This is a genomic window from Haloferax sp. ATCC BAA-644, from assembly GCF_000336975.1.
Classification (GTDB): domain Archaea; phylum Halobacteriota; class Halobacteria; order Halobacteriales; family Haloferacaceae; genus Haloferax; species Haloferax volcanii.
Map to the genome: position 1 here is coordinate 1 of NZ_AOLF01000035.1, position 110786 is coordinate 110786.

Below are 110786 nucleotides of genomic sequence, written 5' to 3' on the forward strand. Positions count from 1 at the left end.
GATGTGTATAAGAGACAGGAAGAAAACGGGGTTCCTCAGTCGCTTCCTCGGCTAAACGGGAAGGTCTTTTACTCGCGTCTGCGGAATGCCCTCTATGGCAGAATCCGAGTCCGTTCCCTTCTGGTGGATAGTCCTGTTTCTCGTTCTCGCGCTCGGCAGCGGAGCCGCCGTCGTCTTCTCGGTCGGCGGGTCGCTCATCTCCGGGGCCGTCGCGCTCCCGCTTTTCTTCTGAACCGCCCGAAAAACGCCGTCACCGAAACACCCGATTCGCCCGCGGTCACATCGACTCGGGCGCTTCCACGCCCACGATAGCGAGCGCGTTCGCCACCGCGTTCCGCGAGGCCTCCACGAGCGCGAGTCGGGCCGCGCCGACCTCCTCGTCGGCGTCGAGCACGGGGCACTCGCGGTAGAAGGTGTTGAACACCTCGGCGAGTTCGCGGGCGAACGTCGCCACGGTGTGCGGTTCGAGGTCGTCGGCCGCGGTTTCGACGACCGCGGGGAACCGCGCGATGGTCGCCAGCAGGTCGCGCTCGGCGTCGGTCGTCAGCACGGCGGGGTCGACCTCGCTCGCGTCGAGACCGGCGGCGGCCGCCTCGTCTGCGATGCCGCAACAGCGCGCGTGGACGTACTGGATGTACGGCGCGGACTGGGCTTCGAAGTTGAGCGCCTGGTCCCACTCGAAGGTGATGGTCTTCGTGGGCTGTTTGGAGACGATGTCGTAGCGGACCGCGCCGATGCCGACCTGCCGGGCGATGCGGTCGATGTCGGCCTCGTCGAGGTCGTCGTCGCGGGTGCGGCCTTCGAGGCGGGTCTCGACCTCGTCACGGGCGCGATCGATGGCCTCGTCGAGGAGGTCGTCGAGCATGACGCCCGTCCCCTTGCGGGTGGACATCGTCTCGCCGCCGGGGAGGTTGACCCACGAGTAGATGACGTTCTCCAGTTTGTCCACGTCGTTGCCGAGGATGTCGAGCGCGGCCCGGAGCTGGCCGGACTGGAGCTTGTGGTCCTCGCCGAGGACGGTCACGGCGCGGTCGTAGTTGTCGAACTTCCACTCGTGGTGGGCGAGGTCGCGCGTCGTGTACAGCGAGGTGTCGTCCGACCGGAGAAACACGAGGTTCTTCTCGAAGCCGTAGTCGTCGAGTTCGAGCTGCCACGCGTCCTCCTCGTAGACGGCGTGGTCGGTCTCCTTGAGGCGCTCCGCGAGGTCGCGGGTGCTCCCGTCGAACATGAACCGCGTCTCCTTGACGAACTCGTCGAACTCCGCGGGGAGGCGTTCGAGGCACTCGCGCATGCCGCCGAGCACCCGGTCGACCACGGTCTCGACGCGGGCGTACGTCTCCTCGTCGCCCTCCTCGATGCCCTGGAGAATCTCGGTGATTTCGGCTTCGGCCCGTTCGACTTCCTCGGGGTCGGCCTCCTCGAGGAAGGCGTTGCCTTTGCGGTAGTAGCGGACGAGGTCGTACTCGACGCGCTCCCGTGCGGGTTCGCCCTCGAGGTCATCCTCGTCGAACGTCTCGTAGGCCCAGGTGAAGACGGCCATCTGGCGGCCGGCGTCGTTCACGTAGTAGTGGCGGTCGACATCGTTGCCGGCGAAGTCGAGCAGGTTGGCGACGGCGTCGCCGATGACCGGGTTGCGGGTGCGGCCGACGTGGACCGGCCCGGTCGGGTTCGCGCTCGTGTGCTCGACGACGACGCTGTCGCCGGTCGCGGGCAGGCGACCGTACGCCTCGTCGCTCGCGGCGGCGTCGAGGGTATCGTCGTAGTAGGCGTCGGAGACGTGGAAGTTGACGTACGGGCCCTGCGTGTCGACCGCGGCGAGGTAGTCGTAGCCCTCGACGGAGAGTTCCTCGGCGATGTCGGCGGCGATTTTCGGCGGCGGCGCGCCGACGACCCCGGCGAGTCGGAAGGCGACGCTGGAGGCGAGCGTCGCGGGTACGTCCTCCGGCGGCTCCTCGACCCCGAGGTCGTCGGTGGGCAGGTCGAGCGACGAAAGCGCCGCAGAGAGCGCCGTCTCGACCTCCTCACGGAACTGTCTGAACATGTACGCGGATTCTCGATAGGCGGCTAAAGGCCTTTCCGAACCGTCCGGGCGACCGCGACCCGCGCCGACCGGGGACGTTCGTTCCCCTCGGTTTTCGGGGTGGTCTTAGCGCCACCCGCGTCGGTACCTTACTAGTAAGGTAGTAGTGGTATATCGCCCGGGGACGACGTTCGAACCACGGGGCGGCGACCCGCCGCTCTCACCACCCACCCATGAGTCAATGCAACCACTGCGATGCGTTCGTGTCGAACAACTTCGTCCGCGTCTTCGGTGACGAGGACGGCAACGTCTACGCGTGTCCCAGTTGCTCGGCGAACGCGGGTATCTCACAGGTCAGCTCCGAGCGGCGGGCGTCGTCGCTCTGAGGTCGCCGTTCGGTCGTCGACCCGACGGATTCGGTCGAATTCACGGATTCGGACGCGCGGAACCGCACGCACGGTATCACTCCCTCGCTTCCCCACAGCGTCCCGTGTCGTCCCCCACCGTTCCACGCGCCCCGGACTCGTTCGACGTCGCCCCAACTCGGCCCGACGTGCCCCGATTCGGTCCCGGTCCATCGTCCCCGGCCGCGGACCGCCACCTCGGCCGTGAGCCGCACTCCACCGATTCCAACGGCTGACACCCACTCGTCGAATCACGCGGTGCGGCCGCGCTTCCCCCGTACCCATTCCTTCTCACCGCGGTAGACTGACCGACGGACTTACCCGTTCCCGATTGAAACTACCGCGTATCTACGGCGGCTCCACCCCGCCGGTTCTCTCCCCCACCATCTATCTCATTTTTGGAATGCGTTCCACTTACGATACGCTTATGGGGCGCGCGTTCGAAGCCGGGAGTATGTCAGAATCGGCAGTCGCCGCGGCGGTCGGGTACGACGAGTTGGCCACGCTCAAGCTCGTCGCGCTCGACGGCGGGCGCTCCGGCCCGGTCAAGCTCTCCTGTTCCGGCGTCGCGAATCGACTCGACGTGTCGAACCAGACGGCCTCTCGCCGGCTTCAACGCCTCGAAGAGGCCGACTTCATCGACCGCGAGGTCGTCTCCGACGGCCAGTGGATAACCATCACCGACGCGGGCGAGTCCGCGCTCAGACAGGAGTACGCCGACTACCGGCGCATCTTCGAGACGCCCTCCGTGGTCGTCCTCGAGGGCGAAGTCACCGGCGGAATGGGCGAGGGTCGCCACTACATCTCGCTTTCGGGGTACATGAAGCAGTTCAAAGACCGACTCGGCTACGAGCCGTTCCCCGGCACGCTGAACGTCCGCCTCGACGACGACGCGGTCCGCGCCCGCGCCGGGATGACCGCCCTCGACGCGGTTCCCATCGACGGCTGGGAGGACGACGAACGCACCTTCGGCCCGGCGACGTGCTACGCCGCCTCCGTCGCGGTCGGCGACGACTCCTACGAGCCGGTCCACATCATCGTCCCCGAGCGGACCCACCACGACGAGTCGCAACTGGAGATAATCGCGCCCGACAAGCTCCGCGACGAACTCGACCTCGACGACGGCGACGCGGTCACGGTCCGCGTCGAGGAGGCGGAGTACGAATGAGCCGCACCGCCGAATCGACCGGCGACTTCGACGCCGTCTCGCGCGTCCTCGACGCCTTCCGCGCCGGCGAGCCGGTGCTCGTCCACGACTTCGACGACCGCGAGGGCGAGACCGACCTCGTCTACCCCGCGGGCGCGGTCGGTTCCGCCGACGTGGCCCGGATGCGCAACGACGCCGGCGGCCTCGTCTGCGTCGCCCTTCCGAGCGACGTGTCGGAGTCCCTCGGTCTCCCGTTCATGGACGACGTGCTCGACCACCCGGCCGCGTCGTCTCACGACCTCGCGTACGACTCTCGGTCGTCGTTTTCCTTCACCGTGAACCACCGGGACTCGTTTACGGGCATCACCGACCGCGACCGCGCGATGACCATCTCTCGGCTCGCACCCGTCGCCGAGGCCGCCCGCGCCGGCGAGTACGACGCCGACGACTTCGGCGGCGAGTTCCGCGCGCCCGGTCACGTCCACCTGCTCCGCGGCGCGCCGAACCTGCTTTCGGACCGCCAGGGCCACACCGAACTCGGCCTCGCCTTGGCCGACGAGGCGGGTATCTCGCCCGCGGTCGTCGTCTGCGAGATGCTGGACGACGAGACCGGCGCGGCGCTCCCGAAAGACGCCGTCCGCGACTACGCCGACCGACACGGCTTCGCCTTCGTCGACGGCGACGGCCTCATCGACGAACTCGTCTGAGCGACCGAGGGGTCGCCCGGATTTACCTTCTCACGCGCGCCCGTCGCGCCACGACCACGTCGGCTCCCACCCGAGCAGTCGCTTCGCCTTCCCGGTCGAGACGAGCGCTTCGTGGCCCGAAAGCGGCTCTCTGGTCTCCGCGTCGGGGTAGACCTCGCTGGCGAGCGTCGCAGATTCGACGGTCGTCGAGGTGTCGGCGGCCGCGGCCCAGAACACCTCGTGGCCCGCGAAGTCTGCTTCGAGCGCCCGGCGGACGAGTCGTGCGGCGTCCTCCCGACCGAGGTACGCAAACAGCGTGTTGCGCGCGGTGTGGAAGTACCCGGCGTCCCGCAGTCCCGACAGCGAGCGGTCGGCCTCCGCGAAGGTCCGGCGGGCCTCCTCCTCGCTCGGCATCCACGGGAATCGGAGGCTGGCGACCGTCTCGGGGGCGTCGTCGCGGCGGACGAACCCCGCGGCGGTCTGTTCTGCGACGTACTTCCCGAGGCCGTAGGGGTTCGAGGGCGTCGCGCGGTGGCTCTCGTCCACCGGGAGGAAGTCGATTCGGGCGGGGTCGGGTTCGAAGCTCCCGCCGATGGCGCTCATGCTGGAGGCGAGGGCGACCCGGTCGATGTCGAGCGCGGCGGCGACTTCGAGGACGACGTAGGTCGATTGGACGTTGCTCTCGAAGACGCGGTGGCCGGGGTCGTTCGTCGGCGTCGAGATGGTTCCGAGGTGGACGACCGCGTCGGCGTCGACGTCGCTGAGCGCCGCGGTGAGGTCGCCCGGGTCGAGCGCGCTCACGCGGTAGTCGCGGTCCGCGAGCGCCGATTCGCTGTGCCGCGAGAGATTCGTGACGGTGTAGCCGCTCGCGCGGAGGTGGGCGACCACGGTCGGCCCGAGGTTTCCGGTCCCGCCCGTGACCGCGACAGATTCGAGGCTCATACCCCCGTCATGGCGGCCCGCAGACAAAACCGCGGGGGACGCGGTAGTCGGGTCGTCATGATTTTAGAGGGGGCCACCGAAGGCCACTACATGGGATTTGACGAGATGGATGTCTCGACGATTTGGCAGAGTGGAGAGTACAAGGACTGGGAGGACGCGACGGTGCACGTCCTCACCCACGGTCTCCACTACGGGACGGGCGTCTTCGAGGGGGTTCGCGCCTACGACACCGACCGCGGCCCGGCTATCTTCCGCTGGGAGGAGCACCTCGAACGGCTCTATCAGTCCGCGAAGCCCTACGACATGGAGATTCCGTACACGCGCGAGGAACTCACCGAGGCGACCCTGGAGGTCATCCGGCGCAACGACCTCGACGGCGGATACATCCGCCCCATCGCGTTCTACGGCTACGACTCGCTCGGCGTCAGCCCCAAGGACAACCCGACTGAGGTCGCCATCGCGGCGTGGCCGTGGGGGACCTACCTCGGCGAGGACGCGCTCGAAAACGGCGTCGACGTGATGGTCTCGTCGTGGCGCAAGCACGCCTCCAGCCAAATTCCGACGAACGCGAAGACGACCGGTCTCTACGTGAACTCCATGCTCGCGGGCGAGGAAGCCCGCCGCAACGGCTACGTCGAGGCTATCGTCTTGAACAAGGAGGGCAACGTCGCCGAGGGTCCCGGCGAGAACATCTTCATGGTCCGCGACGGGAAAATCTACACGCCCGGCCTCTCCCAGAGCATCCTCGACGGCATCACCCGCGACACCGTCATCACGCTCGCCCGCGAGCGCGGCTACGAGGTCGACAACAGCGCGACCATCAGCCGCGGCGAACTCAACACGGCCGACGAGCTGTTCTTCACCGGCAGCGCCGCCGAAGTGACTCCCATCCGCAAGGTCGACAACGTCGTCATCGGCGAGGGCACCCGCGGCCCGGTCACGGAGGAGCTCCAGTCCGCCTTCTTCGACCTCGTGGAGCGCCGCACCGACGACCACGAAGAGTGGTTCACCTACGTCGACGAGCAGTAACCCGAGACGCCCGCGAAAACTAGTTTTTTTGCCGCGGTCCCGACGCGAGCCGATAGCGACGACCGCCGGCGCGGGGCGCGAGCCTTACTCGTCGGCGGCGACCTGCCCGTCGCCGGACTCCTCGGTCACTTCGATGTCGAACTCGTCGACGGTTTCCTGTTCTGCGAACCCGGCCGAGAGGACGCGCGTGAGGGCTTCTTCGACCTTCTCGCCGGTTTCTTCGATATCCTCGGGGTCGACCTCCATCACGAACCCGGTGGTGATGTTCGGCGCGGTCGGCATGAAGACGACTTCCCGGCCGTCTTTGGTCGTCTTCCCCGTCTTGAACGCGGTCATGCGGATGCCCGGCCACGTTTCGAGACGGACCGGCTTCTGGAGGTCTTCGGTGCCGGTGAGCGCGGTTTCGACCGCGAGTTTAGAAGCGTTGTAGACGATTCGGACGAGCGGGACCTTGTTCATGGCGGCGTCGAGGCCGGATTCGAGCAGGCGGCCGGCCGTCGTCCGCATCAGGTAGCCGACCGAGAGGACTAACAGCAGGAAGATGATAATGGAGATGACAAATCCGAGCGCCTCCGAAAGCGGCGTCACCGTCCCGTCGGTGGAAAGAACTGTCGCAACGTACGGAATCGACGTGATTCCGTTATAAAAGAAGGCGAGGATGTACAGGATGACGATGAGCGGGACGAGGACTACGAGACCGCTGGCAAAATCGCGTCTCCACGAGGACATTGATATCGGGTACGTGAACCCGTGGGCATAAGGGGATTTCTAGTGTGGGACGAGAGACACGCGCCGCGTGCCGGCGCTCGCTCAGACGCCGACGACGGCCCGGAGCGCGAACAGGGCGTTTTCCTTGCGCTCGCGGACCCGGCGGTAGAAGTAGGAGAACCACTTGTCGCCGTAGGGCGCGTACTGCCACACCTCGACGCCGTCGGCGGCGAGTTCGCGCTGGGCGTCCTCGCGCACGCCCATGAGCATCTGCACCTCGTAGTCGCGGTCGTACTCCGCGCCGAGGTCCCGGGCGTAGTCAATCATCTCGGGGTCGTGGCTCCCGACCGCGATGCCGCCGTCGTACTCCCGAAACAGGTACGCGAGGAGTTCCTTGTACGCCTCGTTCACCGCCGATTTCTGCTTGTGGGCGACCGCGGCCGGTTCGTCGTACGCGCCCTTGACGAGGCGGATTTTCCCCGGCACGTCGGCGAGGCGTTCGAGGTCGTCGGGCGTGCGCTTGAGGTTCGCCTGCACGCACAGTCCCATCCCACCGTCGAACTCGCGGGCGAGTTCCTCGAAGGCGTCGAGGGTCACGTCGGTCGTCTCGTGGTCCTCCATGTCGCACCACAGGAAGACGCCGTGTTCGTCGGCCGCCTCTGCGATGCGCCGGTAGTTCTCCTCGAACACGCGGTCGCCGGCGTCGAGGCCGATTTGCGAGGGTTTCACCGACACGCAGGCGTCGATGCCGGTCGAGGCGATGTCCTCGACGAGGCCGACGTAGGCCGCCGCGTCCTCGTCCGCGGGGGCGCGCTCGGCGTAGTGCTCCCCGAGGAGGTTGAGGATGACCGCCACGCCGTCGTCGTTCATCCGTCGGGCGTGGTCGAGCGCTCCCGCCGCGGACTCTCCCGCGACGAACCTGCTCGCGATGGGCGGAATCATAATAAACGATTGCGACCGTCAGCTATTGAGGGTTATCATCGATTCGGACGCGAAATCGAACGACATCGTCGCCTCGCCCGGCGACGAACCGTCGGAACTTACAGTCTTCGCCGCCGACGGGTCGATATGGTCGTCTCTCTCGTCGCCACCGCCTTCTGGGCGATGCTGCCCGCGTACGTGCCGAACAACGCCGCCGTCCTTGCGGGCGGCGGCCGCCCCATCGACGGCGGCCGAACGTGGGGCGGCCGGCGCGTCCTCGGGGACGGAAAGACGTGGCGCGGCACCGCCGCCGGGACGCTGGCCGGGACGCTCCTCGCCGTCGTCCTCAACGCCGTCGGGCCCGCGGCCTCGGGCGCGCTCGGCGTCTCGCTCCCGACGTTCCCGCTCGCCGCCGGGTTCGGTCTCGCGCTCGGCGCGATGCTCGGTGACATCGGCGCGTCGTTCCTCAAGCGTCGCTCGGGTCGCGAGCGCGGGGCCGCCTTCCCCGGCCTCGACCAACTCGACTTCGTCGTCGGCGCGCTCGCCCTCGCGTTCGTCGCCGCGCCCGGCTGGTTCGCGGCGACGTTCTCCCTGCCCGTGCTCGCGGTCGTGCTCGTGATGACGCCCGTGTTGCACGTCGTCACCAACGTCGGCGCGTACCTGCTGGGACTCAAAAACGAGCCGTGGTAATCCACGCGGTTACCGCTCACCCGAACCGTCCCGCTTAAGCGCCTCCCTGAACCCTCTCGAAACAAGATGGCGAACGCAGCACTCATCGAGGCGCTCCGAGCCGCCGACGCGGTCCAGTTCGGCGAGTTCGAGCTCTCCCACGGCGGCACGTCGAGCTACTACGTGGACAAGTACCTCTTCGAGACCGACCCCCGGTGTCTGAAGCTCATCGCCGAAGCGTTCGCAGAGCGCGTCGCGGACGACGACAAACTGGCTGGCGTCGCGCTCGGCGCGGTCCCGCTCGTGGCCGCCACCGCGGTCGAGACGAACAAGCCGTACGTCATCGCCCGCAAGAAGGCGAAGGAGTACGGGACGGCAAAGCGCATCGAGGGCGCGCTCGACGAGGGCGAGGAAGTCGTCGTCCTCGAAGACATCGCAACGACCGGCCAGAGCGCCGTCGACGCCGTGGAGGCGCTCCGCGAGGCCGGCGCGGTCGTCGACCGCGTCGTCGTCGTCGTGGACCGACAGGAGGGCGCGGCGGAGCTGCTGGCCGACCACGATATCGAACTGGAGTCGCTTCTCACCGCCGAGGACCTGCTGGCCGACGCCGACCGCTAATACACGCTTGTGACTAATTCACTCGGAATCGGCAATCGAAGTATTCATTTTTGTGCAAGTACGAAGCCGGAGGCATGAACAGAGCAGAGAAGGCCGCACTCCAGTTGCAGGCTGTCTCCGTGCTCCGGATGCTCAAAGAGACCCGGACGTACGACGAGCTGGCCGAACTCACGGGATTGCCGGCCGGCGACCTCAACCGGTACGTCAACGGGCACGTCCTGCCCGGGGTCGAACGCGCCCGCGAGGTCGTCGAGGGCGTCGGCCGCGACGCGCTCGCAGACGAACTCGAAGCCCGCGTCCGATTCGACGACGAGGGCTACGTCGACAACTCCGGCGTCGTCTTCGACCAGTCGTTCCTCGACCTTGTCGCGCCCGTCGCGGCGAACACGCTGGATCTCGAACGCCCCGACGTAATTTTGACCGCGGCGACCGACGGCATCACCCTCGGCGCGGCGATGGCGAGCTACTTCGGCGCGCGCCTCGCGTACGCGAAGAAGTCGAAAGAGACCGCGGTCGAGGACTTCATCGAATCCCGTCAGCGCCTTGCGTCCGGCATCGAACTCACCTACTACCTCCCCGCCAGCGCCATCGACGGCGGCGAGCGCGTCCTCGTCGTGGACGACCTCATCCGCTCGGGCGAGACCCAGGAACTCCTCTTGGACATCGCCTTGCAGGCCGACGCCGACATCGCCGGCGTCTTCGCGCTCATCGCCGTCGGCGACGAGGGGACGAACCGCGCCCGCGAACTCACCGACGCGCCGGTCGGCGCGCTGAGCAGTTTCGACTGACGGCTCACGGACCCGCGGATAAACTGTTCTGAACTACTTAGTTCAATTACAGGTGACGTAGAAATAGGCACTTCTGTGCCGGTCTGACACGTCGAATGGGTAGCTTAATCCACGTTCGTGGATAATTCTGCTCGGAAGGATGGTAATGCTTATGTGTGCAATCGTGGGTATGCTTAGTCGTGCATCATGGGGCTCTCTGAAACCCTCGCAAACTACTTCGACGTGCATAAACACGGGTCCACGGTCAGGACCGAGATTCTCGCGGGCATCACGACGTTCCTCACGATGTCGTACATCGTCGTCGTCAACCCGTCGCTTCTCACAGACCAACCGTACATCGAGGGCGTCGACGGCATCGCCATCGCCGGCTACACGCCGGGCGAGGTCCAGTCGATGCTCGCCGTCGTCACCATCATCGCGGCCGCCATCGCGACCACGATTATGGCGTTCTACGCCAACCGACCCTTCGCGCAAGCGCCGGGGCTCGGCCTGAACGCCTTCTTCGCGTTCACCGTCGTCGGGGCGCTGGGCGTCCCGTGGCAGACGGCGCTCGCGGCCGTCTTCGTCGAGGGGCTCATCTTCATCGCGCTCACCGCCGTCGGCGCGCGGGAAGCCATCATCAAGGTGTTCCCCGAACCGGTCAAGATGGCCGTCGGCACCGGTATCGGGCTGTTCTTAGCGATTATCGGGTTGCAGGCGATGGGCATCGTCGTCAACGACAACTCGACGCTCGTCACGATGGGGAACCTCGCGTCGAACCCCATCGCCATCGTCTCCATCGTCGGCCTGTTCTTCACGTTCGCGCTCTACGCGGCGAACGTCCCCGGCTCTATCATCATCGGCATCGTCGGTACGTCGCTTCTCGGCTGGGGCCTCACCGTCTCGGGCGTCGTCTCGGCCGAGGCCGACCTCGTCGCCAGCTCCTCGGCGGCAACCTACGACATCACGCCGCTGGCCGGGGCGTTCATCTCCGGCTTCGGCAACGTCGAAGCGTTCAGTTTCGCCCTCATCGTCATCACGTTCTTCTTCGTCGACTTCTTCGACACCGCCGGCACGCTCGTCGGCGTCGGGCAGGCCGGGGGCTTCCTCAACGACGACGGTGACCTCCCCGACATCGACAAGCCGCTCATGGCCGACGCGGTCGGCACCACCGCGGGCGCGATGCTCGGCACCTCGACGGTCACGACCTACGTCGAGTCCGCCACCGGCGTCGAAGAGGGCGGACGAACGGGCCTCACCGCGCTCGTCGTCGCCCTCTTGTTCCTCGGCTCGCTCGCCATCGTCCCGCTCGCGACGGCCATCCCGCAGTACGCCTCCCACATCGCGCTCGTCGTCATCGGCGTCGTGATGCTCCGCAACGTCGTGGACATCGCGTGGAACGACATCACGTTCACCATCCCCGCCGGCATGACCATCCTCGTCATGCCCTTCACGTACTCCATCGCCTACGGCATCGCGGCGGGCATCGTCTCGTACCCGCTCGTGAAGGTCGCCGCCGGCGAGTACGACGATGTCAGCGCCGGCCAGTGGGCGCTCGCGGTCGCGTTCGTCCTCTACTTCGTCATCCGCACCTCGGGGATGCTCCAGGCGCAGGTCTGACCGCGCCGACGACTCTCTCGTCGCGCTGATTTTCTCACGACCTAATCGGATTCATAAAGTATTGAACAACCCCGGTGCTAACCCACTCCATATGAATATTCCCAACGAACGGCTCGCCCTCCGCGGTGCCGTGTTCCTCCTCATTATCGGCCTTCTCGCTCCTTCGGCCGTCTCTGCCGTGACGTACGACCCCGGGCAGCAGACGAGCCTCCAACCGGGGACCGTCACCAGCCCCGCCAACGGGTCGACGATTGTGAGCGTCCAAGGCTACACCTTCCAGGGCAACACGAACCCGAAGAAACCCGCTCGGGTCGTCTCGGTCGGTGAACGCGGGAGCCTCCAGTGGACGTACGACGACTCGGTCAACGGGAACGCGTGGTTCTTCGACGTCGACCCGCTCCCGAACGGGAACCTGCTCGTCTCGTCGCCGCGCGGGACCGACACCGTCGTCTTCGAACTCGACCCGGACACCCGCGAACGCGTCTGGGAGCAGCGCTTCGACATGGAGGACACCCACGACGTTGACGCCTTCGGCGGGGACGAACTCCTCATCGCCAACATGCGCGAGTGGAACGACTCCGCCGGCGTCAGCGAGGACCGCATCGTCGTGTACAACCGGACGACCGACGAAATAACGTGGGAGTGGTACTTCAAGAACCACTTCCCGACCGGCACCGACGGCGGCTACAACGCCGACTGGAGCCACGTCAACGACGTGGACTACATCGGCGACGGTCGGCTCCTGTTGTCGCCGCGAAACTTCGACCAGGCAATCGTCGTCGACATGGAGTCGAAAGAAATCGTCGAGCGCCTCGGCACCGACGACGACTACGACGTGCTCAACGAACAGCACAATCCCGACTGGCTGGTCAGCGAGAACGGCACGCCGACCATGCTCGTCGCCGACAGCGGGAACAACCGCGTCGTCGAGTACGCGAAAGAAGACGGCGAGTGGGTCCGGACGTGGTCCGTCGGAAAGAACACGCTCAACTGGCCGCGCGACGCCGACCGCCTGCCCAACGGCAACACGCTCGTCGTCGACACGCTCAACCATCGGGTGATAGAGATTACGCCGACCGGCGAGGTCGTCTGGGAGTACTACGCGACGTGGGGGCCGTACGACGCCGAGCGCGTCGCCCACGGCGACGAGTCCTCCGGGCCGACGATTCGGGACCTAAACGCCAGCGGTTCGTACCCCATCACCGGGAGCGCGAACATCACCGCGGGCGGAGACGGGAGCGTCGGCTTCGTCTCGCGGGTTCAGTCGACGTTCGCCGGGACGCCGCTCGAAGAACCGATGAGCGGGCTGTCGACGCGACTGTCGCACGTCCTGCCGTGGCTCCGTCCGGTGTGGATGACGCCGTGGGACCTGTTTTGGGCGGCGTGCGCGGTCGGCGTCGGGCTCACCGCGACCGCCGGCGAACTGTATCTGATGCGCCAGCGACTACTCGACGCGGTCCGCGGGCTGTTCGGGAGATAACGCTGACCCCGCGGCCGACCCCGCGGCGCGCCTCTCGGGGTCGTGTGGCTCGATTGCAGAAGACCATGGCACTCATTAGCCGCGGCTCCATACCCCAGGCTGATGTCCGACCTCATCCTCTACGAACTGCAAGGCTGTCCGTACTGCGCGAAGGTGAAAGACAAACTCGCCGACCTCGACCTCGAATACGAGTCGCGGATGGTCCCCAGCGCGCACGCCGAGCGCGAGGAAGTCGAAGAGGTAAGCGGCCAGACCGGCGTCCCCGTCCTCGTCGACGAGGAACACGGCGTCGAGGGGATGCCCGAGAGCGACGATATCGTCGACTACCTCGAAGAGACTTACGGCTCGGCGGCGTAAGCGCGCCCGTCACTGATTTTTCCGCCGGCAGTACAGCTCGCCGCGCACCCCGCGACGATTAGCTCTCGGCGGGGTCGCGGGTCCGCTCGCGAATCAGGTCGCGAATCTCGTCGGGGTCGTCGATGGCGGCGAGTTCCTCGCAGCTGACGATGCCGGTTCCGTCGACCGACTCGCGCTTCTGTTGTTCCTCGACGAAGTACACCGAGCGCGTCCGCGTGATTTCGCCGAGCGACGACATGATTTGGGCGCGCTTTTCGGCGCTCCGGGTAAACGGCGAGTGTCCGGTGAGGACGTTCGTCTCCTTTCTCCGCCCGGCGTCCTCGCTGACGGCCTTGAACGGCGCGCGGGCGGTCGGGTGGACGGTGAAGCCGGCGCGCGTCAACACCGACAGGACGTGTTCGTCGTCGGGGTCCACGTCGGGGTCGTCGGGCGTCGGCTCGGCGTCGCGCACGTCCTCCGCGCCCGTGAGCACGTCGACCGGGTTCGAGAAGGGGCGGTCGAACAGCTCTTCGAGGTGAATCGCCACCTCGATGCTCGCGTTCATGCCGTTTTCGTACTTCGAGACGGTGCGCCGCGAGACGCCGAGTTCGGTCGCGAGCTGCCCGAGGCTCCATCCGCGCTCCTGCCGCTCTTCGGAGAGCACGTCGCCGTCGAGGCTCACGTACAGTCCGCCGGGGGCGGCGTAGATGAGCGGGGGAACCTCCTCGACGAACAGGTCCATGGCGGTGTCGGGGTTCAACACCGGCACGCCGTGGCGGAAGTAGACGACGCCGGGTTTGAGGTCCTCGTCTCGGGTTCGAAGCCCGACGACCAACGGCGTGGCGTCGAGATACGAGCCGAGGCGTCGCATCTCCGAGCCGGTGACGCCGTCGAACGCGTCGATGTTCCCCAGTATCTTGAGGAGCAACAGGTCCTCGCCCCTCCGAGCGGCGAGGTCGAAGCTCTTCGGCCGGATGGCGATGCGGTCGCTCACGACGAAGCCCGCGTCTTGGAGCATCGCGGCGACATTACCAACCAGCGCTGACCGGGACATAGGGGGCAATAAGCGATTCGGCCCATAAAGCGTTTTCCCCGATACCGCCGCCCTCGCCGTGATATCTTCCTTCTCGATGCCGCATTTATATAGCCGTAATCGACCCGAAAGGCGTTACTGCGCCGTCCGGCAATCTCCGCGTATGACCGTCATCGGCCTCGACGACACCGACTCCCGCACCCTCGGGATGTGTACGACCTATCTGGCGACGCTCGTCGCCGAGGCCGTCGAGGCGCGCGGCGGGACCGTCGAGCGGCGACTCCTCGTCCGGCTGAACCCGGCGGTCGAGCACAAGACCCGCGGGAACGCGGCGCTGGCGATTCACACCGACCTCCCCGCGGGCGCGGCGTTCGACCTCGCCCGCGAGGAACTCGACCGCTGGGCCGTCCTCGACGACGACCGGACCAGCCCGGGTATCGTCGTCGCGCCGGGGTCTCCCGACACGGTTTCGACCGCCGTCGTCGACTTCGCCCGCGACGCCGTCCGCGACTTCCACGACCTCGACGACGCGGTCGCCCTCGCGGAGCGTTCCGGCTTCTTGACCGAGGGCTGGCACGGAGGTCGAGGCCGCATCGGCGCGCTCGCGGCCGTCGGCGCGTGGGCCGCCTTCGACGAGTGGACCCACGAACACATCTCTTACCGCGAGTTCCACCGCTGTGGGACGCCCCGCGAGGTCGACATCGACTCCGTCTTCGACGCCGCGGACGCGGCGTATCCCGACGCGTGGGACACCGTGGACCGCGAGGAGGGCGAAGCCGTCTGCGTGCCGAACGCGCCGGGACCGATTCTCCACGGCATCCGCGGCGACGACGCCGACACCGTCCGCGAGGTCGCCGCCGCCATCGACTCCGAACCCGTCGACCGCTCGGCGACGTTTCGCACGAATCAGGGGACCGACGCGCACCTCCGGAACGGCGTCGTCTCGGACCTCCGCGACGGCCGCGCCTACCGCGTCGCCGGCACCGTCGCCTCCGAACCGGAGACCCGGCCGGGTGGCCACGTCTTTTTCGACCTCGAAGCCGGCGACGCGGTGGTCGCTGTCGCCGCCTTCGAACCGACGAAGCGCTTCCGAAACCGCGTGCGGGCGCTCCGCGTCGGCGACGCGGTCACCGCCTGCGGCGAGGTCGGAGACGGGACGCTCAAACTGGAGAAGTTCGCGGTCCGCGACCTCGTGCGGACGGAACCCTCGACGCCCGTCTGTCCCGACTGCGGGCGGACGATGAAAAGCGCCGGGAGGAATCAGGGGTATCGGTGCCGCGACTGCGGGACCGACGCGCCCGGCAAAGTCGAGCGGGCGGTCGACCGCGACCTCGAACCCGGCTGGTACGAGGTGCCGCCGTGCGCCCGCCGACACATCGCTAAGCCGCTCGTTCGCGGCGGCTTCGACGCGGTGACGCACCCGGAGCGCTGAGGTCGCGGCTCGCGTGTTCGGCGCTCAGTCCTGAACCACCAGCACGTTCGTGTTCTCGCGGCGGTCGACGAACGACTCCCCGGCGGGCGGTTTCACGTCCACGACGAGCGTCCCGTCCTCGCGGTTCGCGCCGAGTTCGGCGTCGACGTTGACGGTCGCAGACCCGCCGTCATCGCTTTTCGCCGTCGCCACGCCGTCGATTTCGGCGGTTCCCGACTTCACGATGACCGTCGCGCCCTCGACGGGGTTGCCCTCGTGGTCGACGACGGTGAAGTCCAGCGCCTGTTCGCCCGGGCCGACCACGTCCGGCGAGGGTTTCACGTCGAGTTCCGAGGTGGCGAGTCCCTGCACCCCAGAGAGCATGTTGAGCATGACGCTCATACTGGCGACGCCGACCACGAGGGCGACGACGAGGCGAACTGGGAGACCTTCGATGGCGCGCGTGTCTGACCGGAACATATCGAGCATGGACCGTCTGGCCGCGGGTTCGTATATAAACCCTCGCCCGGGGGTTCAAGGCGCATCGCGCGGCCAGTCCGCGCCATGCACACCATCGGCCGCAAGTCGGACGAGGAAGGCCCGGTCTGTCGACTCGGATGCTACCGCGCCCGCGACGGGAGCGACGGCGCGACCGTCGGCCTCGACGTGAACCGTCCGCACGCGGCCGCCGTCGTCGGCAAGCGCGGCAGCGGGAAGTCCCACACGCTCGGCGTCATGGCCGAAGGACTGGCACGCGCTGCGGGCGTCGCGCCGGTCGTCATCGACCCGATGGGCGTCTTCTGTGGCCTCACCGAGTCGCCGATAGACGCGACGGTTCACGACTCGCCGCGCGTCCGCGCCGACGCGCTCCCGCCGAGCGCGTGGCCGGAGCTGCTCGGTCTCGACCCGACCGCGCCCGCGGGGTCGCTCGTCTGGCGACTCGCGGCCGAGGAAGACTCGCTGGTGGCGATGCGCGGGGCGGTCGACGACGACGACGCCGCCCCCGAGACGCGCAGAGCCGCGGCGAACCACCTCGCGTTGGCCGACTCGTGGGACGTGTTTCACCCCGAGGGACTCGATCCGCGGTCGCTCTGCGGACCCGACCCCGACGTGCTCGACCTCTCGGGACTGGAGGCGACCCCCGCGAGCGCCGTGGTTCGCGTCGTCGCCCGCGGCCTCTACGACGCCCGCGTCGCGGGCTCGGTTTCCCGAATCCCGTGGCTGCTTCTCGACGAGGCCCACGCGTTCGTCGGCGGGCTCGCAGACCCCGCGCTTCAGACACTTCTCACGCGCGGGCGAGCCCCCGGCGTCGGCGTCGTCCTCGCGACCCAGCGCCCCTCGGCGCTCCCCGAGGTCGCCGTCTCGCAGGCCGACCTCCGGGTCGTCCACCGACTCACCGCCGGCCCCGACGTGTCAGCGATGGCCGCCGCCGACCCGACGTACTTCGACGAGTCGCTCCGCGCTCGACTCCCGCGGGAACGCGGCTGTGCGCTCGTCGTCGACGACACCACGGAGACCGTCCACGACGTTCGGGTTCGCCCCCGCGAGACGCCCGACGGCGGCGCGACGCCGCGGGCGGTTTCCGAGCCTGGCAGTTCCGAAACCATAGAGTAGCCTCCCCGGAGAACTGCCGTATGGACCGCTCGGAACTGGCGTTGGTCGCCCTCGGCGGGTTCGCCGGCGCGACGCTTCGCTACGCCGTCTCCGTCGCGATTCCCGGCGCGGGCGGCACGCTCGCGGTGAACGTCCTCGGGAGCTTCGCCCTCGGGACGTTCGTCACGTCGGTCTCCTCCCGCCGGGCGCAGTTGTTCTTCGGAACCGGGCTGCTCTCGTCGCTCACGACGTACAGCACGTTCGCCGTCCAGACCGCGTCGCTGTCGCCGGTGGGCGGCGCGCTCAACGTCGGCGCGAACTACGCGCTCGGCTTCGCCGCCGCCGCGCTCGGCCTCGCGTTCGGGGGGCGGCGGTGACTCCCTCGCTTCTCTCGGCCGTCCTCGTCGGCGTCGGCGGGATGGCCGGCGCGGTTTCCCGGCACACCGTCGACCAGCGAGTCGTCGGCAAGTGGAGCACCGTCACGGTGAACGTCCTCGGGAGCGTCGCGTTGGGATTCATCGTCACCGCGCCCGTGGGTGACGCGGCCGCGACGCTCGCCGGAACCGGCTTCTGCGGGGCCTTTACGACCTTTTCGTCGTTCGCGGTCGGCGTCGCGGAACTCGCAGAGGCGGGCGACTACTGGACGGCCGCCCGGTACGCCTTCGGGACGTTGCTGGCGGCGTTGGTCGGGGTTGCGATTGGGGCGGCAGTCGGTGGGATTGTAGGATGAAGTGATATGTCACCCACTATGTCCCGTCAAGAATAACGCACCTCCTTTTTGACGGAGCACCATTCCCCTACTGAGCGAATGCAGTAGCCAAACCACATCTATTTCCTACCTGTCAAATTTGGAATGTGTGTATTTTCTCTTCACACCGCATGAATCTTCAAAATGACAATTAGGGTATGTGATTGAAAGTATAATAATTCACCAATGTAAGTAAGCATGTAATGAACGCTCAAAAAGTAGCGTTGCTCTCCATTGGTGCCTTGGTTACTACCTTGTCAATCAGTTTCGCATTCATTACAGAGGTGAGTCCGTTAATGGCTGGCCTGGGAGTCTTTGTTGGTGTCAGTATTATTTTAATTGTCTACCGTCCAGATACATTATTCCAATCGCTATTTGGTATCTCTCTCGCTACGATCGCCGTTGGTGGATATCTCTTTATAGCTAATCGCTTGGCTGTCGGAGGTATAATAGCTGTTCTGGGTATCGCGCTTGGTGGTAGGAGTCTGCAACTGTATCGAAACAAAAACTGAAGCTGTCTGTTGGTTTCACACGAATATGATGTTGAAAATCTTGAGAACAACTGTACACGTCCGGCATCGCTGACAGCCCCAAGTCACGAGACAGTATCTGGCAGCACTCCTGTGTACACATTGTTGATTTTAGAGAGTCGCTTTGACAGCGTGTTTGAGTGCTTCTCGACCGGGGTTTCTGAACAGCTCGCTGCGTAACTGGAAGGCGCGAGGATACTGTGTCAACTTATCCTTCGAGACGCCTCGCTGGACGAGTTGAAATCAGAGACGCGCCCGAGGCAGGAGTTCACCGAACAGCGTGAGGTGAACTCAGGAACTCCCGTGAACGAACGGGTGTGGCGGGATTTGAACCTCGGTCGCTTTGCTCACTCCGTTCGCGTCGCTCCTTGGTTCAACTCCCTCTGTCTGGCGGTTACAGCACGTAGGGGTCGCGACGCGACAAGACGCATCGCTTGGCTTGTAACGTTCGGAAAAGCGCCCGAGGCGGGATTTGAACCCGCGTCACGACCGTGACAGGGTCGTATGATGGGCCACTACACCACCCGGGCTTACTGAAGTGAGTTTGCGGTACGGAGAGCGCCCGAGGCGGGATTTGAACCCGCGTCACGACCGTGACAGGGTCGTATGATGGGCCACTACACCACCCGGGCCCTCCGTCTGCACTCATCCGTAGCCGAGGTTTATAGATAAGACTTACCATCTGGGTTGCCCTTGGCCCGCGGTACCGCGATTCTCGCCCCGAAGACATTTATATCGCGACACCCCATGCCAACGTGTGACGATTCGCGCATCTCCGGTGCGTGACTGCCGATAGCGTCGCCTTTCTCCGACGCAGTTGGCAAGGGTTAAATGGGTGCGTCCCAAAATCAGCCGTAGTATCCCGTGACAGCTTCTTCCAGCACCCAGCAGCACCATACATGGTAGACGTAAGCCAACACAAACTGGTTCCGGAACACACGAAACTCGACGACGAGGCCGTCGAGGACGTGTTACAGGAGTACAACGTCGAGAAGACGAATCTCCCGAAGATCAAGCTGAAAGACCCGGCGCTCCCCGAGGACGCAGAGCCCGGCGACGTCATCAAGATCGTTCGGAACTCTCGAACGACAGACAAAGCAGTCGTATATCGACTGGTGATTGAATGAACCGACAAGCGCGACGCGAGGTCTCTCGCAAGTACTTCTCCGAAGAACGGCTCGCTGAACACCACTTCCGCTCGTTTAACGCGTTCCTCGAACGCGGCATGATGGACGTCGTCGAGGAGAAGGCGACCATCGAGACCGACATCGGCGACAAGGAGGGCGAGGAACCCGTCTACGTCGAACTCGGTGGCGTCCGCGTGGAGACGCCCCGCGTCCGCGAGGCCGACGGCTCCGAGGAACTGCTCTTCCCGCAGGAAGCGCGCCTGCGCAACATCACGTACTCCGCCCCCGTGTTCATGGAGATGTCCATCGTCCGCGGCGGCGAGGAAGAAGAGGAAGTCGTCGTCGACACCGCCGAAACGAAGGTCGGCCGGATGCCCATCATGGTCGGCTCCTCGAAGTGTAACATCGCGGAGCTCTCCGACGAGGACCTCGTCGAAATCGGCGAGGACCCCGTCGACCCCGGCGGCTACTTCATCGTCAACGGCTCCGAGCGCGTGCTCATGACCTCGGAGGACCTGGCGCCGAACAAGATTCTCGCCGAGTACGACACGAAGTACGGCGACGAGATTCAGGTCGCGAAGACGTTCAGCCAGCGCCGCGGCTACCGCGCGCTCGTGCTCTGTGAGCGCAACCGCGAGGGGCTCCTCGAAGTGTCGTTCCCGTCGGTCTCCGGGAGCGTCAACTTCGTGACGCTCGTCCGCGCGCTCGGTCTCGAATCGGACGAGGAAATCGTCCACCGCGTCTCCGACGACCCGGAGATTGTGAAGTTCATGCTCGAAAACCTCGAGGAGGCCGAGGTGCAGACCCAAGAGCAGGCCATCGAGGCGCTCGGCAAGCGCGTCGCCGGCGGGCAGGGCAAGAACTACCAGCTCAAGCGCGCCAACTACGTCATCGACCGCTACCTGCTTCCGCACCTCCACGAGGAGGGCGCGGAAGAAGAGGAAGTGCGCATGAACAAGGCGTACTACCTCTGTCGCATGGCCGAGGCGTGTTTCGAACTCGCGCTCCAGCGCCGCGACTCCGACGACAAGGACCACTACGCCAACAAGCGCCTGAAGGTCTCCGGCGACCTCATGAAGGACCTCTTCCGGACGGCGCTCAACAAGCTGGCTCGCGACGTGAAGTACCAGCTCGAACGCGCTAACATGCGGAACCGGAACCTGACGGTCAACACCGTCGTCCGGTCCGACGTGCTCACCGAGCGGCTCGAACACCCCATCGCGACGGGCAACTGGGTCGGCGGCCGCTCCGGCGTCTCCCAGCTCGTCGACCGCACCGACTACATGGGTGTGCTGTCGCACCTGCGTCGCCTTCGCAGTCCGCTGTCGCGGTCGCAGCCGCACTTCGAGGCGCGCGACCTGCACGCGACCCAGTGGGGTCGCATCTGCCCCTCCGAGACCCCCGAGGGACCGAACTGTGGGCTGGTGAAGAACTTCGCGCAGGCGATGGAGCTCTCCCAGAACGTCGAAGACGAACAGTCGCTGAAACGAGAACTCGCGTCGATGGGTGTCGAGGGTATCCCCGGCATCGACAGCGTCGACGCCGCACCCGCGGACGACTAACATGGCTCAGGCACAGCGAGAAGCGAAAGTATACGTCAACGGTAGTCTCGTCGGGACCCACCCGGACCCCAACCAACTCGCGGCACAGATTCGAGAGGCGCGCCGCCGCGGCGACGTGAGCCAGATGGTGAACGTCTCCGTCAAAGAGCGCACCCGCGAAGTCATCATCAACGCCGACGCGGGCCGCGCCCGCCGTCCGCTCATCGTCGTCGAAGACGGCGAACCGCTCCTCGACGACGACCACGTCGAGGCGCTCGACAACGACGACCTCGACTTCGACGACCTCGTCGAGCGCGGGCTCGTCGAGTTCATCGACGCCGAGGAGGAAGAAGACATCTACGTCGCGGTCGACGAGGACGAACTCAACGAGGACCACACGCACCTCGAAATCGACCCGCAGCTCATCTTCGGCATCGGTGCCGGGATGATTCCGTACCCGGAGCACAACGCCTCGCCCCGCATTACGATGGGGGCAGGGATGATGAAGCAGTCGCTGGGGCTGCCCGCGGCGAACTACCGCATCCGCCCGGACACCCGCCAGCACCTCATGCACTACCCGCAGCTCTCGATGGTCAAAACGCAGACCACGGAGCAGATCGGGTTCGACGAGCGACCCGCGGCCCAGAACTTCGTCGTGGCCGTCATGTCCTACGAGGGCTTCAACATCGAGGACGCGCTCGTCATGAACAAGGGCTCGGTCGAACGCGCCCTCGCCCGCTCGCACTTCTTCCGCACCTACGAGGGCGAAGAGCGCCGCTACCCCGGCGGTCAGGAAGACCGCTTCGAGATTCCGTCGCAGGACGTGCGCGGCGCGCGCGGTGAAGACGCGTACTCGCACCTCGACGAGGACGGCCTCGTCAACCCCGAGACGGTCGTCGACGAGAACTCCGTGCTGCTGGGCAAGACCTCGCCGCCGCGGTTCCTCGAAGAACCCGACGACATGGCGGGGCTCTCGCCGCAGAAGCGCCGCGAGACCTCCGTCACGATGCGCTCGGGCGAGTCCGGCGTCGTGGACACGGTCACCCTCATGGAGGGCGAAGACGGCTCGAAACTCGCCAAGGTGTCCGTCCGCGACCAGCGCGTTCCGGAACTCGGCGACAAGTTCGCGTCCCGGCACGGACAGAAGGGCGTCGTGGGCCACCTGGCTCCCCAGGAGGACATGCCTTTCACCGCCGACGGCGTCGTGCCCGACCTCGTGCTCAACCCGCACGCCCTGCCGTCGCGCATGACGGTCGGCCACGTGCTGGAGATGCTCGGCGGCAAGGTCGGTGCGCTCGAAGGCCGCCGCGTCGACGGCACCGCGTTCCAGGGTGAAAACGAAGAGGAACTCCGCTCGGCGCTCGAAGAGCGTGGGTTCATGTCCTCCGGCAAGGAGGTCATGTACTCCGGCGTCACCGGCGAGAAGATCGAGGCCGAAATCTTCGTCGGCATCATCTTCTACCACAAGCTGTACCACATGGTGAGCAACAAGCTGCACGCCCGCTCGCGCGGTCCCGTGCAGGTGCTCACCCGCCAGCCGACGGAGGGTCGCGCCCGCGAGGGTGGCCTCCGTCTCGGGGAGATGGAACGCGACACCGTCATCGGCCACGGGGCCGCGATGGTGCTCCAGGAGCGTCTGCTCGACTCCTCCGACAAGGAGAAGGTCTACATCTCCGCCGACACGGGCATGGTCGCCGTCGAGGACCGCGACCAGCGCCGCATCTACGACCCGGTCACCGGCGACGAGGACAACATCCACGAAATCGAGATCAGCTACGCGTTCAAGCTGCTTCTCGACGAGATGGTCGCGCTCGGCGTCCGCCCGCGAATCGAACTGAAGGACGCGGTCTAACCACTCATGTCAATGCAGACACCCAAAGAAATCGGCAGCATCCAGTTCGGGTTGATGGACCCGGAGACGTACCGAGACATGTCCGCGACGAAGGTCATCACCGCGGACACTTACGACGACGACGGCTACCCAATCGACATGGGTCTCATGGACCCGCGGCTGGGCGTCATCGACCCCGGGCTGCAATGCCGCACCTGCGGCCAGCACTCCGGGTCGTGTAACGGGCACTTCGGCCACATCGAACTGGCCGCGCCCGTCATCCACGTCGGCTTCACGAAGCTCATCCGCCGCCTGCTCCGCTCGACGTGTCGGGAGTGCGGTCGCCTCTCGCTGACGGACGAGGAAGCAGACGAGTACCGCGACAAGCTCGGTCGCACGAAGGAGCTCGGCGACGACTGGAGCGACGTGATGAAGTCGGCGGTCCGGCAGGCACGCAAGGCCAACCGCTGTCCCCACTGCGGCTCGCCGCAGCACGACATCAAACACGAGAAGCCGACGACCTACTACGAGGTCCAGAACGTGCTCGCCGGGGACTACTCCGAGCGCATCGCCGAAGCGATGCAGCCCGACCCCGACGACGAGGACGACGAGGGCGTCGACCCCGTCACCCTCGCCAACGAGACCGGTCTCGACGCCGAGCGCGTCAATCAGGTGCTCGCCGGCGAGTTCCGCCCGGTCGGCGACGACCGCAAGGCGCTCGAAAAGGCGCTCGACCTCGACCTCACCGAAGAGGACATGAACAAGCTGATGCCCTCGGACATCCGCGACTGGTTCGAGGACGTCCCGGACGAGGACCTCGTCACGCTCGGCATCGACCCCGACCGGTCGCGCCCCGAGTGGATGATTCTGACCGTCCTCCCCGTCCCGCCGGTCACGGCGCGTCCCTCGATTACGCTGGACAACGGCCAGCGCTCCGAGGACGACCTGACCCACAAGCTCGTGGACATCATCCGCATCAACCAGCGGTTCATGGAGAACCGCGAGGCGGGTGCGCCGCAGCTGATTATCGAGGACCTGTGGGAACTGCTCCAGTACCACGTCACCACGTTCATCGACAACGAGATTTCGGGCACGCCGCCGGCGCGTCACCGCTCCGGCCGCCCGCTGAAGACGCTCAGCCAGCGCCTGAAGGGCAAGGAGGGTCGCTTCCGCGGCTCCCTGTCCGGGAAGCGCGTCAACTTCTCGGCGCGTACCGTCATCTCGCCGGACCCGACGCTCTCGCTCAACGAGGTCGGCGTCCCGGACCGCGTCGCGTCCGAGATGACCCAGACGATGAACGTCACCGAGCGCAACATCGACGAGGCACGCCAGTACGTCCGTAACGGCCCCGAGAGCCACCCCGGCGCGAACTACGTCCGCCGCCCGGACGGCCGCCGCCTGAAGGTGACCGAGAAGAACTGCGAGGAACTCGCGGAGAAAGTCGAACTCGGCTGGGAGGTCAACCGCCACCTCGTCGACGGCGACATCGTCATCTTCAACCGACAGCCGTCGCTGCACCGGATGTCGATCATGGCGCACGAAGTCGTCGTGATGCCGTACAAGACGTTCCGCCTGAACACCGTCGTCTGCCCGCCGTACAACGCCGACTTCGACGGCGACGAGATGAACATGCACGCCCTCCAGAACGAGGAGGCCCGTGCCGAGGCGCGCGTCCTCATGCGCGTCCAAGAGCAGATTCTCTCGCCGCGCTTCGGTGAGAACATCATCGGCGCGATTCAGGACCACATCTCGGGAACCTACCTGCTGACGCACGACAACCCCGAGTTCGTCGAGACGCAGGCGCTCGACCTGCTTCGAGCGACGCGCGTGGACACGCTCCCGGAGCCCGCGGGCGAAAACGAGGACGGTCAGCCCTACTGGACCGGCCAGCAGATCTTCTCCGAACTCCTGCCGGACGACCTGAACATGGAGTTCACCTCGAAGGTCGGGGACACGGTCACCATCGAGGACGGCCAGCTCGTGCAGGGCACCATTGACGAGGACGCCGTCGGCGCGTTCGGCGGCGAAATCGTCGACGCCCTCGCCAAGGACTACTCGAAGACGCGCTCGCGCATCTTCATCAACGAGATTGCCTCGTTGGCGATGCGCGCCATCATGCACTTCGGGCTCTCCATCGGTATCGACGACGAGTCCATCCCGGACGAGGCGACGGCGCAGGTCGACGAGGCCATCGACGCCGCCTACGACAAGATTCAGGAGCTCATCGAAATCTACGAGGCGGGCGAGCTCGAATCGCTGCCGGGTCGCTCCGTCGACGAGACGCTGGAGATGAAGATTATGCAGCGCCTCGGCAAGGCGCGCGACTCCGCCGGCGAAATCGCGGAGGACCACTTCGAGGAGGACAACCCCGCGGTCGTGATGTCGAAGTCCGGCGCGCGTGCGTCCATGCTCAACCTGACCCAGATGGCCGGCTGCGTCGGCCAGCAGGCGGTTCGGGGCGAGCGCATCAACCGCGGCTACGAGGGCCGCACCCTGAGCCACTACCAGAAGGGCGACCTCTCGGCCGAGGCCCACGGCTTCGTCGAGAACTCCTACCGCGCCGGCCTCACGCCGCGTGAGTTCTTCTTCCACGCGATGGGTGGTCGCGAAGGGCTTGTCGACACGGCAGTCCGGACCTCGAAGTCCGGCTACCTGCAGCGCCGGCTCATCAACGCTCTCTCGGAACTCGAAGCGCAGTACGACGGCTCCGTCCGCGACACGTCGGGGACCATCGTCCAGTTCGAGTTCGGTGAGGACGGCACGAGCCCCGTGAAGGTCTCCTCGGACGACGAGACGCCGATCGACGTCGAGAACATCGCCGACCGCATCCTCACTTCGGAGTTCAGCTCCGACGAGGAGAAGGAACGCTTCCTCGGCGAGCGCGCACCGCCGACCAACCTCTCCGAGCACGCCGAACCGCGTGTCGACGCCCGTGCGGGGGTCGAATCCGATGACTGATACCGACGCAACCGCCGACTACGAGTTCGTCGACGACGCCATCGTCGACGTCGTCGAGTCCAGAGAGCTGTCTCGACGGCTGAAGGACCGCATCTACCAGACCATCGAAGAGCGCGAGGGCGTCACCCTCGACCAGGCCGGCGAAATCGCGCAGGCCGTCGAGGCGCGCTACCTCGACACCCGCGTCGACCCGCTCGACCCCGTCGGGACGGTGTCGGCGCAGTCCATCGGTGAGCCGGGGACGCAGATGACGATGAACACGTTCCACTACGCGGGCGTCGCCGAAATCGACGTCACGCAGGGGCTGCCGCGGCTCATCGAACTGGTGGACGCGCGGAAGACCCCCGACACGCCGATGATGACGGTGTACCTCGAAGACGAGTACGCGAACAACCGCGAACTCGCCCACCAGGTCGTCTGGAACATCGAGTCCACGAAGATTCTGGCGCTCGGCGACATCTCGACCAACGTCGCCGACATGGTCGTGCAGGTCAACCTCAACGACGAGACGCTCCTCGAACGCTGGCCGACGTACGACGACGAGGGCGTCGTCGCGAGCGAGATCGCCGAGACCATCGAGGACGCGCTCGGCATCAAGACCCGCCGCGAGGGGACGCTCATCGAGTTCGGCCCCGAGAGCCCGAGCTACCGCCGGCTCCTCCAACTCGTCGAGGAGCTGCGCGACATCGTGTTCAAGGGCATCGAGGAGGTCTCCCGCGTCGTCATCCGGAAGGAGAACAACGAGGACACCGACGAAGAGGAGTTCGTCCTCTACACCGAGGGCTCGGCGTTCGGCGACGCGCTCGCCATCGAGGGCGTCGACGCCTCCCGGACCACCTCGAACAACATCCACGAGGTGCACAAACAGCTCGGTATCGAGGCCGCCCGCGAAGCCATCATCGACGAGACGATGAACACGCTGCGCGAGCAGGGTCTCGACGACGTGAACATCCGCCACCTGATGCTCGTCGCGGACATCATGACGAACGACGGGACCATCGAATCCATCGGCCGTCACGGTATCTCCGGGTCGAAGGACTCCGTCCTCGCCCGCGCCGCGTTCGAGGTCACGGTCAACCACCTGCTCGACGCCGCCATCCACGGCGAGGAAGACGACCTCGACGGCGTCATCGAGAACGTCATCGTCGGCAAGCCGATTGCTATCGGCACCGGCGACGTGGACCTCCGCATGGGCTCGCTCGACGTCGAGGACGCGGACGCCAACGCGGCACCCGAACCGTCCGACGACTGACGATGAAAGTTACGCTGTCGGATACGGCCCGGCGCTTCATCGCCCTCTTCGAGGAGGAGACGGAGGCGACCGCCCACGACTGTCTCGTCTTCGACGACCGGGTCGTCTTCCTCGTCGCCGCGGGCGATATGGCGACGGCTATCGGTCCGGGCGGACGGACCGTCCAGTCGGTCGAGCGACAAATCGGTCGGTCGGTCGAACTGGTCGAGGACGCCGACACGCCGGAGGCGTTCGTCGCGAGCGCGCTCGCGCCGGCGGCCGTCCGACACGTAACGCTCTCGCGGCAGAACGACACCGTCGCGTACGTCGAGGTCGCCGAAGCCGACCGCGGCGTCGCCATCGGCGCGAGCGGGAAGACCATCGACACCGCCCGCGAGTTGGCGCGTCGCCACTACGACATCGACGACATCCAGTTGACGTAACGCGGCGGCCGACTCGACCACACGTTTTTGTCCCCACCGAACGGCGAGCTACGCATGTCGTCGACACGACTGTCGGTCGGGGTCGCCGCCGGGCAACTCGACCCGACGCAGTTCTCGGAGTACGAGGAGCTCGCGAGCGCGACCGCGGGGTTCGCCGCCGCGGCGGTCGCGGTCTATCTCGTCGGCCGGCTGCTGTTGGTCCCCGGCGTGACGCGACTCGTCAGCGCCCGGAACCGGAACAACCCGACGTTGCAGTCGGCGACGGAGACCTACGCGCACGCCGTCGTCATCGCGCTCGCGACGCTTGCGGGCGTCGTCGGCGCGGGCTACGCCTCGGTGCTCACGGACACGGCGCTCATCGTCGCGGCGCTGACGCTCGTCGTCGGCGTCGCCGGACAGGAGGTCATCGGCGCGCTCATCAGCGGGCTCTTTCTCGTTGCCGACCCGGACTTCAACGTCGGCGACTGGATATCGTGGCCGGGCGGCGAGGGCGTCGTCGAGGCGGTCGACTTCCGGGTCACGCGCGTGCGGACGGTGAACAACGAGACCATCTCCGTGCCGAACACGGAGCTCACGACGAACGCCCTCACCCGCCCGTACGGCCGAGAGCGCTACCGAATCACCGAACGCGTCGATATCGCGTACGCCGACGACGCGGAACTGGCGCTCCGCGAACTCGTCGAGACGGCGCGGGAGGACGACCGCGTGCTGGACGACCCGGAGCCGACCGCGCGCATCGTCGAGTTCGCCGGGAGTTCGGTCGGGCTCCAGACGGAGTTCTGGGTCGGCTCGCCGATGGACGCGAATCTCGTCGATGTTCGCTCGCAGTACCGACGGCGCGTCAAGCGACGGTTCGACGAGGAGGGGCTGACGCTCGGGCCGGCGTCGGGACGGGAGGTCAGCGGTCGCCTCGACGTGGACCTCGTCGGCGACCGCGACGGCGAGTGAGCCGCCCGCGAGACCAAAACCTTCCGGTGTGGCGGTCGTTCGCATGCGTGGGTGAAACGACACTATCTCCGGGCGGTTTAGTCCCTCTTCGACGCGGAGGTGCCGTCGTTCGAATCTATGAAACGACCTCAGATACCTCCTTAGGGGTCGCTAATCGCTCCTGAAGCCGTCTCGTCGGATTCAAAAAGGGAGGCTTAAGTAGCTCCATCTGGAACTGTTGTTCACTATGGCGAACGGCAAATACGCCGCGCGCAAGCTCAAGCAGGACCGGCAGAAGCGCCGCTGGTCCGACTCTGAGTACGCGCGCCGTGAGCGCGGTCTCGGCAAGAAGTCCGACCCGCTCGAGGGTGCCCCGCAGGGTCGCGGCATCGTCCTCGAGAAGGTCGGTATCGAAGCAAAGCAGCCGAACTCGGCGATTCGGAAATGCGTCCGTGTTCAGCTCATCAAGAACGGAAAGCAGGTCACCGCCTTCTGTCCCGGTGACGGCGCGATTTCGTTCATCGACGAGCACGACGAAGTCACCATCGCCGGTATCGGCGGCGCGAAGGGTCGCGCGATGGGCGACCTTTCGGGTGTCAACTACAAGGTCGAGAAGGTCAACGGCGTCTCGATGATCGAACTCGTCCGCGGGAACGCCGAAAAGCCGGTGCGCTAACCATGTCGGAAAGCGACGCACCCGAGCCCGAGTCCCCCGCGAGCAGCGAGGAAGCGAAAGAGAACGCGCTTCTGTTCGGCGTCTGGGACGTCTCCGAGATGGAGTACACCGACCCCAGCATGAGCCGGTACATCAAGGCGACGCCCATCGCCCACACGATGGGCCGTCACGCCTCGAAGCAGTTCCAGAAGTCCGAAATCAGCATCGTCGAGCGGCTCATCAACCGCCTGATGCAGACCGAGGACAACACGGGACACAAGCAGAAGACGAGCAAAATCGTCAAGGACGCGTTCGAAATCGTCAACGAGCGCACCGAGGAGAACCCCGTGCAGGTGCTCATCCGCGCGGTCGAGAACGCCGGTCCCCGCGAGGAGACCGTCCGCCTCAAGTACGGCGGCATCTCGGTCCCGCAGGCCGTCGACGTCGCCCCGCAGCGCCGCGTCGACGAGGCGCTGAAGTTCATCGCGCAGGGCACGCTCAGCGGCTCCTACAAGACGACGACCACCGCCGCCGAGGCGCTCGCACAGCAGCTCATCGGCGCGGCCGACTACGACGTCCAGACGTACGCTATCTCCCAGAAAGAGGAGAAAGAGCGCGTCGCGGAAGCCGCCCGGTAATCTCTCCACTCTCTTTCGTTTTTCACTGCGCCGAGTGGCGACGCCGTACGCCGGTACGCCACGCTCGCGGAGCGTTCGCCCGTCCGCTCGCGGTCGGTGCGCGGTGCTCAGTCGGCCGCCACTCCGGGGTTGACGACGTAGCGTTTCACCACGTCGACGAGCGTCCGGCGGTACTCGCTTTTCGAGGGGTCGGCGGCGAGCGTTCGGAACCGCTCTTTGAACGTGTCGAGCGACACCGACGGCGCGTCGTCGGCCGCGGCGTGCGCGAGGTCGTACAGCCGGTGGTCCGGTTCGACGAGGTCGTGTCGCTCCACGAGCGCGAGCGCGAACGCGGCGTTCACGGCCGTGATGTCGGGGTCCGACCCGGCGGTGACGAGTCGGGAGCCCGGCCGCGCGGGCGACTGCGGTCGGTCAGCGAGCGCCGCGGCCAGTTGCGATTCGAGGAACTGGACGAGTTTGTCCGCGGGCGCGACAGACAACGTCAGGTCGTCGGCGTAGATGTCCTTGCAGTGGTTGGCAATCTGATAGCAGTGCGCGAGCTTTCGGCGCTCGACGGTCCGGCCCGCGAGCGCGAGAAAGACCGCCTCGCGCGTCGACTGATAGTGCGAGACGTGACCTTCCTCGTTTCGGGCCATGTGCGAGAGCTCGTGGAGCGCGAGCTCGCGGGCCATCGCGCTGGTGGCGGCCTGCCGGGAGATGTTGAGGACGTGACGGTCCTGATAGTGGCCGGCCCACGTTCGGGAGTCGGGGTCGTCCCGCACGCGCACGAACACGGGGTACGAAAGCTCGAACTCGGTTTCGAACAGGTCGGCGGCGCTCAAGAACGGGTCTGCCGGTGCGCCCCCGACGACTCGGAGGTCCATTCAAATTGAGGAATGTTATCAACCAACATGACTCTTGCGCCGAGCGCGGCGACGAGATTCGCGCCCGGCGGACAGTCGCGCCTATCGTGACAAAACTGCTCATACCCCGGCGGTAGGACGGCTGAAAATGGAAAATCCGCTCGGCAAAAACACTACTCTTTTGACCCTCCTGCCGGTAGACCCCTGTATAATGGGCCGACGAAAGAAGATCGTCCAGGAATGTGAGAAACTGATGGACAAGCCGGAGCAGATCNCCCTCCTGCCGGTAGACCCCTGTATAATGGGCCGACGAAAGAAGATCGTCCAGGAATGTGAGAAACTGATGGACAAGCCGGAGCAGATCCGGAACATCGCCATCGCCGCTCACGTCGACCACGGTAAGACGACCCTCTCCGACAACCTCCTCGCGGGTGCGGGCATGATCTCCGACGAGACTGCCGGCCAGCAGCTCGCGATGGACACGAAGGAAGACGAACAGGAACGCGGCATCACTATCGACGCCGCAAACGTCTCGATGACCCACGAATGGGAAGGCGAGAACCACCTCATCAACCTCATCGACACGCCGGGCCACGTCGACTTCGGTGGCGACGTGACCCGCGCGATGCGCGCCGTCGACGGCGCGCTCGTCGTCGTCGACGCCGTCGAGGGTGCCATGCCGCAGACCGAGACGGTCCTGCGTCAGGCGCTCCGCGAGGGCGTCAAGCCGGCGCTTTTCATCAACAAGGTCGACCGCCTCATCAACGAACTGCAGGAAGGTCCCGAGGAGATGCAGAAGCGTCTCGTCGATGTCATCTCCGACGTCAACGAGCTCATCCGCGGGATGACCGAGGAGAAGGACTACGACTGGACGGTCTCCGTCGAAGACGGGACCGTCGCCTTCGGGTCCGCCCTCTACAAGTGGGGCGTCTCCATGCCGTCGATGGAGGAGACCGGCATCTCCTTCGGCGACATCATGGAACTCGAACGCGGCGGCGACCGCCAGGAACTCCACGAGCGCACGCCGCTTTCGGACGTCGTCCTCGACATGGTCGCGGAGCACTTCCCCAACCCGCTCGACGCCCAGCCCCGTCGTATCCCGACGGTCTGGCGCGGTGACTCCGAGTCCGACCTCGCGCGCCAGATGCGCGAAGTCGACGACGACGGCGAAGTCGTCTTCATGGCGACCGACATCTCGATGGACCCCCACGCGGGCGAAATCGCGACGGGTCGCCTGTTCTCCGGTACCATCCGCAAGGGCCAGGAGCTCTACGTCTCCGGGACCGCGGGCAAGAATCGCGTCCAGTCCGTCGGTGTGTTCATGGGCGGCGAGCGCGAGGAACTCGACCGCGGCGTCCCCGCGGGGAACATCGCGGCCGTCACGGGTCTCCGTGACGCCATCGCGGGTTCCACCGTCTCGTCCGTCGAGATGACGCCGTTCGAGTCCATCGAGCACATCTCCGAGCCCGTCATCACGAAGTCCGTCGAGGCAGAGCGCATGGACGACCTGCCGAAGCTCATCCAGACGCTCCAGCAGGTCGCCAAGGAAGACCCGACCATCCGCATCGAGATTAACGAGGACACGGGCGAGCACCTCATCTCCGGTCAGGGCGAACTCCATCTCGAAGTCATCACCCAGCGCATCCGCGACAACCAGGGCATCCCGGTCCGCACCGGTGAGCCGATTGTCGTCTACCGCGAGCAGGTCCAGGGCTCGTCCCACGAGGTCGAGGGCGTCTCCCCGAACCGCCACAACAAGTTCTACATCACGGCGGAACCCCTCTCGCAGGACATCGTCGACTCCATCAAGCTCGGCGAAATCTCGATGGACATGCCCGAACTGGAGCGCCGCGAGGCCCTCCAGGAAGCCGGCATGGACAAGGACACGTCCCAGAACGTCGAACACATCCACGGGACGAACATCCTCATCGACGACACGAAGGGTATCCAGCACCTCAACGAGACGATGGAACTCGTCATCGAGGGCCTCGAAGAGGCGCTCGACGACGGTCCGCTCGCCGCGGAACCCGTTCAGGGGACGCTCCTCCGCCTCCACGACGCGCGACTCCACGAGGACACCATCCACCGCGGTCCCGCCCAGGTCATCCCTGCGACGCGCGACGCGGTCCACCGCGCGCTCATCGCGGGCCAGGTGAAGCTCCTCGAACCCATCCAGAACGTCCGCATCGACGTTCCGTCCGAGTACATGGGCTCGGCCTCCGGCGAGATTCAGGGTCGCCGCGGCCGCGTCGACGACATGTACCAGGAAGGTGACCTCATGGTCATCGAGGGTATCGCGCCCGTCGAAGAGATGATCGGCTTCTCGTCTGACGTGCGCTCCGCGACGGAAGGTCGCGCCTCCTGGAACACGGAAAACGCCGGCTTCCGCGTGCTCTCGGACAATCTCCAGCGCGAGAAGATTATGGAGATCCGCGAGCGCAAGGGCATGAAGCTCGAACTCTCGCAGGCTATCGACTACATCTAAGCGCGACCCTTCGCGCCGCTTTCGTTTTTTCACCCGGGCAGCGATAGCCCCGGTCCGTCGGCCCCATCCGCGCCGCATCTACCGTTCGCTTCGCTTCTCGGCGGCCGTCTGTGACACATGCCAGCACGCTCCCGGCGTCGGCAAACCGTGTCGGCTGCGAAGGCTTATACCGCGTGGCCGAATCACGGGTAGATATGCGTAAGGGTACGTCTCTCGACTCCTGGCGCGACGACGCGAAACCACGACCGAACCGCGCGTCGCGGACAACAGCGTCGGGACGGCCCACGGAGGTGGGGCGATGAGCGCACAGGACCTCGACGGCGAGAGCGACGCCGAGGCCGACGGAAGCGGCGAGATGCCGAAACCGCACACGATTCGGCTCGAACTCGTCGACGAGCCCGGACAGCTTTTGGCCGCGCTCAAGCCCATCTCCGACAACGGCGGGAATCTGCTTTCCATCTTCCACGAGCGCGGGAGCCTGACGCCGCGCGGACACATCCCCGTGGAGGTCGACCTCGAATGCCCGCCCGACCGCTTCGCGCGTATCGTCGAGGCGCTCCGCGACGCCGGCGTCAACGTCATCCGCGCCGGTGCGGAGCACTTCGGCGAAGAGGTGATGGTTATCCTCGTCGGTGACATCGTCGACTCCGACCTCTCGGACACGCTCCACCGAATCGAGTCCTCGGCGGACGCGACGCTTCAGGACCTGTCGCTGTCCGCCCGCGAGGGGACCGACGAGGCGTCGAGCGCCCGGCTCCGACTCGCGGTCCGCTCCGGCCGCGTCGACGAGACGCTCGGGGTCGTCCGCGACATCGCCGCCGAGAAGGAGCTGCACGTCGTCGAGCCGCTCGCGGAGGGGTCCCAATGAGCCTCAGACTCGCCGTGCTCGGCGCGGGCGCGGTCGGCGGCTCGGTGCTCGACCTCGCGGGCGACTACGGGCACGAGGTCGTCGCTTTCGCGGACTCGTCGTCCTCCGCGGTCGACCCGGACGGTCTCGACCCGAGCGCGGTCCACGACCGCAAGGAACGCGAGGGCGTGGTCGGCGGAGCGGACCCCGAAGCGGTGTTCGACGCCGACTACGACGTGTTAGTGGAGGCGACGCCGACGACGCTCGGTGACGCCGAACCCGGCTTCTCGCACGTCGAGCGGGCGCTGGCCGACGACCGCCACGTCGTGCTCGCGAACAAAGGTCCGGTCGCAGAACGCTACGCCGACCTGCGCGCGCTCGAAGCCGAAAGCGGAGGGACGGTGCAGTTCGAGGCGGCTGTCGGCGGCGCGATTCCCATCCTCTCGACCATCTCGGACCTCGGCGCGCCGCACGTGACCGCCGCGCGCGGCGTGCTGAACGGGACGGCGAACTTCGTCCTCTCGCGGATGGCCGCCGAGGGTCTCGATTACGAACACGTCCTCGCGGAGGCGCAGGACCTCGGCGTCGCGGAGGCCGACCCGACCTTCGACGTCGACGGCATCGACGCCGCGCTGAAGTTCGTCATCCTCGCGAACGTCCTCTCCGACGGCGAGACGGAGTACGCGCTCGACGACGCTGAGGTCGAGGGCATCCGCAACGTCCCGGGGACGGCGCTCGACCTCGCCGCCGAGGACGGCCGGACGGTCAGACTCATCGGCGAGGCGACCGCCGACGGGGTTCGCGTGGCTCCGCGGCTGATTCCGCAGGGCTCCGCGCTGTCGGTCACGGGCACGCAGAACATCGTCCAGTTGGAGACCAAACACGCGGGGCAGCTGAACATCAGCGGCCGCGGCGCGGGCGGTCCCGAGACAGCGACGGCCGTCTTGTCCGACGTTTCTCGGCTCGAATAGGGTACAGAGGACTCGTACCTCTCGTTTTCTTCGACTGTCGACCTCGGCTGAACTCCCTGTCTCCACGACCGTGGTATGGTTCCGCAAATCGCAGTACGGCGGTTAGACGGCCCGTAGCGCGTATCGAAATCGTTTTAGGGGTTTCAGCAAAAACATTCCCCACAGAGCGCCTTAGCGCGTGACCACACCAATGAGCGACAAACCCCACCAGAACCTGGCCATTATCGGCCACGTCGACCACGGTAAGAGTACGCTCGTCGGCCGACTCCTGTTCGAGACCGGCTCCGTCCCGGAGCACGTCATCGAGCAGCACCGAGAGGAAGCCGAGGAGAAGGGCAAGGGCGGATTCGAATTCGCCTACGTCATGGACAACCTCGCCGAAGAGCGCGAGCGCGGTGTCACCATCGACATCGCCCACCAGGAGTTCGACACGGACGAGTTCTACTTCACCATCGTCGACTGTCCTGGCCACCGCGACTTCGTCAAGAACATGATCACCGGTGCTTCGCAGGCTGACAACGCGGTTCTCGTCGTCGCCGCCGACGACGGTGTCGCGCCGCAGACCCGCGAGCACGTCTTCCTCGCCCGCACCCTGGGCATCGGCGAACTCATCATCGCGGTCAACAAGATGGACGTCGTCGATTACAGCGAAGACAAGTACAAGGACGTCAAGGAGCAGGTCAACAAGCTCCTCAAGCAGGTCCGCTTCAACTCCGACGACGCGACCTACGTCCCGATTTCGGCCTTCGAGGGCGACAACATCGCCGAGCGTTCCGACAACACGTCGTGGTACGACGGCGACATCCTCCTCGAAGCGCTCAACAACCTGCCGGCACCGCAGCCGCCGACGGACGCGCCGCTGCGCCTGCCCATCCAGGACGTCTACACAATCTCCGGCATCGGTACGGTCCCGGTCGGCCGTATCGAGACGGGTACCCTCAACCCCGGCGACAACGTGAGCTTCCAGCCCTCTGACGTCGGCGGCGAGGTCAAGACCGTCGAGATGCACCACGAGGAAGTCGACCAGGCCGGACCTGGCGACAACGTTGGTTTCAACGTTCGTGGCGTCGGCAAGGACGACATCCGCCGCGGCGACGTCTGTGGCCCGGCCGACGACCCGCCGAAGGTCGCAGAGACCTTCAAGGCGCAGGTCGTCGTCATGCAGCACCCCTCGGTCATCACCGCTGGCTACACGCCGGTCTTCCACGCCCACACGGCGCAGGTCGCGTGTACCATCGAGTCCATCGACCAGAAGCTCGACCCCGCGTCGGGTGAGGTCGCTGAGGAGAACCCGGACTTCATCAAGTCCGGCGACGCCGCCATCGTGACCGTCCGTCCGCAGAAGCCGCTCAGCATCGAGCCGTCCTCCGAGATTCCGGAGCTCGGCAGCTTCGCTGTCCGTGACATGGGTCAGACCATCGCGGCCGGCAAAGTGCTCGAAGTCAACGAGCGATAACGATGCAACAGGCACGCGTTCGGCTCGCCGGCACGAGTCCGGAAGACCTCGACGATATCTGCGACGACGTCCGCGAGATCGCGAACAAGACGGGCGTCAACCTCAGCGGGCCGATCCCGCTGCCCACGAAAACGCTCGAAGTCCCCGCCCGCAAATCGCCTGACGGCGAGGGGACGGCGACGTGGGAGCACTGGGAGATGCGCGTCCACAAGCGTCTCATCGACCTCGACGCTGACGAACGCGCTCTGCGCCAGCTGATGCGCGTTCAGGTTCCGAACGACGTCAGCATCGAGATCGTCCTCGAAGACTAACGACGGCGCTGTCCGGGCTCTCCCGGGCCGCCCGTTCGTGACGGCCCGCCCGTCACACTCGCGGCTGTCGAGGCGCGCGTCCGGAGGACTCTGCCTCCGAGCTGACCTTCAGCGCTAAGGCGCGTGTCATCTCACCTTCCGTTCGACACGCGAGCAATTGCCCGCAGAATCGCCCGACGGAACGGGATGCTATCGCATGCCCGACTGCGGACAAAACATAGGGTATAAGTGTATCCCACGACTCCGTGGGAATGAGGGCTCGTAGATCAGTGGCAGATCGCTTCCTTCGCAAGGAAGAGGCCCGGGGTTCAAATCCCCGCGAGTCCATTTCCTTCCGTTCACTACGTTCACTCCAGTCAATGGACTCGCTTGCCCCCACGAACTCGCAGGCTCGTTCGTGGGGACCCCGCGAGTCCACTACCATTTTCGCGACGCAACACGGCGAGTCGTAACTTAGGGTTCCGACGAGTCACTACTGCGTTGCGGACAGATGCACGTCCAGTTTCTCATTTCTGTCCCATGCCGAGTTGATATGCCACGAAGTACGTACTGAACATTGATATGAGAAGCACGGTGCAGAACGTGCTTAGAAAATAGAAGAGTTCAACGATTGAATCTGGTGAGTTGACACCAAGGAACCGTGATACGACCGCAGAGAATCCAATAGAGGGTAGCGAAATAATCACCAGTCCAAATTTACTGGACCATGCGCTGGACCGCCCCAGCATGAAGTCTTTTGGAGGGGATTCCATACTATAATCGCACGCAAAGAATTGTTTTAACATTGCCATCTTCACTCAGTACCTCACGGCCTAGGCCACTGCTGTTTTTGTGACGCTACCCACCGTGGCGAATACTGAGTCGTCGCGTTCTACGACTACACAATCGCGACCCGAACGAAGTACCACTCCCCATCGTACCGGACGCGCTCGGGCCGGTCAGTGTTGCTGAACGAAAACCGGCTTTGTTCGTCGTCCGAGCGTGACCTAGCCGTCGAGCGCGCTCGGAAACATCGTTCACTTCCGCCGAACCCGACACTTTCACTCCGCTCATGGCGGACCCTCTTACCGTCTCGCTTCGAGGGCGTCGGTATGGAAACGCGACGAGGCGAACCCCCGTCGGACCCGACGGCCCTCTTTCGAGCAATCGTGTCGAAACTCCGCGAGACGCGCCGCGGGGTCCACCAACACCGGATGGCGCAGGCGCTCCTCCAGAGAGACGCCAACGGCTCGCGGCTGATCGGACTCGACGCGGACACCGAGCGGGCGGTCTTTTTCAATCCCGCGTCGCGGACGCTCGAACTGATACCCTTCGACCGGGAGGGCACGCACGAGGAACGCGCGGAGGTGCTGTCGCGTCGGCTGAGCGACCCATCGTCGTGGGTCGAGGCCAACGCCGCGGGGCTGTCGTGGGTCCATCCGCACTTCCGGTGGGTCTGCGGGCTGGACGACGCCGGGCTATCGTGAGCCGGCAGTCGCGAGTCGGCAATCCGCCGTCACGTCCGACCGTGACCGATGTCCGACCGTGAAGAATTATACGCACGCCCCGCGCACAACACGTCCATGAACGACGAGGAACTCGACGAACTCCGGTCGTCGCTCACGCCCTACGAGTCCAGCGGCGGCGTCACCACCTACCAAAACACCGTCTCTATCGCCTGTCCGGCGTGCGAGAAGCCGTTCGACGACTTGGTCGTCTGCGAGAACGACTACAACAGCCTCGAACTGAGCATGATGCTCGACCTCTGTGTGACCCAACACGACGGCGACGTGCTCCTGTTCACGCACAAACAAGAGGAGTAAGCGGTCGTGGCGGTGGGACGCGGGCCACCGTTTCAGCCTCTCGGTTACGAGTCCGTCACTCCGCGCCCGTCTCGCCAGTCGCGGCCGGTGGATTCTCGTCGGCCAAAAACAAGTGGTCGAACGGGAGCGACCGCCGGGTTATTCCTGCGGCGGGAGGCCGTTTTCGTCGATGACTTCGCCGTCGTCGTCGACGGTGACGATGCCGCGGTTGTTGACGGCGTAGGGGTCCAAGCCGACCTCTTGGAGGAACTGCTTGTAGAGTCGCTCGGCCGTCTCGGCGTCTTTCTGGCGGTCCGAGGCGCGGTCGCAGAGTTCGACGAGGTCCTCGGGCACGTCGTTTTCGTGGACGATCCAGTGGTTGATGAGGTCCGACAGCCGGCGGATGGGCGAGGTGAAGTGGCCGTAGATGTCGAAGTTGAGCGCGTAGTGGCCGCCGAAGGGGTCGTTCATGTACTTCGCGCGGGGCATGACCTTCAGCACGGCGCGCTGAATCTTGTTCAGCGTGCGGGAGTTCGCGCTCTCCAGGGCGTCGTTGACGGCCTTCCGGGGCTCGTCCCACGACGTGGACTGGATGCTCACGCCGTCGAGTTCGGTGATCTCGCGGAGCGCTTTGTCCCACTGGTCGGGAGTCGGCTGCGGGTGGACGCGGTACATCGCCTCGACGCCGCGGTTCCACATGAGTTCGTGCGTGACGGCCTTGTTCGCCTTCAGCATGCACTCCTCGATGATGGTGTGGGCGCGGTCGCGGCTCGGGTTGAGGACGAGCGAGCCGTCTTCCTTGCGCTGTTCGTGGAGTTGGTCCGCGAGGTCGAAGACCAGCGCGTTCTCCTCGTGGAGGGGGAGGTCGGGGTCTTCCAGCCGGTTTTCACACTGCGTGTAGGTGAGCCGTTCGTTGGAGTGGATGACGGACTTGTAGATGTCGATAGACTCGAACGAGAGCGTGTCCTTCTTGATCTCCATCTCGACGGTGTGGGCGAGGCGGTCCTCCTCGGGGACGAGGGAACAGACCGTCTCGGCCAGCGCCGGCGGGAGCATGTGGATGGTGTAGGCGGGGAGGTAGACGGTGTTGCCGCGCTTGACGGCCTCGGCCCACATCTCCGAGCCGGGGTGGACGTAGTGGGTCACGTCGGCGATGTGGACCCACAGCGTGTACGTCTCCTCGTTCTCGCGGATGCTCAGGGCGTCGTCGAAGTCCTGGGCGTCGACGGGGTCGGTCGTCCACGTCGTGAGGTCTCGGAGGTCTTTGCGGTGTTCGAGTTCGTCTTCGATCTCCTCGTGGACGCCGTCGGTGCGCGCACGCGCCTCCGAGAGGACTTCCGGTGGGAACGCGTCACGAATCTCGAACTCCTCGAACAGGTCCTCGCGCTTGTTCTGGAGGTGTCGCGCGAGTTCGGCGTCTATCTCCACCGGTCCTTGCCCTTCGGCGGTCCCGGCGTACGCCTGCGCGTCGTCTGACATAGCCCCGACTAGACGGGGCAGGGAGAAATGAGTGTCGGGCACGAGCCGCGACGTACGAGAATCGATATCACTCGTCGACGCGCGCTTGCGTGGCCCGGCGACGGGCCGCCGAACCCGTCTTCAGCGACCGCGCTCGCCGGGCGATTCGTACCGCTCTTTGACCGCGTCGAAGTAGCGGACTAAGAACTCCTCGTCGGAGATGCCGTGTGCTTCGATGTCGACGAGGAGGCCTTCGAGCTCCTCGCGGGGCTGGTGGCAGAGTCCCCGGTAACAGGACTTACAGAGGTGTTCGAACCGCTTGCCGTGTCGTTCCCAGCGGTTCCCCTCTTTGTCGTACTCGCGCGCCGCCGACCGGAGGACCGCGTCACCGCATGCGATGCACACGACACGATTCCGGTCCCGGTTCGTCCGGGAGCGCCACATATGAGGGGAGTGGACCCAATCGTACTTAGCAGTTTATCCTGTCGCGGTCTGACGCGCGTCAGACGCCGCCCGGGCGTCATCGCCGACGCTCGCCGGGGGTCGATGCGGAGCGGTCGATTTATCGGCCGTGAGCGTCCACGACCCGGTATGAAGGTCAAGTCCCGCCACCACCTCCGAAGCGACGAGATCGACGCGCTGTGCGACTCCATCGAATCGTCCCTCGGCGTCGCCCTTGACGGCGACGCGTTCGAGGCGGTCGAGTTCGCGGACGCCGACTACGAGGTCGTCCTCGTCGACGGCGAGCCGGCGGTCATGTACGTCGACGACCAGCCGTTTCTCACGGTCAAGGGTGCGAACCAGTTCCCGCCGACGACGAACGTCGTCACGGTCGACGCCGGCGCGGTCTCGTTCGTCTCCGGCGGGGCCGACGTGATGCGCCCCGGCATCACCGAGGCCGACGAGTCCATCGAGGCGGGCGACTTGGTCGTCATCGCGGAGGAGACCCACGGCAAGGTGCTCGCCGTGGGTCGCGCGCTCGAAGACGGGGCCGACCTCGTCGGTGACTCCGGCAAGGTCGTCGAATCCATCCACCACGTCGGCGACGACCTCTTCGAGTTCTCGGTCTGAGCCGACCGCCGCGGTCTCAGGGCTCGGCGTGTGCTCCGCTCGGCTACGCTTCGGCGTACTTCTCCAGCGCCGCCTCGTACCCCTCCCGCGCCATCGAGAACGTCTCCCGCAGGTCGCGCAGCGGCGTCTCCGTCGCGTCGACGCGGAGGTCGTTGTAGTACGGCTCCATCTCGCGGTCCTCGGTCGAAGTCACGACGACGGCCGCGCTCTGGATGGCGAGGTCGTCGCGCTTGTCGCCGCCCGCGGCGTGCCCCGCGCCGAGCGCGTCGATGAGTCGTTTCGCGAGCGGTTCGTCGCCGCCGGCGGTCCGCTCGTACGCGTCGGCGGTGGCGTCGACGACCGCCTCGCCCGCGAGCAGGTTGCCCGCGACGGTGTAGGCGTCGCCCTCGCGGTGGCCCGCCCAGCCGAGGCAGTCGTCGCCGGTGAAAGCGAACGTCGCCTCCGAACCGACGCCGTGGAGCTGTCGTTCCGCCCGGCCGTCGTCGGCGTTCAACAGCGCCTGTAAGGCGTCGTCGACGGCGAGGCCGTCTTCGAGATAGTCCATGCCTTTCTCCCCGAGTTCGACGTTCGTCAGCGCCTGTGTCGCCACCGCGCCGTGTTCGGTTGCGAACGGGCAGAGCGCGCCGACGCCCGGCAGACGGGTCGTCACGGCGACGCCGAAGCGGTGCTGGTCGTCGCCGTCGGCGTCGACGTACGACTCGCGGACGCAGATGCTGAAGGTCATCGTGTTCGTCTGCCCCCGCGCGCCGCTGGCTAAAAACACCCGGCGAAACGCCGCGGCCGCCCCGCGCGCGTCGGACGCCCGTGGGAACCGCCGACTCCACGGTCGCACGCGCTCGCGACGGTCCTGCCGGCGATTCGGCGCGTCGTCGGGGCGAGACCTGTCTGAAATCGGACACTCGTCTGACGTAAGAACTAACCCCGTTGTGGCCTCTCTACGTCCTATGGGTATCATGAGTAAGATTCTCGGTGGTGGTGGTTCCCGAACGACCGAGGACTACGTCGAACTCGACCTCGACGACTTCGACACCGCTCGCGGCGACGCCGGCCTCTCGGTTCACATCGCCGAAATCGGCGGCCAGCAGGACGTTATCGCCATCAAGGACGCCGTCTACGACGGCAATCTGGTCATCGCGGACATCACCCGCCACACGACCTCCGACAGCACGATGGAGCACATCATCGACGACCTCCGACAGGTCGCGCGCGAGGTCGACGGCGACATCGTCCAGAAAGGCGACGACCAAATCGTCATCACGCCCACGGGCATCTCTATCTCGCGGCAGAAGCTCAACGGCTGACGCCGGCGGACGACGCCCCGCTTACGCACCTGTTTCTCCCCGACTCGCAGACGCGAGCGATGCGGCTCGAACGGCCCGAACCGATGGCTATTCGGTCCTCTCGTTCCTAGAGTCGTCCGAATGAGCAAGGACTACATCGAGGTTCGCGGTGCCGAAGAGCACAACCTCAAGAACCTCGACGTTCGCATCCCCCGCGAGACGTTCACCGTCGTCACCGGCCTGTCGGGGTCAGGCAAGTCCTCCCTCGCGTTCGACACCGTCTACGCGGAGGGCCAGCGGCGGTACATCGAGTCGCTTTCGGCCTACGCGCGGAACTTCCTCGGCCAGATGGACAAGCCGAAGGTCGAGGCCGTCGAGGGCCTCTCGCCCGCCATCTCCATCGACCAGAAGAACGGGGCCAACAACCCCCGGTCGACCGTCGGGACCGTCACCGAACTCCACGACTACCTCCGCCTCCTGTACGCCCGCGTGGGCACCCAGTACGACCCCATCACGGGCGAAGAAGTCGGCGAGCAGTCCGCACAGGACATGGTGGATCAGGTTCTCGAACTCCCCGAGGGCACCCGCGCGAAGGTCGTCGCGCCGGTCGTCCGCGACCAGAAAGGCGAGTTCAAGGACCTGTTTTCGGACCTCGTCTCCGAGGGCTACGCCCGCGTCGAGGTCGACGGCGAGGAGTTCGACCTCTCGTTCGAGACGCCCGAACTCGACAAGAACTACGACCACACCATCGACGTGGTGGTCGACCGCGTGAAAGTCGCGCCCGAGGCGCGCTCCCGCATCGCTGACTCCGTCGAGACCGCGCTGGAGGAGGCCGGCGGCGTCCTCAAACTCATCGTCCCCGACCCGCCCGAGGATCTCCCCTTCGCCTCCAACACCCGTTCGACCGGGTCGCTCGCGGGCGAGGGCGACGACCGCCTCGTCGTCGAGTTCTCCGAGGAACTCGGCAATCCGAACTCGTCGTTCCGCTTTTCCGAAATCGAGACGCGGTCGTTCTCGTTCAACAGCCCCCACGGGGCCTGCCCGGAGTGCGAGGGCCTCGGCAAGGCGAAGGAGGTCGACCCCGACCTCGTCGTCACCGACCCGTCGAAGCCGCTCAAGCACGTCTTCGAGCCGTGGAGCTACAACCGGACGTACTACCGCCGTCAGCTCGACAACGTCGCGGACCACTTCGGCGTCAGCGTCGACACCCCGTTCGAGGAGCTCTCCGACGAGGTGCAGGACGCCTTCCTGTTCGGCACCACCGAGGACGTGGTGTTCGAGTGGACGACGAAAAACGGCACGCGCCACAAGGAACACCCCTTCGAGGGCGTCGTCGGCAACCTCGAACGCCGCCACGTCGAGACCGACTCCGACCGGACGCGCGACCACATCGAGGAGTTCATGGCCGTCACGACCTGTCCGGACTGCAACGGCTCGCGGCTCAAAGCGCAGTCCCGGCACGTCCGCGTCGGCGGCACGACGCTCCCCGAAGTCAACCGCATGACCATCGCGGGCGCGCTCGAACACTTCGAGGGCCTCGAAAGCGACCTCTCGGAGCGCGACCGCACCATCGCACAGGAGATTCTCAAGGAGATTCGCGCCCGCCTCGGCTTCATGACCGAAGTCGGCCTCGAATACCTCACGCTTGACCGCGAGGCCGCCACGCTCTCGGGCGGCGAGTCCCAGCGCATCCGCCTCGCCACGCAGGTCGGCTCCGGCCTCGTGGGCGTCCTCTACGTCCTCGACGAGCCGTCCATCGGCCTCCACCAGCGCGACAACGACAAGCTGCTCAACACGCTCGAAGGCCTCCGCGACCTCGGCAACACGCTCATCGTCGTCGAACACGACGAGGAGACGATGCGCCGGGCCGACGAAATCATCGACATGGGCCCCGGCCCGGGCAAGCGCGGCGGCGAGGTCGTCGCGCAGGGCGACTTCGACGACATCGTCGCGGCCGACGACTCCATCACGGCCGACTACCTCTCGGGCCGCAAGGACATCGACGTGCCCGACGCGCGGCGCGAGGGCGACGGCGAACTCGTCGTCCGCGGCGCGCGCCAGCACAACCTCGACGACCTCGACGTGCCGCTTCCCCTCGGGACGTTCACCGCCATCACCGGCGTCTCGGGGTCGGGCAAGTCCACCCTGATGCACGAGATTCTCTACAAGGGGCTCGCCCGGCGGATGAACGACAACACCTCGGTCGACCCCGGCGAGCACGACGCCATCGAGGGCTACGACGAAATCGAGACGGTGCGGCTCATCGACCAGTCGCCCATCGGCCGCACCCCCCGGTCGAACCCGGCGACGTACACCGGCGTCTTCGACTACGTCCGCGAGCTGTTCGCCGAGACGAAGCTCTCGAAACAGCGCGGCTACCAGAAGGGCCGCTTTTCCTTCAACGTCAAGGGCGGCCGCTGCGAGGCCTGTAAGGGACAGGGCAACGTCAAAATCGAGATGAACTTCCTCTCGGACGTGTACGTGCCCTGCGAGGAGTGTAACGGCGCGCGCTACAACGCCGAGGCGCTCGACGTGACGTACAAGGACAAGACCATCGCCGACGTGCTCGACATGGAGGTCGACGAGGCGCTCGACTTCTTCGAGGCGAACTCGCAGATTCGCCGCCGCCTCCAACTGCTCCACGACGTGGGCCTCGGCTACATGCAGCTCGGCCAGCCGTCGACCACCCTCTCCGGCGGCGAGGCACAGCGCGTCAAACTCGCCGAGGAACTCGGCAAGAAACAGACCGGCGACACGCTGTATCTCCTCGACGAGCCGACGACCGGCCTCCACAAGGAAGACGAGCGGAAGCTCATCGAGGTGCTCCAGCGCCTCGTCGACAACGGCAACACCGTGCTCGTGGTCGAACACGAACTCGACCTCGTGAAGAACGCCGACCACATCGTCGACCTCGGCCCCGAGGGCGGCGCGGGCGGCGGCACTATCGTCGCCAGCGGCACGCCCGAGGAAGTCGCTGCGAACCCCGACTCCCACACGGGTCGGTACCTCCGCGACTACCTCCCCGACGTGGACGAGGAGGGGCCGCGGTCGGACCGCCGCAAGCCCGCGAAAGTGGCGACCGACGACGACTGAGCCGCGCGTCGCCGTAACCCGACGTTTCGTTTCACGCTCGGTTCGGCCGACGACCGCTCGCCGGGCGAGACGCTTTCGCCAATCAAACTACTCCGGGGAAAGACATTTCCGACCGTTTCGCGTCTACCCATGTGTATGTCACGCATACTCAAAACGTCGGGGTTCCTCGGGCTCGCGACGATGATGGTGGTGGGACTGTACCAGTACACGCTGCTGGAATCTGGGGGCGTTCCGTCGTGGCTGGTGGGCGGCCACGCGCACTTGGGTGTGCTGTCGATTCTCGCGGTCGTGATGGGGTTCGCGGTGGACGCGTTCGCGTTGACGGGGAGACTCCGGGCGGCGGTGAGCGGGCTGTTCGTCGTCGGGCAGTGGCTGTTACCGCTCACCATCTGGGTCGGCGTCGGCTTCGGGCTGACGTTCCTGATTCCGACGACGTTCCTGTGGGGGGTCTGTCTCATCGTCTCCATGCTCATCATGGCGTGGCAGGCGTGGGTCAGCGAGCCGACGACGCCCGGGGGGATGCCGGGCCCCGCGTCGCCGGCCGACGACTGAGCGTCCGCGGACTTTTTTCAACATCGACCGTCCTTCAGCGCCGCCGGTACCACCAGTAGCCGACGCCCACGAGTGCGCGGGCCACCGAGTACCGGGGCCTGTCGTAGTCGTCGCTCCCGCCGCGACTCGCTCCACACCCGCGTTTTTCACCGCCGAGCGCCTACGTCACCCATGCAGCTCTACGCCGCCGCCAACGGCGCGGTTCTCGCGGTCACGGGGTCGCCCGACGACTCGACCACCCGCCGGCGACTCGGCGAGCACCGAATCGAGTGCGTCGCGGCCGACCCGCGCGCGCCGGACCGAGCGTTCTGCGGGACCTTCGACGCCGGCGTCTTCCGAACGACCGACGGCGGGGCGTCGTGGCACGCGGTCGGCACCGACCCGCTCCCCGAGTCGGTGACGAGCCTCGCCGTCTCTCCGGCCGCCCCCGACGTGGTCTACGCCGGCACCGAACCCTCGGCGCTCTTCCGCTCGCTCGACGGCGGCGAGACGTGGGCCGAACTCGCGCCGCTTTCGACCCTCGATTCGGCGTCGTCGTGGGCGTTTCCGCCCCGCCCGCACACCCACCACGTCCGCTGGATAGAGCCGGACCCGACCGACGCCGACCGACTGTTCGTCGCGGTCGAAGCCGGGGCGCTCGTCCGCTCGCTCGACGGCGGCGACACATGGCAAGACCGCGTACCGTCGAGCAAGCGAGACACGCACTCGATGGCGACGCACCCCGACCGACCGGGCCGCCTCTGGGTCGCCGCGGGCGACGGCTACGCCGAGACCGACGACGCGGGCGAGACGTGGACGACGCCGACCGCGGGGCTCGGCCACGGCTACTGCTGGAGCGTCGTCGTCGACCCCGCGGACCCGGACTCGGCGCTTCTGACGGCCGCCTCCGGGCCGATGCGCGCTCACCGAGTCGGGTCGGCGGCGGCGTACCTCTACCGCAGGCGAGACGCGTCGGACGACGAGGGCGACGGCGACGAGTCGTGGGACCGCCTCGACGAGACCGGCCTGCCGACCGGGTCGGGCGCGACCCGCGCGGTCTTGGCCGCCGGGCAAAGCGGCGGCGAGTGCTACGCCGCGAACGACCGCGGCCTCTATCGGACGACCGATTTCGGTGACTCGTGGGACCGAATCGAGGTTCCGTGGGACGGGACGCGACGAACCGCCGCGGGGCTGGCGGTCGTCGGGTAGTCGGGCGGTTTTCGGTCGGTTCGCGCCGCCGCCCGAAGCGAGAAGATTCATGGGTCGGCGCGGCGACGCCCAACCATGTACGATTTCGCCGTCGTCGGCGTCGGTCCCGCCGGCGCGCGGTTCGCCCGCCGCGCGGCCGACGCGGGCTACGACGTGCTCGCGCTGGAGAAAGGCGAGGTCGGGACGCCCCTCGCGTGCTCCGGCCACGTCAGCACCGACATCTGGGAGTACGTCCCCGACGAGGCGCGCGACCGCCTGTTTCAGAACCGCATCTACGGGGCGAACTTCCGCGTCGGCGGCCCGAACTCGAAAGCCTACCCGTTCTACAAGCAAAGCGAGGTCTCGAACGTCATCGACCGCGTCGAACTCGACCGCATCCTCGCTGACTGCGCTCGCGACGCCGGCGCGGACGTGCGCGAGGGCCACACCGTCACCGCCGTCGAGGAACTCGACGACCGGGTCCGACTGACCGCCAGCGTCGCCGGCGAGGCCGGCACCGTCCGGTTCGAGGCGAAGATGGTCGCCGGCTGCGACGGGCCGACCTCGCGGGTCCGCCGGGCGCTCGACCTCCCCGAACCGTCTGAGACGCTCCACGGCGTCCTCGCGTTCGACCCCGAGCCGGACGACGGCGACTTCGTGGACGTGCACCTCACGGTCCCGCGATTCTTCGCGTGGCGCATCCCCCGCGGCGACGCCGGCGTCGAGTACGGCCTCGCGGCCCCGCCGGGCGCTGAGGTCAACGAAATGTTCGACGCGCTCACGAACACTTACGACGTGGAGACGGAGCACTTCTGTTCGGGAGCCATCCCCATCGGCCCGCCGGACCGGACGACGACCCGCCGGGCGTTCCTCATCGGTGACGCGGCCGCACAGACCAAGCCGTTCACCGGCGGCGGCATCCTCTACGGGATGACCGCGGCCGACATCGCCGCCGCGACCATCGACCCCGACGACCCAGAGACGCTGTCGGCCTACGAGGACGCGTGGCGCGACGAACTCTCGCGGGAGATTCGGCTGGGCCACCTCGTGCGCCGGTGTTACTCCTTCCCCGAGTGGCTCCAGCGGGTCGGCCTCCGGTCGCTGTCGGGCGAAATTGGCGTCCACATGGACAAGCCGAGCTCGTTCTTCTCGCGCGAGCACCTGAAGAAACTGCTCTGAGACGGCCGGGAGCCGCCAAGCACACCGAGTCTAGTTCTCGCCCGGATACGTCGGAATCCGCGCCGACACCGCGCTCCCCTCGACGAACGGCAGCGACTCGCGGGTCGCCTCGACGCGGTCGCCGTCGGCCGCGACTTCAAGGGCGTCGGCGTCGAGGCCGTAGTCGACGAGCGCGAAGCCGATGGGCGCGTCGAGCATCGGGCTCTCGACGGCGCGGGTGACGGTGCCGACCGACTCGCCGTCCGCCGTGACCTCGGCACCCGCGTCGGGGAGGGCGTCGGCGCGGAAGCCGACGAGTCGGCGCGAGGGTCGCCCCCGGTTTTCTATCTTCGAGACGAGTTCCTGACCGACGAAGCAGCCCTTATCGAAGTCCAGCGCGTTGCGGACGCCGACGACGTTCGGGACGTTGCCGCGGAGTTCCGACTCGAAGAGCGGCGTGCCCGCCTCGGCGGTGAGGCTGTCCCACGTCCGATAGCCGACCGGGACCGAGGGGTTGCCGTAGAACAAGAGCGCGTCGAGCACGTCTTCGGCGTCCTTCGCGCGGCAGATGACATCGTAGCCCTCCTCGCCGGTCGGGTTGTCGGAGGCGACGACCGTGACGCCGAGTTCGCCGCCGATGGAGCCGCGGACGAAGGAGAGTTCCGGCTCCGGCGCGCCCGCTCCCGAGAGGATGCTCGCGACCTTCTCGGTCGACTGGGGGCCGTGGACGCCGAAGACGCCGAACTCGTCGGAGGCGTCGCGTATCTTGACGCGCTGGAGGAACGTCTTCGAGCCCCACTCCTCGACGAGCGGTTCGGCGCGGTTCCGCGGGGTGAAAATCAGCAGGCGCTCGCCCGCGTTGTAGACGTACAGCTCCGTCTCGATGCGGCCGTCGGGGTCGAGAAGCAGGGCGTAGACGCCCTCGCCGTCCTCGTCGGGGACGGTGTTCGTCACCGCGTTGTCGACGTAGTCGACTCTGTCTTCGCCCTCGACGACGACCACGCCGTAGCCGTGTTCGATGACGCCGACGCCGTTTCTGACGGCGCGGTGGGTCCGCTCGGGGCGGCCGTAGTGGCTCACGACCTCGATTCCGCCGCGCGTCTCGAACGTCGCACCGTGTGCCTCGTGGATGTCGGCGACGAGTGTCATTACTCCCCGTTTCGCCTTCGGCGCGTAAAACCCTCCCACTCCCGGACGACACCCCCGGCTTTTGGTGCGGGGCCGTCCCGGTTTTCGGTCGCGGTGCGCGGGCGGGTAGTCAAAACGAGTCTGTGCTCCGCGTCGCCGCGCTCAGAGCCCGAACCGCTCGCGGAGTCTCTCGAACAGCGACGCGTCCTCTTCGACGGCTTCGCTCGGGTCCGGAACGACGCGCTCGTCGGCGTGGATGAGTACGCCCGTGTCGGCCTCTTCGACCACGATGAGGCTCTCGTCTTTCAGCGCCGACAGCGCCTCTTCGATGGTGTCGATGTCGGCGTCCACGGCGGCACGGAGTTCGAACACCGTCATCCCCTCGTCGTGGCGGTCGACGAGCGCGTCGAGCACCGCGACCTCGATGTCGCGGCGGTTCCGAAACTCCCGCCTCGCTCTCATAGCGGGTACATCGTTCGCCTCCTGTTTACTTGTACCGCCCGTCTGACGGGCGTCCGACGGGCAGGGGGTAGCTTTTTGTTTCCGAATCCCGGAATCCTCGCGTAATGGGACTTACTTGCCGTCTTCTCGGGCACTCCTACGGAGACGCCGAGACGGAACGGGAGCGCGAGGAACGCGGCGACGAGGTGGTCGTCTCGATTCGGGAGATACAGGTCTGCTCGCGGTGTGGACACGAACAGGTCATCAGCGAGAACAAGGAGGTCACGGCCATCCGAACGCCCGAGGAGGTCGGGATGACGGAGGGCGAAGCCGAGACCGCGGCCGCCGGCTTCGAGCCGGCGAACCCGCAGCCCGGCGTCTCCGACGCCGAGGACGCCGCCATCGAGACGGCTCCGGACGCGGAGACGCGGGCCGAAGCCGACGCCGCACCCGCCGCTGAGACGGACGCGGACGCCACCCCGGACCCCGCGGCGCAACAGCCGACCGAGGCCGCGAGCGCGGATACGCCCGACGCCCAGCCGGCCGCGAGCGCCGACGCTGGCACTGCTGACGCCGGGACCGCCGACGCGCCGCCCGTGACCGACGACGGCATCATCCTCGACGACGACGAATCGCAGTCGGCCACCCGCGACCGAACGCAGTGGCCCGACGAGGTCGACGAGGTCGAGACCGACGACCCGACGCCGCCGGCCGACGGCGACGACGCGGAGTTCATCGACGCGGACGCCGAGGCGGGCGTCGAGACCGACGCCGAGGCGGAGCCCGAAGGGAGCCGGACCCGCGAACGCGGCGCGTGGCCCGACGCGCCGGGCGACGACGAGGGTTGGAACGCCCAGCCAGACGACGGCGAGCCCGTCTCGGTCTCGTTCGGCGGCGGTCTGACGCCCGAGAACGACGGCTCGTCGAGCCAGCAGGCCAACGGGCAGTACGTCGAGGCGGAGGACGAAGACGACTTCGTCCGGGCCGACGAGTCGAACGTCGGCAACGAAGCCCCCGACGACGCCGTCGAGTACTACTGTCCGAACTGCGGCCACGCCCGCGGCGCGTCCTCGTCGTCGATGCGGGCCGGCGACATCTGTCCCGAGTGTAAAAAGGGCTACATAGCCGAGCGGGAGTCCTGACCGCGGCACGCCCTCGCAGGCGTCGCGGAGTCGCGAAACAGGTAAACCGTACCCTGTCGAAAAGGCGTCCATGAAGGAGTACAAGATGCGTCGTGGGGAGACGCTCGAAGAGCGAATTCCGGACATGGAAGCGACGGTCGAAGACTACTTCGGCCCCATCACCGGCACCGAGGAGTTCAAGGGAAGCGACCTCTACGTCGTCGGCGAACCCGATAACCCCGTGTTCACCCGCATCGTCGCCGGCGCGGTCAAGTACAGCGGCAAGAAAGACAAACTCGCGGTCAACTTCGAGGAGGCCGACCCGGCCGACCTCGCTCCCGAAGACCTCGAAGCCGCCGGCGAGGCCGTCAGCGCGAAAAACGACTTCCTCCTCGAGGCGACGGGCCGCGACGCGAAGTCCCGCCGCGATTCGATGAAGCGCGCGGTCGAAGACGACGCGCCCGACGTCTGAGCCGTCCGACGTGGTCCGGATTTTCTCACGCAGTCGCCCGCCGAGCGGCCGCGCTGCCAGCGAAACGCACATATCGCTCCCTCGTGACACACTCAGTGCGAGCGACCGTAGCACGGTCGAATATGAATTTTTACTTCGGTTCGAGTAAAAATCTCCGGCACGGTTAAGTGATACCGGGACGAACGGACTGGTATGGCTATCGAAACTATCCTGCTCGCGGTCGGCGCGGGCGACGCCGAGCGCATCGACAGACTCGCTGAGGAGACAATCGACGTGGCCGGGCCGACCGGCGCGACGGTCGTCATCGGGCACGTCTTCACGAAAGACGAGTACGACGACGCGCTCGACAACCTCGATTTCGATATCACGGCCGAGGAGGTCTCGGCGGACGACGTGGCCCGACGACACGCCACCGTCCGCGAACTCACGCGCCGCTTCGACGACGCAGACATCGACTACATCATCCACGGCCGAGTCGGCCACCACGGCGAGAAACTCGTCGAGCTCGCGGGCGAGGTCGACGCCGACCGCCTCGTCGTCGGCGGTCGGAAGCGCTCGCCGACCGGCAAGGCCGTCTTCGGGAGCGTCGCACAGGAGGTCATGCTCGAAGCGTCGTGCCCGGTGACGTTCGTCCGCGCGGACACCAAGTGACGGGTCGCGGGCGGCGCGACCCCTCGATGTTCCCGATTTTCGCAGGCAACTACATATCTTAGCGCGCCGTCAACTCCCGCATGGACCACACCATCGACTACCGCCCGTCGTTCGCCCTCCTCACCGTCTCGCTCGACGAGGGCGAGTCGCTCCGGTCGGAGGCCGGCGCGATGGTCAGCTACTCCGACGGCATCGACATCGAGACGAACGCGAAAGGCGGCCTGTTCGGGTCGCTCAAGCGGAGCGTCCTCGGCGGCGAGTCGTTCTTCCAGAACACGTTCAGCGCGCGGCAGGCGGGCGAGGTCTCCTTCGCGCCCCCGCTGCCGGGCGACATCGTCCACCACGGCCTCGAAGACGAGACCCTGTACGTGCAGTCCGGGTCGTACATCGCCTCCGACCCCGCGCTCGACCTCGACACCTCCTTCGGCGGGGCGAAGACCTTCTTCGGGAGCGAGGGGCTGTTCCTGCTCAAACTGACCGGCACCGGTGACAGTTTCCTGTCGAGCTACGGGGCCATCCACGAGGTCGAACTCGGTGAGGGCGAACGCTACACGGTCGACACCGGCCACATCGTCGCCTTCGACGAAACCACGAGTTTCTCGGTCGAGCGCGTCGGCGGCCTGAAGTCCACCCTGTTCAGCGGCGAGGGCCTCGTCTGTACGTTCACCGGCCCGGGAACCGTCTGGATACAGTCGCGCAGCATGGACTCGTTCCTCTCGTGGCTCATCCCCAAACTCCCGACCAACAACTCCGGGTAACCCCGACCCGGGACTTACATCGCCGCGAGTAAATCTACCGAAAATCCCGCTTAGTTAAGTGGTGGGCGCATCCCTATGGGAACGATGGCGTACTACGTGGGCGTCGACTTGGGGGCGACGAACGTCCGTTCCGTGGTCGGCGACGACGATGGAACCGTCCTCGGAGAGGCCCGTGACAACACTCCGCGCGGCCCGACGGGAATCGCGGTCACCGAGGCGGTCCTCGGCGTCGTCCGCGAGGCGTGTGCCGAGGCGGGCATCGACCCGAGCGACGCGGTCGCGGCCGGTATCGGCGCAATCGGCCCGCTCGACCTGGCCGAGGGCGCGGTCGAGAACCCGGCGAACCTCCCGGACACCATCGACCGCATCCCGCTGACCGGTCCCCTCTCGGTGCTGTTGGAGACGGACGAGGTGTACCTGCACAACGACACGAACGCCGGCGTCATCGGCGAGCGGTTCCACTCCGACCGCAACCCCGACGACATGGTGTACCTCACCATCTCCTCCGGTATCGGCGCGGGGGTCTGCGTCGACGGGCACGTCCTCGCCGGCTGGGACGGCAACGCCGGCGAGGTCGGCCACCTGACGCTCGACCCGCACGGCTTCATGACGTGCGGCTGCGGCCACAACGGTCACTGGGAGGGCTACTGCTCGGGGAACAACATCCCGAAGTACGCCCGCGAACTCCACGAGGAAGACCCCGTGGAAACCGCGCTCCCCATCTCCGACCCCGATTTCTCCGCGGTCGACGTGTTCGAACACGCCGGCGACGACGAGTTCGCAGACCACATCATCAGCCAACTGGGCCACTGGAACGCGATGGGCGTCGCCAACATCGTCCACGCGTACGCGCCGCTCATCATCTACGTCGGCGGCGCGGTCGCGCTCAACAACCCGGACCTCGTGTTGGAGCCCATCCGAGAACAGATGAGCGAGATGGTCATGTCGAACATCCCCGAGATTCAACTGACGACGCTCGGCGACGAGGTCGTGGTCGAGGGGGCGTTGGCGAGCGCGATGACCGGTGGAACTGGCGACCGCTCGCGGCTGTGAGGCCGCGAGGATTCGCGGGTTTCGGCGCAGGTGGCACCGGCGACCGCTCGCGGCTGCGACGCGGCACTTCCTGTCACCACAACCGAATTATCTCGATTGATACTCGGTGGCGCAATCTTATAACCCCGGTCGAGAAACGCGATGACGTGCACCCGACGACGCCGAGTCATTCGGCGCATCGGTCGGCGTCTCCCCGTTCTCGTCGAACCGCACGGTGCACGGGCGTTCCACCGGAAGCCTAGAACGGGACCGGTCGACACCCCCCACCACCATCGTCGACCGACCGACGCCGCCGGGATGACCCACCCACACCCACCCACCCATCCCCGCCGGCGTCGCTTCAGTTCTCACGCAACCCAGTGCAGACTGAGCGGTCCTCGCTCGTTTCAGTACCCGCACCTCCGTCCGATTTTTCCCCTCGGCACCCGCAGAGTCACCGTGGACCGCCGCCAGTTCCTCCGCACCGTCGGCGGGAGCGCGCTCGCCGTCTCGACCGCTGCCGTCGCCGGTTCCCGCCCCGCCACCGCACATCCCGGTCCCTTCGAGCCGCTGGGCCGCATCGACATCGACGGCGCGAAAGAGGCCGTCGTGTCGGCCGACGGCGAGACCGTTTTCGTCGCCGCGACCAGCGGCTACGCCGTCGTCGACATCTCCGCGCCCGACCGCCCGGAACTCCTCGCCGAGCGCCGCGACCCGCTTTCGGACCGCGAAGACGGCCCCTTCCGCGGCCTCTACGACGCGAAACTCGACGGGGACACCCTGCTGGTCGTCGGCCCGGCCAACCCGATTCCGGGCGCGCCGGCGGGCGTCCTCGTCGTCGACGTGTCCGACCCCGCGAACCCCGACGAAATCGCGTTCCACGAGACCGGCTTTCCCATCCACAACTGCTTCGCCGCCGACGGCCGGGCGTATCTGACCGCTAACGACGGCGACCGAAATCCGCTCGTCGTCCTCGACATCGACTCCGGCGACGAACTCGGCCGCTGGTCGGTCGTCGACGCCGACGACCGCTGGGCCGACGTGCCGCCCTCGATGCGGTCCGTCCACGACGTGTGGGTTCACGACCGCGTCGCGCACGTCGCTCTCTGGGACGCCGGGACGTGGCTCGTCGACCTCTCGGACCCCGCGTCGCCGTCGGTCCTCGGGGCAGTCTCTCCCGGCGACCCCGAGGAAATCGCCGCGCTAACCCCTCGCGGCCGCAACCGCGAGCGGCGGACGCCGCCCGGTAACCACCACTACGTCGCCACCGACGACGCCGGCGACCTCCTCGGCGTCGGCGTCGAGTCGTGGGCAATCGAGGTCGACCGCGACGACGGGACGACCGAGCTCGTCGGCGGCCCGAGCGGCGTCGAACTCTGGGACGTGACTGACCCCGCGAACCCGGAGCGGCTCTCGACCATCGAGCCGCCGGCCAGCCCGGACCCGACGCTCGGCGGCGTCTGGACCACGGCGCACAACTTCGACTTCCGCGACGACAGGCTCTACACCTCGTGGTACCGCGGCGGCGTCAAGCGCCACGACGTGTCGGACCCGGCCGACCCCGTCGAACTCGCCTGGTGGCGCGACCCCGAGCGCGCGAGCTTCTGGACCGCGCAGTACGCCTACCCGTTCGCCGACGAGGGCGTCTTCGTCGCGTCGAGCCGGGGCGTCGACGGCGCGTCGCCCGCGCTCTACACGTTCCCCGACCACGCCGGGGACCAGCGCGACCCGCCGACGCTCGGGGCGGAGCCGACCACCGAATCGCTCGTCAACACGCCGACGCCGCCCCCGACCGGAAGCGAGGCGGCTGCGCCGGCGTCCGAACCCGAATCGTCGACCTCGACGACCGACGCGCCGGGGTTCGGACTCGGCGTCGGCGCGGCGGCGCTCGGCGTCGCCGGTTGGCTGGTCCGCCGTCGCGAGCGGTGCGACTGAGGGCGACCGACGCTCGCGCCCGAGAGCGTCGACGGGAACACCGCACCGCGTGGTTCCCGCGTCGAGTCTATCACGAACGACCGAGACAGCCTTTCTCTCGCCGGCCGGCGCGTCGGGAGAACCGTTTCATTCTAATCCGTGGGGTTCGAAGCATCGGGGTATGAGCGACGAGTCGGAGAGCCTCAAAGAGCGCGTCGAGACGTGGATGGTCGGTCAGATGCCGATTATCCAGATGCACGGCGGCAACAGCGTCGTGCGCAAGGCCGATGCGGAATCGGGGGAAGTCGTCGTCGAACTCGGGGGTGCGTGCGCCGGGTGCGGCATCTCGAACATCACCGCCCAGAACATCCAGTCGGACCTCATCATGACGTTCGACGAAATCACCGACGTGCAGGTCAAGGTCCCCAGTTCCGGCGACCACGGCAGCAGCACCGTCGAGGGCGGCCGCGGCGGCGAACTCCAGTACGGCGACGAGGGACCGGGGCACTTCTAGCCCACCTTTTTTCACGGGGTCCTCGGCAACGTCGTTGCCTCGAACCCCGCCAAAAAATCTGGACCAAAAAAGGCGGCTACTCCCTTCGGTCGTAGCCGTACTGTTCCCTCCGACACGAGCACCCCGTTCCGCGGTTCTCAATACGTATCCAGTCGTGTCGACCGTATGACCATATCGGTCTTTTTCACGCTCCTCTCCGTGTGGCCTTCGCGGGGTGTTCGTCTGCCGGCCCAGCTATCGGCCGCCGACGCCTCCCGCCACCACGACGACCGAGTCCTCCCCGGCAACGACGACTGACCGTCTTCCGAAGTTTCGGCGCCTACCCCGACAGCGCCGACTCCAGACTCGACGCCACCGACCGCGCCTTCTCGGCCAGTTCTTCCGAGATGTGGCCGGCCTCGACGGCCGCATCGAGTTCGTCGTCGTCGACGCGTTCGACCGTCCCGTCGGCGTGTTTCACCACGTCGACGTGCAGGTCGACGTACCGAATCTCGTCGGGGAAGCACTCGACGGGCGTGCAGATGTTGACGTAGGTTCCCTTGATACCGCCGTCGGAATCGCGGTACACCGTCGGGTACCACCACCGGCCCTCTCGGAACTTCGTGACCGCCACGTCGCCGGCCTCGCGGTCGACGCCGAGGGCGTCGTAGGTGCCGCCGCCGCTCATGCCCCGGTGGAGTTCGACGGTCCCCTCGGGGTCGCGTTCGGTCACCTCGCCGGAGCCGAGCGTGATGAGCCGGCCGTCGGGCTTGCCGTGGCCGATTTCCACGTCGTCGCCTTCGAGCGGGCCGAACTGCGCGGTCACCACGTCGAAGGGGAACTCGCCGTCGCCGACCGATTCGCAGAGCGCCTCCGCGAGGTCGACGCCGGCGGAGGCCTTCGGTGAGGCGGCCTTCGTCCGGTGGTGGCCGGGCATCGTCGTCTCGACGGCCCGGCGCTGGGAATCGAGTTCGAAGCGGGTCTCGCGACCGAACCAGACCCACGTCGTCGCGGTGGGAGCCGCGACCGGCCGCGGGGCGTCGACGGGTTCGGAGAGCGCGTCGTCGAGCTCCTCAGCCACCTCGGCGGCCCGGTCGAGCGCGTCGTTCAGGGCGCTCATGTCGGCGTCGACGGCGTCGCGGTGCCAGCGGATGCCCCAGCCCTCGGGCGGGTCGCCGCCGAGGAGGTCCGTCATGCCGGCCAGTTCGCGGGCGGCGGCCTCGTCGCGGGTGTCGACGCGGACGCCCTCCGAATCGGGGTCGAGCGTCGCCAGCCCCGCGACGGCGCGGACCTCGCCGGTCAGTTCGGCGCGGCGGGAAGCCCACGGCGGGGCCGACTCCGCGACCTGCACGCGGACCTCGTCACCGACCTCGACGCGGCCGTCGATGTCGCCGTACGAGAGGTAGCCCTCGGTCTCGCCGAGGTCGCAGACCGCGCCGCCGCCGAGGGTGTCGGTCACGCGGGCGTCGAACACCGCGCCGGTCGGCGCGGGGTCGTCCCACGCGAAGGTGTCGATGCCGAGGTCCGAGAGGCGCTCGGTGGCCGTTGCGACCGCCTCGGGCGCGCCGGTCGCGCCGACGCCCTGTCGGTTCCGCGTCGTCTCGACCGACACGTCGTGGTCCGACGAGTCGAACTCGGCGTCGAAGCGCTCACGAATCGGCCCGGACGCCTGCACCACGTCGTGGCCGTCGTCGAGGAAGACGCTCGTGAGCGCGGTGGCGTAGATGCCGCGGACGCGGACTCTCATAGCTCGTCGGCGTCGCGGGCGAAGGTGACGCGGGCGTCGACCGTCGGGCCGAGCGTCAGTTCGACTTTCCCCTCCGAGAGCACGCGGCCGCCCTCGATGGGGACGCCCCACGAGTCGAACTTGAGGTAGCCCCGGAGCTCCGCGCCGTGGGTGTAGAGGTCGACGTGGTCGACGACGTGCTCCTGCACGTCGGTGGCGCTGTGGGCCATCTCCATGTCCGAGTAGACGGTGCCGCCGTCGCCGAAGAACGCGGCGATGGCGTCTGCGTCCGATTCGACTGCGTCGCTCACGAGGTCCGACGCGGCCCGGAGGTCGTCGGTGTCGAGGCCGACCTCGCGGAGCGCCGCCTGTTCGCGGGGGTCGAAGTGCATACCCGCCCTTCGGAGCGGAGGCATTAACGTCGTACGGTCGGCCGTCGACCAGTCGGTCGCCGGTCGCCGGTCGCCAGCCATCCGACTGTCGACCCTCCGCCCCCCATGTCACGGGATGCCGTGGCCGAAGCTATTACCAGACGCAATACCCTTTATGCCACGTAATGGACCAGCAGGACCCAGTCGAGCAGGCGTCCGACGGCTCGGACGACCTCTACGACATCGCCACGTGGGAGGAACGAACCTCGGTTGACGGGCTGGCGGTCGCGCTCTACCGGCTGCTGGTCGCGTCGACGCGAGTGGTCGTCATCCTCGCCGCGCTGCTCATCCTCGTCGGTATCGGCGGCCTCTCGGCGCTCACCGACCCGCAGGTCGGCGCGCTCACCCTGCTTTCGGCGCTGCCGGCGCTCGCGCTCGCCGGCTACGTCTACTACTCCGACGTGACCCAAAACGAGCCGCTTTCGATGCTCGTGGTGACGTTCCTCCTCGGCGTCCTCACGGCCACGTTCGCGGCGATTCTCAACTCGCTTCTGAGCAACGTCGGCCAGACCATCGCGGGCGAGTTCCAGCTGGCGCTCGGCTTCCTCGGCAGCGTCGTGTTCTACTTCCTCGTCGTCGGGCCGGTCGAAGAGACCGTCAAGCTCCTCGCGGTCAGGCTGTACGCCTACTCTCACGACAGCTTCAACGCCGTCATCGACGGGGCCGTCTACGGCGCGATGGCCGGCCTCGGCTTCGCCACCATCGAAAACGCGCTGTATATCACTCGGAATCTCAGCTCTTCAGGGCTCGATGTGGGTTCCGGCGGCGTCGGCATCATCGCCGCCGGCGGGACGATTACCGCGGTCCGAGCGCTCGCCGGGCCGGGACACGTCATCTACTCGGCCATCGCCGGCTACTACCTCGGCCTCGCCAAGTTCAACAAGGAGAACGCCGGCCCCATCGTCATCAAGGGCCTCATCCTCGCGGCGCTGGTCCACGCGACGTACAACTCGACGGTCGGCCTCGGCTCGACCGTCATCGCGGGGATAACCGGCCTCGGCGGTCTCGCGGCCTTCCTCGTCTACGTCATCATCTACGACGGCGTCTTCGGGCTCTACCTCATCGGGAAGCTCCGCCGGTACAGTCAGGCCTACCACAGCGCCCACGCGTCCGGTCCGAGCGCGGCGTCGTTCAGCTCGGAGCAGACTGAGTTCGAGGACTGAAGCGAGGCGGCGACGGCGCGAAAAAGCGAGCGAGACGAACCGCGTCCTTCTCCCGCTTACTCGACGACCAACCGCTCGGCGTAGCCGTCGAGCATCGATTCGACGTACTTCGCCACCACGTCCACCTCGACGTGAATCGGGTCACCGACCGCCTTTTCGGAGAGCGTCGTCAGGTCGTAGGTCGTCGGGATGATGGCCGCGGCGAAGGTGCCTTCGCGGCGGTCCGCCACGGTGAGGCTGATGCCGTCGAGACAGACCGAGCCCTTCTGGACGACGTAGTTCGCCAGCGACTCGGGAAGGTCGAACTCGAAGAACCAGTCGTCGCCGACGCGTTCGACGTTCGTGACCGTCGTCGTCCCGTCGACGTGGCCCTGCACGATGTGGCCGTCGAAGCGGTCGTCGGCCGCGAGGGCGCGTTCGAGGTTGACGCGGTCGCCTTCGACCGCATCACCGAGGTAGGTCTTCTCGACGGTTTCGGCCGCGAGGAACACCTCGAACCAGTCGTCACCGAACGCCTCGACGGTCAGGCAGACGCCCGAGACCGCGATTGACTGGCCGTGGTGGAGGTCGTCGAACGCGAGGTCGGTTCGGATGCGGAGGCGGCGACCGCCGTCGGTGTCGGTCACAGCGACGATTTCGCCCGGCCCCTCCACGATTCCCGTGAACATACCCGCGGCTTCGGTCGGGTGCAGTTAATGCCTATCGTTTCCGTTCTTCATCACGTTTTCGTGACACTCTCGCCCATACAATTTTACCGTCATCGTCCGGAGAGTCGGTATGGACGTTCTGTCCCGACTGCGGAGCAGTTTCGTCACCGGCCTCATTCTCGTGACCCCGCTGGCCGTGACCGTGTTCGTCCTCCAGTTCGCGTTCAACCGCATCACCGCCGCGCTCCGCCCGGTCGTCCGCGAGGTGACGCCCTTCCTCGCCGGAGCGCTCAACTACTCCGGCGACATCGTCTTCATCTCGCAGGTGCTGTCGGCGCTCACCATCGCCGTGGCCATCTCGCTTCTCGGCTACCTCGCGTCGATGAGCCTCGGTCAGCGGCTCTTCGGGAGCTTCGAGCGCGGTGTTCGGCTCCTGCCGCTCGTCCGCACCATCTACTTCGGCGTCCGGCAGGTGTCGGAGTCGCTCACCGAACCGACCGCCGGCTACGACCGCGTGGTGTTGGTCGAGTACCCGCGCGAGGGGCTGTTTTCCATCGGCTTCGTCACGAACGAGGCTCCGCCGTCGGTCTCGGAGGTCTCCGACGACGACCTGTTTACCGTGTTCGTCCCGCACAGCCCGAACCCGACCGCCGGGGCGCTCGTCATGGTCTCGCCCGACGAGATTCGTGAGCTCGATATGCCGGTCCGCCGCGGCCTCCGACTGCTCGTCACCACGGGGCTGAGCGTCGACGACCCCGAGACGCTCCCCGCCGGACCCGCGGGATACGACCCCTCGAACGGCGAGGGCGGCGTCCGGGCGGAGACTGACCAGCGTCGCAGCGCGGGCGAGAGCCGGGCCGAGTGAGTTACACGCCCCAGATGAGGGCGATGCCGGCGGTCGTGACGACCGCGAGCAGGAGTTGGAGCGGCGCGCCCACGCGGAGGTAGTCGGTGAATCGGTAGCCGCCCGGCCCGTACACCATGAGGTTCGTCTGGTAGCCGATGGGCGTCATAAACGCCGTGCTTCCGCCGAACGTGACCGCGAGCGCGAAGCCGAAGGGGTCGGCACCGAGGCCGAACGCGGTGTCGATGGCGACCGGGAGCAGGAGGACGACGCTCGCGACCGGGGTGATGACGTTCGCCAGCAGCCCCGTGAGCAGGTAGAACGCGGCGACCACGGCGATGACGGGCAGGTAGGTCGCGGCGACGCCGACGAACTCAGAGATGAGCGCGACGCCGCCGGTCAGTTGGAGCGCCCGGCCGAGCGGGATGACGCCCGCCAGCAGGAAGATGACGTTCCAGCTCACCGCGTCGTAGGCGTCGCTCGCGGACAGACAGCCGAGCGAGACCATCGCGGCGACGCCGCCGAGCGCGGCGATGGCGATGGGGACGACGCCGAGCGCGGCCAGCCCGATGACCGCCGCGACGACGGCGAACGCCCGGAACGCCGTGGGCGACAGCCCGCCGTTGTCCTCGATGAACTCGTCTGCGACCTCGCTCGTCACGACGAAGTCGCCGCTGTCGCGGAGATACCGCGCCGTCTCGTTCGTCGTCTGGAGGAGCAGCGAGTCGCCGGCTCGGAGGTCCACGTCGCGGAAGTGCTCGCGGATGAGGTCGCCGCCGCGCCGGCGGACCGCGAGCACGGTCGCGTCGTACCGCTCGCGGAGTCGCGCGCCGCCGATGGTCTCGCCGACGAGGCCGGATTCTCGGGGGACGACGAGTTCGACGAGCGCCACGCGGTCGGGCCGGTCGAGTTCGGCGTCGGTGACCGACGCGCGAGGGAGAAATCGCAGGTCCGCGAGGTCGCAGAAGCGCCGAATCGTCGCGGGGTCGCCCCGGACGGTCAGGATGTCGCGGGCGGCCACCTCGCGGTCGGAGTCGGCCGCGATGAAGTGTTCGCCGCCGCGGAGCACGTCGAGGATGTCCGCGTTGAGGTCGCGGTAGGTGTCGTCGGAGACCTCGCCCGCCGGGATGCCGACGAGCGGCGACCGCGCGGGGACGAGCACGCGGGCGAGAAACGGCTCGACGCCGTAGTTGCCGGTTCGGTTCCCGGGCTCGATTCGCTCGGGCAGGAGCCGCGGCGCGACCGCAAGCAGGTAGCCCGCGCCGACGACGAACACGAGCGCCCCGAGCGGCGTGAACGTGAACATCGAAAACGGCGGCAGTCCGGTGGCTTCGGCGTAGGCCTCGCTGGCGACGAGGTTCGTCGCCGTCCCGACGAGAGTGAGCGTGCCGCCGAGCATCGAGGCGTACGAGAGGGGAATGAGGAGCTTCGACGGCGAGACGTTCGCCTGGTCCGCGAGGTCCGACACCATCGGCACGAACACCGCCACGACCGGCGTGTTGTTGACGACGCCCGCGATGGGGCCGGTGAGACCGACGACCGCGGCGAGCAGTCGGCTCTCGCTGCCGTTCGTGAACGAGGCGACCGCGTCGCCGAGGACGCGAATCGCGCCGGTCTGTCGAACCCCCTCGCTGAGGGCGTACATCGAGAGGATGGTAATCGTCGCGGCGCTCGAAAACCCCGACAGCCCCGTCTGGAGGTCGACTCGCGTCCACGGTTCGAGGACGACCAGCGCGACGATGACGCCGATGGCCGTCACGTCCGGCGGGGCCGCCTCCGTCACGAACAGCGCCATCGTGACGACGACGAGGGCGAAGACGACGAGCATTCCGGACGTGACGGCGACCATGCGGGCAGTCGACTCGGCGGCGGCTTAATGCTACCCCGCGCGACTGTCGGTCGCGGCGACGGGTCGCCCGTCTCACTCGCCCCACCGGCGCTCGCGCCCACGGGCCGGTCGCGACGCTTTTAGTCGCCCGCGGTGTAGCCCCGGGCGATGCGACTCGGAATCATGGAGATGGTCGGTCTCGCGGCGACCCTCATCTTCGCCATCCCCGTCGGCGGCTTCGGCCTCACGCTCCTCGCCGACGGGCGGACCGTCTTCGGCGGCTCGATGCTCCTTCTCGCGGTGCTCATGGTCGCGCTCCCGAAGTTCCTCACCATGCCGCAGGACCTCCCCTCGCTCGCGGCCGAGAAAGTCGTCGGCGGCGTCGCGAAAGAGCCGGACGACGAGGAGTAACTACCAGCGACTCGGGTCGAGCCCGGTCGGCGCGGCGCCGAGCAGTCGCGGCCCGTCGTCACCGACGACCAACACGTCGGTCAGTTCGACCCGGCCGTGGTCCGGGTGCGTGACCGCGGCGCGGACCCGCAGGACGTTGCCGGCGACGAGTTCTCGGTCGCCGTCGAGCGGCGGGTTCTCCCGGGCCGCGAGGCCGATGCCGCCGCCCACGTCTCTCGTCACCTCGTCGGCCATCGAGAAGCCGAACGCGGCGGTCTCCGCCCGGAGTTCGCTCCCGAGGAAGCCGGCGTCGTCGCCGGGGTCGGCCTCGACCAGACTGACCGTTCTGGCGGCGTCGCAGGCGACGTGCGCTCGGCGCTCCCACCCGCCGTCGGGATCGACGACGAAGGTGCGGGCCAGCGCGCCCCGGTAGCCGGTCGGCCCGCGCGGGCCGACCGAGACGACTATCGGTTCGCCCGACCGGAGCTCGATCGGCTCGCCCCCGTCGCCGCGGGTTCCCGCGCGAATCGTCGTCGCACCCGCGGCATCGACGCCCTCGGCCGCGAGCGTCGCGTTCACCTGTCGGCGGAGTCGCTCGGTGGACAGGGGCGCGCCGTCCCAGTGGAGGACGGACTGTTCGTCGTCACCGTCGCCGCCGTCGCCCTCACGGCCACTGTCGCCGTCGCGGTCATCGGCTTCCTCGACGGTCGCCGCCGCCAGTATCGCGGCGGCGCGACCGACGCCGCGAGTCGCCGCGCGCTGGGCGGCCTCGATAGCGTCGCGCTCGGCGTCGTCTTTCACCGCGCGGGCGGCTTCGACCGCCGGGGTCGACGCGAGGTCGTAGCCCGCCGCTTCGAGGTGGAGCGCGGCGTCGTGCGGAATCGTCCGGGGCGCGAGGACGGTCCCTTCGGTCGCGTCGGCCGCGTGCTCCGCGAGGACGGCCGCGGCGGCCGTCCCCGGCGGCCTGTCGTCGACGCGGATCGAGCTGACCGGGAGCGACGGCGGTTCGACGGTCGAGGGGACTCTGAGATGCGTCTCGCCGTCGACGCGGACGAACACGAGGTCGCAGTCGAACGCGCGGCCGGTGAGGTAGCGACTCGTCGGGTCGGCACCGCGGGAGACGGCGACGAAGCCGACGGCGTCTCGCTCGGACACGGCGGCGTCGATGGCGTCGCCGCCGCGAGGTCTCCCTCGCACGGGACGTTACGCCTCGGGTTCGGGCGCGGGCAGTTCCTGCGCGTCGTCGACGAGTTCCTGCGCGGGGTCCTCGCGAATCTCGTTGTGGAGCAGGACGCTGATGGGGAGCGTCGGCGCGCCGGTGACGAGGTTTTCGAGGACGATGAGGCGCTCGCGGGCGCGGGACATCCCGACGTAGAAGACGCGGCGCTCGTTGTCGGTGATGAGCGGGACGGGGCTCGTCGTCGCGGTGAACTCCTCGATGCCGCGGGCTTCGAGCTCCTCGTCGGAGACGGACGCCGCCATCTGCTCGACCACCTTCTCGGTCAGGTCGGTCGCCATGAACACGTGGTCGGCCTCGCGACCCTTCGCGGAGTGGATGGTGCCGACGCGGACGCGACTGGGGTCCATCTCCTCGTAGCCGCCGCCGAAGTACGCGTTGACTGACTTGCGCTGGAAGCTCGTCACCTTGCGGACCATGTCGCTCGCGGACGAACTGTCGGGGGCGAAGGGTGCGAAGTTCTTGATTTCCTTCGGCGTGAACTCGATGTTCGTGATGTCGTCGACGCCGACTTCCTCCTGTCTGTCGTCGATGGCGTCGAAGAGGTCGTCGCGGTCGTTCGTGCCGAACGCGGAGTCCTGGAGCATGTCCGCGAGGCGGCGGGCCTCCAAGCCGTTGACGGGCTCTTCGGCGTCGAGCGCCTCGACCGCGCGGACGTACTGCGTGAGCCGGTCGGTCCACATGCGCTGGTCGGTCAGCGTCGAGAAGGGGATGCCCGACGGGAGGAACTCGTCGATGAACTGGAACATCTGGTAGCGCGCGCGGAACAGCACCATCACGGTGCCCTCGTCTTTCTCGACGGTGTAGCGGACGTTCCGGGCGAGTTCGAGCATCGACGGGCTCTCGACGGCCTCGACCGCGCCGCCCTCCTTGCGGGGCTTGAGGTCCTTCTCCTGTCGCTTGTCGATGTGGCGAATCTCCCGGTTGACGACGTTGAGGACGTTCGACGGGAGGCGGTAGGAGTTCGGCAGAATCTCGTCGTTGTCGCGTTCGGCGTCGAGAAGGAGGTTCGGGTCCGCGCCCTGCCACGCGTAGACGACCTGGTCGTCGTCGCCGGCGATGAGGACGCCCCGCATGTGGGGCTTCCACTCCTCGTACACGTCGTACTGGAGGGTCGTGATGTCCTGGAACTCGTCGATGACGAGGTAGTCGACGTTGGGGACGAGCGCGCGCTGCTTGACGCGTTCGAGCATGTCAGCGAATCCGACCAGCCCGTGTTCGCCCTTGTAGGCGCGCCACGCGCGGATGGCCTCGGGGATGTCGATGCGGTCGTCGTCGGAGGGCCACGTCGGGGTGTACTTGTTGCCCTCTTGGGCGTTCGGGTCGACCTCCGGTGGGAGGCGGACCTCCTCGACGTTCCACTGGAACGGCACGTCGTACCAGTCGGACACGTCACGGCGGGTGCGCTGGAGCCACTGGCTCGTGGCGATGACCTTGTTGCCGATGGTGGTCGAGCGGGCGGTCCGGCGGCCCGCGCCGCCGTACTCGTCTTCGAACTCGATGCCGTACTCCTCGCAGAACTCCTGTTTGTCGCTCTCGCCGACCACGTCGTTCCGCGAGAGGCTCAAGAGTTCGTACGCCTTCGCGTGCATCGTCGAGACGTTCCCCTTCAGCGACCGGGGGTTGATGTCGAGTCGCTCAGCGAGCCGGTCGCGGACCTCGGCCGCCGCGGCTCGGGTGTAAGAGACGACGAGAATGTCGCGGATGGTGACGCCGTCTTGTTCGAGAATCTCCTCGACCTTGTCGAGCAAGGCCGTGGTCTTCCCGCTTCCCGGGCCGCCGAACAGCCGGGTGACGGTCACGTCGGATTCGCTCATTGTGCACGTTCACGGTCTTATCGGTGATAAGCGACGTGCTTCGGACGAGGGCGAACGCGCCCGGAGTAGCGTACTCGCCGGGCGTTCGCGGACGGCTCACCGAACGGGTGAGAAACCGTCGAGAACAGGTGCTCGTGGCGTGGTCAGTTCGGACGCGTCAGGCCTCCGGCACCCACCCGCAGACGGAGCAGGTCGCCGCGCCCATGTCGTGCAGGGCCCCGCAGTCGGGGCACTGCAACTTGTTATAGGATCGGTCCCAGCGTGCCGGTTCTGTCTCGTGACCGCGGTCGGTCAAGAACTGGTCGAACAAGTCGTCACTGGGTGCTGAGGCCATACATGGTATGATATGGCATACCCCTATTTAGTTCCTACGACGACTCCGAGTCGTCGAAAATCGGGCGACTGCGGCGGACTGTTCCGCTCGCTTACAGGTCGTACAGCGCGCCGTATTTCGACTCGACGTAGTCGAGGAAGTCGTCGGCGGCGAACGCCTCGCCGGTGGCTCGCTTCACGAGGTCGTTCGTCTCGTAGCGCCGGCCGTGGCGGTGGACGTTCTCCCGGAGCCACTCCCGGAGGTCGTCGAACTCGCCGTCGGTCAGTTTCCCGTCGAGGTCGTCGATTTCCTCCTCTGCGGCCGAAAACAGTTGGGCGGCCATGATGGAGCCGAGCGAGTAGGTCGGGAAGTAGCCGAAGTTCCCGTACGCCCAGTGGATGTCCTGCAGACAGCCCTCGGAGTCGGTGTCCGGCCGGATGCCGAGATACTCCTCGTACTTGTCGTTCCACGCCTCCGGCACGTCCTCGACGGCGAGGTCGCCGGCGATGAGGTCGCGTTCGAGTTCGAACCGGATGACGATGTGGAGGTGGTAGGTCAGTTCGTCCGCCTCGACGCGGATGAGGTTGTCGTCGTACACCTGATTGGCCGCCTCGTAGGCCTCCTCGACCGTCGCGTCGACCTCGGGGAACCGGTCTTCGAGCGTGGGCAGGAAGTGCCGCCAGAAGGCCCGCGAGCGCCCGACGTGGTTCTCCCAGAGCCGCGACTGCGACTCGTGGACCGAGAGGTTGCGGTCCTCACCGAGCGGGGTCGCGTAGTGCTCGTCGGGCAGGCCGAGCGTGTACAGCGCGTGGCCGAACTCGTGGACGGTCGAAAACAGCGACCCGAGCACGTCTGACTCGTCGTAGCGGGTCGTCACGCGGGCGTCGAACTGCGTCCCCGACGAGAACGGGTGCGGGGCGGTGTCGAGGCGGCCGCGCTCCCACGGGTAGCCGAGCGTCGTGAGCGCGTCGCGGACGAGTTCCTCCTGGTCGTCCTCGGGGAACTCGCCCTCGAAGGCGTCCACCGCGAGGTCCGTGTCGGACTCGCGGATGTCCTCTATCATCGGGACGAGCACCTCGCGCACCTCTGCGAGAATCTCCTCGGCCTGTTCGAGCGGGAGACACGGCTCGTAGTCCTCGAACAGCACCTCGTAGGGGTCGCGGTCGGGGTCGATGTGCTCGGCGTACTGCCGCTTCAGTTCGACGTGTTTCTCCAGATGTGGCGCGAATTTCTCGAAGTCGTCTTCGGCTTTCGCCTGCTTCCACGCCGGGATGGCCTCCGACGACGCCGCCGAAATCTGCTCGACGAGGTCGTTCGGCACGCGGGCCGCCCGCTCGTAGTCGCGGCGGAGTTCGCGCAGCACGTCGGCCTGCTCGTCGGTCGGGTCGTCGGCCTCGGCCGCGTCGAGGAGGTCCCCGAACTCGTCGTCGGTCAGGAGTTCGTGGCTCAAGGCGGAGAGCGCGGACATCTGCTGGGAGCGCGCGGGCGTCCCCTCGTCGGGCATCATGACCTGCTGGTCCCACGAGAGGATGCCGCCGGCGTTCTCGACGTTGGCGATTCGCTTGTACTTCGTGAGGAGTCGGTCGTACGCCGACTCCGAGTCGGATTCCGCGGAGGACTGTGCCATGGTACGAACGGTGGTCTCGGAGGCGTATTAAACCGCAGGAGCCGGGCATCGTGGCGGGGTTTTGCTGCGCAGTTGTCGCTGGTCTTCGCCCTAACTGGTCGCGCTATCAACTCCGGCGAGATAGCGACCGGCTCCAACGACGCGACAGCCTCGACCGACACCACCACGAAAGCCCCCGCGAGCGACGACTCCCGCGGCGACGCGCGCTCCTCGGCCTCCGGCCTGCGGTGCTCACGCCGCCGGGGTTCGCCCTCGCTCGCGGCCCCTTTCAGTCCCGCCCGGTGGTTTGTCGGTCGTCGTCGCGGGTGGCGTGTTCAGGCGTCGTCGCCGGCGGATTTGACCGCTCTCACCAGTCTTCAACGAGGTCACGGTACGTCTCGTAACACCGCGCCAGCACGTCGAGCGACACGCTCTCGTCTTTCGTGTGCGCCTCGCCGGGTTCCGAGGGACCGTAGACGACGCAGGTCGTGCCCGCCTGCGCCAGCCACCCGGCGTCGGTCGCGTGGGGCTTCGTCGTCTGCGCCGGCTCCGTGTCGCTGCGGGCCTCGTGGACCGTCCGAGCGGCGTCGAGGACGCGCTCAGCGAACTCGGCGTCGTCGCACGCCATCGGCGGGAGGTCCTGTTCGACGACCCACTCGACGCCCTCGATTTCCGCCGCCAGCGCGAGGTCAGCGAAGCCGCCGGGGACGGTCCGCTCGTCGATGGTCACCTCGCAGCGGTCGGGGATGACGTTCCACGCGCTCCCGCCATCGATTTCGGTGACGGCGATGCTCCCCGAGACGGGGTGGCCGAGGACCTCGGCGTCCGGCACGGAGAGGCCGCGGACAACGTCCACGGCGTCGGTCGCGCGGTAGACGGCGTTCTCGCCGCGCTCGGGTTCGCTGGCGTGGCAGGCGGTCCCGGACGCGACGAGGGTACTCGCCCGGCGGCCCCGATGGGCGACGACCACGTCCGTCCGGTCCGGGCCGGTGTAGTTCGTCGAGCCCTCGGCGACGACGGCGTAGTCGAGTTCGAAGCCGTCGTCGAGGGCGGCGCGGACGCCTTCCCCACCGATTTCCTCGCCGACGAACGAGGCGAAGACGACCTCCGAATCGGCCTCGGCGGCGGCGTCGCGGAAGGCGAGCATCGAGGCCGCGACGGCCCCTTTCATGTCCGCCGCGCCGCGGCCGTAGAGGCGGCCGCCGCGGGTCTCGACCACGTAGTCGCCGTCGTCCGTGGTCTGCCGGTCGGCCGGCGGAACCACGTCGTGGTGGCCGACGAGCGCGAGCGACTCGCCGACGCCGGGGTTGACGCGGGCGACGACGTTCCCCGCGTCGTCTCTGGTCACGTCGGCGTCGGTCTCCTCGCGGAGCCACGATTCGATGGCGTCGCCGGCGGCGGTCTCGTCCTCGTGGCTCGGCACCGACACGAGCGTCTCCGTGAGGTCGCGGAGTTCGTCCATGCCGGCCCGTCGGCGGGTCGCTCCAAAAGCGTGTGGCGTCCGGCAGTCCCGCCACGGACCCGTCGCGACTGCGGCCGGGCACTCCCTCGCGCCGCCCCGCGGGGAGACCGTTATCAAATTCCGAGAATACCCGATCCGGCTTATGACGTATACCCCACACGTCGGAGTATGCGACTCGTCTCGACATACGAACGGTTGCTCTGGGGAAGCATGGACGCGCTCGGCATCTCGGATTCGGTCGAGAGAAAGGTCGTCGCCGCCGTCGCAATCCAGTTCGCGGTCTCGATCGCGCAGGCCGCGCTTCCGTGGGTCGCGACCGGCGCGCTCCGACTCGAACTCTCGGCGCTCCTCCTGTTCGGTTCCGGCCTCGCGTTCGCCAACACGATTATCATCACGCGAAAAGATATCGTCTCGCCAATCGAGTCCATCTCGTCGGCGGCCGCGGGCGTCGCGGCGGGCGACCTGTCGGTCCGTCCCCCGGACGTGAGCGGCACCGACGAGGTGGCTCGCCTCGCCGACGACTTCGGCGCGATGCACGACCACCTCTGCGTCGTCGCCTCGCAGGCGGGCGCGCTTGCTGACCAGCGGTTCGACGACCCGGCGCTCGACGAGGACTTACCGGGCGAGTTCGGTGACGCGCTCGACCGGATGCAGCGCGACCTCGCGGACTACACCCGCAACCTCCAGCACCTCGTGGAGGCGTTCGCCGAGGCGACCTCGCGGGCGCAGGCGGGCGACCTCACCGCCACCATCGACACCGACGACTGGGGCGTCGACGACGAGCGGTACGCGGAGGTCGCGGCGACCTACAACGACCTCGTCCGCACCCTCTCGTCGACCATCGGGGAGGTGCAGTCGTTCGCACAGGAGGTGTCGGAGATGAGTTCGACCGCCCGCGAGCACGTCCGCCGGGCCGACGCCGCCAGCGAGGAAGTCGCCGCCTCGGTCACCGAAATCTCCGACGGCGCGGGGGCGCAGACCGAACACCTCCAGACGGTCTCCGACGAACTCAACACGCTCTCCGCGACCGTCGAGGAGATAGCCGCCTCCGCCGACGAGGTCGCCACCACGGCCGAGACGGCCTCCGAGCGCGGCGAAGTCGGCCGCGCCGCCGCGACCGAGGCGATGGAGGAGTTAGACACCGTGGAGGCCCGCATCGACCGCACCGCCGACGCCGTCGCGGAACTCACCGAGAGCATCGAGGAGATAGACGAAATCGCGGCGTTCATCGACCACGTCGGCTCGCAGACCGACCTGCTCGCCATCAACGCGGCCATCGAGGCCGCCCACGCGGGCGAGGCCGGCGACGGCTTCGGCGTCGTCGCACAGGAGGTCAAGTCGCTCGCCGAGGAGACCCGCGACTCCGCCGACGAGGTCTCGGGCCTCATCGCAGACATCACCGAGCACTCCGAGGAGACGCTGGCCGACGTGCGGGAGATGAACCGGCAGGTCGCCGACAGTCTGGAGACGGTCACGGAGGCCATCAGCGAGTTCGAGACCATCGTGGACATGGTGACGGATATCGACGCCAGCGTGGCCGAGGTGAGCGCCGCGACCGACCAGCAGGCCGAGTCGGCGGCGGACATCGCCGCCCGCGTCGACGACGTGGCGAACATCTCCGAGGAGACCGCCGGCCAGTCGCGAACCGTCGTCGAGACCGCACAGGAGCAGTCCGAGTCCATCGGCGACCTCGCGGACCAGACCGAGGTGCTGTCGTCGCAGGCGACCGACCTCGACGACCTCGTTGAGTCGTTCGAGGTGGTCGACGGCGAGCGAGCCGTCGCGCCGGGCGACGACTGAGTCGGGGCCGCAGGACGCGGGGCGCGGAACGCGGGACGCGGTACCACCCGACGCCCCGCCGGCGGTGTCACCGCTTTTATCTACAACCTTATCCGTCACCCGCCCAAACTCACGCGCATGAAGATAGTGCCGGACACGAGCGCGGTCATCGACGGTCGCGTGTCCGAGCGAGTCGACGACGGCACCTACGAGGGTGCCGACGTACTCGTCCCCGAGGCGGTCGTCAGCGAACTCGAATCGCAGGCCAACGACGGCCGTGACACGGGCTGGGAGGGCCTTTCGGAGCTCCAGCGCCTCGCAGAGTTCGCCGACGACGGCGTCATCGACCTCACGTACGTCGGCCGTCGCCCGAGTTCGGGCGAGACGAAAGGTGCCGGCGAGGGCGACATCGACGCGCTCATCCGCGACATCGCCACCGAGCGGTCGGCGACGCTCCTGACGAGCGACGTGGTGCAGGCCGAAGTGGCGAAGGCGAAGGGCGTCTCGGTCGAGTACGTCGAGGCCGCGGTCCGCGGCTCCGGCGGGCTCATCATCGAGCGGTTCTTCGACGACCAGACCATGTCGGTCCACCTCAAGACCGACACCCGCCCGAAGGCCAAACGCGGCGCGGTCGGCGAGATGCACTACCAGCCAATCGCCGACGAGCCGACCGACGAGGCGACGATGAAGGAGTGGGCCGACGACATCGTCAACTCCGCCCGCGCCGCCACCGACGGCTTCGTCGAACTCTCCGAGCCGGGCATGGACATCGTCCAGTTCCGCGACTACCGCATCGCGGTCGCCCGTCCGCCGTTCGCCGACGGCATCGAAATCACCGCCGTCCGGCCCATCGTCAAGACCGAACTCGACGACTACGAGTTCGCCGACGAACTCCGCGACCGACTCTCCGAGCGCCAGCGCGGCGTCCTCATCGCCGGGTCGCCCGGGGCCGGGAAGTCCACGTTCGCGCAGGCTGTCGCCGAGTTCCTCAACGACAGCGACTACGCGGTCAAGACGATGGAGAAGCCGCGCGACCTCCAGGTCGGCCCCGACATCACCCAGTACACCGCCCTCGGCGGCGACATGGCGAAGACGGCCGACTCGCTGCTGCTCGTGCGCCCCGACTACACCATCTACGACGAGGTCAGAAAGACCGAGGACTTCTCCGTGTTCTCGGACATGCGGCTGGCGGGCGTCGGCATGGTCGGCGTCGTCCACGCCACCCGCGCCATCGACGCGCTCCAGCGCCTCGTCGGCCGGGTCGAACTCGGCATGATTCCGCAGGTCGTCGACACCGTCGTCTACATCGAAGACGGCGAGGTCCACACGGTGTACGACGTGCGCACCGAGGTGAAGGTGCCCGAGGGCCTCTTCGCGGAGGACCTCGCCCGCCCGGTCATCCAGATTCGGGACTTCGAGACCGGCACCCCGAAGTACGAGATTTACACGTTCAACCGGCAGGTCGTCACCGTCCCGCTCGGTGAGGACGGCGAGGAGAAGGAAAGCGGCGTCTCCCGGCTGGCGAAACAGGAAATCGAACGGGAGATTCGCTCCATCGCCCGCGGCCACGTCGACGTCGACTTGCAGGGCCAGAACCGCGCGGTCGTCTACGTCGAAGAGGACGATATCTCCTACGTCATCGGGAAGGGCGGCGGCCGCATCTCAGACGTGGAAGACCGACTCGGAATCGATATCGACGTGCGGACCCACGACGAAAAGCCCTCGTCGTCGGGACAGCACGCGGGTGCGAACGCCGGCGGACAGTCCGGCGCGTCAGCCTCCGCGGGCGGGACCGACGAGGGCGTCGTCGTGACGCCCGAGGTCACCTCGCGGCACGTCGTCGTTCGGATGGACGGCCACGTCGGTGAGACGGTCGAGGTCCGCGCCGACGGGGAGTACCTGTTCACGGCGACGGTCGGGCGCGGCGGCGACATTCAGGTCTCCCGCGGCAGCGCCATCGCCGAGGAACTGGAGAACGCAATCGACAGAAAACAGCAGATTACGGTCGTTCCGGCCTAACAGAACGGCCGAATCGTCGTTTTCGTCGGTCGGAGTTCGACCGGGTCGACACGTCGCAACTGGTCTCTTACGACACCGACTGCGAAGCGTGCGGTGGTTCCGCGGCGGTTCTGATTACTCGGCGCAGCAGGCCTTTTCCTTGCCGCCGTCGGCTTTGGCCTGCGCCTGCTGCGGCGCGAGATCGGTCAACTGATAGAGGTTCTGTCGGGCGTCGGCGAAGTAGACGTCCTCGTCGACGATACCGATTCCCTCCAGTCGTTCGAGCGCGTAGCGAACGGTTCGCGCCGAGAGCATCGACTCTTCGACGATGCCTTTCTGGGTGAGCGGACCGTTGTATTCGAGCACTTTGAAAACGAGCTTCGCACTCGGTGGGAGGTCGTCGAGACTCTCCTCTTCTGTTCCAGCCATCGTTACGAATCGAAACGCGCTACCAGCATAAACCTTGTTGGCCTGCGACCGGCCGACAACGCTTTATCCGGGGGCGGCGGGAGGAACGAACGCCTTTTGACGCCGGATATCGCACGGGAACACATGGCCACGGAAACGCAGACCGGACTCTCCAGTCACATTCGCGGAGTGACGGTCACGACACTCGCCTGCCTCGCCGGCATCGCCGCCGCGGTGGTTTCGGGTGCTGTGGTGGGGACGAGTCCCGAGGCCGCGACCAATCAGTTGGCCGTGGGTATCCTCGGGGCGCTCGTCCTCATCCAGTTCCCCGTGCTTCGCGTCGTCGGCGTCGACGTCAACGGGTTCGGCGCGAAGGACTACCTCTACGTGGTGTTCATGACCTTCGCGCTCTGGTTCATCACGTTCGCCATCCTGCTGACTTCGGGTGTTCAGCTCTAACGATGGCCGACGATAGTATCGCCGTCGTCGACTTGGACCGGTGTTCCCCGGACCGTTGTAGCTACGAGTGCTCGAACTTCTGTCCGCCGAACCGGACGGGCAAAGAGTGCATCACGCTCCGCGGCGAGGACGCCGAGCAGGGCGGCCCCGACCAGGTGCGCATCTCCGAGGAAATCTGTCTCGGCGAGACCTGCGGCATCTGCGTCGAGAAATGCCCCTTCGACGCAATCGAAATCATCAACCTCCCGTCGGAGCTCGACGAGGAGCCGACCCACCGCTACGGCGAGAACGCCTTCTCGCTGTACGGGCTTCCGGTCCCCGAGGCCGGGTCGGTCACGGGCATCCTCGGCCCGAACGGTATCGGGAAGACGACCGCCGTCCGCGCCCTCGCTGGCGAGATGGTCCCCAACCTCGGCAACTACGACGACGACCCGACGTGGGAGGCCGTCCTCGACCGCTTCCGCGGGACCGAACTCCAGAACTACGTCGAGGAGGTCCGCGACGGCGAGGTCTCCATCGCGCGCAAGCCGCAGTACGTCGACCAGATTCCCAAGCAGTTCGACGGGACGGCGCGCGAACTCCTCGAAGCGACCGACGAGCGCGGCGCGCTCGACTCCTACATCGACCGTCTCGACATCGGTCCCGTCGTCGACAACGACATCGAGACGCTCTCCGGCGGCGAGCTTCAGCGGGTCGCCCTCGCGGCGACGCTCGCCCGCGACCGCGACTTCTACTTCCTCGACGAGATTTCGCCGTACCTCGACATCGGCCAGCGCGTCACCGCCGCGCGGCTCATCCGCGAACTCGCGGAGGACGAAGACCGCGCGGTGCTCGTGGTCGAACACGACCTCGCCATCCTCGACCTGCTCGCCGACACGCTCCACGTCGCCTACGGTGAGCCCGGCGCGTACGGTGTCATCACCGACCCCAAGTCGGTCCGAAACGGCATCAACGAGTACCTGAAGGGTTACCTCTCGAACGAGAACATGCGCATCCGCCCGGAGGCCATCACCTTCGAGGAGCACGCGCCCCGGGAGACGACGAAGGCCGAACCCCTCGTCGAGTACCCCGACCTCGCCAAGTCCTACGGCGACGGCGAGTTCTCGCTCGAAGTCGAATCCGGCACCATCTACAACGGCGAAGTGCTCGGCGTCGTCGGCCCGAACGGTATCGGGAAGTCCACGCTCGCACAGCTGTTTACGGGCGACCTGACGCCCGACGCGGGCGACCTCGACTTCGCGCTCGACATCTCCTACAAGCCGCAGTACATCGAAATCGACCAGCCGATGCGGGTCGACGCGTTCCTCTCGTCTATCACCGACCAGTTCGGCTCGTCGTACTGGAACACGGAAATCGCCAACCCGCTCCAACTCAACCGCATCATGGAGCGCAACCTCACCGACCTCTCGGGCGGCGAGCGCCAGCGCGTCGCCATCGCGGCGTGTCTCTCGCAGGACGCCGACCTCTACCTGCTCGACGAGCCGTCGGCCCACCTCGACGTGGAACAGCGCGTGCAGGCCACCTCGGCCATCCGCCGCTACGCCGAGAACCACGACGCGACGGTGATGGTCATCGACCACGACATCTACATGATGGACCTGCTCGCGGACCGCCTGATGGTGTTCGACGGCGAGCCGTCCATCGAGGGCCACGCCTCGAAGCCCCAGGAGATGCGCGACGGCATGAACGACTTCCTGTCGGACCTCGACATCACGTTCCGCCGCGACGAGCGCACCCAGCGCCCGCGCATCAACAAGCCCGACTCGCAGCTCGACCGCGAGCAGAAGCGCGCCGGCGAGTACTACTACGCCGAATAGCGACTCGGTACCCGTTCGCTCGCGTTTCCACCCTTCCGTTTCTCCGTTCTTCGCTCCCTCCCCCCGGTTACACGCCGCGCCGCGAGTGACTCCGATGTTACTGCGGGCGTTTTCACGGCCACGCTCGAAGAGGTGGGTATGACGAACGATTCCCCATCCGACGGCTCGCTCACGGACGACACCCACCTCGGCCGGGTCGCGCTCCGCGTCGGCTCGCTCGACCGCGTCCTCCCGTTCTACCGCGACGTGGTCGGCCTCGCTGTCGAACGCGACCGCGACGGGTCGCGGGCGGTGCTCTCGGCCGGCGAGACGCCTGTCGTCGTCCTCGACGAGGACTCCGACGCCCCGGAGCGCGGTCGCCGGGAGGCCGGGCTGTTCCACCTCGCGGTTCGCGTGCCCGACCGCGGCGCGCTCGGTGACGTGCTCGCCCGCGCCCGAACCCGCGCCAGCGACACGGGTGCGACCCTCTCCGGCGCGTCCGACCACCTCGTCAGCGAGGCGCTGTACTTCCGCGACCCGGAGGGCAACGGCGTCGAAGTCTACCGCGACCGCCCGCGCGAGGAGTGGCCGTGGACCGACGACCGCCGGGTGTCGATGGACACGCTCTCGTTGGACCTCGGGGCGCTCGCCGCCGACGCCGCCGGCGACGAGCGCGCGCCCGCCGGCACCGACCTCGGCCACGTCCACCTCGAAGCCACCGACGTGGCCCGGTCGCGGGAGTTCTACGTCGACGCGCTCGGGATGCGCGTCCGCGACGAGGGTTACCCCGGCGCGGCGTTCGTCGCCGCCGGCGAGTACCACCACCACGTCGGCCTGAACAGCTGGAACACCCGAAGCGCCCCGGCCGGCGAAAGCCGCGGCATCGAATGGTTCGAAGTCGTCGTCCCCGACGCCGCGACGCTCGACGCGGTCCGCGAGTCGCTGGTCGGCGCCGGCCACGAGGTCGAACGGGACGGGTCCGACGAGCCCGGGTCCGGCGACGGCGACGCGACTGACGCGGCCGACGGGTCCACCGCGACCGAGTCGCTCGTCGTCTCCGACCCCGACGGAATCGGCGTTCGCGTCGTTCGCAACCGCTGACGCGTCGGGTTTCCCGAACGAGTAATTTTGTCGCTGGTCGCCCAACGAGAGGGTATGATATCGAGCGATTCGAGCGAGCGCCGCCGCGGGCTCACCCTCCGCAGCCCGGCGTTCGACGACGGAAGCCCGATACCCCGCACCCACGGCTACGCGACCGAAAACGAGAGCCCGCCGCTCCGAATCGGCGGCGTGCCCCCCGGGACCGCCTCGCTCGCCCTCGTGATGGACGACCCCGACGCGGTGAAACCCGCGGGCGAGGTGTGGGACCACTGGCTGGTCTGGAACATCGACCCCGACATCGAGGCCATCGAGGCGGGCGAGACGCCGCCGGGCGCGGTCGAGGGGACTAACAGCTACGGCGAGACGGGCTACGGCGGCCCGAACCCGCCGGACGGCGAGCACACCTATCGGTTCCTGCTGTACGCGCTCGACACCTCCCTCGACCTCGACGCCGGTGCGACGAAAGCCGACCTGAAACGCGCCATCGCGGGACACGTCACCGCCGAGACGCAACTGACCGGAAAATACGCGCCCTGAAACGGCCGAAAACGGGTCTCCCGGTCACCGGCCGCCGTCGGACTCCACGACCGCACCGTCGCTGTCGTCGCCCGCCTGAAGCGTCACGTCGTAGCCGAAGGCTCGAATCACGTCGAGGTTCGTCCGCACATGGTCCGTGACGGCGGGAATTCGCACGCGACCCCCGGCGAGCGCGACCCAGACGAGCAGCTGGTCGGCCATGTGACGGTCCACGGGCGCGTCGCCGCCGAGCCAGTCGAGAAACGACGCGGCCGCCTGCGACCCGACCGCCTCGGCCGGCGTGCCGCGCTCGCCGGAGGCATCGAAGCCGGCGACGACCGACTCGGAGCCGTCGCCGGCGCTCTCGTCATCCTCTCCCCGCGCGACGACGACCACGACCGACCCGGGCGAGTCGCTTTCGACCGACGAGACCGCGGCGCGAACCGGGAGTTCGACGCCCGCCTCGGCGAGCGCGTCGCGGACGCCCTCGACCTGTCGGTCGGCCACCGCGGCGTCCGCGAGCGAGTCGCTTTCGACCGAGTAGACCCGGAGTTCGTCGGGGTCCGCGCGGCGAGTCCGTTGGAAGGGGACCGGCTCGGCCGGCTCGATGCGGAGCGAAAGCGTGCCGCCGCCGGCCGGGTAGAAGCCGCGGCGAGGCACCGAGACGCCGAACTCGACGCCGAACGCCGAACACAGCGGGCGCTTCACGTACCGGAGATAGTCGGCCGGCGGCGACCACCGAACGTCGGTGCCGCCGGTGACAGCGAGCGAAATCGGGTCGTCGAGGGCGACGGCCGCCGGGAGGAGCGTCTCGCAGACGAGCGTCGCACTCCCGGCGGTGCCGACGGCGACCTCGACCGGGTCGGCTCGCACGTCGCCGGGCGAAAAGCGGAGCGTCGAGGAGCCGACCTCGCCGCCGTCGACCGCGGCGTTCGAGACGGCCGCCGCGACCGAGACGCAGGCGACGTGCTGGGCCTTCAGCCCGGGCGTCGAGCGGTTCCCGCGGACGTTCGTCATCTCGAACGATTCGCCGGTGACGAGCGAGAGCGCGAGGGCGGTCCGAAGGGGTTGGCCGCCGCCGTTTCGGCCGTCGAGTCGTCGCATTCAGCGGACGACGGTGACGGGGCAGGACGCCCGTTCGACGAGTTCCTTGGCGACGCTGCCGACCAGTCCCTCGTAGCGCTTCGAGAGGCCGCGGTGGCCGACGAAGATGCCGTCCGCGTCCGCCTCGTCGGCGTAGGCCGGAATCGCCTCGACGGGGTCGCCGTAGAGGAGCTCCGTGGCCGCGTCGACGCCGGCGTCGGCGGCGCGTTCGGCGGCCGCGTTGAGGACGCGTTCGGCGCGCGATTCCGCGTCTTCGAGGCTCTCGGCGACGATACGGTCGCCGGTCCCCGCGACGCCCGCGACCGGCTCCTCGCCGCCTTCGACGAGGACCTGCGGTTCGACCGCGTGGACGACTGTGACCGTCGCACCCAGCGGTTCGAGCATGGCGAGCGCGTGGTCGAGCGCTCTGTCGGCGGCCGCAGACCCGTCTACTGCAACGACGAAGTTCATACCTGAATACAGGTGTCGAGACGAGAAAAAGGGTGAGTCGAGACGGAACGAGACGAGACGGGCGGGACTCGCGTTCGGGCGCTAGTGGACGAGCCGACTGCAAGTGCCACAGAGGTTCTCTTCTTTCACGTCGACCTCTCGGACCGTCGGCGAGAAGGACATGACGCACTTGTTGTTGTCGCAGTGTTCGAGGCCGAGGGTGTGGCCGATTTCGTGGACGACCTCTTTTCGCACGCGGTCGGACAGCACCTCTTCGGCGGGTTTGTTCGTGATGCCGCCGTCGCTGGAGGTTTGGAGACGGTACGTGGAGATGACGGAGCCGTTGCCGTTGAGGTACGCGAGGCCGAAGACGTAGTTTCGGCGGCGGTAGTAGAGGTCTTTTTCGGTGATGCCGATGTTCTTCTCGCCGCGCCCGATGCGGCTCGCCAGCTCGATGAACTGCTCGGCCCGGTACTGGTTTCGGCTCCGGTCGAACGCGCCCTCGGGTATCGCCTGATTCGATTGCACGGTCACGTCGCAGTCGTAGACGGAGCGGAGTCCGGCGGATGCCTCCCGCTTGACGGCCGCAGAAATATCCCCGATAGGCACGATATCGACGAGCATGCGAGGGATTAAGCGGGGACGCTTCATAAATATCCCGACGTGAAAAAATCGCTGCGCGACGCGCTCGTCGGACGGTTGTCGGGGTACGACCGCGCGGTCGAAGTCGGGGTCGGCCGGGAGCCGTCGGTGGCGGCCGCCCTCGCCGCCCGCGGGGTCGACGTGGTCGCCGTCGACGTGCACGACTTCACCGTCCCCGACGGCGTCTCGTTCGTCCGCGACGACGTGTTCGCCCGCGCCGACGCCGCCGACCTCGGCCCCTACGCCGCCGCCGAGGTCGTCTACGCGCTGAACGTCCCCGTCGAACTCCACCGCCCCGCCGCGGAGGTCGCCCGCCGCGCCGACGCCGACTTCCTGTTCACCACGCTCGGCTACGACGAGCCCTCGATTCCGGTCGCCCGCGAGTCGCTGCCGGGCGACACCCTGTACGCCGCCGAGCGCGGACGGCGGGACCAGCGCGCCCGGTGGGACTAGCTCGCCCGGTCCCAAGAGTAAGGCACTTGCCCGCTCGTCGCGGGCTTCCGGTATGCACGCGGACGCTGTCGTCCTCGATATCGACGGAGTGCTCGTCGACGTCGCCGACTCCTACCGGCGCGCCATCGTCGAATCCGTGGACCGACACTACGGCACGACCATCTCCCGCGATGAGGTCCAGCTGTTCAAGGACGCCGGCGGCTTCAACAACGACTGGGAACTCACCTACGCGGCGGCGCTGTCCGTCCTCGCCGCCCGCGAGACCGACCTGTCGGTCGCCGCGTTCACCGACGAAATCGAGGCCCGCGGCGGCGGCCTCGACGCCGCCGAGGCGGCCGTCGAAGCCCTGCTTTCGGAGCCGAGCGTCGTCTTCGACGAGTGGAACCCCGAGGCGCTCCGCGAGACGTTTCAGGCGCTCTACCTCGGGAGCGACCGCTACCGCGACCTCGAAGGCGGCGAGCCGCCGTTCGAGGCCGCCGGCTACATCCACGACGAACCCGTGCTCCTCCGCCCGGAGACGCTCGACGCCTTCGGCGACCGCGAACTCGGCGTCGTCACGGGTCGCCCCGCCGCCGAGGCCGACATCGCGCTCGACCGCGTCGCCCTCGACGTGGCCGACGACCACCGATTCACGATGGACGACTGGGAGGAGGGCAAGCCCCACCCCGCCGCGCTCGTAACGGTCGCGGAGCGCCTCGGAGCCGACTCGGTCGTCTTCGTCGGCGACACCCTCGACGACGTGAAGACGGCGCTGAACGCCGACGCCGCCGACCCCGAGCGCGTCTACTACGGCGTCGGCGTCCTCTCGGGCGGCCTGACCGGCGACGACGGCCGACAGAAGTTCTCCGAAATCGGCGCGGCCGCCGTCGTCGAGGACGTGAACGAGGTTCCGGACCTGCTCGACTGATGGGACACCTCCGCGCCTTCGTCGTCACACTGCTCGCGCTCGACGCGCTCGTGGTCGTCGTCGGGACGTACCTCCTGCCGCCGGACCCGTTCACGCAGTTGTTCCTCGTCGGCCCGCTCCTGCTTTTGGCCCCGGTGGTCGCGTGGTGGCTCGTCTACCGCGACGGCTTCGAGCGGGTGCAGGCGCTCTTCGAGTCCGACGACGAACGCCCGTAGCTCCGCCCGCTCCCGAACACAGGCAGAACCGACCGGTCGCACAACCCTTTAGGTCGGTTCGGTCCGCAGGTGTGAGTATGCGAATCGCACTCCTCGGTGGGACCGGCGACATCGGCGAGGGCCTCGCCCTCCGCTGGGCCTACCACACCGACCACGAGGTCATCATCGGGTCGCGCGACCCCGACAAGGCCCGCGCGAAGGCCGACGAGTACGAGACCGAACTCTCCAGCCGCGGCCGGGACGTGAAGGTAAACGGCTTCACGAACGAGATGGCCGCGGACCGCGCCTCCGTGGTCGTCCTCGCCGTGCCGCCGTACCACGTCTCCGACACCGTCGAGGCCGTTTCCGACTCTCTGTCCGAGGGCGACGTGCTCGTTACGCCCGCGGCGGGCATGAAGCGCGACGATGACGGCTTCCACTATCACCCGCCGAAGGCCGGGAGCGTGACGGCGCTCGTCGCCGACGCGGCCCCCGACGACGTGCCGGTCGTCGGCGCGTTCCACAACCTCGCGGCCGGCCGACTGGCCGACCTCGACGCCGACCTCGGCATCGACACGCTCCTCGTCGCCGACGACGAGGACGCCAAAGAGACGGTGCGCCTGCTCGCCGAGGGCATCGACGGCCTCCGCGCGCTCGACGGCGGCGGCCTCGCCAACGCCCCCGAAATCGAGGGCATCACCCCGCTTCTCATCAACGTCGCACAGAACAACGACGGCCTGCACGACCTCGGCATCCGGTTCAAGTAGCGCCGTCCGACCCGCGTCCGAATCCCGTTTTCACGACAGTCCCGACCGCGGCAGCGTCGCGGCCTCCCCGTAGAGCGTCCGCGCCACGAGCAGTCCGACCACGACGACGAGCGCGACGCAGGCGAGGTACTCGACGCGGAAGCCGACCACCTCGGCCAGCGGGACGGCCACGAGCGGGCCGAGCGTCGACCCCGAGTCGCCGAAGACGTTGTAGACGCCGCCGAGTTTGCCCACGTCGTCGGCCGGGCTGAGGTCGCCGAGGTAGGCCAACAGCGGCGGGTTCGACCCGCCGACGCCGACGCCGATGAGCGCCACGCCCGCGAGCGTCGAGGGGAGCGTCGCCACGAGCGCCAGCAGGGCGAACCCGGCCGCGAGGACGGCCAGCGCGGGGAGCGTCAGCGCCGCGCGGTTCGACAGGCGGTCGGAGTACCGACCGACGGCGAGCGTCGTGACGCTCGACGCGACGACGCCGACGGCCATCACGACGCCGCTGACGCCGGCCCCCGACAGCCCGCCGAGCGAGATGTCGTTCGCCGTCGCGTACAGCACGGCCGTCGAGAGGAGGACGCCCGAAAACAGGAATCGGACGGCGAAGTTGACGGTGCCGACGGTGAAGATGCGGATGTCGGCGCTGACAAGCCGCGGCACCTCGCGGAGCGAACTCGCCGCCGTCACGTCGGTTTTCACGTCCGGGAGGACGGAGATGGCGACGAGGGCGGCGAACAGCCCCGCGCACCCCGCGACGGCGAACGCGGTGGCGTAGCCGAACGCGTCGGTGACGAGGCCGCCGACGACGAGGCCCGCGGGGAAGCCGAGGCTCTGCCCGCCGCGCATGTAGCCGACCCACTTCCCGCGGTTTCCGTCCGAGGTGACGTGGGTGATGGTGCTGAACGCGCCGACGAAGACGAACGCCGAGCCGACGCCCCAGCAGGCCCGCGACAGGAGGAAGACGGTCGCGCTGTCGAGCGGAATCGGCCCGGGGTTCAGCCCGAGGACGTAGCCGAACGGCGACAGCCCCTGCACGACGAAGCCGGCTATCATCGGCCGGCGCGTCCCCATCCGGTCGAGTATCTGCCCGGCGGGCGTGTTCACGACCAGCCGGGTGAACCGGTTGGCCGAGAGGATGAGACCGACCACGAACGGCGTGATGCCGATGATGGGGCCGAGCGTCGGGAGCGTCGGGAAGGCGACGCCCGCGCCGACGCCGCCGAAGAAGACGCCCGCGATGAGGCTGCCCGCGACGAACTCGACTGACGGCTCGTCGCCGCCGAACAGCCGACTCACGCCGCCGACCCTCGGGAGGCGGACGCGGCGCGGTGGGGTGTGGGGTGCGCGGGAGCGGACTGGGAGTCGCGGGTTCGAGGGGCGTGCATCGAGAGGGTGCGCTATCGTAAACGCACGCTCTTGGTGCTTTGCAATCGGGCCGTCTCGTCCGGGAACTGCGGGCGTCGGCGCGGCGAGCGACTACCGGCGTCGTCGTCGCGGTCGCGGTCGCGGTCGTGGGACCCCGTCTCAGAAGCGGGCTTTCAGCTCGTCGCGCAGGTCGTCGAGCGAGGCGTCTTTCATCGACAGCAGGACGAGCAGGTGGTAGACGAGGTCGGCGCTCTCGTAGAGCAGTTCCTCGCCGTCGTCGTCCTTGGCCGCGAGGATGGTCTCCGTCGTCTCCTCGCCGAGCTTTTCGAGGACGTAGTTCTCGCCTTTCTCGTGGGTGAAAAGCGTCGTCGTGTAGGAGTCTTCGGGGAGGTCGGCTTTGCGCGACTCGATGGTCGCAAAGAGTTCGTCCAAGACCTCGTCGGTCGGGGTGTCGGCGTCCATGGTCGCACGACGGGCGGGCGCGGAAAAAGACCCTCTGGTTCCGGCGAGCGGCCGTCACTCAGCCAGTTAGCCGGCCGCTCAGGCGTCGATTTCGACCGCCAGTTCGTCGAAGAACGCGAGGTCGTGGAGGCGGCTGTCGGGCGTCAACTCGGGGTGGAACGACGTGCCGACGACGGGGCCGTCGCGGACGGCGACGGGGTTGCCGTCCCACTCGGCGAGCACCTCGACGCCCTCGCCGACCTCGTCGATGAGGGGCGCGCGGATGAACACCGCGGGGAACGGCGAGTCGAGACCGGCCACGTCCAGCGGGGCCTCGAAGCTGTCGACCTGCCGGCCGAAGGCGTTGCGGTCGACCGTCGCGTCGAGGAGGTCGAGCGTCGTCACGCGGTCGTCCTTGGCGTCGCGGGAGGCGACGATGAGGCCGGCACAAGTGGCGAGGACGGGCTTTTCAGCCTCGACGTGGGCGCGAATCTCGTCGGCGATGCCCTCGCGTTCGAGGAGTCTGGAGATGGTTGTCGACTCCCCGCCCGGCATGAGTAACACGTCGCAGTCGGGGACGAGGCCGTCGCTTCGAATCTCGACGATTTCGGCGTCGACGCCGTGGGCCTCGGCGGCCCGCTCGACGGCGTCGGCGTGTTCGGACACGTCGCCTTGCACGGCGACGACACCGGCGCGTAGCGTGGTCATAGACGGGTCTCGGGAAGCCGTGGACAAAAAGCGTCCGTTCGGCGGTCGGCGCGGTTCAGAACGCGAGCGAGTTCAGCACCAGCACGCCGATGCCGAACAGCGCCCCCGCGGCGAAGATGGTCTTGGGGTTGACTCGAATCGCGTTGCGGTCCTCCGCGTCGAAGTAGCGGACGAGGCCCGCACTCGACATCAGACCGCCGCTGTTCTGGCCCTTGCTCATGTTCCATCGTCCGTGCGTCCGCCGCCTAAACGTTTCGGCTCACTCCGGTCCCGGGGGTCGCCCGGCCGGAACGCCTCCCGACTTGCCGGCGAGTCCGCTCGGCTTGCGAGTCGGCTGACGGCCGTCTCGACGCTCAGACGGCTGGAATTCGACTGAACTGGACGGGCGCACAACCGGAGAGCCGCGGGTCCATGAGTAATCCTTATGCGCCGGGGCGGGCAAGTTGCGTCGGGATACGATGACTGTTCGACTCTTGGACTTCTACGCGGACTGGTGCGGCCCTTGTAAGACGCAGGACCCGATTCTCGACGAGCTCGAAGGCGACTACGAGACCGTCGAGTTCGTCAAGGTCGACGTCGACGAGGAGCAGGACGTGGCCAACCAGTATCAGGTTCGCTCGCTTCCGACGCTCATCGTCGAGAACGACGACGGCATCGTCGACCGCTTCGTCGGTGTCACCCAGCGCGACGACATCGAATCGGCGCTGAGCCAGGCCGGCGCGTAAGCGCGCCGCGGACCGCCGCGTTTTCCGACCCATCCGGACGACCGCCGAGCGCGCCGCGAGCGCCGGCGGTGTGTCTCGCAAGCGTTATACGACCGGCGGCGGGACTCGTATGCATGGCTAGTGACGCTGCGACGAAGCGGACGCTCGAGAAGCAGATTTGCATGCGGTGCAACGCGCGCAACCCCCAGAAGGCAAAGCAGTGCCGCAAGTGCGGCTACAAGCACCTTCGACCCAAGTCGAAGGAACGCCGCGCCGCGTAAGCCCGCACGCTTCTCTCAGGCGTCTCGCCGATACAGCGCGAACAGCACCCCGAGCAGCGCAAGCTGGACGAGTTTGTCCGCGACGCCGCCGATGCCGAAGATATTCGGCCAGTTCAGCGCGACGTAGAGGACGACCTGCCCGGCGGTGAAGGGGATACCGAGCAACACCACCCGCGAGCGGCGGCGCTCGTCGCCGCGGAGGACGCCGACGATACCGGCCGCGAACCCCGCGGCGGCCCCGACGAACGCGATGCCGAGCGGGTCGGCGGGGTTCGCGGCCAGCGCGCCCGCGCCGAGGACGAGGTGAATCGCGCCGGTCACGGCCGCGAGGGCGACGCCGACGTAGTGCAGTCGCGTCAGGTCGTCGCTCGGCTCCGTGACCGCGTCGGTCGCCATCTCAGGCCTCCGGGTACTTCGGCTCGCGCCGCTCCGCGCGTTCGATTGCGCGTTCGAGCGCGTCGCGGACGGTGTCGCCGCCGGCCTCGTTCTCGAAGGGGTCGCCGTGGCCGGCGTACAGCGCCTCGACGGTCGAGGGAAGGCGGTCGAGGAGCGTGTGCAGGCTGCTGATGAGGCGCTCGCGGGACTGCCCCGGCATGTCGGTGCGGCCGAAACTGCCGTCGTCGAACGCGCCGTCGTTGTAGACGAACACGTCGCCCGAAAACAGCGACCGCCCGCTCACGAGCGAGACGTGGTCGTCGGCGTGGCCCGGCGTGTAGACCACTTCGAACGACTCGTCGCCCATCGCGACGTGGTCGCCGTCTCCGAGCTCGTGGGTCCGAAGCGGGTGGTCGGCGTAGGCGTACACGTCGGGGTCGAACCGCTCGACCACCGCGCCGAGTTCGCCGACGTGGTCGGAGTGCTGGTGGGTGACGACCACCGCGTCGAGGTCGTCGGTGTGTTCTGCGACGACGTCTTCGACGCCCGACATCGTCCCGGCGTCGACGAGGACGGTTCGCCCGCCGAGGACGAGGTAGGCGTTGCAGGTGAAGGTCTCGGCGTCGGCGGTGACTGGGATGACTTCCATACCGCCGCGTACGCGCTCGACCGGAAAAAATCGGGCGGGTGAGGCGTCACCTCGCCGCGTGAATCGCCCCCGGACATCGGGCTCACGCGACAAATCCTTTTTGGGGCTCGGTCGTGTACGTACGTCTGTATGGGATTTGGGAGCTACGACGAGTCCGAACAAGGAGACCAGAACGTCGACTTCGACGAGGAAGACGGCGTCACGACGAGTGAGGAGAAACACGAGGGCGAGGTCGATTTCGAAATCGGCGCGTCCAACGACGAACTCCTCGACCGGCTCCAGGAGATTAAAGACGAGTGAAGTCGGGGTCCCGCGCCCTCGGGGTCGCGGAATCCTACTCCGGGGCGGCGCGCGCACCCACGGACGACGCTGACGACGCTCATTTTTCCACAGACCCGTCTCCGGAGAGCGTCCTCTGCGGCGCGGTCGTCCGCGCCGACCGGGTCGTCGACGGCCTCGCCTTCGAGACGTGCACCGTCGGCGGCGACGACGCGACCGACGCCGTCGCGGCGCTGTACTCCTCGCTCGACCGCGAGGACGTACGTTACCTGCTCGTCTCCGGCATCGCTCCCGCGTGGTTCAACCTCGTCGACATCGACCGCCTCGCCGCCGACCTCGACCGCCCGGTGCTCTCTGTCTCTTTCGAGGAGAGCGAGGGACTCGAACCCGCGCTCTCGGCGCACTTCTCGGGCGCGGCGCTCGACCGGCGACTCGACACCTACCGCGCAGCTCCGCCCCGCCGACCCGTCGAGGTGAACGGGGAGACGGTGTTCGTCCGGGCCGCCGGCTGCGACGGCGACGAGGTCGCGCAAGTCGTCCGCGGCTTTACCCCGACCGGCGGCCGCCCCGAGCCGATTCGCGTGGCACGGATGGCGGCCCGCGCCGCGCGACGCTTCGCCGGGGATTAAGCCGTCCCCGCCCTCGAACCGAGTATGGAACACATGGAGGGCCGCTGCGTGACGGGCTGTGAGCGATGCCCCGAACTCGTCGACTCGCGGAGTCGCATCGTCAACGGGGTCGGCCCCGACGACGCCGACCTGCTCTTCCTCGGTGAAGCACCGGGCGCGAAGGAAGACGAGGGCGGCGAGCCGTTCGTGGGTCGCTCCGGCTCCGTGTTGGACGACGCGCTCCGCGAGGCCGGCCTCGCCCGCGCCGACGTTCGCATCACCAACTGCGTGCGGTGCCGACCGCCGGACAACCGCGACCCGACGAGCGACGAACTGTCGAACTGCCGGGGCTACCTCGCCCGCGAACTCGAACTCGTCGACCCCGAGCTAATCGTCACCCTCGGAAAGGTCCCCTCGCAACACCTGCTCGACCGCGGCGTCGCCATCACCAAGGAGTCCGGGTCGGTCGTGGACGCCCGCGTCGGCGACGCCTCCTACCGCGTCCTCCTCTCTGTTCATCCGGCGGCGACGCTGTACGACCGGAGCCAACGCGAGGGCTTCTTCGAGACCATCGCGCGCGCCGCCGACCTCTCGGGGCTCGCGGACTCCGCGGACGGACAGGCCAGTCTCGGTGACTTCTGAGCGCGGCGCGGGCGGCCGGCGAGGAGGCGAGACGCGACCTAGTGAGTCGGCGGCGACGACATGGGCGACGCTGTGAGACGCGGGGAAGCGATAAAAACCGAACCGCGGGTGCGTCACCGAGCGGGCGGACGCCTACTCCCAGACGGAGCGGGCCATCCGCTGCGGGAACTCGACGATGAGTTTGAGCAGGCTCGTCCCTTCCTCGTTGCCGCGGATGTACGACCGGACCCGCTGGCTCACGAACTCGACGGAGACGACGAGCATGAAGATGACGAGAATCGTCGCCATCATGTTCGTGTACCGGAACAGACCGCGTTGGGTCTGAAGCACCTGTCCGAGGCCGCCGCCGCCGATGAGTCCCATCGTGACACCGATGCGGACGTTGATTTCGAGGATGTACATCGTCCACGCGATGAAGGGCGTAAAGACCTGCGAGAGCATCCCGAAGACGACCTTCTGGGGGCTGTTCGCGCCGGTCGACTCGATGGCCTCTATCGGGCCGTCCTCGACTTCCTCGAGGGCGTCCGTGAACAGGCGACCGAGGTTCCCCATCGTGTCGGTCCCGATGGCGAGCGTCGCCGTGAACGGCGAGACGCCGCCGAGGGGGATGTAGATGAGCGCCCACACCAGCGCCGGGATGGCGCGGATGACGCTCATCGTCCCGCGGAAGATGAAGTTAAACGGGTACGGCGTCACGCGCTCGGAGCCGAGGACGCCGAGGATGAGCGCGCCGGGGATGCCGAGGACCGTCCCGGCAAAGCCCATCGCGAACGTGACGAACACCGCGCCGAGGACGGGGTTGCCGTCCTGGAACTGGAGGAGGAGGTTCCGTTCTTGGATGAACGCCCAGTACTGGCTGACGTCGACGAAGGGGATGACGCCGAACAGCGTCCCCGGCGGGAAGAAGTCGCCCAGCGCGTCGGTGAACTCCGGCCAGTACTCGACGATTTCGCCGATGGAAAAGCCGACCTCGCTCAGCGCGTTCGTGAAGAACCACGCGAAGAGGACGAGGACGACGATTGAAAACAGCAGTCTGACTCGCTTTGCAATCTGGATGTTCCGCAGCGCGTCCTCGATTCGGTCGGTATCAGTACTCATGTGACCTCGCCTCCGCTTGTGGCGGCCGCGTTGTTTTCGGGCGGCTCGTCGGCCTGTTCTTCGCGGATGGCCTCCGTCTCGATGTCGCCGTAGATGCGGTCGATAACGTCGACGTTGAAGTCCTCGCGGTAGCCGTCGAAGACGATTTGTCCGTCTTTCATTCCGATGAACCGCTCGCCGAACTCGCGGGCGATGTTGACCTGATGGAGGCTCGCGATGGTCGTCAAGTCGCGCTCGTCGGCCGCGTCGCGGATGTACCGCATCACCGTCTCCGCGCTCGCGGGGTCCAGGCTCGCGACGGGTTCGTCCGCGAGCAGGAGGTTCGGGTTCTGGACCAGCGCGCGGGCAATGCCGACGCGCTGTTGCTGCCCGCCGCTCATCTTCCCGGCGCGCTGGTTGGCCTCGTCGAGCAGTCCGACGGTTTCGAGCGCGCGGAGCGCCTCCTGCTTGTCGTCGCCGTCGTACATGCCGAGCAGGCTGCCGAGGAACGATGTCCGGCCGAGCGCCCCGGTGAGCGCGTTGCTGTACGCGCTCATCTGTCCGAGGATGTAGTGTTGCTGAAATATCATTGCCACGTCGTTTCGAGGCCCCATCACGTTCGCGTCGTCGATGGTAATCGACCCGCTCGTCGGGCGGGTGATTCCGTTGAGACAGCGGAGGAGGGTCGACTTCCCCGCCCCCGATTGCCCGAGGACGACGACGAACTCGCCGTCCGGGATAGTAAACGAGACGTCGTCGAGGGCCGTGACATCTCCGTAGGATTTGCTGAGGTTCGTTACTTCAATCGTACTCATTATCGTGTCTGTCGCGTCGCGTAGTTCGCGTGCGGTCGAGCCGTTCGTCGGCTATCGACCGCACGGCACGGGAACAAAACCGGGGGGTCGCGCTTACTGACCGAGCGTGACGCCGAGTTCGTCGAGGACTTCCTGCACGGGTGCGTAGTCGTCGACGGAGCCCTGGTCGACCCCGGTAAACCAGAGCTGTTGGTCGTCTTCGAGGTCCTCGTTGATGAGGTCGTCTTCGGTCACGTTGAGCAGCGCCTCTTCGATGTCGTCGTACAGCCCCTGGTCCATGTCGGTGCGGCCGAGAATCGGGGCACGCGGGATGGGGTCGGAACACGACAGCAGTTGCAGTTCGGGCGACGCCGTTCCGAGGTCGCCGTCGTTTTCGGCGGACATATCGAGGAACTGGTCGGGGAACTGGTCTTCCGGAACGTGCGGGGCCGTCGAGAACGCGCCCGTGCCGGCGGCGACGACGTCGTCGCGGTTGATGAGCGTCTCGCGGGCCGTCGAGTGGTCGGAGAACTGCGCCTCGAAGTCCACCGGGTTGCCGTCGGGCGCGCCGCCCGTGTCGAGTCCGGCTCGGCTCAGCATGGACAGCGGGAACAGCGCCCCGCTCGTCGAGAGGCGGTCAGCGAACGCGACCGTCTCGCCTTCGAGGTCGGTCAGCTCTTCGATGTCGCTGTCGGGCGTCGTCGTGATGAGAGAGAAGTATCGCGAGGCCCCGTAGGCGATGCGGATGCCGATGACCTCGGTGATGCCCTCGTTCCCGCCCTGAATAGCGATTGCGGGGGCGGCGTCGGCGATGTCGGCCTGCCCGCTGTCGAGCGCCTGTAACACCGCCGCGTAGTCGGCCGCCACGGTGGATTCGACCGTGACGCCGACCTCGGACTCGATGTAGTTGAAAAGCGGCTGATACTGCGCTTCCACGTCCACGTCCGACTCGGCGGGCGTGAGCGCGAACATGATGGACTCCGGTGACGACTCGGTCGTCGTCGACGTCGTCGTCTCAGTCTCCGAGGACGCTCCCGACTCCGTCGTGGTCGTCGTCGCTTCCGAGCTATCGTCGCCACCCGTACATCCACTGAGCGCCGTCAACCCCGCGACGCCAGTGATTCCTGCCGTTCTGATGAATTCTCGTCTACTCGCCATTGAACTCGTCTTGTAATTCCGACACTTGTTGTTAAGATTTGCTATTTTTTCTCTATATTCGTATTGAATAGAACTGGTGTTCTCGGGCTGACGGCGCTATCGCCCCTGCAAGCCCCCGTGGGGGGCTTCGAGTTCGGACTTCGGACCCCCTCACGCGACGGGTCAGAGGCGTGCGGCAGGGTCGCGCGGCCGGTCTCCGCGGCTCTCGCGCGGAGCACTCACCCCGAGGGAAAATCACTTTGCTGTCCTCTGCGGACGTTCGGTATGAGCACGACACAGCCGCCCGAGGAGACGCTCGCCGACGTGGTGATGGTCGACTACGGGCTCGGAAACCTCCGGAGCGCCATGCGCGGGCTCGAACGCGCGGGAGCGAACGTCGTCATCTCGGACGACCCCGCCGACTTCGACGACGCCGACGGCATCGTTCTCCCCGGCGTCGGCGCGTTCTCCGAGGGGATGGAAAACGCCGGACCGTTCCGCGAACCGCTCGCCGAGGCCGCCGCCGACGGGACGCCCGTCTTCGGCATCTGTCTCGGGATGCAGATGCTGCTCACCTCCTCCGAGGAGGCCGACCACGCCGGCGAGGGCGAGGTCGAGGGACTCGACTTCATCCCCGGCCGCAACGTCCGGTTCGACGAGGGACAGAAGGTCCCGCACATGGGCTGGAACGAGCTCAACGTCCGGCGCGACCACCCGCTCGTCGAGGGCGTCGACGGCGAGTACGCCTACTTCGTCCACTCGTACTACGCCGACCCCGACGACGAGGGTGCGGTCGTCGCCTCGACCGACTACGGCGTGGCGTTCCCCGCGGTCGTCGCCAACGAGGCGGGCACCGTCTTCGGCACGCAGTTCCACCCCGAGAAGTCCGGCGAGACCGGGCTGACCATCCTCCGCAACTTCGTCGAGTTCTGCGCGGAGCGATAGGCCGAATCTGCCTGCCCCGACGGTCTTTTGTCGCCGCTTCGTGAAGGGGTGCCCATGCAGGCAGTCACGCTCGGTCCGTCGGGCACGTACTCCCATCGCGCCGCCCGCGCGGTCGCCGACGACGTCGCCTTCCGAGAATCGGTCACGTCTATTGTCCAAGCGGTTGCCGACGGGTCGTTCGAGCGCGGCGTCGTCCCCATCGAAAACAGCATCGAAGGGAGCGTCACCGAGAGCCTCGACGCCGTGGCGAACTCGGACGTGAGCGTCGTCCAGGAAATCGTCACGCCCATCCGCCACGCGCTGTTGGCCCAGAGCGCGAACTTCGACGTCGTCGCCAGCCACTCGCAGGCGCTCGCGCAGTGTCGGACGTACCTCGAAGAGAACTACCCCGACGCGACGCTCGAAGCCGTCGCCAGCACGGCCCGCGGCGTCGAGCGCGCCCGCGCCGACCCGACGGTCGCGGGTATCGGCCACCCCGACAACGTCGGTGACGACCTCGAAATCATCGCCGAGGACATCCAAGACCAGTCGTCGAACGCCACCCGGTTCCTCGTCATCGGCCCCGAGTCCGCCCGCTCGGACGCCGGCGGCAAGAGTTCGCTCGTCGTCTACCCGAACGCGAACTACCCCGGTCTCCTCTTGGAACTGCTCGAAGCGTTCGCCGAACGCGACATCAACCTCTCGCGAATCGAGTCGCGGCCGAGCGGCAACCGCCTCGGTGACTACCTGTTCCACATCGACGCCGACGCCGGTCTCTACGAGGAGCGGATGCAAGGGGCGCTCGAAGAGGTGGAGGGAATCGCCAGCAACGGCTGGGTCCGCGTCCTTGGGTCGTACGACACCCGACACGTCCTGTACTGACGCCGTTTCGACGCCGAGACGCTCGCCCAGCGCCGCACCTCGCTGCGTCCACCCCGTCCCGCTCCGTCACGTCCGCCCGGTCGCTCTCAACGTGTGAATCCGAGCACATCTTTCTTTGTCGTCGGCGACGTATCTGAACGCGTATGCAGCGAAACCCGTTCGACGAGATAGAAGACCTGTTCGACCGGATGGGCCGGTCGTTCGAGGAGTCCGGTATCGGTCGATTCCAAGACATCTCCCTCGACGTCGTCGACGACGACGAGGCCATCGAGGTCGTCGCGGACCTCCCCGGCTTCGAGAAGGACGACCTCGACGTGAGCGTCAGCGGGCGGCGACTCACCATCGCGGCCGACCACGAGGAGTCGAGCGAGGTCGACGACGAGCAGTACGTCCGCCGCGAGCGGAGTCAGCGCTCGGTCTCCCGGACGATTACGCTCCCCGCCGAAGTCGTGCGCGACGAGGTGACTGCATCGTACAAAAACGGCGTCCTGACCGTGACGCTCCCGAAGGCCGAACCCGCGGGCGACGACTCGACCGAAATCGACATCGAGTGACGCGGCTCATCTTTTGCATACCGGCGCTCTGGCTCCCGAGCCGTGCGAACTGCTATCCACGTTCCGGCAACGATTATCTCCTCAGACGGCGTCTATGACCCTCGGTGAAAACACACATGATGCGACGTACCAACCCCTTCGACGACTTCGAGGAACTGTTCGAGCGAATGTCCCGCCAGTTCGACGAGATGGGACGACAGTTCGACCGTTCGGGCATGATGGCGCAGGTCCGCCACGAGATGGCTATCGACGTCACCGACCACGACAACGAAATCGTCGTCACCGTCGACCTCCCCGGCTACGAGAAGGAGGACATCGCCCTGTCGGTCGCTAACCGCACACTGACCGTCGAGGCGACGCGCGAACTCGACGCGGAACGCGCCGAGGGCGAGTACCTCCGCCGCGAGCGCCGCCACGAGTCCGCCCGCCGGACGATTCGTCTCCCCGAGACGGTCGACGAGGACGGCGCGTCCGCCAGCTATCACAACGGCGTCCTGACGGTCTCTCTCCCCAAGCGCGACATCGAACCCGACGACTCCCGCCGCATCGACATCGACTGAGCAGGCGTCGTCGCTCGCACACGTCTCTGACTCGCCGCCCGCGATGGTCCCCTCGTGGTGGGTGTTCTCCGTTTTCTGGGTATGCTCCGTTTTCGTTTCTCCGCCTCCGTTTCGCGCCTCGATTCTCCGCGCTGCCCTGTGTCAATGCGTGGCAATATCTACCGCAATCAGACAGCCGCGCAAGTCGAGTATAGGAGTTATTTTAGGCCGGGGTGCCACTACCACGGATATGGACTACGACCCGCAGGAACTCGAAGCGCGTTGGCGGGAGCGCTGGTCCGAGTCCGGCCGATACGAGGCCGACCCGGACGCAGACGCCGACGACGCGACGTTCGTGACGGTTCCCTATCCGTACCCCAGCGGCGGGATGCACATCGGGCACGCCCGGACGTACACCGTCCCCGACGTGTACGCTCGCTACCGACGCCAGCAGGGCGACAACGTCCTGTTTCCCATCGCGTGGCACGTCACCGGCACGCCCATCATCGGCGCGGTCGAGCGCCTGCAAAACCGCGAGGAGAAACAGCTCTCGGTGCTGACAGACACCTACAACGTCCCCGAGGACACGCTTTCTGACCTCGAATCGCCCATGGGCTGGGCGCGGTACTTCATCGAGGAGCACTACAAGAAGGGGATGCAGTCGCTCGGTCTGTCGGTGGACTGGCGGCGCGAGTTCACCACGAACAACGAGCGCTACTCGAAGTTCGTCGAGTGGCAGTACCGGACGCTCCGCGACCGCGGGCGACTGGAGAAGGGTCTCCACCCCGTCAAGTTCTGTACGAACGAGGAACAGCCGGTCACGACCCACGACCTGCTGGAAGGCGAGAACGCGGAGTTCCAGGAGTACACGCTGGTCCGCTTCGGCTGGGAGCGAGACGGCGGCGACGTGGTCGTCCCGATGGCGACCCTGCGCCCCGAGACGGTCCACGGCGTGACCAACGCCTACATCGACCCCGAAGCGACTTACGTGGTCGCTGAAGTCGACGGCGAGACGTGGTTCGTCTCCGACTACGCGGCCGACAAACTCGAATATCAGGCCCGCGACGTGGAGATTCTCGAAACCGTCGAGGGTGCAGAACTCGTCGGTCAGACGGTCGAAAACCCCGTCACCGGCGACGACGTGCTCGTCCTGCCCGCCGACTTCGTCGACGCCGACAACGCGACGGGCGTCGTCATGTCCGTCCCGGCCCACAGCCCCGACGACTACGTGGCGCTGCAGGAGGCGAAAGCCGACGCCGACTACCTCGAATCGTTCGGTATCGACCCCGCGGACGTGGCCGCCATCGAGCCGATTCCGATTCTCGACATCGACTCCGAGGACGACGCGTACGGCGAGATTCCCGCGAAGTCGGCCGTCGAGAACCGCGGCATCGAGTCCTCCGACGACCCCGCGCTCGAAAAGGCGACGAAGGACCTCTACAACAAGGAGTTCCACGCGGGTCGGCTCAAGGAGTTCTACGGCGACTACGCCGGCGGCCTCGTCGAGGAGGTCCGCGACGACTTCAAGGCCGACGGCGTCGAGGCCGGCCAGTTCGACGTGATGCAGGAGTTCTCCGAGGAGGTCGTCTGTCGCTGCGGCGGCGACGTCGTCGTCGCGGAACAGGACACCTGGTTCCTCTCGTACGACGACGAGGACTGGAAGGAACTCGCCCACGACGTGGCCGACGGGCTGGACGCCATCCCCGAGAACACTCGCGACGAGTACCACCACACCATCGACTGGCTCAACGGGTGGCCGTGTATCCGCAACTACGGCCTCGGCACCCGCCTGCCGTGGGACGACCAGTTCGTCATCGAGCCCCTCTCGGACTCGACTATCTACATGGCGTACTACACCATCGCCCACCGGCTGCAAGAGATTCCGACCGAGGAGCTCACCCAGGAGTTCTTCGACGCGCTGTTCTACGGCCCCGACGCGGTCGACGACGCCCCCGAGAAGGCGCTCGACCTGCGCGAGGAGTGGGACTACTGGTACCCCGTCGACTATCGGTTCTCCGCTAACGACCTCATCACGAACCACCTGACGTTCTACCAGTTCCACCACGGCGAACTGTTCGACGAGCCGCAGTGGCCGCAGGGTATCGTCATCATGGGCATGGGCCTGCTCGAAGGCGAGAAGATGTCGTCGTCGAAGGGCCACGTCGTCCTCCCCGGCGAGGCCATCGGCGAGTACGGCGCGGACACCGTCCGTTTCTTCCTGCTCAACTCCGCCGAACCGTGGCAGGACTACGACTGGCGCGACGACCTCGTCGGCTCGGTCCACGACCAACTGGAACGCTTCTGGAACCGCGCGCAGGAGATTATCACCGACCCCGGCCCGGACGACCAGCCCGACCTGGAGACGGTCGACCGCTGGCTCCTGTCGAAGCTGCAAGACACCGTCCGCGACGTGACGACCGCGATGGACGAAGCCGAGACGCGCTCGGCCAGTCAGGCGGCGTTCTACAACTTCGAGGAGTCGCTGCGGTGGTACCGCCGCCGGACCGACCTCGACCGCCCGGCCGCCAAGTGGACGCTCCGGACGGTCCTCGAAACCCGACTGCGCCTGCTCGCGCCCTTTATCCCGTTCATGACGAACGAGCTGCACGAGCAGTTGACCGGCACGCCCGCCGAGGACGCGCCGTGGCCCGAGCCGGACGAGAGCTTCGAGGACGAGTCGGTCGAACTCGAAGAGCGACAGGTCGAGCGCCTGACCGAGGACGTCCGCGACATCATCGACGTGACCGATTCCGACCCCGACACCATCCGTGTGTACGTCGCCGCCGACTGGAAGCGCGACGTGTTCGAGACGGTCGTCGACAACGGCGACAACGTCGGCGCAATCATGGGACAGGTCATGCAGGACCCCGACCTGCGCGAGCGGGGTAACGACGTGAACGACCTCGTGCAGGACCTCGTCGACCAGACCCGCGGCCGCGACGAATCGACGCTCCGCGCCCAGCTCGAACTGGACGAGGCCGATACCTACGAGCGCGCCGCCGACTTCCTCGCCCGCGAGTTCGACGCCGCGGTCGAGGTGTTCGCGGAAGACGACGACGACATCGTCGACCCGGGCGACCGCGCCTCGAAGGCGATTCCGTTCCGCCCCGCGGTCCACCTCGAATAGTCCGGCGCGTCTCGGCGCGCTGCGACCGAAACGCTACGACCGAAACGCCGCGATTCGTCCGCCCCGCGACGCGGCTCTCGGGGCGACCGCTCCTCTCCGTCGCTCGATTTATCCTCTAGCCGAACGAACAGTAATCGTATGAGCGAAGACGACTCGTCGAGCCTCGCACGGAAGGCCTACCACACCGTCACGCCAGGGTCGCACATGCGACCCGACAGCGAGATGGACTCCATCGGGTGGACGATGTTTCTCATCCTCGTCGTCCTGTTAGTCCCGTTTCTGCCCTTCATCGCCATCGTCTACGTCCTCTCGAAGGTGTTCGGCTACCTCAACGCGCAGCGCGGGCCGAGCCCGTAGCCCGGGAACTCGGGCCGAAAAGAAAGATGAATGCCAGCCACGTCGCGTCGGGCGGCCTCACTCGGCGAGACCGAGGAGGTCGAACGCGTAGCCGTTGTCGTTTTCGAAGGCGTGCTCGTAGGCGACGTGCGCCGCCGCCACGTCCTGAATCGCGAGTCCCGTCGAGTCGAAGACGCTGATGCCGTCGGCGTCGGTGCGGCCGTCGAGGTTGCCGAGGACGATGTCACCGATTGCGCCGTAGATGTCGTCGTCGGTGAGGACGCCCTCGTGGTACGGGACGTTGATTTCGCCGGAGTGGGTGGTCTGGGCGTGGTCGTCGATGACGAGCTTGGCGTCCAACAGCACCTCGTCGGCGAGTTCGTGTTTGCCCTCGGCGTCGGCACCCATCGCGTTGATGTGGGTGTGGTCACCGACCGCCTCGCGCGGGACGATGGGCGACTCGACGGGGGTCACGGTCGACAGCACGTCACAGCTCGCGGCCTCCTCGATGGAGCCGGCGCGGATGTCGAACTCGTCTTCGAAGGCGTCGATGAAGTCGGCGACGCGCTCCTCGTCGAGGTCGGAGACGACGACTTCCTCGATGTCGCGGACCTCGCTGATGGCGCGAAGTTGCGTGTACGACTGGACGCCCGCGCCGACGATGCCCATCGAGGTGGCGTCTTCGACGGCGAGGTGGTCGGTGGCGACGGCCGCGGCCGCGCCGGTGCGGAGCATCGTGAGCTCCGTCCCGTCGAGCAGCGCCAGCGGGAAGGCGTTCTCGGGGTCGGAGTAAATCATCGTGCCCATGACGGTGGGCAGGTCGTACTTGTCGCCGTTGTCGGGGTGGACGTTGACCCACTTGATGCCCGCGGCGTCCCAGTCGCCCGCGTCCAGATAGGCGGGCATCGACCGGAAGTCGCCGTTGTACTGCGGCAGGTCGATGTAGGACTTCGGCGGCATCTGGGCGTCGCCGGACTCGTAGGCGGCGAAGGCGTCCTCGATGGCCGAGATGAGCTCCGGCATCTGGACGTTCTCGTGAACGTCGTCCTTGTTCAACAGCAGCGTCTTGCGCATGGAGACACGTTGCCGTACCTGCTACTTAGTTCGTTCCATTTCTGAACACAACTGCAAGTGTGTCTGAGAAAGTGAGAGAATTATCCAACTTCTGAGCGGCAGGTGAGTCGGAACGGCCGGCTCCCCCCGGACTGTCGGGAAGTCGTAGTCGGCGCGAGTCGGCTGCCACTCCGTCGCGCGCCGCCGTTCAGACGCCGTAGCCGCGGCTCTCCGGCCGTCTGGGACGCTCGCCAAAATAACGTGGTCTGTCGCGCGGTGCAGGCGTCGGGGGGATGGGTGTGAAGGCGTTAGCCGATTTTCACATCGCGCCGCCCATACCGCCCATGCCGCCCATGCCACCCATGCCGCCGGGTGCGCCGCCCTCTTCGTCGTCGTCGCCGCCGGTGGAGAGGTCACCGGCCGCGATGATGTCGTCTATCTTGAGGACGAGGTTGGCGGCTTCGGAGGCGGAGGCGACGGCCTGCTCTTTGGCGTGGGCCGTCTCGACGACGCCGGCGTCGAAGGCGTCTTCGACCTCGCCGGTGAAGACGTTCAGCCCGGCGCGGACCTGACCCTCTTCGTGGGCCGCGCGGAGGTCGACGAGCGTGTCGATGGAGTCGAGGCCGGCGTTCTCGGCGAGCACGCGCGGGACGAGTTCGAGCGCATCAGCGAACGCCTCGACGGCGAGCTGCTCGCGCCCGGAGACGGAGTCGGCGTAGTTGCGGAGGCGCGAGGCGAGTTCGACCTCGATAGCGCCGCCGCCGGCGAGCACGCGGCCGTCAGCGACCGTCGAGGCGACGACGTCGAGGGCGTCCTGAACGCCGCGTTCGAGCTCGTCGACGACGTGGTCGGTGGAGCCGCGGAGCAGGAGCGTGACGCCGTGGACGTCGTCGCCGATGCCCTCGACGTAGAACAGCTCGTCGGCCTCGTCGCGGCGGACGGAGGCGCGACCGAGGTCGGCGGCCTCGATGGAGTCGAGGTCGGAGACGACCGCCGCACCGGTGATGTTCTTGAGGAAGCGGATGTCGGACTTCTTCGTCCGGCGGACCGCGAGGATGCCCTGCTTCGCGAGGTAGTGCTGGGCGAGGTCGTCGATGCCCTTCTGGCAGAAGACCACGTCAGCGCCGGAGTCGACGATCTGGTCGACCTTCTGCTTCAGCTGGGCCTCCTCCTGGTCGAGGAACTTCTGGAGCTGGTCGGGGCTCTCGATGGAGACGTTCGTGTCGATGTCGGTTTCTTCGACCTCGACGGGCTCGTTGAGCAGCAGCACGTCGGCCTCGTCGAACTGGACCGGCATGTCGTCGTGGACGGGGTCCTTGTCGATGACGGCGCCGGTGAGGAGCTCGGACTCGGACGCCGAGCGGCCGGTCTGCGTCTCGATGGAGACGTTTTCGAGGTCGACGACGTGGGAGCCGTCGTTGGCTTCCACGGTGACCTGCCGGACGGCGCGGACGATGAGGTCCGCGAGAAGCTCCTTGTTGAGTTCGGAGCTCTTGCCCGTCATGGAGGTCTCGGCGACCTTCTTCAGGAGTTCCTCGTCGTCGGGGTCGACGCGCTCCGCGATGTCGTCGATTTCCTCGCGCGCCTTCTCGGAGGCGAGGTTGAAGCCGCGGATGATGGCCGTCGGGTGGATGTCCTGTTCGAGGAGGTCCTCGGCGTTCTTCAGGAGTTCACCCGCGATGGCGACCGCCGTCGTCGTTCCGTCGCCGGCTTCGTCCTCCTGCGTCTCGGCGACTTCGACGATCATCTCAGCCGTCGGGTTGTCGATGTCCATCTCCTTGAGGATGGTGACGCCGTCGTTCGTGATGGTGACGTCGCCCATCGAGTCGACGAGCATCTTGTCCATCCCTTTCGGGCCGAGTGTGGAACGTACCGCCTCGGCGACTGCTCGTGCGGCGCGGATGTTGTACTCCTGCGCGTCGCGGTCCTTGACGCGCTGTGCATCCTCGCCCATGATGATCATCGGCTGACCCTGCTGCATTCGCTGGCTCATAGACAGGCCTTGATTGTTTGTGATTCTATAAAAAAGCTTCGCCGCCGAATCGAAGGACGGAATCCGAGCGCTCGCCGTGTACTCCCGATAATCGCGCGACTGAGCCCGTCTTCGATGTGCTCGAGGGCAAAGTATGGTACGCTATTTCACACCACAATTTGTCCCCGGTCGAACCGCTTTATACGCTACTCTTCGACCGGTTCTTTCCAGTGGACCGTCACCGTCCCGACGGCGAACGCGTCGTTCCCCTCGTCGTCGCGGACGACCCGGATGGTGTTCGTCCCTTCGACGAGGCTCGCGCCCGTGACGGTGTCGACCCAGTACTGCCAGCCGTCGTCCGGCGGGATATCGAACCCCGAAAGCGGGTCGCCGTTGATTCGAATCTCGTGGCCGTACTCGCCCACGTCGAACGCCTGGATGCCGAGATACGGCTCTCTGGGGTCGTCGGTCGGCACGTCGAATTCGAACGTCTCCGTCTCGTCTCCGGCGTCGTCCGCCCAGTCGAGGTCCAGCGTCTCGCCTTCGGGGTGGAGGTGCGAGCCGATGAACACGGTCGCGTAGTTCGCGCGGTGGTGCACGCTCACACGTTCTGCTGCGCCCGATAAAAATTCGCGTGGTCGGAGGTCGTGTCGGCCGCGCCGTCAGTCGTCTTCGGGGAGTTCGTCAGCGAGGAACTCGCCGTCGGCGTCGTCGCTCGCGGCGTCGAGCGGGGGCTCGTCGTCGTCTCCGTCTAACACCGATAACTCGCGTTCGTACAGCCGCTCGGTGAGTTGGGTCCGCTTGTTGAGGCCCTTCTTCTCGCGGCCGGTCTTGGTGTCAGGCATTGTCAATCGTGGTATCGTATCCCATGGAGATGAATGTTTTGTCCGAACAGTTGATACGGTCGGGTCTGTGGTGGCGGCGTCGAGTGGGTGTGGTGCCTTGGGTCGCGTCGAACTGGGGGTGCCCTGCCAGTTTCGACGTACATTGTCCTTGGCGGGCGAGTCGATAGACTCCGCCGGCGGTTCCCGCCGTCCGGTGATTGAGAAAGAGACTATGTGCTTCGGGCGCGAAGGGCGGGAGTTCGAGTTGGTGTTTTCAGCGGGGGGGTCAGGGTTGAAGGTGTGGATTTTCAGAGACCGTCAGAAGCGGGATTTGAACCTCGGTCGCTCACGACTCACGGCTCCGCCGTTCGTCTCACTGCGACACTTCGTGTCGCACATTGCCCACTCTGTTCGCTTCGCTCCTTGGTTCAAATCCTCCGGCGGCGTTCTCCCGAACTCGCCGCTCGCAGCGCGACGAGACGCGCTGCTACGAGGATTGCGTTCGGAAGAAGCGCCAGGAGAGGGATTTGAACCCCCGATCCCAGAGGGAACACGCTTTCCAGGCGTGCGCCTTACCGCTCGGCCATCCTGGCTTACAACGCAACGTTCCCGCCTGGATAATTTAAGCCCTTCCTTTCCGTTCGAGTCGGGGTTCGATGACGTATGTCACGGACGCGACCGCGACGCCGGAGGCGACCGCCACCGCGGCGACCGCCCCGAACGACGCGTCGATACCGAGTCCGAGGAGGACCGCGCCCTGCGCGAGGACGCCCACGAGGAGGAGGCTCGCTGCGCCCCACGCGAGCGCGGACCGGACGCGGCGGGCCACGTTACTCCTCGTCGACGACGGCGACGGCCTCGATTTCGACGCCGACGCCCTTCGGCAGGTTGCCGACCTCGACCGCCGAGCGGGCCGGCGGCTCCTCGTCGAAGTAGGTCGCGTACGTCTCGTTCATCTCGTCGAAGTCGTCGATATCGGCGAGGAACACCGTCGTCTTCAGCACGTCGGTCGCGTCCGCGCCGGCCTCCGCGAGGATGGCCATCACGTTGTCGAGCGACTGCGTCGTCTGCGTCGCGATGTCCTCGTCGTCGAGGAGGTCGCCGTCCGGCGTCAGCGGAATCTGTCCCGCCGTGTAGAGCAGCGAGCCGTTGGTCGTCGCCTGACTGTACGCACCGACCGCGGCCGGCGCTTCGTCGGTTTCGATGACGCGCTTCATACGCGGTGGATTTCGCCACGACGTGATAAATTAGGGTGGAACGGCCGGGTCCGCGGCGGGACCTCCCCGCCGCGGTCCGTCGGGTTACACCGACTTGCCGGAGAGGCTGATGCCGGTCGTGAGCACGCCCGAGGCGAACAACAGCCCCATCCCGAGGGCGGTCACGACATCGCCGTCTCGGAGCGCGAACCCCGCGACGGCGACGCTGACGACGACCAGTCCGAGGCCGAGGAGGGTCAGCGGTTTGGTGAGCGATTCGGCGGTGGGTTCGGTGTTGGGGAGCGTAGCCATGGTTGGATTGGTTGTGGGGGAAAGGTCGATTGCGGTCGGTCAGGAGTACGATTCACCGGTCTCGATGGGCCCGCTGAACGTCGAGTAGAGGATGCCGAAGTAGGTGAACACGAGCGGCAGGAGCAGCGCCGACGCGACGCTCATGATGTTCAGCGGGAGCACGGAGATGATGGCGTCCGCGACGGTCAGCCCGGTCGCGGGGTCGGCAAGCGGGAACATGAGCGTCGCCACGAGCGCGACGAACGCGAACACGAGCACCGGCACGGCCCCGAACGCGAGCGTGTAGCGCCCCTCGCGGAGCGCGAGCAGGTAGCCCGCGGCGGCGGCGAGGCTGGCGACGACGAGCGCCAGCGGAATCGGCGCGAGAACGCCGAGGTCGGGGCGGACGGCGACGAGGTAGCCGAGCGTGACGACGACGAGCGCGAGGTAGGCGGCCATCGCCCGCGGACCGTAGTCGGCCACGTCGCGCTGGAGGCTCCCGCGGGTCTTCATGGCGAGGAAGCCGACGCCGGCGACGACGGTGAGCGCGACGACCGCGAGGCCGACGACGACGCCGGGCAGCGACAGGAGCGACTCGACGCCGAGGAGCCAGTGGGCGGCGAACACGCCGAGGAAGAAGGGCGCGCTCACGCTGCCGACGACGAACGCCCGCCCCCACCACGTCTGCCACGCCTCGTCGTGGCGCTGTTCGTACATCTCGGGGGCGAGTCCGCGGAGGATGAGCGCCCCGAGGATGGCGAACATGAGCAGGTAGTGGCGGCTAAAGAGATTCGCGTACACCGCCGGGAACGCGGCGAACAGCGCGCCGCCGAAGACGACGAGCCACACCTCGTTGCCGTCCCAGAAGGGACCGATGGCGGCCAGTAGCGTCTCGCGTTCCTCGTCGTCGTCGCGGGTCGCAAACAGCGCCCCGACGCCGAAGTCGAAGCCGTCGAGGAACAGGAACATCCCGAGGATGAAAAACACGAGTCCGAACCACAGCTCCTGTAGCGGCAGGCCGAAAAGCGGGTCGGTGGCGAACGCGCCGTAGTCAGTCATCGCCGGTCACCCCCGCGGGCGAGGCGGCCTCCGAACCCGCCTCAGTCTCGTCGACGCTCGGCGGTCCCTCGCGGATGATGCGGCGAATCACGTAGGTGTAGAGCGCGAGCAGGCCGGTGTACACGACGGCGAAGCCGACGAGCGTGAGCGTCGCCTCGAAGCTCGTGAGCCCCGGCGAGACGCCCTCGCTCGTCCGGAGGACGCCTTGGATGACCCACGGCTGTCGGCCCACCTCGGTGACTATCCAGCCGACCTCGACGGCGAAGATGCCCAGCAGCGACGACCCGACGAACGCCTTGTGCAACAGGTCGTCCTCGTACAACTCGTCGGCCCACCAGCGGTAGCCCGCCCAGAACGCCAAGAGGATGAACCAGAACCCCGCGGCGACCATGAGTCGGAACGACCAGAAGACGATTGCGACCGGCGGGGCCTCCGTGTCGAACTCGTTCAGGCCGGTGATTTCGGCCTGCGGGTCGCCGCCGCTGGCCAGCCACGAGGCCCCGCCGGGGATGCCGATGCCGAACAGTTCTTTCGCCCGCGGGTCGGTGATGCCGTCGAGGCTCGTCGGGATGGCGAAGATGTACTCGGGGACGTAGCTGTCGGTCTCCCAGACGGCCTCCATGGCGGCGAACTTCTGCGGCTGCGTCTCGTAGACGTGCCGACCGTAGGCGTCGCCGTGAATCGCCTGAAACGGCGCGGTCACGAGCAGAACGACGAGCGCGATTTTGAGCGTCTTCCGCCAGAAGCGCGCGCCCTCGCGGTCGTCGTCGGCGGTGATGCCGCGCTGCCAGACGTGGTACGCCGCGACGCCGGCCATGAACAGCGCGACCGACAGCACCGCGGCGTTCTGCATGTGGACGAACATCCACGGGAACCGCGGGTTGGCGTACGCCGCGATTGGGTCGACGAGCGAGACGACGAGCTGGCCGCTCTCGCGCGCGAGTTCGTACCCCCGCGGCGTCTGCATCCACGAGTTGGCGACGAGAATCCACACCGCCGAGAGCCACGTCCCGAGGCCGACGGCGACGGCCGACACCATGTAGAGCGCGTCGGAGACCTTCTCGCGGCCGAAGACGAACACCCCGAGGAACGTCGCTTCGAGCATGAACGCCATCATCCCCTCGGTGGCCAGCGGGCCGCCGAACAGTTCGCCGGCCGCCGTCGAGAACGCCGCGAAGTTCGTCCCGAACTCGAATTCGAGGACGATGCCCGTCACGGTGCCGACGACGAACGAGACGGCGAAAATCTTCGTCCAGAACCGCCTGAGCTGCTCGTACACCGGGTCGTCGGTGCGGATGTCCTTCCACGTGAAGTAGATGAGGAAGGGCGCGAGGCCCATGCTCATCACGGGGAAGATGATGTGGACGATGGTCGTGAGCGCGAACTGCAGCCGACTGGCGATGACTGGGTCGAGCATGGTTGGGGTGCGGGGTCGCTGACGACGGGGCGAACCGGGGAGCGGGGGACGGGGCTTCCCTCTTAAACGCCTTCGTATTGGGGGAGGGTCAATCCCTGCATGCTTCCCACGAAGTGAAAATCATCGTAGACGGTGTCTCCCGCCCGAATTCGACATAATCGTCCGGGTTAAAAGTCGGACGCTCGCCGGAGCCCGGCGGGCCAGAAACGCGCCCACACGCTCGCAACGCGCCCGTCTCGGGCGGATTCCGGCCGCCAACGCGCCGACGCGCCGCCTCAACCGCCCCGCCCGCCTCGACCGACAAGCATACGCCGGAACCGTTCGGATGTAGCGCATGACCCTCCTGTGGCAGGCTGTCCACGTCGGAACCGCGGTTCTCGGCGTCGCGTACCTCGCGTTCCCCGCGCGAGTCCACGCGTTCGGGTTCGAGTTCCTCCGCCGCTCGCCCTCGGAGGAGTCCGGGGAGTCCGCCGCGCCCGTCTGGCTCTACCGGGGCATCGGCGCGCTCCTCGTGTTCATCGGGGCTACTGGCCTCGTCTGAGCGCCGGTTTCGAACCGGGCCCCGGCCGCTGCCGGCGACGCGGTCAGTCGAGGACTGCCACGTCGTAGCCCGCGTCGCGGAGCTCCCCGAGGAGCGACTCGACGTGGTCGGGCCCGCGCATTTCGAGGTCGATTTCGACTTCCGTCGCGTTCAGCGCGATTTTCCGGGAGGTGCGGTCGTGCCTGACGGCGTAGATGTTCGCCTTCTCCGCGGCGATGATTTCGATGAGCTGTTCGAGCGAGCCGGGGCGGTCCTTCAGTTCGGTCCGAATCTTGAGGTATCGACCCGTCTCGACGAGGCCGCGCATCACCACTGTCGTCAGCGTGTTCATGTCGATGTTGCCGCCGCACAGCGCGGGGACGACGACCTCGCCCTCCTCGTAGTCGAACTTCTGGAAGACGAGCGCCGCGAGCGCGACGGCCCCCGCGCCCTCGACCAGCGTCTTCGAACGCTCGAGCAGGTAGGTCAGCGCCACGGCGATTTCCTCGTCGGAGACGGTGACGACCTCGTCCACGCGCTCGCGGATGACCTCGAAGGGCTTGTCACCGATTCTGCGGACGGCGATGCCGTCGGCGATGGTGTCCACCTCGTCGATGGTCTGAATCGACCCCTTGTTCAGCGAGTCCGCGGCGCTGGAGGCCTGTTCCGCCTGCACGCCGATGACCCGGGCGTCGGGGAACTGTGCTTTGATGGCCGTCGAGATGCCGGAGATGAGGCCGCCGCCGCCGATGGGGACGACCACGGTGTCGAGGTCGGGGCAGTCCTCCGCGATTTCGAGGCCGATGGTCCCCTGTCCGGCCATGACGTACTCGTCGTCGAAGGCGTGGACGTAGGTCCGGCCCTCCTCCGCCTCGATTTCGTGGGCCTTGGTCTGCGCCTCGTCGTAGTCGTTGCCGTAGAGCACCACGTCGCCGCCGTAGCGCTCGGTCGCTTTCACCTTGGAAATCGGCGCGTACTCCGGCATGACGATTTTCGAGTTCACGCCCGCTCGCGACGCCGCGAGCGCGACGCCCTGCGCGTGGTTGCCGGCGCTCGCGGTCACGACGCCGGCGGCTTTCTCCTCGTCGGAGAGCGTCGTGATCCGGTTCGTCGCGCCGCGAATCTTGAACGACCCCGTGCGCTGGGAGTTTTCGAGTTTCAGGTACACCTCGGCACCCGTCATCTCCGAGAAGGTGTGAGAGTACTCCAGCGGTGTCCATCGGGCGACCGCTTCGACGCGCTCGCGGGCGGCGCGTACGTCATCAAGCGTGAGCATGGTCGGAAATCACCCGTGTCTGTGTTTAATCGTTCGGGATGTATCGGAATCAGGGGCGTGATGTCAACCCTCACGGTCGTCGGTTGAGAACCCGGCCTCGGTCCGGGCAACGCGTGCCGTCGCCGTCGCTCGCCGGTCGGTGAAAGGGGAAAGGGGGAATGCACGCGTGTGACGTGCAACTGTCTTTCTGGTCCCCGTGCATATAAACGTCCCCCACCCGGAGTGAAAGTGAAAACGCACGACAGCGGCGACCCCTCGCTCGCGTATGACACTCGTCATTCGCGCGTCGCATCGAGCGTGCCCGACGGGACCGCCGCTTCCGATACCGTCAACTGCGCGAGGTCCGTGGCCTCGGCATGAACCTCGGTCGCCTCCGCCGGGTCTGGAAGCGCATCTTCTCGCTCGCGTGGCCGGTGATGGCCGAGCAGACCGCCCAGACGGCGATGCGGACCGTCGACGTGGCCGTCACCGCTGCGCTCTCTCCTGCCGCGGTCGTCGCTATCGGCCTCGCCGACCTCTACGCCCGGTTCCCGCTTCGCATCGGCCTCGGCCTCGGCGGCGGCGCAATCGCGCTCTCCAGTCAGGACACGGGAAGCGGCGCGGACGCCAACCGCAGTGAGGCTATCTCGACGGCGCTCCTCCTCGCGTTCCTCGCGGGAATCCCGTTCCTAATTTTTGGCTTCACGCTCGGCGAGGTCGCCATCGCCGCGTTCCCCGCGAGCGACCGGGCCGTCGCCTTGGGCACGACGTATCTCGCGGTCATCTTCGCCACCTCGCCCGCGCGGTTGGTCTCGCTCGTCGGCTCGCGGTCGCTGCAAGGCGTCGGCGACACCCGGACGCCGATGCTGGTCAACGTCTTCGCCAACGTCGTCAACATCGGGCTGTCGGTCGGTCTCGGCTTCGGCCTCGTCGGCCTGCCGGCGCTCGGCGTGCTGGGTGTCGGACTCGCGACCTCCACCGCAAACGTCCTCTCGGCGGGACTGCTTCTGGTCGCGCTCGCCCGCCCCGCGTCACCGACCTCGCTGGTCCGCCCCCGCGACCGAACGGTCGCCGGCCAACTCGTCCGTATCGCCACCCCGCGGGTCGGTGAGGGCATCGCCGCCGAACTCGCGGAGTTCCCGTTCAACGCCCTGCTCCTCGGCTTCGGTGACGCCGTCAACGCCGGCTTCCAAATCGGCCGCCGGGTGTACCAGCAGGTCGCAAGCCCGCTGGCGCGCGGCTACAACGTCGCCGCCAGCGTCCTCGTCGGGCAGGCGCTCGGCGCGGGCGACAGCGAGACCGCGCGGTATCAGGGCGGCGCGGTGGCGCTGCTTTCGGTCGTCACGGTCGGCGGCATCGGGCTCCTGCTCGCGGCGTTCACCGAACCCATCGTCGGCCTCGTCGGCTCCGGCGGCGGCGCGGACCTCGACTGGGCCGCGAAGTTCGCCGTCGCCTACGGTCTCGCCGCGCCGGGGCTGGCGCTGTTCGTCGGCCTCTCCGGGTCGTTGCAGGGTGCGGGCGCGACGCGGATTCCCTTCGTCGCCCGGCTGACCGGGGTGTTCGGCTTCTTCGTCGGCCTGTCGTACCTGCTCGTCGAGGGGTTCGGATACGGCCCGCTCGGCGCGCGAATCGGCATCGTCCTGTCCTTTACGTGGATGGGACTGTTCGCGCTCGTGGCGTTCTACCACGCCGACTGGGCGAGCCACGCCGACTCGCTCATGGTCGAACGCGGGAGCGTCGGCGTTGACGACGCGGGCGAAGACGACTGAGGGCGGCGCGTGCGGCGGAAGGCGAACGCGGGACCGGGAGGCAGAGAGTGAAGGCGACGACGCGTCGCTCCGGGGCGTCGAGTCGGGAAAAAGTCGCGTGCGGTTCGTCGCCTATCGCTCGTCGACCGGCGTGAAGTCGAGGTCTTTCTCGCCGGTGTAGCGGGCGCGGGGGCGGATGAGGCGGTTGTCCTCGTACTGTTCGAGGACGTGCGCAATCCAGCCGCCGACGCGCGAGACGGCGAAGATGGGGGGGTAGAGGTCGATGGGGATGCCCATCTGGTAGTACGTCGACGCGGAGTAGAAGTCCACGTTCGGCGCGAGGCCCTTCTCCTCGCCGATGTACTCCTCGATGGCGACCGACATCTCGTACCACTTCATGTCGCCGGCGGCCTCGCCGAGCGCCTCGGACTTCGCGCCGAGAATCTTCGCGCGGGGGTCCTTGACGTTGTAGACGCGGTGGCCGAATCCGGCGACGCGCTCGCCGCGGTCGAGGGCGTCTTTGACCCACTCGGTCGGGTCCATGTCGCTGTCGTCGACGTCCTTCAGCATCCGCATGACGTTCGCGTTCGCGCCGCCGTGGAGCGACCCCGAGAGCGTCCCGATGGCCGACGTGACCGCACTGTACAGGTCCGAGAGCGTCGACGAGGTGACCATCGCGGAGAACGTCGAGGCGTTCAGGCCGTGGTCGGCGTGGAGCACGAGCGCCATGTCGAACGTCTCGGCGAGCACCTCGTTCGGCTCCTCGCCGTTGAGCATGTAGAGGAAGTTCGCCGCGTGATTCAGGCTCTCGTCGGGTTCGACGTAGTCGTCGCCGCGGCGGAAACGAGCGTAGGCCGCGAGCACCGACGGCATCTTCGCCGTGATGCGCTTTGCCTTTTCGAGATTGACCTCGCGGTCGGTCACGTCCTCGAAGTCGGCGCTTTCGTCGTACGCCGACATCGACGAGACGAGCGTTCGGAGCGCCGCCATCGGCGCCTCGTCCTGTTCAGCGAGTTCGCGTGTCACGTCGAGCACGCCGTCGTCGAGCCCGCGGTGAGCCGCGAGTTCGTCGCTGAACGCGTCGAGTTCCTCGCTCGTCGGAAGCTCCCCGTGCCACAGGAGATAGAGCACTTCCTCGTAGCTTGCGTCCCGTGCGAGGTCTTCGATATCGTACCCGCAGTAAACGAGTTGTCCCGCGTCGCCGTCGATGAAACTGAGTTTCGATTCGGCGACCAGCACACCTTCCAGCCCCCGCTTCAGTTCGCCTGACATACCCAGAACGTTGCCTACCATATCAAAAAAGCGTTATCGTTTTCACTCATCTGTTACCGACCGCCATACACATACAGTGGCAGCCCCGTCTGTCGGTTTCGCGGATAGTCGGTGTCTAAAATAGTGTTCGACAATTGTCGTTATTTTCGGGGCACTTATACGGAGTTCCCGAGCGGGCCGCGCGCGCCGCTCGGACGACCTGCAAACTCATATCCCCCGACGGCGTAGTTCTCTCGAACCACGGTGGCACCATTACT

Annotated in this window: 119 protein-coding genes, 4 tRNA genes and 1 pseudogene; 74 read left to right on the forward strand and 50 right to left on the reverse strand. The window is 67.2% G+C overall.

Features of this window, described 5'->3' with window-relative positions:
• Window positions 1-94: 94 nt before the first annotated feature.
• On the forward strand, window positions 95-232 hold the full coding sequence (locus C458_RS18550) for a hypothetical protein (protein WP_004044600.1): 138 nt from the start codon (window positions 95-97) through the stop codon (window positions 230-232).
• A gap of 45 nt (window positions 233-277) precedes the next feature.
• Here C458_RS18550 and argS read toward each other — a convergent pair whose 3' ends face one another.
• Window positions 278-2041 carry an arginine--tRNA ligase gene (gene argS, locus C458_RS15065; RefSeq protein ID WP_008577006.1) on the reverse strand — a complete coding sequence of 588 codons (1764 nt, stop codon included), beginning with the start codon at window positions 2039-2041 and terminating at the stop codon, window positions 278-280.
• 212 nt (window positions 2042-2253) lie between these two features.
• Between argS and C458_RS18555 the strand changes: the two genes are divergently transcribed.
• The 3 genes from C458_RS18555 (at window position 2254) to ribB (ending at window position 4278) form a co-directional block, all read left to right on the forward strand.
• Window positions 2254-2406 (forward strand): hypothetical protein, encoded by a 153-nt coding sequence (locus C458_RS18555; protein WP_008577007.1) that lies wholly within the window; start codon window positions 2254-2256, stop codon window positions 2404-2406.
• A 445-nt stretch (window positions 2407-2851) separates the two neighbouring features.
• On the forward strand, window positions 2852-3592 hold the full coding sequence (locus C458_RS15070; protein WP_008577008.1) for a DUF120 domain-containing protein: 741 nt from the start codon (window positions 2852-2854) through the stop codon (window positions 3590-3592).
• A complete protein-coding gene (gene ribB / locus C458_RS15075) occupies window positions 3589-4278 on the forward strand; it encodes a 3,4-dihydroxy-2-butanone-4-phosphate synthase (RefSeq protein ID WP_008577009.1) in 690 nt (229 codons plus the stop codon). Before C458_RS15070 ends, ribB begins: the two co-directional genes overlap by 4 nt.
• 30 nt (window positions 4279-4308) lie before the next feature.
• Here the strand turns inward: ribB and C458_RS15080 are convergent, their stop codons facing one another.
• Window positions 4309-5199, reverse strand: coding sequence for an NAD(P)-dependent oxidoreductase (locus tag C458_RS15080; RefSeq protein ID WP_008577010.1), 891 nt, complete (start codon window positions 5197-5199; stop codon window positions 4309-4311).
• A gap of 90 nt (window positions 5200-5289) precedes the next feature.
• On the opposite strand from C458_RS15080, the gene C458_RS15085 reads away from it, so the two are divergent.
• Window positions 5290-6228: a branched-chain amino acid transaminase gene (locus C458_RS15085; RefSeq protein WP_008577011.1), complete on the forward strand. Its 939-nt coding sequence runs from the start codon at window positions 5290-5292 to the stop codon at window positions 6226-6228.
• 84 nt (window positions 6229-6312) lie between these two features.
• Here C458_RS15085 and C458_RS15090 read toward each other — a convergent pair whose 3' ends face one another.
• Both C458_RS15090 and C458_RS15095 read right to left on the reverse strand, forming a co-directional pair.
• A complete protein-coding gene (locus C458_RS15090) occupies window positions 6313-6957 on the reverse strand; it encodes a DUF502 domain-containing protein (RefSeq protein WP_008577012.1) in 645 nt (214 codons plus the stop codon).
• Window positions 6958-7038: 81 nt separating this feature from the next.
• Window positions 7039-7878 (reverse strand): proline dehydrogenase family protein, encoded by an 840-nt coding sequence (locus tag C458_RS15095; protein WP_008577013.1) that lies wholly within the window; start codon window positions 7876-7878, stop codon window positions 7039-7041.
• A gap of 126 nt (window positions 7879-8004) precedes the next feature.
• Between C458_RS15095 and C458_RS15100 the strand changes: the two genes are divergently transcribed.
• The 6 genes from C458_RS15100 to C458_RS15125 all read left to right on the forward strand — a co-directional run bounded on the left by C458_RS15100 (window position 8005) and on the right by C458_RS15125 (window position 13368).
• Entirely contained in the window at window positions 8005-8547 is a 543-nt protein-coding gene (locus C458_RS15100) for a CDP-2,3-bis-(O-geranylgeranyl)-sn-glycerol synthase (protein WP_008577015.1), read from the forward strand.
• A 66-nt stretch (window positions 8548-8613) separates the two neighbouring features.
• Window positions 8614-9144, forward strand: coding sequence for an orotate phosphoribosyltransferase (gene pyrE / locus C458_RS15105; RefSeq protein ID WP_008577017.1), 531 nt, complete (start codon window positions 8614-8616; stop codon window positions 9142-9144).
• Between the two features lie 74 nt (window positions 9145-9218).
• Window positions 9219-9932: a phosphoribosyltransferase family protein gene (locus tag C458_RS15110; protein ID WP_008577018.1), complete on the forward strand. Its 714-nt coding sequence runs from the start codon at window positions 9219-9221 to the stop codon at window positions 9930-9932.
• Between the two features lie 186 nt (window positions 9933-10118).
• A complete protein-coding gene (locus C458_RS15115; protein WP_008577020.1) occupies window positions 10119-11531 on the forward strand; it encodes an NCS2 family permease in 1413 nt (470 codons plus the stop codon).
• Between the two features lie 91 nt (window positions 11532-11622).
• Entirely contained in the window at window positions 11623-13011 is a 1389-nt protein-coding gene (locus C458_RS15120; RefSeq protein ID WP_008577022.1) for an aryl-sulfate sulfotransferase, read from the forward strand.
• A 102-nt stretch (window positions 13012-13113) separates the two neighbouring features.
• Complete coding sequence (locus C458_RS15125) at window positions 13114-13368, forward strand: glutathione S-transferase N-terminal domain-containing protein (RefSeq protein WP_004065346.1); 255 nt, start codon at window positions 13114-13116, stop codon at window positions 13366-13368.
• Between the two features lie 58 nt (window positions 13369-13426).
• Here the strand turns inward: C458_RS15125 and C458_RS15130 are convergent, their stop codons facing one another.
• On the reverse strand, window positions 13427-14401 hold the full coding sequence (locus C458_RS15130; RefSeq protein ID WP_008577024.1) for a transcriptional regulator: 975 nt from the start codon (window positions 14399-14401) through the stop codon (window positions 13427-13429).
• A 142-nt stretch (window positions 14402-14543) separates the two neighbouring features.
• On the opposite strand from C458_RS15130, the gene C458_RS15135 reads away from it, so the two are divergent.
• Window positions 14544-15812 (forward strand): tRNA(Ile)(2)-agmatinylcytidine synthase, encoded by a 1269-nt coding sequence (locus C458_RS15135; protein ID WP_008577026.1) that lies wholly within the window; start codon window positions 14544-14546, stop codon window positions 15810-15812.
• 24 nt (window positions 15813-15836) lie between these two features.
• Here C458_RS15135 and C458_RS15140 read toward each other — a convergent pair whose 3' ends face one another.
• Window positions 15837-16280: a hypothetical protein gene (locus C458_RS15140; RefSeq protein ID WP_008577028.1), complete on the reverse strand. Its 444-nt coding sequence runs from the start codon at window positions 16278-16280 to the stop codon at window positions 15837-15839.
• A gap of 75 nt (window positions 16281-16355) precedes the next feature.
• Here C458_RS15140 and C458_RS15145 point away from each other — a divergent pair, with 75 nt between their 5' ends.
• From C458_RS15145 to C458_RS18195, 4 genes are all read left to right on the forward strand, one after another.
• Window positions 16356-17405 (forward strand): ATP-binding protein, encoded by a 1050-nt coding sequence (locus tag C458_RS15145; RefSeq protein WP_008577031.1) that lies wholly within the window; start codon window positions 16356-16358, stop codon window positions 17403-17405.
• A gap of 20 nt (window positions 17406-17425) precedes the next feature.
• Window positions 17426-17761 carry a CrcB family protein gene (locus C458_RS15150; RefSeq protein ID WP_008577033.1) on the forward strand — a complete coding sequence of 112 codons (336 nt, stop codon included), beginning with the start codon at window positions 17426-17428 and terminating at the stop codon, window positions 17759-17761.
• On the forward strand, window positions 17758-18114 hold the full coding sequence (locus C458_RS15155; RefSeq protein ID WP_008577035.1) for a CrcB family protein: 357 nt from the start codon (window positions 17758-17760) through the stop codon (window positions 18112-18114). Before C458_RS15150 ends, C458_RS15155 begins: the two co-directional genes overlap by 4 nt.
• Before the next feature lie 221 nt (window positions 18115-18335).
• Window positions 18336-18644, forward strand: a complete 309-nt coding sequence (locus C458_RS18195) for a hypothetical protein (protein WP_152418144.1) — start codon at window positions 18336-18338, stop codon at window positions 18642-18644.
• A gap of 129 nt (window positions 18645-18773) precedes the next feature.
• Here C458_RS18195 and C458_RS18200 read toward each other — a convergent pair.
• The 3 genes and pseudogenes from C458_RS18200 to C458_RS15165 all read right to left on the reverse strand — a co-directional run.
• Window positions 18774-18890: pseudogene (locus C458_RS18200) on the reverse strand (IS1595 family transposase); the annotation flags it as partial.
• A gap of 229 nt (window positions 18891-19119) precedes the next feature.
• Window positions 19120-19192, reverse strand: a tRNA-Asp gene (locus C458_RS15160).
• 29 nt (window positions 19193-19221) lie between these two features.
• Window positions 19222-19294 (reverse strand) — tRNA-Asp (locus C458_RS15165).
• A gap of 267 nt (window positions 19295-19561) precedes the next feature.
• Here C458_RS15165 and C458_RS15170 point away from each other — a divergent pair.
• From C458_RS15170 to C458_RS15210, 9 genes are all read left to right on the forward strand, one after another.
• The gene (locus C458_RS15170; RefSeq protein WP_004044577.1) at window positions 19562-19789 is read left to right on the forward strand and encodes a DNA-directed RNA polymerase subunit H; all 228 of its coding nucleotides are present in this window, start codon (window positions 19562-19564) and stop codon (window positions 19787-19789) included.
• Entirely contained in the window at window positions 19786-21351 is a 1566-nt protein-coding gene (locus tag C458_RS15175) for a DNA-directed RNA polymerase subunit B'' (protein ID WP_004044576.1), read from the forward strand. The genes C458_RS15170 and C458_RS15175 overlap by 4 nt, the downstream gene beginning before the upstream one ends.
• 1 nt (window position 21352) lies before the next feature.
• Entirely contained in the window at window positions 21353-23182 is a 1830-nt protein-coding gene (gene rpoB, locus C458_RS15180) for a DNA-directed RNA polymerase subunit B (protein ID WP_004969058.1), read from the forward strand.
• 12 nt (window positions 23183-23194) lie between these two features.
• On the forward strand, window positions 23195-26119 hold the full coding sequence (locus C458_RS15185; protein WP_008577039.1) for a DNA-directed RNA polymerase subunit A': 2925 nt from the start codon (window positions 23195-23197) through the stop codon (window positions 26117-26119).
• A complete protein-coding gene (gene rpoA2 / locus C458_RS15190; RefSeq protein ID WP_008577040.1) occupies window positions 26112-27371 on the forward strand; it encodes a DNA-directed RNA polymerase subunit A'' in 1260 nt (419 codons plus the stop codon). The genes C458_RS15185 and rpoA2 overlap by 8 nt, the downstream gene beginning before the upstream one ends.
• 2 nt (window positions 27372-27373) lie before the next feature.
• On the forward strand, window positions 27374-27793 hold the full coding sequence (locus C458_RS15195) for a NusA-like transcription termination signal-binding factor (protein WP_008577041.1): 420 nt from the start codon (window positions 27374-27376) through the stop codon (window positions 27791-27793).
• 54 nt (window positions 27794-27847) lie between these two features.
• On the forward strand, window positions 27848-28741 hold the full coding sequence (locus tag C458_RS15200) for a mechanosensitive ion channel family protein (RefSeq protein ID WP_008577042.1): 894 nt from the start codon (window positions 27848-27850) through the stop codon (window positions 28739-28741).
• A gap of 226 nt (window positions 28742-28967) precedes the next feature.
• Window positions 28968-29396 carry a 30S ribosomal protein S12 gene (locus tag C458_RS15205; RefSeq protein ID WP_004044570.1) on the forward strand — a complete coding sequence of 143 codons (429 nt, stop codon included), beginning with the start codon at window positions 28968-28970 and terminating at the stop codon, window positions 29394-29396.
• Window positions 29397-29398: 2 nt separating this feature from the next.
• Window positions 29399-30013, forward strand: coding sequence for a 30S ribosomal protein S7 (locus tag C458_RS15210; protein ID WP_004044569.1), 615 nt, complete (start codon window positions 29399-29401; stop codon window positions 30011-30013).
• 107 nt (window positions 30014-30120) lie between these two features.
• Here C458_RS15210 and C458_RS15215 read toward each other — a convergent pair whose 3' ends face one another.
• Window positions 30121-30876: a DUF5781 family protein gene (locus C458_RS15215; protein ID WP_008577044.1), complete on the reverse strand. Its 756-nt coding sequence runs from the start codon at window positions 30874-30876 to the stop codon at window positions 30121-30123.
• 280 nt (window positions 30877-31156) lie between these two features.
• Here C458_RS15215 and C458_RS15220 point away from each other — a divergent pair, with 280 nt between their 5' ends.
• The 6 genes from C458_RS15220 to C458_RS15245 all read left to right on the forward strand — a co-directional run bounded on the left by C458_RS15220 (window position 31157) and on the right by C458_RS15245 (window position 37252).
• Complete coding sequence (locus tag C458_RS15220; protein ID WP_008577046.1) at window positions 31157-33340, forward strand: elongation factor EF-2; 2184 nt, start codon at window positions 31157-31159, stop codon at window positions 33338-33340.
• 298 nt (window positions 33341-33638) lie between these two features.
• Complete coding sequence (locus tag C458_RS15225; protein ID WP_004065336.1) at window positions 33639-34208, forward strand: hypothetical protein; 570 nt, start codon at window positions 33639-33641, stop codon at window positions 34206-34208.
• Window positions 34205-35158, forward strand: a complete 954-nt coding sequence (locus C458_RS15230) for a homoserine dehydrogenase (RefSeq protein WP_008577049.1) — start codon at window positions 34205-34207, stop codon at window positions 35156-35158. The genes C458_RS15225 and C458_RS15230 overlap by 4 nt, the downstream gene beginning before the upstream one ends.
• Before the next feature lie 190 nt (window positions 35159-35348).
• Window positions 35349-36614: a translation elongation factor EF-1 subunit alpha gene (tuf, locus tag C458_RS15235; protein ID WP_004044564.1), complete on the forward strand. Its 1266-nt coding sequence runs from the start codon at window positions 35349-35351 to the stop codon at window positions 36612-36614.
• Between the two features lie 2 nt (window positions 36615-36616).
• Window positions 36617-36925: a 30S ribosomal protein S10 gene (gene rpsJ / locus C458_RS15240; protein ID WP_004044563.1), complete on the forward strand. Its 309-nt coding sequence runs from the start codon at window positions 36617-36619 to the stop codon at window positions 36923-36925.
• A gap of 255 nt (window positions 36926-37180) precedes the next feature.
• Window positions 37181-37252, forward strand: a tRNA-Ala gene (locus C458_RS15245).
• Between the two features lie 179 nt (window positions 37253-37431).
• On the opposite strand, the gene C458_RS18205 is transcribed toward C458_RS15245, so the two are convergent.
• The gene (locus C458_RS18205; protein WP_152418145.1) at window positions 37432-37677 is read right to left on the reverse strand and encodes a hypothetical protein; all 246 of its coding nucleotides are present in this window, start codon (window positions 37675-37677) and stop codon (window positions 37432-37434) included.
• A 339-nt stretch (window positions 37678-38016) separates the two neighbouring features.
• Between C458_RS18205 and C458_RS15250 the strand changes: the two genes are divergently transcribed.
• Together C458_RS15250 and C458_RS15255 are read left to right on the forward strand one after the other, a co-directional pair.
• A complete protein-coding gene (locus C458_RS15250; protein WP_008577051.1) occupies window positions 38017-38391 on the forward strand; it encodes a hypothetical protein in 375 nt (124 codons plus the stop codon).
• Window positions 38392-38487: 96 nt separating this feature from the next.
• On the forward strand, window positions 38488-38727 hold the full coding sequence (locus C458_RS15255; protein ID WP_004065334.1) for a hypothetical protein: 240 nt from the start codon (window positions 38488-38490) through the stop codon (window positions 38725-38727).
• A gap of 138 nt (window positions 38728-38865) precedes the next feature.
• Here C458_RS15255 and C458_RS15260 read toward each other — a convergent pair whose 3' ends face one another.
• Both C458_RS15260 and C458_RS15265 read right to left on the reverse strand, forming a co-directional pair.
• Window positions 38866-40185, reverse strand: coding sequence for a ribonuclease R family protein (locus tag C458_RS15260; protein WP_008577053.1), 1320 nt, complete (start codon window positions 40183-40185; stop codon window positions 38866-38868).
• Window positions 40186-40305: 120 nt separating this feature from the next.
• On the reverse strand, window positions 40306-40608 hold the full coding sequence (locus C458_RS15265; protein ID WP_008578483.1) for a small CPxCG-related zinc finger protein: 303 nt from the start codon (window positions 40606-40608) through the stop codon (window positions 40306-40308).
• A 147-nt stretch (window positions 40609-40755) separates the two neighbouring features.
• On the opposite strand from C458_RS15265, the gene C458_RS15270 reads away from it, so the two are divergent.
• Window positions 40756-41235, forward strand: coding sequence for an RNA-binding protein (locus C458_RS15270; RefSeq protein ID WP_008577055.1), 480 nt, complete (start codon window positions 40756-40758; stop codon window positions 41233-41235).
• A 43-nt stretch (window positions 41236-41278) separates the two neighbouring features.
• Here C458_RS15270 and C458_RS15275 read toward each other — a convergent pair whose 3' ends face one another.
• Entirely contained in the window at window positions 41279-41959 is a 681-nt protein-coding gene (locus C458_RS15275; RefSeq protein ID WP_008577056.1) for a DUF1028 domain-containing protein, read from the reverse strand.
• Window positions 41960-42179: 220 nt separating this feature from the next.
• Here C458_RS15275 and sepF point away from each other — a divergent pair, with 220 nt between their 5' ends.
• From sepF to C458_RS15300, 5 genes are all read left to right on the forward strand, one after another.
• Window positions 42180-42536 (forward strand): cell division protein SepF, encoded by a 357-nt coding sequence (gene sepF, locus C458_RS15280; RefSeq protein ID WP_004044531.1) that lies wholly within the window; start codon window positions 42180-42182, stop codon window positions 42534-42536.
• Between the two features lie 120 nt (window positions 42537-42656).
• Window positions 42657-45608 carry an excinuclease ABC subunit UvrA gene (gene uvrA, locus C458_RS15285; RefSeq protein ID WP_008577057.1) on the forward strand — a complete coding sequence of 984 codons (2952 nt, stop codon included), beginning with the start codon at window positions 42657-42659 and terminating at the stop codon, window positions 45606-45608.
• A 129-nt stretch (window positions 45609-45737) separates the two neighbouring features.
• The gene (locus C458_RS15290; protein WP_008577058.1) at window positions 45738-46160 is read left to right on the forward strand and encodes a hypothetical protein; all 423 of its coding nucleotides are present in this window, start codon (window positions 45738-45740) and stop codon (window positions 46158-46160) included.
• A 171-nt stretch (window positions 46161-46331) separates the two neighbouring features.
• Window positions 46332-47348 carry a hypothetical protein gene (locus C458_RS15295; RefSeq protein ID WP_008577060.1) on the forward strand — a complete coding sequence of 339 codons (1017 nt, stop codon included), beginning with the start codon at window positions 46332-46334 and terminating at the stop codon, window positions 47346-47348.
• A 75-nt stretch (window positions 47349-47423) separates the two neighbouring features.
• Entirely contained in the window at window positions 47424-48506 is a 1083-nt protein-coding gene (locus C458_RS15300) for a geranylgeranyl reductase family protein (protein WP_008577061.1), read from the forward strand.
• Window positions 48507-48536: 30 nt separating this feature from the next.
• On the opposite strand, the gene C458_RS15305 is transcribed toward C458_RS15300, so the two are convergent.
• Together C458_RS15305 and C458_RS15310 are read right to left on the reverse strand one after the other, a co-directional pair.
• On the reverse strand, window positions 48537-49634 hold the full coding sequence (locus C458_RS15305; protein WP_008577062.1) for an aminomethyltransferase family protein: 1098 nt from the start codon (window positions 49632-49634) through the stop codon (window positions 48537-48539).
• Window positions 49635-49775: 141 nt separating this feature from the next.
• Window positions 49776-50075, reverse strand: coding sequence for a DUF6432 family protein (locus C458_RS15310; RefSeq protein ID WP_004044525.1), 300 nt, complete (start codon window positions 50073-50075; stop codon window positions 49776-49778).
• A gap of 104 nt (window positions 50076-50179) precedes the next feature.
• On the opposite strand from C458_RS15310, the gene C458_RS15315 reads away from it, so the two are divergent.
• From C458_RS15315 to C458_RS18810, 8 genes are all read left to right on the forward strand, one after another.
• The gene (locus C458_RS15315; RefSeq protein WP_008577063.1) at window positions 50180-51196 is read left to right on the forward strand and encodes a hypothetical protein; all 1017 of its coding nucleotides are present in this window, start codon (window positions 50180-50182) and stop codon (window positions 51194-51196) included.
• 70 nt (window positions 51197-51266) lie between these two features.
• Window positions 51267-51647, forward strand: coding sequence for a DUF5611 family protein (locus C458_RS15320; RefSeq protein ID WP_008577064.1), 381 nt, complete (start codon window positions 51267-51269; stop codon window positions 51645-51647).
• 192 nt (window positions 51648-51839) lie between these two features.
• The gene (locus C458_RS15325) at window positions 51840-52298 is read left to right on the forward strand and encodes a universal stress protein (protein WP_008577067.1); all 459 of its coding nucleotides are present in this window, start codon (window positions 51840-51842) and stop codon (window positions 52296-52298) included.
• Between the two features lie 80 nt (window positions 52299-52378).
• Window positions 52379-53056, forward strand: a complete 678-nt coding sequence (locus C458_RS15330) for a TIGR00266 family protein (protein ID WP_008577069.1) — start codon at window positions 52379-52381, stop codon at window positions 53054-53056.
• Window positions 53057-53140: 84 nt separating this feature from the next.
• A complete protein-coding gene (locus C458_RS15335; protein WP_008577071.1) occupies window positions 53141-54109 on the forward strand; it encodes an ROK family protein in 969 nt (322 codons plus the stop codon).
• Window positions 54110-54547: 438 nt separating this feature from the next.
• The gene (locus tag C458_RS15340; RefSeq protein ID WP_008577074.1) at window positions 54548-56023 is read left to right on the forward strand and encodes an LVIVD repeat-containing protein; all 1476 of its coding nucleotides are present in this window, start codon (window positions 54548-54550) and stop codon (window positions 56021-56023) included.
• Window positions 56024-56183: 160 nt separating this feature from the next.
• Complete coding sequence (locus C458_RS15345) at window positions 56184-56516, forward strand: NifU family protein (protein WP_004058105.1); 333 nt, start codon at window positions 56184-56186, stop codon at window positions 56514-56516.
• Window positions 56517-56681: 165 nt separating this feature from the next.
• A complete protein-coding gene (locus C458_RS18810; RefSeq protein ID WP_255348180.1) occupies window positions 56682-56813 on the forward strand; it encodes a hypothetical protein in 132 nt (43 codons plus the stop codon).
• Between the two features lie 22 nt (window positions 56814-56835).
• Here the strand turns inward: C458_RS18810 and C458_RS15350 are convergent, their stop codons facing one another.
• Together C458_RS15350 and C458_RS15355 are read right to left on the reverse strand one after the other, a co-directional pair.
• A complete protein-coding gene (locus tag C458_RS15350; RefSeq protein ID WP_008577077.1) occupies window positions 56836-58242 on the reverse strand; it encodes a DUF402 domain-containing protein in 1407 nt (468 codons plus the stop codon).
• On the reverse strand, window positions 58239-58613 hold the full coding sequence (locus tag C458_RS15355; protein ID WP_004044517.1) for a hypothetical protein: 375 nt from the start codon (window positions 58611-58613) through the stop codon (window positions 58239-58241). The genes C458_RS15350 and C458_RS15355 overlap by 4 nt, the downstream gene beginning before the upstream one ends.
• A 164-nt stretch (window positions 58614-58777) precedes the next feature.
• Between C458_RS15355 and C458_RS15360 the strand changes: the two genes are divergently transcribed.
• Window positions 58778-59815, forward strand: a complete 1038-nt coding sequence (locus tag C458_RS15360; protein ID WP_004065320.1) for a PrsW family intramembrane metalloprotease — start codon at window positions 58778-58780, stop codon at window positions 59813-59815.
• Window positions 59816-59871: 56 nt separating this feature from the next.
• On the opposite strand, the gene C458_RS15365 is transcribed toward C458_RS15360, so the two are convergent.
• Window positions 59872-60483 carry a riboflavin synthase gene (locus C458_RS15365; protein ID WP_008577079.1) on the reverse strand — a complete coding sequence of 204 codons (612 nt, stop codon included), beginning with the start codon at window positions 60481-60483 and terminating at the stop codon, window positions 59872-59874.
• A 109-nt stretch (window positions 60484-60592) separates the two neighbouring features.
• On the opposite strand from C458_RS15365, the gene C458_RS15370 reads away from it, so the two are divergent.
• Window positions 60593-61327: a DUF502 domain-containing protein gene (locus C458_RS15370; RefSeq protein ID WP_008577080.1), complete on the forward strand. Its 735-nt coding sequence runs from the start codon at window positions 60593-60595 to the stop codon at window positions 61325-61327.
• A 1-nt stretch (window position 61328) separates the two neighbouring features.
• On the opposite strand, the gene C458_RS15375 is transcribed toward C458_RS15370, so the two are convergent.
• Window positions 61329-63155 (reverse strand): SLC13 family permease, encoded by a 1827-nt coding sequence (locus C458_RS15375; protein ID WP_008577081.1) that lies wholly within the window; start codon window positions 63153-63155, stop codon window positions 61329-61331.
• A 147-nt stretch (window positions 63156-63302) separates the two neighbouring features.
• On the opposite strand from C458_RS15375, the gene C458_RS15380 reads away from it, so the two are divergent.
• Window positions 63303-63545, forward strand: coding sequence for a hypothetical protein (locus tag C458_RS15380; protein WP_008577082.1), 243 nt, complete (start codon window positions 63303-63305; stop codon window positions 63543-63545).
• Here the strand turns inward: C458_RS15380 and C458_RS15385 are convergent, their stop codons facing one another.
• The 5 genes from C458_RS15385 to C458_RS15400 all read right to left on the reverse strand — a co-directional run bounded on the left by C458_RS15385 (window position 63546) and on the right by C458_RS15400 (window position 69959).
• On the reverse strand, window positions 63546-64721 hold the full coding sequence (locus C458_RS15385) for a M24 family metallopeptidase (protein WP_008577084.1): 1176 nt from the start codon (window positions 64719-64721) through the stop codon (window positions 63546-63548). It lies immediately after the preceding gene.
• A gap of 6 nt (window positions 64722-64727) precedes the next feature.
• Window positions 64728-66578 carry a UvrD-helicase domain-containing protein gene (locus tag C458_RS15390; protein ID WP_008577086.1) on the reverse strand — a complete coding sequence of 617 codons (1851 nt, stop codon included), beginning with the start codon at window positions 66576-66578 and terminating at the stop codon, window positions 64728-64730.
• A 157-nt stretch (window positions 66579-66735) separates the two neighbouring features.
• Window positions 66736-66912 carry an HVO_0416 family zinc finger protein gene (locus tag C458_RS18900; protein WP_004044508.1) on the reverse strand — a complete coding sequence of 59 codons (177 nt, stop codon included), beginning with the start codon at window positions 66910-66912 and terminating at the stop codon, window positions 66736-66738.
• Between the two features lie 91 nt (window positions 66913-67003).
• Window positions 67004-68518 (reverse strand): carboxypeptidase M32, encoded by a 1515-nt coding sequence (locus C458_RS15395; RefSeq protein ID WP_008577089.1) that lies wholly within the window; start codon window positions 68516-68518, stop codon window positions 67004-67006.
• 346 nt (window positions 68519-68864) lie between these two features.
• On the reverse strand, window positions 68865-69959 hold the full coding sequence (locus C458_RS15400) for a M20 family metallopeptidase (protein ID WP_008577091.1): 1095 nt from the start codon (window positions 69957-69959) through the stop codon (window positions 68865-68867).
• 168 nt (window positions 69960-70127) lie between these two features.
• On the opposite strand from C458_RS15400, the gene C458_RS15405 reads away from it, so the two are divergent.
• Together C458_RS15405 and C458_RS15410 are read left to right on the forward strand one after the other, a co-directional pair.
• Window positions 70128-71759: a methyl-accepting chemotaxis protein gene (locus C458_RS15405; RefSeq protein ID WP_008577093.1), complete on the forward strand. Its 1632-nt coding sequence runs from the start codon at window positions 70128-70130 to the stop codon at window positions 71757-71759.
• 117 nt (window positions 71760-71876) lie between these two features.
• A complete protein-coding gene (locus tag C458_RS15410) occupies window positions 71877-73757 on the forward strand; it encodes a PINc/VapC family ATPase (RefSeq protein WP_008577095.1) in 1881 nt (626 codons plus the stop codon).
• 114 nt (window positions 73758-73871) lie between these two features.
• Here the strand turns inward: C458_RS15410 and C458_RS15415 are convergent, their stop codons facing one another.
• Window positions 73872-74165, reverse strand: a complete 294-nt coding sequence (locus C458_RS15415; RefSeq protein WP_004044502.1) for a helix-turn-helix domain-containing protein — start codon at window positions 74163-74165, stop codon at window positions 73872-73874.
• A gap of 123 nt (window positions 74166-74288) precedes the next feature.
• Between C458_RS15415 and C458_RS15420 the strand changes: the two genes are divergently transcribed.
• The 4 genes from C458_RS15420 (at window position 74289) to C458_RS15435 (ending at window position 78037) form a co-directional block, all read left to right on the forward strand.
• Window positions 74289-74603: a hypothetical protein gene (locus C458_RS15420; RefSeq protein WP_004044501.1), complete on the forward strand. Its 315-nt coding sequence runs from the start codon at window positions 74289-74291 to the stop codon at window positions 74601-74603.
• 2 nt (window positions 74604-74605) lie between these two features.
• Window positions 74606-76420: a ribosome biogenesis/translation initiation ATPase RLI gene (locus tag C458_RS15425; protein ID WP_008577096.1), complete on the forward strand. Its 1815-nt coding sequence runs from the start codon at window positions 74606-74608 to the stop codon at window positions 76418-76420.
• Window positions 76421-76558: 138 nt separating this feature from the next.
• Window positions 76559-77500 (forward strand): VOC family protein, encoded by a 942-nt coding sequence (locus tag C458_RS15430; protein ID WP_008577097.1) that lies wholly within the window; start codon window positions 76559-76561, stop codon window positions 77498-77500.
• A 54-nt stretch (window positions 77501-77554) separates the two neighbouring features.
• A complete protein-coding gene (locus C458_RS15435) occupies window positions 77555-78037 on the forward strand; it encodes a YbhB/YbcL family Raf kinase inhibitor-like protein (protein ID WP_008577098.1) in 483 nt (160 codons plus the stop codon).
• A gap of 24 nt (window positions 78038-78061) precedes the next feature.
• Here C458_RS15435 and rtcA read toward each other — a convergent pair whose 3' ends face one another.
• The 3 genes from rtcA to C458_RS15450 form a co-directional block, all read right to left on the reverse strand.
• Window positions 78062-79120, reverse strand: coding sequence for an RNA 3'-terminal phosphate cyclase (gene rtcA, locus C458_RS15440; protein ID WP_008577099.1), 1059 nt, complete (start codon window positions 79118-79120; stop codon window positions 78062-78064).
• Window positions 79121-79570: a universal stress protein gene (locus C458_RS15445; protein ID WP_008577100.1), complete on the reverse strand. Its 450-nt coding sequence runs from the start codon at window positions 79568-79570 to the stop codon at window positions 79121-79123.
• A gap of 81 nt (window positions 79571-79651) precedes the next feature.
• Complete coding sequence (locus tag C458_RS15450; protein WP_004065304.1) at window positions 79652-80173, reverse strand: archaemetzincin family Zn-dependent metalloprotease; 522 nt, start codon at window positions 80171-80173, stop codon at window positions 79652-79654.
• 39 nt (window positions 80174-80212) lie between these two features.
• Here C458_RS15450 and C458_RS15455 point away from each other — a divergent pair, with 39 nt between their 5' ends.
• The 4 genes from C458_RS15455 (at window position 80213) to npdG (ending at window position 82512) form a co-directional block, all read left to right on the forward strand.
• Window positions 80213-80644 carry a UPF0146 family protein gene (locus tag C458_RS15455; RefSeq protein WP_008578473.1) on the forward strand — a complete coding sequence of 144 codons (432 nt, stop codon included), beginning with the start codon at window positions 80213-80215 and terminating at the stop codon, window positions 80642-80644.
• Between the two features lie 52 nt (window positions 80645-80696).
• Window positions 80697-81551 carry a TIGR01548 family HAD-type hydrolase gene (locus tag C458_RS15460; RefSeq protein ID WP_008577103.1) on the forward strand — a complete coding sequence of 285 codons (855 nt, stop codon included), beginning with the start codon at window positions 80697-80699 and terminating at the stop codon, window positions 81549-81551.
• Entirely contained in the window at window positions 81551-81766 is a 216-nt protein-coding gene (locus C458_RS15465) for a hypothetical protein (protein WP_008577104.1), read from the forward strand. The genes C458_RS15460 and C458_RS15465 overlap by 1 nt, the downstream gene beginning before the upstream one ends.
• A gap of 77 nt (window positions 81767-81843) precedes the next feature.
• A complete protein-coding gene (npdG, locus tag C458_RS15470) occupies window positions 81844-82512 on the forward strand; it encodes an NADPH-dependent F420 reductase (protein WP_008577105.1) in 669 nt (222 codons plus the stop codon).
• Window positions 82513-82542: 30 nt separating this feature from the next.
• Here the strand turns inward: npdG and C458_RS15475 are convergent, their stop codons facing one another.
• From C458_RS15475 to C458_RS15490, 4 genes are all read right to left on the reverse strand, one after another.
• Window positions 82543-83796, reverse strand: coding sequence for an MFS transporter (locus C458_RS15475; protein WP_008577106.1), 1254 nt, complete (start codon window positions 83794-83796; stop codon window positions 82543-82545).
• A 228-nt stretch (window positions 83797-84024) separates the two neighbouring features.
• Window positions 84025-84327 (reverse strand): phosphoribosyl-ATP diphosphatase, encoded by a 303-nt coding sequence (gene hisE, locus C458_RS15480; protein ID WP_004044489.1) that lies wholly within the window; start codon window positions 84325-84327, stop codon window positions 84025-84027.
• A gap of 78 nt (window positions 84328-84405) precedes the next feature.
• Window positions 84406-85014 carry a pyridoxal 5'-phosphate synthase glutaminase subunit PdxT gene (gene pdxT, locus C458_RS15485; RefSeq protein ID WP_004044488.1) on the reverse strand — a complete coding sequence of 203 codons (609 nt, stop codon included), beginning with the start codon at window positions 85012-85014 and terminating at the stop codon, window positions 84406-84408.
• Between the two features lie 55 nt (window positions 85015-85069).
• Window positions 85070-85234, reverse strand: coding sequence for a preprotein translocase subunit Sec61beta (locus tag C458_RS15490; RefSeq protein WP_004044487.1), 165 nt, complete (start codon window positions 85232-85234; stop codon window positions 85070-85072).
• Between the two features lie 223 nt (window positions 85235-85457).
• On the opposite strand from C458_RS15490, the gene trxA reads away from it, so the two are divergent.
• Both trxA and C458_RS15500 read left to right on the forward strand, forming a co-directional pair.
• On the forward strand, window positions 85458-85739 hold the full coding sequence (trxA, locus tag C458_RS15495; protein ID WP_394295201.1) for a thioredoxin: 282 nt from the start codon (window positions 85458-85460) through the stop codon (window positions 85737-85739).
• 113 nt (window positions 85740-85852) lie between these two features.
• The gene (locus C458_RS15500; protein ID WP_004044485.1) at window positions 85853-85999 is read left to right on the forward strand and encodes a 50S ribosomal protein L40e; all 147 of its coding nucleotides are present in this window, start codon (window positions 85853-85855) and stop codon (window positions 85997-85999) included.
• A 15-nt stretch (window positions 86000-86014) separates the two neighbouring features.
• On the opposite strand, the gene C458_RS15505 is transcribed toward C458_RS15500, so the two are convergent.
• On the reverse strand, window positions 86015-86395 hold the full coding sequence (locus tag C458_RS15505; RefSeq protein ID WP_008577108.1) for a hypothetical protein: 381 nt from the start codon (window positions 86393-86395) through the stop codon (window positions 86015-86017).
• A gap of 1 nt (window position 86396) precedes the next feature.
• Window positions 86397-87023 (reverse strand): MBL fold metallo-hydrolase, encoded by a 627-nt coding sequence (locus C458_RS15510; RefSeq protein ID WP_008577109.1) that lies wholly within the window; start codon window positions 87021-87023, stop codon window positions 86397-86399.
• 129 nt (window positions 87024-87152) lie between these two features.
• On the opposite strand from C458_RS15510, the gene C458_RS15515 reads away from it, so the two are divergent.
• The 3 genes from C458_RS15515 to C458_RS15525 are packed head-to-tail and all read left to right on the forward strand — an operon-like array spanning window position 87153 to window position 88552.
• Entirely contained in the window at window positions 87153-87323 is a 171-nt protein-coding gene (locus C458_RS15515; protein ID WP_004044482.1) for a DUF5786 family protein, read from the forward strand.
• Complete coding sequence (locus C458_RS15520) at window positions 87320-87931, forward strand: DUF99 family protein (protein WP_008577110.1); 612 nt, start codon at window positions 87320-87322, stop codon at window positions 87929-87931. The genes C458_RS15515 and C458_RS15520 overlap by 4 nt, the downstream gene beginning before the upstream one ends.
• A 24-nt stretch (window positions 87932-87955) precedes the next feature.
• On the forward strand, window positions 87956-88552 hold the full coding sequence (locus C458_RS15525; protein WP_008577113.1) for a uracil-DNA glycosylase family protein: 597 nt from the start codon (window positions 87956-87958) through the stop codon (window positions 88550-88552).
• Between the two features lie 132 nt (window positions 88553-88684).
• Here C458_RS15525 and phnE read toward each other — a convergent pair whose 3' ends face one another.
• The 3 genes from phnE to C458_RS15540 all read right to left on the reverse strand — a co-directional run bounded on the left by phnE (window position 88685) and on the right by C458_RS15540 (window position 91395).
• The gene (gene phnE, locus C458_RS15530) at window positions 88685-89650 is read right to left on the reverse strand and encodes a phosphonate ABC transporter, permease protein PhnE (protein WP_008577116.1); all 966 of its coding nucleotides are present in this window, start codon (window positions 89648-89650) and stop codon (window positions 88685-88687) included.
• Window positions 89647-90444 (reverse strand): phosphonate ABC transporter ATP-binding protein, encoded by a 798-nt coding sequence (gene phnC, locus C458_RS15535; RefSeq protein WP_008577119.1) that lies wholly within the window; start codon window positions 90442-90444, stop codon window positions 89647-89649. Before phnC ends, phnE begins: the two co-directional genes overlap by 4 nt.
• 93 nt (window positions 90445-90537) lie before the next feature.
• Window positions 90538-91395, reverse strand: coding sequence for a PhnD/SsuA/transferrin family substrate-binding protein (locus C458_RS15540; protein WP_008577120.1), 858 nt, complete (start codon window positions 91393-91395; stop codon window positions 90538-90540).
• Window position 91396: 1 nt separating this feature from the next.
• Here C458_RS15540 and C458_RS18755 point away from each other — a divergent pair, with 1 nt between their 5' ends.
• From C458_RS18755 to C458_RS15570, 7 genes are all read left to right on the forward strand, one after another.
• Complete coding sequence (locus C458_RS18755; protein WP_239638782.1) at window positions 91397-91597, forward strand: hypothetical protein; 201 nt, start codon at window positions 91397-91399, stop codon at window positions 91595-91597.
• Window positions 91598-91845: 248 nt separating this feature from the next.
• Complete coding sequence (gene hisH / locus C458_RS15545) at window positions 91846-92505, forward strand: imidazole glycerol phosphate synthase subunit HisH (protein WP_008577123.1); 660 nt, start codon at window positions 91846-91848, stop codon at window positions 92503-92505.
• A gap of 54 nt (window positions 92506-92559) precedes the next feature.
• The gene (gene pheA, locus C458_RS15550; RefSeq protein ID WP_008577125.1) at window positions 92560-93366 is read left to right on the forward strand and encodes a prephenate dehydratase; all 807 of its coding nucleotides are present in this window, start codon (window positions 92560-92562) and stop codon (window positions 93364-93366) included.
• 143 nt (window positions 93367-93509) lie between these two features.
• Complete coding sequence (hsp14, locus tag C458_RS15555; protein WP_008577126.1) at window positions 93510-93920, forward strand: archaeal heat shock protein Hsp14; 411 nt, start codon at window positions 93510-93512, stop codon at window positions 93918-93920.
• A gap of 116 nt (window positions 93921-94036) precedes the next feature.
• Entirely contained in the window at window positions 94037-94480 is a 444-nt protein-coding gene (gene hsp14 / locus C458_RS15560) for an archaeal heat shock protein Hsp14 (RefSeq protein WP_008577127.1), read from the forward strand.
• A 229-nt stretch (window positions 94481-94709) separates the two neighbouring features.
• A complete protein-coding gene (leuS, locus tag C458_RS15565) occupies window positions 94710-97586 on the forward strand; it encodes a leucine--tRNA ligase (RefSeq protein ID WP_008577128.1) in 2877 nt (958 codons plus the stop codon).
• 138 nt (window positions 97587-97724) lie between these two features.
• Entirely contained in the window at window positions 97725-97943 is a 219-nt protein-coding gene (locus C458_RS15570) for a hypothetical protein (RefSeq protein WP_004044470.1), read from the forward strand.
• Window positions 97944-98000: 57 nt separating this feature from the next.
• Here the strand turns inward: C458_RS15570 and C458_RS15575 are convergent, their stop codons facing one another.
• From C458_RS15575 to C458_RS15620, 10 genes are all read right to left on the reverse strand, one after another.
• Window positions 98001-98996: an alanine dehydrogenase gene (locus C458_RS15575; RefSeq protein WP_008577129.1), complete on the reverse strand. Its 996-nt coding sequence runs from the start codon at window positions 98994-98996 to the stop codon at window positions 98001-98003.
• Window positions 98997-99294: 298 nt separating this feature from the next.
• Complete coding sequence (gene thsB / locus C458_RS15580; protein ID WP_008577130.1) at window positions 99295-100938, reverse strand: thermosome subunit beta; 1644 nt, start codon at window positions 100936-100938, stop codon at window positions 99295-99297.
• A gap of 215 nt (window positions 100939-101153) precedes the next feature.
• Window positions 101154-101546, reverse strand: a complete 393-nt coding sequence (locus tag C458_RS15585) for a hypothetical protein (RefSeq protein ID WP_008577132.1) — start codon at window positions 101544-101546, stop codon at window positions 101154-101156.
• A 63-nt stretch (window positions 101547-101609) separates the two neighbouring features.
• Window positions 101610-101792, reverse strand: coding sequence for a hypothetical protein (locus C458_RS15590; RefSeq protein ID WP_004044465.1), 183 nt, complete (start codon window positions 101790-101792; stop codon window positions 101610-101612).
• Window positions 101793-102283: 491 nt separating this feature from the next.
• Window positions 102284-102364, reverse strand: a tRNA-Ser gene (locus C458_RS15595).
• A gap of 29 nt (window positions 102365-102393) precedes the next feature.
• Entirely contained in the window at window positions 102394-102600 is a 207-nt protein-coding gene (locus tag C458_RS15600) for a hypothetical protein (protein WP_008577134.1), read from the reverse strand.
• A gap of 1 nt (window position 102601) precedes the next feature.
• Entirely contained in the window at window positions 102602-102988 is a 387-nt protein-coding gene (locus C458_RS15605) for a Rid family detoxifying hydrolase (protein WP_004970500.1), read from the reverse strand.
• Between the two features lie 84 nt (window positions 102989-103072).
• The gene (locus C458_RS15610) at window positions 103073-103279 is read right to left on the reverse strand and encodes a hypothetical protein (protein WP_004044462.1); all 207 of its coding nucleotides are present in this window, start codon (window positions 103277-103279) and stop codon (window positions 103073-103075) included.
• Between the two features lie 39 nt (window positions 103280-103318).
• A complete protein-coding gene (locus C458_RS15615) occupies window positions 103319-104317 on the reverse strand; it encodes a cytochrome d ubiquinol oxidase subunit II (RefSeq protein WP_008577135.1) in 999 nt (332 codons plus the stop codon).
• A complete protein-coding gene (locus C458_RS15620; protein ID WP_008577136.1) occupies window positions 104310-105734 on the reverse strand; it encodes a cytochrome ubiquinol oxidase subunit I in 1425 nt (474 codons plus the stop codon). Before C458_RS15620 ends, C458_RS15615 begins: the two co-directional genes overlap by 8 nt.
• 334 nt (window positions 105735-106068) lie before the next feature.
• On the opposite strand from C458_RS15620, the gene C458_RS15625 reads away from it, so the two are divergent.
• Window positions 106069-106275 (forward strand): hypothetical protein, encoded by a 207-nt coding sequence (locus tag C458_RS15625; RefSeq protein ID WP_008577137.1) that lies wholly within the window; start codon window positions 106069-106071, stop codon window positions 106273-106275.
• 43 nt (window positions 106276-106318) lie between these two features.
• Here C458_RS15625 and ilvA read toward each other — a convergent pair whose 3' ends face one another.
• A complete protein-coding gene (gene ilvA, locus C458_RS15630) occupies window positions 106319-107530 on the reverse strand; it encodes a threonine ammonia-lyase (protein ID WP_008577139.1) in 1212 nt (403 codons plus the stop codon).
• Between the two features lie 356 nt (window positions 107531-107886).
• Here ilvA and C458_RS15635 point away from each other — a divergent pair, with 356 nt between their 5' ends.
• Window positions 107887-109278, forward strand: coding sequence for an MATE family efflux transporter (locus tag C458_RS15635; protein ID WP_008577141.1), 1392 nt, complete (start codon window positions 107887-107889; stop codon window positions 109276-109278).
• Between the two features lie 111 nt (window positions 109279-109389).
• Here the strand turns inward: C458_RS15635 and citZ are convergent, their stop codons facing one another.
• Window positions 109390-110529: a citrate synthase gene (gene citZ / locus C458_RS15640; RefSeq protein ID WP_008577143.1), complete on the reverse strand. Its 1140-nt coding sequence runs from the start codon at window positions 110527-110529 to the stop codon at window positions 109390-109392.
• Between the last annotated feature and the right edge of the window lie 257 nt (window positions 110530-110786).

Coding starts and splice junctions, on each gene's coding strand:
- C458_RS18550 (WP_004044600.1), top strand. CDS start 95: ATGGCAGAATCCGAGTCCGTTCCCTTCTGGTGGATAGTCCTGTTTCTC.
- argS (WP_008577006.1), bottom strand. CDS start 2,041: ATGTTCAGACAGTTCCGTGAGGAGGTCGAGACGGCGCTCTCTGCGGCG.
- C458_RS18555 (WP_008577007.1), top strand. CDS start 2,254: ATGAGTCAATGCAACCACTGCGATGCGTTCGTGTCGAACAACTTCGTC.
- C458_RS15070 (WP_008577008.1), top strand. CDS start 2,852: ATGGGGCGCGCGTTCGAAGCCGGGAGTATGTCAGAATCGGCAGTCGCC.
- ribB (WP_008577009.1), top strand. CDS start 3,589: ATGAGCCGCACCGCCGAATCGACCGGCGACTTCGACGCCGTCTCGCGC.
- C458_RS15080 (WP_008577010.1), bottom strand. CDS start 5,199: ATGAGCCTCGAATCTGTCGCGGTCACGGGCGGGACCGGAAACCTCGGG.
- C458_RS15085 (WP_008577011.1), top strand. CDS start 5,290: ATGGGATTTGACGAGATGGATGTCTCGACGATTTGGCAGAGTGGAGAG.
- C458_RS15090 (WP_008577012.1), bottom strand. CDS start 6,957: ATGTCCTCGTGGAGACGCGATTTTGCCAGCGGTCTCGTAGTCCTCGTC.
- C458_RS15095 (WP_008577013.1), bottom strand. CDS start 7,878: ATGATTCCGCCCATCGCGAGCAGGTTCGTCGCGGGAGAGTCCGCGGCG.
- C458_RS15100 (WP_008577015.1), top strand. CDS start 8,005: ATGGTCGTCTCTCTCGTCGCCACCGCCTTCTGGGCGATGCTGCCCGCG.
- pyrE (WP_008577017.1), top strand. CDS start 8,614: ATGGCGAACGCAGCACTCATCGAGGCGCTCCGAGCCGCCGACGCGGTC.
- C458_RS15110 (WP_008577018.1), top strand. CDS start 9,219: ATGAACAGAGCAGAGAAGGCCGCACTCCAGTTGCAGGCTGTCTCCGTG.
- C458_RS15115 (WP_008577020.1), top strand. CDS start 10,119: ATGGGGCTCTCTGAAACCCTCGCAAACTACTTCGACGTGCATAAACAC.
- C458_RS15120 (WP_008577022.1), top strand. CDS start 11,623: ATGAATATTCCCAACGAACGGCTCGCCCTCCGCGGTGCCGTGTTCCTC.
- C458_RS15125 (WP_004065346.1), top strand. CDS start 13,114: ATGTCCGACCTCATCCTCTACGAACTGCAAGGCTGTCCGTACTGCGCG.
- C458_RS15130 (WP_008577024.1), bottom strand. CDS start 14,401: ATGTCCCGGTCAGCGCTGGTTGGTAATGTCGCCGCGATGCTCCAAGAC.
- C458_RS15135 (WP_008577026.1), top strand. CDS start 14,544: ATGACCGTCATCGGCCTCGACGACACCGACTCCCGCACCCTCGGGATG.
- C458_RS15140 (WP_008577028.1), bottom strand. CDS start 16,280: ATGCTCGATATGTTCCGGTCAGACACGCGCGCCATCGAAGGTCTCCCA.
- C458_RS15145 (WP_008577031.1), top strand. CDS start 16,356: ATGCACACCATCGGCCGCAAGTCGGACGAGGAAGGCCCGGTCTGTCGA.
- C458_RS15150 (WP_008577033.1), top strand. CDS start 17,426: ATGGACCGCTCGGAACTGGCGTTGGTCGCCCTCGGCGGGTTCGCCGGC.
- C458_RS18195 (WP_152418144.1), top strand. CDS start 18,336: ATGAACGCTCAAAAAGTAGCGTTGCTCTCCATTGGTGCCTTGGTTACT.
- C458_RS15170 (WP_004044577.1), top strand. CDS start 19,562: ATGGTAGACGTAAGCCAACACAAACTGGTTCCGGAACACACGAAACTC.
- C458_RS15175 (WP_004044576.1), top strand. CDS start 19,786: ATGAACCGACAAGCGCGACGCGAGGTCTCTCGCAAGTACTTCTCCGAA.
- rpoB (WP_004969058.1), top strand. CDS start 21,353: ATGGCTCAGGCACAGCGAGAAGCGAAAGTATACGTCAACGGTAGTCTC.
- C458_RS15185 (WP_008577039.1), top strand. CDS start 23,195: ATGCAGACACCCAAAGAAATCGGCAGCATCCAGTTCGGGTTGATGGAC.
- rpoA2 (WP_008577040.1), top strand. CDS start 26,112: ATGACTGATACCGACGCAACCGCCGACTACGAGTTCGTCGACGACGCC.
- C458_RS15195 (WP_008577041.1), top strand. CDS start 27,374: ATGAAAGTTACGCTGTCGGATACGGCCCGGCGCTTCATCGCCCTCTTC.
- C458_RS15200 (WP_008577042.1), top strand. CDS start 27,848: ATGTCGTCGACACGACTGTCGGTCGGGGTCGCCGCCGGGCAACTCGAC.
- C458_RS15205 (WP_004044570.1), top strand. CDS start 28,968: ATGGCGAACGGCAAATACGCCGCGCGCAAGCTCAAGCAGGACCGGCAG.
- C458_RS15210 (WP_004044569.1), top strand. CDS start 29,399: ATGTCGGAAAGCGACGCACCCGAGCCCGAGTCCCCCGCGAGCAGCGAG.
- C458_RS15215 (WP_008577044.1), bottom strand. CDS start 30,876: ATGGACCTCCGAGTCGTCGGGGGCGCACCGGCAGACCCGTTCTTGAGC.
- C458_RS15220 (WP_008577046.1), top strand. CDS start 31,157: ATGGGCCGACGAAAGAAGATCGTCCAGGAATGTGAGAAACTGATGGAC.
- C458_RS15225 (WP_004065336.1), top strand. CDS start 33,639: ATGAGCGCACAGGACCTCGACGGCGAGAGCGACGCCGAGGCCGACGGA.
- C458_RS15230 (WP_008577049.1), top strand. CDS start 34,205: ATGAGCCTCAGACTCGCCGTGCTCGGCGCGGGCGCGGTCGGCGGCTCG.
- tuf (WP_004044564.1), top strand. CDS start 35,349: ATGAGCGACAAACCCCACCAGAACCTGGCCATTATCGGCCACGTCGAC.
- rpsJ (WP_004044563.1), top strand. CDS start 36,617: ATGCAACAGGCACGCGTTCGGCTCGCCGGCACGAGTCCGGAAGACCTC.
- C458_RS18205 (WP_152418145.1), bottom strand. CDS start 37,677: ATGGAATCCCCTCCAAAAGACTTCATGCTGGGGCGGTCCAGCGCATGG.
- C458_RS15250 (WP_008577051.1), top strand. CDS start 38,017: ATGGAAACGCGACGAGGCGAACCCCCGTCGGACCCGACGGCCCTCTTT.
- C458_RS15255 (WP_004065334.1), top strand. CDS start 38,488: ATGAACGACGAGGAACTCGACGAACTCCGGTCGTCGCTCACGCCCTAC.
- C458_RS15260 (WP_008577053.1), bottom strand. CDS start 40,185: ATGTCAGACGACGCGCAGGCGTACGCCGGGACCGCCGAAGGGCAAGGA.
- C458_RS15265 (WP_008578483.1), bottom strand. CDS start 40,608: ATGTGGCGCTCCCGGACGAACCGGGACCGGAATCGTGTCGTGTGCATC.
- C458_RS15270 (WP_008577055.1), top strand. CDS start 40,756: ATGAAGGTCAAGTCCCGCCACCACCTCCGAAGCGACGAGATCGACGCG.
- C458_RS15275 (WP_008577056.1), bottom strand. CDS start 41,959: ATGACCTTCAGCATCTGCGTCCGCGAGTCGTACGTCGACGCCGACGGC.
- sepF (WP_004044531.1), top strand. CDS start 42,180: ATGGGTATCATGAGTAAGATTCTCGGTGGTGGTGGTTCCCGAACGACC.
- uvrA (WP_008577057.1), top strand. CDS start 42,657: ATGAGCAAGGACTACATCGAGGTTCGCGGTGCCGAAGAGCACAACCTC.
- C458_RS15290 (WP_008577058.1), top strand. CDS start 45,738: ATGTGTATGTCACGCATACTCAAAACGTCGGGGTTCCTCGGGCTCGCG.
- C458_RS15295 (WP_008577060.1), top strand. CDS start 46,332: ATGCAGCTCTACGCCGCCGCCAACGGCGCGGTTCTCGCGGTCACGGGG.
- C458_RS15300 (WP_008577061.1), top strand. CDS start 47,424: ATGTACGATTTCGCCGTCGTCGGCGTCGGTCCCGCCGGCGCGCGGTTC.
- C458_RS15305 (WP_008577062.1), bottom strand. CDS start 49,634: ATGACACTCGTCGCCGACATCCACGAGGCACACGGTGCGACGTTCGAG.
- C458_RS15310 (WP_004044525.1), bottom strand. CDS start 50,075: ATGAGAGCGAGGCGGGAGTTTCGGAACCGCCGCGACATCGAGGTCGCG.
- C458_RS15315 (WP_008577063.1), top strand. CDS start 50,180: ATGGGACTTACTTGCCGTCTTCTCGGGCACTCCTACGGAGACGCCGAG.
- C458_RS15320 (WP_008577064.1), top strand. CDS start 51,267: ATGAAGGAGTACAAGATGCGTCGTGGGGAGACGCTCGAAGAGCGAATT.
- C458_RS15325 (WP_008577067.1), top strand. CDS start 51,840: ATGGCTATCGAAACTATCCTGCTCGCGGTCGGCGCGGGCGACGCCGAG.
- C458_RS15330 (WP_008577069.1), top strand. CDS start 52,379: ATGGACCACACCATCGACTACCGCCCGTCGTTCGCCCTCCTCACCGTC.
- C458_RS15335 (WP_008577071.1), top strand. CDS start 53,141: ATGGCGTACTACGTGGGCGTCGACTTGGGGGCGACGAACGTCCGTTCC.
- C458_RS15345 (WP_004058105.1), top strand. CDS start 56,184: ATGAGCGACGAGTCGGAGAGCCTCAAAGAGCGCGTCGAGACGTGGATG.
- C458_RS18810 (WP_255348180.1), top strand. CDS start 56,682: ATGACCATATCGGTCTTTTTCACGCTCCTCTCCGTGTGGCCTTCGCGG.
- C458_RS15350 (WP_008577077.1), bottom strand. CDS start 58,242: ATGAGAGTCCGCGTCCGCGGCATCTACGCCACCGCGCTCACGAGCGTC.
- C458_RS15355 (WP_004044517.1), bottom strand. CDS start 58,613: ATGCACTTCGACCCCCGCGAACAGGCGGCGCTCCGCGAGGTCGGCCTC.
- C458_RS15360 (WP_004065320.1), top strand. CDS start 58,778: ATGGACCAGCAGGACCCAGTCGAGCAGGCGTCCGACGGCTCGGACGAC.
- C458_RS15365 (WP_008577079.1), bottom strand. CDS start 60,483: ATGTTCACGGGAATCGTGGAGGGGCCGGGCGAAATCGTCGCTGTGACC.
- C458_RS15370 (WP_008577080.1), top strand. CDS start 60,593: ATGGACGTTCTGTCCCGACTGCGGAGCAGTTTCGTCACCGGCCTCATT.
- C458_RS15375 (WP_008577081.1), bottom strand. CDS start 63,155: ATGGTCGCCGTCACGTCCGGAATGCTCGTCGTCTTCGCCCTCGTCGTC.
- C458_RS15380 (WP_008577082.1), top strand. CDS start 63,303: ATGCGACTCGGAATCATGGAGATGGTCGGTCTCGCGGCGACCCTCATC.
- C458_RS15390 (WP_008577086.1), bottom strand. CDS start 66,578: ATGAGCGAATCCGACGTGACCGTCACCCGGCTGTTCGGCGGCCCGGGA.
- C458_RS18900 (WP_004044508.1), bottom strand. CDS start 66,912: ATGGCCTCAGCACCCAGTGACGACTTGTTCGACCAGTTCTTGACCGAC.
- C458_RS15395 (WP_008577089.1), bottom strand. CDS start 68,518: ATGGCACAGTCCTCCGCGGAATCCGACTCGGAGTCGGCGTACGACCGA.
- C458_RS15400 (WP_008577091.1), bottom strand. CDS start 69,959: ATGGACGAACTCCGCGACCTCACGGAGACGCTCGTGTCGGTGCCGAGC.
- C458_RS15405 (WP_008577093.1), top strand. CDS start 70,128: ATGCGACTCGTCTCGACATACGAACGGTTGCTCTGGGGAAGCATGGAC.
- C458_RS15410 (WP_008577095.1), top strand. CDS start 71,877: ATGAAGATAGTGCCGGACACGAGCGCGGTCATCGACGGTCGCGTGTCC.
- C458_RS15415 (WP_004044502.1), bottom strand. CDS start 74,165: ATGGCTGGAACAGAAGAGGAGAGTCTCGACGACCTCCCACCGAGTGCG.
- C458_RS15420 (WP_004044501.1), top strand. CDS start 74,289: ATGGCCACGGAAACGCAGACCGGACTCTCCAGTCACATTCGCGGAGTG.
- C458_RS15425 (WP_008577096.1), top strand. CDS start 74,606: ATGGCCGACGATAGTATCGCCGTCGTCGACTTGGACCGGTGTTCCCCG.
- C458_RS15430 (WP_008577097.1), top strand. CDS start 76,559: ATGACGAACGATTCCCCATCCGACGGCTCGCTCACGGACGACACCCAC.
- C458_RS15435 (WP_008577098.1), top strand. CDS start 77,555: ATGATATCGAGCGATTCGAGCGAGCGCCGCCGCGGGCTCACCCTCCGC.
- rtcA (WP_008577099.1), bottom strand. CDS start 79,120: ATGCGACGACTCGACGGCCGAAACGGCGGCGGCCAACCCCTTCGGACC.
- C458_RS15445 (WP_008577100.1), bottom strand. CDS start 79,570: ATGAACTTCGTCGTTGCAGTAGACGGGTCTGCGGCCGCCGACAGAGCG.
- C458_RS15450 (WP_004065304.1), bottom strand. CDS start 80,173: ATGCTCGTCGATATCGTGCCTATCGGGGATATTTCTGCGGCCGTCAAG.
- C458_RS15460 (WP_008577103.1), top strand. CDS start 80,697: ATGCACGCGGACGCTGTCGTCCTCGATATCGACGGAGTGCTCGTCGAC.
- C458_RS15465 (WP_008577104.1), top strand. CDS start 81,551: ATGGGACACCTCCGCGCCTTCGTCGTCACACTGCTCGCGCTCGACGCG.
- npdG (WP_008577105.1), top strand. CDS start 81,844: ATGCGAATCGCACTCCTCGGTGGGACCGGCGACATCGGCGAGGGCCTC.
- hisE (WP_004044489.1), bottom strand. CDS start 84,327: ATGGACGCCGACACCCCGACCGACGAGGTCTTGGACGAACTCTTTGCG.
- pdxT (WP_004044488.1), bottom strand. CDS start 85,014: ATGACCACGCTACGCGCCGGTGTCGTCGCCGTGCAAGGCGACGTGTCC.
- C458_RS15490 (WP_004044487.1), bottom strand. CDS start 85,234: ATGAGCAAGGGCCAGAACAGCGGCGGTCTGATGTCGAGTGCGGGCCTC.
- C458_RS15500 (WP_004044485.1), top strand. CDS start 85,853: ATGGCTAGTGACGCTGCGACGAAGCGGACGCTCGAGAAGCAGATTTGC.
- C458_RS15505 (WP_008577108.1), bottom strand. CDS start 86,395: ATGGCGACCGACGCGGTCACGGAGCCGAGCGACGACCTGACGCGACTG.
- C458_RS15510 (WP_008577109.1), bottom strand. CDS start 87,023: ATGGAAGTCATCCCAGTCACCGCCGACGCCGAGACCTTCACCTGCAAC.
- C458_RS15515 (WP_004044482.1), top strand. CDS start 87,153: ATGGGATTTGGGAGCTACGACGAGTCCGAACAAGGAGACCAGAACGTC.
- C458_RS15525 (WP_008577113.1), top strand. CDS start 87,956: ATGGAACACATGGAGGGCCGCTGCGTGACGGGCTGTGAGCGATGCCCC.
- phnE (WP_008577116.1), bottom strand. CDS start 89,650: ATGAGTACTGATACCGACCGAATCGAGGACGCGCTGCGGAACATCCAG.
- phnC (WP_008577119.1), bottom strand. CDS start 90,444: ATGAGTACGATTGAAGTAACGAACCTCAGCAAATCCTACGGAGATGTC.
- C458_RS15540 (WP_008577120.1), bottom strand. CDS start 91,395: ATGTTCGCGCTCACGCCCGCCGAGTCGGACGTGGACGTGGAAGCGCAG.
- C458_RS18755 (WP_239638782.1), top strand. CDS start 91,397: ATGGACTCCGGTGACGACTCGGTCGTCGTCGACGTCGTCGTCTCAGTC.
- hisH (WP_008577123.1), top strand. CDS start 91,846: ATGAGCACGACACAGCCGCCCGAGGAGACGCTCGCCGACGTGGTGATG.
- pheA (WP_008577125.1), top strand. CDS start 92,560: ATGCAGGCAGTCACGCTCGGTCCGTCGGGCACGTACTCCCATCGCGCC.
- hsp14 (WP_008577126.1), top strand. CDS start 93,510: ATGCAGCGAAACCCGTTCGACGAGATAGAAGACCTGTTCGACCGGATG.
- hsp14 (WP_008577127.1), top strand. CDS start 94,037: ATGATGCGACGTACCAACCCCTTCGACGACTTCGAGGAACTGTTCGAG.
- leuS (WP_008577128.1), top strand. CDS start 94,710: ATGGACTACGACCCGCAGGAACTCGAAGCGCGTTGGCGGGAGCGCTGG.
- C458_RS15570 (WP_004044470.1), top strand. CDS start 97,725: ATGAGCGAAGACGACTCGTCGAGCCTCGCACGGAAGGCCTACCACACC.
- C458_RS15575 (WP_008577129.1), bottom strand. CDS start 98,996: ATGCGCAAGACGCTGCTGTTGAACAAGGACGACGTTCACGAGAACGTC.
- thsB (WP_008577130.1), bottom strand. CDS start 100,938: ATGATCATCATGGGCGAGGATGCACAGCGCGTCAAGGACCGCGACGCG.
- C458_RS15590 (WP_004044465.1), bottom strand. CDS start 101,792: ATGCCTGACACCAAGACCGGCCGCGAGAAGAAGGGCCTCAACAAGCGG.
- C458_RS15605 (WP_004970500.1), bottom strand. CDS start 102,988: ATGAAGCGCGTCATCGAAACCGACGAAGCGCCGGCCGCGGTCGGTGCG.
- C458_RS15610 (WP_004044462.1), bottom strand. CDS start 103,279: ATGGCTACGCTCCCCAACACCGAACCCACCGCCGAATCGCTCACCAAA.
- C458_RS15615 (WP_008577135.1), bottom strand. CDS start 104,317: ATGACTGACTACGGCGCGTTCGCCACCGACCCGCTTTTCGGCCTGCCG.
- C458_RS15620 (WP_008577136.1), bottom strand. CDS start 105,734: ATGCTCGACCCAGTCATCGCCAGTCGGCTGCAGTTCGCGCTCACGACC.
- C458_RS15625 (WP_008577137.1), top strand. CDS start 106,069: ATGACCCTCCTGTGGCAGGCTGTCCACGTCGGAACCGCGGTTCTCGGC.
- ilvA (WP_008577139.1), bottom strand. CDS start 107,530: ATGCTCACGCTTGATGACGTACGCGCCGCCCGCGAGCGCGTCGAAGCG.
- C458_RS15635 (WP_008577141.1), top strand. CDS start 107,887: ATGAACCTCGGTCGCCTCCGCCGGGTCTGGAAGCGCATCTTCTCGCTC.
- citZ (WP_008577143.1), bottom strand. CDS start 110,529: ATGTCAGGCGAACTGAAGCGGGGGCTGGAAGGTGTGCTGGTCGCCGAA.